The 110,799-nt window shown below is 61.1% G+C and carries 121 protein-coding genes, 1 tRNA gene, 1 other RNA gene, 1 pseudogene and 1 riboswitch (1 of these 125 only partly in view); of the genes and pseudogenes, 41 read left to right on the top strand and 83 right to left on the bottom strand.

What is annotated here, in order from left to right; translation table 11 throughout:
* The 31 genes from ACMA5I_RS11515 to ACMA5I_RS11365 form a co-directional block, all read right to left on the bottom strand.
* Positions 1-669, bottom strand: partial view of a type III pantothenate kinase gene (locus tag ACMA5I_RS11515; protein ID WP_525886417.1) — the 5' portion only. The gene continues 114 nt to the left of window position 1, outside the view; only the first 669 of its 783 coding nucleotides appear in the window; its start codon is at positions 667-669; its stop codon lies off the left edge, out of view.
* Complete coding sequence (locus ACMA5I_RS11510; protein WP_525886416.1) at positions 653-1,438, bottom strand: biotin--[acetyl-CoA-carboxylase] ligase; 786 nt, start codon at positions 1,436-1,438, stop codon at positions 653-655. The genes ACMA5I_RS11515 and ACMA5I_RS11510 overlap by 17 nt, the downstream gene beginning before the upstream one ends.
* Positions 1,438-2,886, bottom strand: coding sequence for an NADH-quinone oxidoreductase subunit NuoN (gene nuoN / locus ACMA5I_RS11505; RefSeq protein ID WP_525886415.1), 1,449 nt, complete (start codon positions 2,884-2,886; stop codon positions 1,438-1,440). The genes ACMA5I_RS11510 and nuoN overlap by 1 nt, the downstream gene beginning before the upstream one ends.
* Positions 2,887-2,903: 17 nt before the next feature.
* Positions 2,904-4,481 (bottom strand): NADH-quinone oxidoreductase subunit M, encoded by a 1,578-nt coding sequence (locus ACMA5I_RS11500; RefSeq protein WP_525886414.1) that lies wholly within the window; start codon positions 4,479-4,481, stop codon positions 2,904-2,906.
* A complete protein-coding gene (nuoL, locus tag ACMA5I_RS11495; RefSeq protein ID WP_525886413.1) occupies positions 4,481-6,448 on the bottom strand; it encodes an NADH-quinone oxidoreductase subunit L in 1,968 nt (655 codons plus the stop codon). Before nuoL ends, ACMA5I_RS11500 begins: the two co-directional genes overlap by 1 nt.
* A 3-nt stretch (positions 6,449-6,451) precedes the next feature.
* Positions 6,452-6,757 (bottom strand): NADH-quinone oxidoreductase subunit NuoK, encoded by a 306-nt coding sequence (gene nuoK, locus ACMA5I_RS11490; RefSeq protein WP_525886412.1) that lies wholly within the window; start codon positions 6,755-6,757, stop codon positions 6,452-6,454.
* 97 nt (positions 6,758-6,854) lie between these two features.
* A complete protein-coding gene (locus ACMA5I_RS11485; protein ID WP_525886411.1) occupies positions 6,855-7,466 on the bottom strand; it encodes an NADH-quinone oxidoreductase subunit J in 612 nt (203 codons plus the stop codon).
* Positions 7,467-7,475: 9 nt separating this feature from the next.
* A complete protein-coding gene (gene nuoI / locus ACMA5I_RS11480; protein ID WP_525886410.1) occupies positions 7,476-7,967 on the bottom strand; it encodes an NADH-quinone oxidoreductase subunit NuoI in 492 nt (163 codons plus the stop codon).
* A 2-nt stretch (positions 7,968-7,969) separates the two neighbouring features.
* The gene (gene nuoH, locus ACMA5I_RS11475; protein WP_525886409.1) at positions 7,970-8,998 is read right to left on the bottom strand and encodes an NADH-quinone oxidoreductase subunit NuoH; all 1,029 of its coding nucleotides are present in this window, start codon (positions 8,996-8,998) and stop codon (positions 7,970-7,972) included.
* 4 nt (positions 8,999-9,002) lie between these two features.
* On the bottom strand, positions 9,003-11,015 hold the full coding sequence (nuoG, locus tag ACMA5I_RS11470; RefSeq protein WP_525886408.1) for an NADH-quinone oxidoreductase subunit NuoG: 2,013 nt from the start codon (positions 11,013-11,015) through the stop codon (positions 9,003-9,005).
* Positions 11,012-11,335, bottom strand: coding sequence for a hypothetical protein (locus ACMA5I_RS11465; protein ID WP_525886407.1), 324 nt, complete (start codon positions 11,333-11,335; stop codon positions 11,012-11,014). Before ACMA5I_RS11465 ends, nuoG begins: the two co-directional genes overlap by 4 nt.
* Positions 11,336-11,337: 2 nt before the next feature.
* Entirely contained in the window at positions 11,338-11,763 is a 426-nt protein-coding gene (locus tag ACMA5I_RS11460; protein ID WP_525886406.1) for a DUF5333 family protein, read from the bottom strand.
* A gap of 1 nt (position 11,764) precedes the next feature.
* Positions 11,765-12,193 (bottom strand): DUF5333 family protein, encoded by a 429-nt coding sequence (locus tag ACMA5I_RS11455; protein WP_525886405.1) that lies wholly within the window; start codon positions 12,191-12,193, stop codon positions 11,765-11,767.
* 8 nt (positions 12,194-12,201) lie between these two features.
* Positions 12,202-13,485: an NADH-quinone oxidoreductase subunit NuoF gene (gene nuoF / locus ACMA5I_RS11450; protein WP_525886404.1), complete on the bottom strand. Its 1,284-nt coding sequence runs from the start codon at positions 13,483-13,485 to the stop codon at positions 12,202-12,204.
* Positions 13,478-13,702 carry a DUF5337 family protein gene (locus ACMA5I_RS11445; protein WP_525886403.1) on the bottom strand — a complete coding sequence of 75 codons (225 nt, stop codon included), beginning with the start codon at positions 13,700-13,702 and terminating at the stop codon, positions 13,478-13,480. The genes nuoF and ACMA5I_RS11445 overlap by 8 nt, the downstream gene beginning before the upstream one ends.
* 1 nt (position 13,703) lies before the next feature.
* Positions 13,704-14,477, bottom strand: coding sequence for a helix-hairpin-helix domain-containing protein (locus ACMA5I_RS11440; RefSeq protein WP_525886402.1), 774 nt, complete (start codon positions 14,475-14,477; stop codon positions 13,704-13,706).
* 17 nt (positions 14,478-14,494) lie between these two features.
* A complete protein-coding gene (gene nuoE / locus ACMA5I_RS11435) occupies positions 14,495-15,790 on the bottom strand; it encodes an NADH-quinone oxidoreductase subunit NuoE (protein ID WP_525886401.1) in 1,296 nt (431 codons plus the stop codon).
* Between the two features lie 15 nt (positions 15,791-15,805).
* Positions 15,806-16,159: a hypothetical protein gene (locus tag ACMA5I_RS11430; RefSeq protein ID WP_525886400.1), complete on the bottom strand. Its 354-nt coding sequence runs from the start codon at positions 16,157-16,159 to the stop codon at positions 15,806-15,808.
* Entirely contained in the window at positions 16,159-17,373 is a 1,215-nt protein-coding gene (locus tag ACMA5I_RS11425) for an NADH-quinone oxidoreductase subunit D (RefSeq protein ID WP_525886399.1), read from the bottom strand. Before ACMA5I_RS11425 ends, ACMA5I_RS11430 begins: the two co-directional genes overlap by 1 nt.
* A gap of 12 nt (positions 17,374-17,385) precedes the next feature.
* On the bottom strand, positions 17,386-17,799 hold the full coding sequence (locus ACMA5I_RS11420; RefSeq protein WP_525886398.1) for a thioesterase family protein: 414 nt from the start codon (positions 17,797-17,799) through the stop codon (positions 17,386-17,388).
* Positions 17,799-18,413 carry an NADH-quinone oxidoreductase subunit C gene (locus tag ACMA5I_RS11415; RefSeq protein WP_525886397.1) on the bottom strand — a complete coding sequence of 205 codons (615 nt, stop codon included), beginning with the start codon at positions 18,411-18,413 and terminating at the stop codon, positions 17,799-17,801. The genes ACMA5I_RS11420 and ACMA5I_RS11415 overlap by 1 nt, the downstream gene beginning before the upstream one ends.
* Positions 18,414-18,422: 9 nt before the next feature.
* Positions 18,423-18,896: an NADH-quinone oxidoreductase subunit B gene (locus ACMA5I_RS11410; protein ID WP_525886529.1), complete on the bottom strand. Its 474-nt coding sequence runs from the start codon at positions 18,894-18,896 to the stop codon at positions 18,423-18,425.
* A 131-nt stretch (positions 18,897-19,027) separates the two neighbouring features.
* Positions 19,028-19,393, bottom strand: coding sequence for an NADH-quinone oxidoreductase subunit A (locus ACMA5I_RS11405; RefSeq protein WP_525886396.1), 366 nt, complete (start codon positions 19,391-19,393; stop codon positions 19,028-19,030).
* Positions 19,394-19,529: 136 nt separating this feature from the next.
* A complete protein-coding gene (locus tag ACMA5I_RS11400; RefSeq protein WP_525886395.1) occupies positions 19,530-20,237 on the bottom strand; it encodes a phosphatase PAP2 family protein in 708 nt (235 codons plus the stop codon).
* Between the two features lie 96 nt (positions 20,238-20,333).
* Positions 20,334-21,392, bottom strand: coding sequence for a succinylglutamate desuccinylase/aspartoacylase family protein (locus tag ACMA5I_RS11395; protein ID WP_525886394.1), 1,059 nt, complete (start codon positions 21,390-21,392; stop codon positions 20,334-20,336).
* Entirely contained in the window at positions 21,389-22,294 is a 906-nt protein-coding gene (rimK, locus tag ACMA5I_RS11390; protein ID WP_525886393.1) for a 30S ribosomal protein S6--L-glutamate ligase, read from the bottom strand. Before rimK ends, ACMA5I_RS11395 begins: the two co-directional genes overlap by 4 nt.
* A gap of 44 nt (positions 22,295-22,338) precedes the next feature.
* Positions 22,339-23,010, bottom strand: a complete 672-nt coding sequence (gene rpe, locus ACMA5I_RS11385; protein WP_525886392.1) for a ribulose-phosphate 3-epimerase — start codon at positions 23,008-23,010, stop codon at positions 22,339-22,341.
* 26 nt (positions 23,011-23,036) lie between these two features.
* The gene (locus tag ACMA5I_RS11380; protein ID WP_525886391.1) at positions 23,037-23,813 is read right to left on the bottom strand and encodes an SDR family oxidoreductase; all 777 of its coding nucleotides are present in this window, start codon (positions 23,811-23,813) and stop codon (positions 23,037-23,039) included.
* A 1-nt stretch (position 23,814) separates the two neighbouring features.
* Positions 23,815-24,444 (bottom strand): nucleotide-binding protein, encoded by a 630-nt coding sequence (locus tag ACMA5I_RS11375; RefSeq protein WP_525886390.1) that lies wholly within the window; start codon positions 24,442-24,444, stop codon positions 23,815-23,817.
* Positions 24,445-24,515: 71 nt separating this feature from the next.
* The gene (locus tag ACMA5I_RS11370; RefSeq protein ID WP_525886389.1) at positions 24,516-25,313 is read right to left on the bottom strand and encodes an ABC transporter permease; all 798 of its coding nucleotides are present in this window, start codon (positions 25,311-25,313) and stop codon (positions 24,516-24,518) included.
* Between the two features lie 107 nt (positions 25,314-25,420).
* The gene (locus ACMA5I_RS11365) at positions 25,421-26,578 is read right to left on the bottom strand and encodes an MFS transporter (protein ID WP_525886388.1); all 1,158 of its coding nucleotides are present in this window, start codon (positions 26,576-26,578) and stop codon (positions 25,421-25,423) included.
* A 155-nt stretch (positions 26,579-26,733) separates the two neighbouring features.
* Between ACMA5I_RS11365 and ACMA5I_RS11360 the strand changes: the two genes are divergently transcribed.
* The gene (locus ACMA5I_RS11360) at positions 26,734-27,861 is read left to right on the top strand and encodes a carboxylate-amine ligase (protein WP_525886387.1); all 1,128 of its coding nucleotides are present in this window, start codon (positions 26,734-26,736) and stop codon (positions 27,859-27,861) included.
* Between the two features lie 54 nt (positions 27,862-27,915).
* Here the strand turns inward: ACMA5I_RS11360 and ACMA5I_RS11355 are convergent, their stop codons facing one another.
* The 6 genes from ACMA5I_RS11355 to yajC form a co-directional block, all read right to left on the bottom strand.
* Entirely contained in the window at positions 27,916-28,518 is a 603-nt protein-coding gene (locus tag ACMA5I_RS11355; RefSeq protein ID WP_525886386.1) for a superoxide dismutase, read from the bottom strand.
* A 107-nt stretch (positions 28,519-28,625) separates the two neighbouring features.
* Positions 28,626-29,792 carry a benzoate/H(+) symporter BenE family transporter gene (locus tag ACMA5I_RS11350; protein ID WP_525886385.1) on the bottom strand — a complete coding sequence of 389 codons (1,167 nt, stop codon included), beginning with the start codon at positions 29,790-29,792 and terminating at the stop codon, positions 28,626-28,628.
* Positions 29,789-30,148: an Mth938-like domain-containing protein gene (locus tag ACMA5I_RS11345; RefSeq protein WP_525886384.1), complete on the bottom strand. Its 360-nt coding sequence runs from the start codon at positions 30,146-30,148 to the stop codon at positions 29,789-29,791. The genes ACMA5I_RS11350 and ACMA5I_RS11345 overlap by 4 nt, the downstream gene beginning before the upstream one ends.
* Positions 30,148-31,122, bottom strand: coding sequence for a protein translocase subunit SecF (secF, locus tag ACMA5I_RS11340; protein ID WP_525886383.1), 975 nt, complete (start codon positions 31,120-31,122; stop codon positions 30,148-30,150). The genes ACMA5I_RS11345 and secF overlap by 1 nt, the downstream gene beginning before the upstream one ends.
* 3 nt (positions 31,123-31,125) lie before the next feature.
* Entirely contained in the window at positions 31,126-32,787 is a 1,662-nt protein-coding gene (gene secD, locus ACMA5I_RS11335) for a protein translocase subunit SecD (RefSeq protein ID WP_525886382.1), read from the bottom strand.
* A gap of 9 nt (positions 32,788-32,796) precedes the next feature.
* Complete coding sequence (yajC, locus tag ACMA5I_RS11330) at positions 32,797-33,120, bottom strand: preprotein translocase subunit YajC (RefSeq protein WP_525886381.1); 324 nt, start codon at positions 33,118-33,120, stop codon at positions 32,797-32,799.
* Positions 33,121-33,264: 144 nt separating this feature from the next.
* On the opposite strand from yajC, the gene serS reads away from it, so the two are divergent.
* The 5 genes from serS to ACMA5I_RS11305 all read left to right on the top strand — a co-directional run bounded on the left by serS (position 33,265) and on the right by ACMA5I_RS11305 (position 37,551).
* Positions 33,265-34,557, top strand: coding sequence for a serine--tRNA ligase (serS, locus tag ACMA5I_RS11325; RefSeq protein ID WP_525886380.1), 1,293 nt, complete (start codon positions 33,265-33,267; stop codon positions 34,555-34,557).
* Positions 34,554-35,333 (top strand): 5'/3'-nucleotidase SurE, encoded by a 780-nt coding sequence (gene surE / locus ACMA5I_RS11320; protein WP_525886379.1) that lies wholly within the window; start codon positions 34,554-34,556, stop codon positions 35,331-35,333. The genes serS and surE overlap by 4 nt, the downstream gene beginning before the upstream one ends.
* Positions 35,330-35,980 carry a protein-L-isoaspartate(D-aspartate) O-methyltransferase gene (locus ACMA5I_RS11315; RefSeq protein WP_525886378.1) on the top strand — a complete coding sequence of 217 codons (651 nt, stop codon included), beginning with the start codon at positions 35,330-35,332 and terminating at the stop codon, positions 35,978-35,980. Before surE ends, ACMA5I_RS11315 begins: the two co-directional genes overlap by 4 nt.
* Complete coding sequence (locus ACMA5I_RS11310; protein ID WP_525886377.1) at positions 35,977-37,065, top strand: peptidoglycan DD-metalloendopeptidase family protein; 1,089 nt, start codon at positions 35,977-35,979, stop codon at positions 37,063-37,065. Before ACMA5I_RS11315 ends, ACMA5I_RS11310 begins: the two co-directional genes overlap by 4 nt.
* Positions 37,066-37,146: 81 nt before the next feature.
* On the top strand, positions 37,147-37,551 hold the full coding sequence (locus ACMA5I_RS11305; RefSeq protein ID WP_525886376.1) for a VOC family protein: 405 nt from the start codon (positions 37,147-37,149) through the stop codon (positions 37,549-37,551).
* Here ACMA5I_RS11305 and ACMA5I_RS11300 read toward each other — a convergent pair.
* Genes ACMA5I_RS11300 through ACMA5I_RS11285 form a run of 4 tightly spaced genes read right to left on the bottom strand, consistent with a single transcriptional unit; the run spans position 37,535 to position 39,899 of the window.
* On the bottom strand, positions 37,535-38,374 hold the full coding sequence (locus ACMA5I_RS11300; protein ID WP_525886528.1) for an ATP-binding protein: 840 nt from the start codon (positions 38,372-38,374) through the stop codon (positions 37,535-37,537). The genes ACMA5I_RS11305 and ACMA5I_RS11300 overlap by 17 nt on opposite strands.
* A gap of 5 nt (positions 38,375-38,379) precedes the next feature.
* Positions 38,380-39,222, bottom strand: a complete 843-nt coding sequence (tatC, locus tag ACMA5I_RS11295) for a twin-arginine translocase subunit TatC (RefSeq protein WP_525886375.1) — start codon at positions 39,220-39,222, stop codon at positions 38,380-38,382.
* The gene (tatB, locus tag ACMA5I_RS11290) at positions 39,219-39,665 is read right to left on the bottom strand and encodes a Sec-independent protein translocase protein TatB (protein ID WP_525886374.1); all 447 of its coding nucleotides are present in this window, start codon (positions 39,663-39,665) and stop codon (positions 39,219-39,221) included. Before tatB ends, tatC begins: the two co-directional genes overlap by 4 nt.
* 9 nt (positions 39,666-39,674) lie before the next feature.
* Complete coding sequence (locus ACMA5I_RS11285) at positions 39,675-39,899, bottom strand: twin-arginine translocase TatA/TatE family subunit (RefSeq protein ID WP_525886373.1); 225 nt, start codon at positions 39,897-39,899, stop codon at positions 39,675-39,677.
* Between the two features lie 177 nt (positions 39,900-40,076).
* Here ACMA5I_RS11285 and hisB point away from each other — a divergent pair, with 177 nt between their 5' ends.
* Positions 40,077-40,661: an imidazoleglycerol-phosphate dehydratase HisB gene (hisB, locus tag ACMA5I_RS11280; RefSeq protein ID WP_525886372.1), complete on the top strand. Its 585-nt coding sequence runs from the start codon at positions 40,077-40,079 to the stop codon at positions 40,659-40,661.
* Between the two features lie 17 nt (positions 40,662-40,678).
* Positions 40,679-41,311, top strand: coding sequence for an imidazole glycerol phosphate synthase subunit HisH (hisH, locus tag ACMA5I_RS11275; RefSeq protein ID WP_525886371.1), 633 nt, complete (start codon positions 40,679-40,681; stop codon positions 41,309-41,311).
* 88 nt (positions 41,312-41,399) lie between these two features.
* Here hisH and ACMA5I_RS11270 read toward each other — a convergent pair whose 3' ends face one another.
* A complete protein-coding gene (locus ACMA5I_RS11270; protein WP_525886370.1) occupies positions 41,400-41,783 on the bottom strand; it encodes a DUF2147 domain-containing protein in 384 nt (127 codons plus the stop codon).
* A gap of 141 nt (positions 41,784-41,924) precedes the next feature.
* On the opposite strand from ACMA5I_RS11270, the gene hisA reads away from it, so the two are divergent.
* From hisA to ACMA5I_RS11255, 3 genes are read left to right on the top strand one after another with little or no spacing between them, the layout of a single operon-like run.
* Complete coding sequence (gene hisA, locus ACMA5I_RS11265) at positions 41,925-42,647, top strand: 1-(5-phosphoribosyl)-5-[(5-phosphoribosylamino)methylideneamino]imidazole-4-carboxamide isomerase (protein ID WP_525886369.1); 723 nt, start codon at positions 41,925-41,927, stop codon at positions 42,645-42,647.
* A gap of 1 nt (position 42,648) precedes the next feature.
* Positions 42,649-43,407, top strand: a complete 759-nt coding sequence (gene hisF, locus ACMA5I_RS11260) for an imidazole glycerol phosphate synthase subunit HisF (protein WP_525886368.1) — start codon at positions 42,649-42,651, stop codon at positions 43,405-43,407.
* Complete coding sequence (locus ACMA5I_RS11255) at positions 43,404-43,721, top strand: phosphoribosyl-ATP diphosphatase (RefSeq protein ID WP_525886367.1); 318 nt, start codon at positions 43,404-43,406, stop codon at positions 43,719-43,721. Before hisF ends, ACMA5I_RS11255 begins: the two co-directional genes overlap by 4 nt.
* Positions 43,722-43,736: 15 nt before the next feature.
* On the opposite strand, the gene ACMA5I_RS11250 is transcribed toward ACMA5I_RS11255, so the two are convergent.
* Complete coding sequence (locus ACMA5I_RS11250; RefSeq protein WP_525886366.1) at positions 43,737-44,702, bottom strand: GT-B fold glycosyltransferase domain-containing protein; 966 nt, start codon at positions 44,700-44,702, stop codon at positions 43,737-43,739.
* A gap of 57 nt (positions 44,703-44,759) precedes the next feature.
* Positions 44,760-44,860: riboswitch (glycine riboswitch) on the top strand.
* Between the two features lie 108 nt (positions 44,861-44,968).
* Here ACMA5I_RS11250 and gcvT point away from each other — a divergent pair.
* The 12 genes from gcvT (at position 44,969) to ACMA5I_RS11190 (ending at position 55,931) form a co-directional block, all read left to right on the top strand.
* The gene (gene gcvT / locus ACMA5I_RS11245; protein ID WP_525886365.1) at positions 44,969-46,099 is read left to right on the top strand and encodes a glycine cleavage system aminomethyltransferase GcvT; all 1,131 of its coding nucleotides are present in this window, start codon (positions 44,969-44,971) and stop codon (positions 46,097-46,099) included.
* 12 nt (positions 46,100-46,111) lie between these two features.
* Positions 46,112-46,471 (top strand): glycine cleavage system protein GcvH, encoded by a 360-nt coding sequence (gcvH, locus tag ACMA5I_RS11240; protein WP_525886364.1) that lies wholly within the window; start codon positions 46,112-46,114, stop codon positions 46,469-46,471.
* Between the two features lie 47 nt (positions 46,472-46,518).
* Positions 46,519-49,356: an aminomethyl-transferring glycine dehydrogenase gene (gene gcvP / locus ACMA5I_RS11235; RefSeq protein ID WP_525886363.1), complete on the top strand. Its 2,838-nt coding sequence runs from the start codon at positions 46,519-46,521 to the stop codon at positions 49,354-49,356.
* A gap of 65 nt (positions 49,357-49,421) precedes the next feature.
* Positions 49,422-49,498 (top strand) — tRNA-Arg (locus ACMA5I_RS11230).
* Between the two features lie 69 nt (positions 49,499-49,567).
* The gene (locus tag ACMA5I_RS11225; RefSeq protein WP_525886362.1) at positions 49,568-50,341 is read left to right on the top strand and encodes a hypothetical protein; all 774 of its coding nucleotides are present in this window, start codon (positions 49,568-49,570) and stop codon (positions 50,339-50,341) included.
* 90 nt (positions 50,342-50,431) lie between these two features.
* A complete protein-coding gene (gene putP / locus ACMA5I_RS11220; protein WP_525886361.1) occupies positions 50,432-51,922 on the top strand; it encodes a sodium/proline symporter PutP in 1,491 nt (496 codons plus the stop codon).
* A 64-nt stretch (positions 51,923-51,986) separates the two neighbouring features.
* Complete coding sequence (locus tag ACMA5I_RS11215) at positions 51,987-52,541, top strand: hypothetical protein (protein WP_525886360.1); 555 nt, start codon at positions 51,987-51,989, stop codon at positions 52,539-52,541.
* Between the two features lie 186 nt (positions 52,542-52,727).
* Positions 52,728-53,129: a ketosteroid isomerase-related protein gene (locus tag ACMA5I_RS11210; protein WP_525886359.1), complete on the top strand. Its 402-nt coding sequence runs from the start codon at positions 52,728-52,730 to the stop codon at positions 53,127-53,129.
* Between the two features lie 77 nt (positions 53,130-53,206).
* On the top strand, positions 53,207-53,947 hold the full coding sequence (locus ACMA5I_RS11205) for an acetoacetate decarboxylase family protein (protein WP_525886358.1): 741 nt from the start codon (positions 53,207-53,209) through the stop codon (positions 53,945-53,947).
* Positions 53,940-54,287: a transfer-messenger RNA gene (gene ssrA, locus ACMA5I_RS11200) on the top strand. Before ACMA5I_RS11205 ends, ssrA begins: the two co-directional genes overlap by 8 nt.
* A gap of 57 nt (positions 54,288-54,344) precedes the next feature.
* Positions 54,345-55,391 (top strand): NAD(P)H-dependent flavin oxidoreductase, encoded by a 1,047-nt coding sequence (locus ACMA5I_RS11195; protein ID WP_525886357.1) that lies wholly within the window; start codon positions 54,345-54,347, stop codon positions 55,389-55,391.
* Between the two features lie 72 nt (positions 55,392-55,463).
* A complete protein-coding gene (locus ACMA5I_RS11190) occupies positions 55,464-55,931 on the top strand; it encodes an SspB family protein (protein ID WP_525886356.1) in 468 nt (155 codons plus the stop codon).
* A 3-nt stretch (positions 55,932-55,934) separates the two neighbouring features.
* Here ACMA5I_RS11190 and ACMA5I_RS11185 read toward each other — a convergent pair whose 3' ends face one another.
* Complete coding sequence (locus tag ACMA5I_RS11185) at positions 55,935-56,741, bottom strand: hypothetical protein (RefSeq protein WP_525886355.1); 807 nt, start codon at positions 56,739-56,741, stop codon at positions 55,935-55,937.
* Positions 56,742-56,823: 82 nt separating this feature from the next.
* Here ACMA5I_RS11185 and fumC point away from each other — a divergent pair, with 82 nt between their 5' ends.
* From fumC to ACMA5I_RS11170, 3 genes are read left to right on the top strand one after another with little or no spacing between them, the layout of a single operon-like run.
* A complete protein-coding gene (gene fumC / locus ACMA5I_RS11180) occupies positions 56,824-58,215 on the top strand; it encodes a class II fumarate hydratase (protein ID WP_525886354.1) in 1,392 nt (463 codons plus the stop codon).
* 34 nt (positions 58,216-58,249) lie between these two features.
* A complete protein-coding gene (locus tag ACMA5I_RS11175; protein WP_525886353.1) occupies positions 58,250-58,426 on the top strand; it encodes a DUF4169 family protein in 177 nt (58 codons plus the stop codon).
* Positions 58,419-58,646 carry a ribbon-helix-helix domain-containing protein gene (locus ACMA5I_RS11170; RefSeq protein ID WP_525886352.1) on the top strand — a complete coding sequence of 76 codons (228 nt, stop codon included), beginning with the start codon at positions 58,419-58,421 and terminating at the stop codon, positions 58,644-58,646. Before ACMA5I_RS11175 ends, ACMA5I_RS11170 begins: the two co-directional genes overlap by 8 nt.
* On the opposite strand, the gene ACMA5I_RS11165 is transcribed toward ACMA5I_RS11170, so the two are convergent.
* Genes ACMA5I_RS11165 through ACMA5I_RS11155 form a run of 3 tightly spaced genes read right to left on the bottom strand, consistent with a single transcriptional unit; the run spans position 58,643 to position 61,949 of the window.
* Positions 58,643-59,998 carry a cytochrome P450 gene (locus ACMA5I_RS11165; RefSeq protein ID WP_525886351.1) on the bottom strand — a complete coding sequence of 452 codons (1,356 nt, stop codon included), beginning with the start codon at positions 59,996-59,998 and terminating at the stop codon, positions 58,643-58,645. The genes ACMA5I_RS11170 and ACMA5I_RS11165 overlap by 4 nt on opposite strands.
* Positions 59,998-61,221, bottom strand: a complete 1,224-nt coding sequence (locus ACMA5I_RS11160; RefSeq protein WP_525886350.1) for a hypothetical protein — start codon at positions 61,219-61,221, stop codon at positions 59,998-60,000. Before ACMA5I_RS11160 ends, ACMA5I_RS11165 begins: the two co-directional genes overlap by 1 nt.
* The gene (locus ACMA5I_RS11155; protein WP_525886349.1) at positions 61,218-61,949 is read right to left on the bottom strand and encodes a cytochrome c biogenesis CcdA family protein; all 732 of its coding nucleotides are present in this window, start codon (positions 61,947-61,949) and stop codon (positions 61,218-61,220) included. Before ACMA5I_RS11155 ends, ACMA5I_RS11160 begins: the two co-directional genes overlap by 4 nt.
* Positions 61,950-62,057: 108 nt before the next feature.
* Here ACMA5I_RS11155 and ACMA5I_RS11150 point away from each other — a divergent pair, with 108 nt between their 5' ends.
* The gene (locus ACMA5I_RS11150) at positions 62,058-62,294 is read left to right on the top strand and encodes a sulfurtransferase TusA family protein (RefSeq protein WP_525886348.1); all 237 of its coding nucleotides are present in this window, start codon (positions 62,058-62,060) and stop codon (positions 62,292-62,294) included.
* Here ACMA5I_RS11150 and ACMA5I_RS11145 read toward each other — a convergent pair.
* Together ACMA5I_RS11145 and acnA are read right to left on the bottom strand one after the other, a co-directional pair.
* Positions 62,277-62,717 carry a methyltransferase family protein gene (locus ACMA5I_RS11145; RefSeq protein ID WP_525886347.1) on the bottom strand — a complete coding sequence of 147 codons (441 nt, stop codon included), beginning with the start codon at positions 62,715-62,717 and terminating at the stop codon, positions 62,277-62,279. The genes ACMA5I_RS11150 and ACMA5I_RS11145 overlap by 18 nt on opposite strands.
* A 42-nt stretch (positions 62,718-62,759) precedes the next feature.
* Positions 62,760-65,534, bottom strand: coding sequence for an aconitate hydratase AcnA (acnA, locus tag ACMA5I_RS11140; protein WP_525886346.1), 2,775 nt, complete (start codon positions 65,532-65,534; stop codon positions 62,760-62,762).
* Positions 65,535-65,852: 318 nt separating this feature from the next.
* Between acnA and ccmA the strand changes: the two genes are divergently transcribed.
* Genes ccmA through ACMA5I_RS11115 form a run of 5 tightly spaced genes read left to right on the top strand, consistent with a single transcriptional unit; the run spans position 65,853 to position 68,583 of the window.
* A complete protein-coding gene (ccmA, locus tag ACMA5I_RS11135) occupies positions 65,853-66,485 on the top strand; it encodes a heme ABC exporter ATP-binding protein CcmA (RefSeq protein ID WP_525886345.1) in 633 nt (210 codons plus the stop codon).
* Positions 66,482-67,141, top strand: a complete 660-nt coding sequence (gene ccmB, locus ACMA5I_RS11130) for a heme exporter protein CcmB (RefSeq protein WP_525886344.1) — start codon at positions 66,482-66,484, stop codon at positions 67,139-67,141. The genes ccmA and ccmB overlap by 4 nt, the downstream gene beginning before the upstream one ends.
* A 31-nt stretch (positions 67,142-67,172) precedes the next feature.
* Positions 67,173-67,916, top strand: coding sequence for a heme ABC transporter permease CcmC (gene ccmC, locus ACMA5I_RS11125; RefSeq protein ID WP_525886343.1), 744 nt, complete (start codon positions 67,173-67,175; stop codon positions 67,914-67,916).
* A complete protein-coding gene (locus tag ACMA5I_RS11120; RefSeq protein WP_525886342.1) occupies positions 67,916-68,053 on the top strand; it encodes a heme exporter protein CcmD in 138 nt (45 codons plus the stop codon). The genes ccmC and ACMA5I_RS11120 overlap by 1 nt, the downstream gene beginning before the upstream one ends.
* The gene (locus ACMA5I_RS11115) at positions 68,050-68,583 is read left to right on the top strand and encodes a DsbE family thiol:disulfide interchange protein (protein WP_525886341.1); all 534 of its coding nucleotides are present in this window, start codon (positions 68,050-68,052) and stop codon (positions 68,581-68,583) included. Before ACMA5I_RS11120 ends, ACMA5I_RS11115 begins: the two co-directional genes overlap by 4 nt.
* Here ACMA5I_RS11115 and ACMA5I_RS11110 read toward each other — a convergent pair.
* From ACMA5I_RS11110 to ftsY, 4 genes are read right to left on the bottom strand one after another with little or no spacing between them, the layout of a single operon-like run.
* Complete coding sequence (locus ACMA5I_RS11110; RefSeq protein WP_525886340.1) at positions 68,547-69,146, bottom strand: inner membrane-spanning protein YciB; 600 nt, start codon at positions 69,144-69,146, stop codon at positions 68,547-68,549. The two genes, ACMA5I_RS11115 and ACMA5I_RS11110, sit on opposite strands and share 37 nt — an antisense overlap.
* A 22-nt stretch (positions 69,147-69,168) precedes the next feature.
* Positions 69,169-70,071: an EamA family transporter gene (locus ACMA5I_RS11105; RefSeq protein WP_525886339.1), complete on the bottom strand. Its 903-nt coding sequence runs from the start codon at positions 70,069-70,071 to the stop codon at positions 69,169-69,171.
* Positions 70,071-70,466 (bottom strand): GNAT family N-acetyltransferase, encoded by a 396-nt coding sequence (locus ACMA5I_RS11100; RefSeq protein WP_525886338.1) that lies wholly within the window; start codon positions 70,464-70,466, stop codon positions 70,071-70,073. The genes ACMA5I_RS11105 and ACMA5I_RS11100 overlap by 1 nt, the downstream gene beginning before the upstream one ends.
* Entirely contained in the window at positions 70,463-71,746 is a 1,284-nt protein-coding gene (ftsY, locus tag ACMA5I_RS11095; RefSeq protein ID WP_525886337.1) for a signal recognition particle-docking protein FtsY, read from the bottom strand. The genes ACMA5I_RS11100 and ftsY overlap by 4 nt, the downstream gene beginning before the upstream one ends.
* A gap of 108 nt (positions 71,747-71,854) precedes the next feature.
* On the opposite strand from ftsY, the gene ACMA5I_RS11090 reads away from it, so the two are divergent.
* The gene (locus ACMA5I_RS11090; RefSeq protein WP_525886336.1) at positions 71,855-72,283 is read left to right on the top strand and encodes a hypothetical protein; all 429 of its coding nucleotides are present in this window, start codon (positions 71,855-71,857) and stop codon (positions 72,281-72,283) included.
* The gene (locus tag ACMA5I_RS11085; protein ID WP_525886335.1) at positions 72,280-74,337 is read left to right on the top strand and encodes a thioredoxin domain-containing protein; all 2,058 of its coding nucleotides are present in this window, start codon (positions 72,280-72,282) and stop codon (positions 74,335-74,337) included. Before ACMA5I_RS11090 ends, ACMA5I_RS11085 begins: the two co-directional genes overlap by 4 nt.
* Positions 74,338-74,368: 31 nt before the next feature.
* Here the strand turns inward: ACMA5I_RS11085 and nhaA are convergent, their stop codons facing one another.
* Both nhaA and xseA read right to left on the bottom strand, forming a co-directional pair.
* Entirely contained in the window at positions 74,369-75,559 is a 1,191-nt protein-coding gene (gene nhaA, locus ACMA5I_RS11080) for a Na+/H+ antiporter NhaA (protein ID WP_525886334.1), read from the bottom strand.
* A gap of 100 nt (positions 75,560-75,659) precedes the next feature.
* Positions 75,660-77,327 (bottom strand): exodeoxyribonuclease VII large subunit, encoded by a 1,668-nt coding sequence (gene xseA / locus ACMA5I_RS11075; RefSeq protein ID WP_525886333.1) that lies wholly within the window; start codon positions 77,325-77,327, stop codon positions 75,660-75,662.
* A gap of 217 nt (positions 77,328-77,544) precedes the next feature.
* On the opposite strand from xseA, the gene purD reads away from it, so the two are divergent.
* Together purD and ACMA5I_RS11065 are read left to right on the top strand one after the other, a co-directional pair.
* Positions 77,545-78,798: a phosphoribosylamine--glycine ligase gene (purD, locus tag ACMA5I_RS11070; RefSeq protein ID WP_525886332.1), complete on the top strand. Its 1,254-nt coding sequence runs from the start codon at positions 77,545-77,547 to the stop codon at positions 78,796-78,798.
* The gene (locus tag ACMA5I_RS11065; RefSeq protein ID WP_525886331.1) at positions 78,798-79,529 is read left to right on the top strand and encodes a hypothetical protein; all 732 of its coding nucleotides are present in this window, start codon (positions 78,798-78,800) and stop codon (positions 79,527-79,529) included. Before purD ends, ACMA5I_RS11065 begins: the two co-directional genes overlap by 1 nt.
* Position 79,530: 1 nt before the next feature.
* Here the strand turns inward: ACMA5I_RS11065 and ACMA5I_RS11060 are convergent, their stop codons facing one another.
* Together ACMA5I_RS11060 and ACMA5I_RS11055 are read right to left on the bottom strand one after the other, a co-directional pair.
* Positions 79,531-80,889 carry an MATE family efflux transporter gene (locus ACMA5I_RS11060; protein ID WP_525886330.1) on the bottom strand — a complete coding sequence of 453 codons (1,359 nt, stop codon included), beginning with the start codon at positions 80,887-80,889 and terminating at the stop codon, positions 79,531-79,533.
* 161 nt (positions 80,890-81,050) lie between these two features.
* Entirely contained in the window at positions 81,051-81,374 is a 324-nt protein-coding gene (locus tag ACMA5I_RS11055; protein ID WP_525886329.1) for a 2Fe-2S iron-sulfur cluster-binding protein, read from the bottom strand.
* 249 nt (positions 81,375-81,623) lie between these two features.
* On the opposite strand from ACMA5I_RS11055, the gene ACMA5I_RS11050 reads away from it, so the two are divergent.
* The gene (locus tag ACMA5I_RS11050; protein ID WP_525886328.1) at positions 81,624-82,520 is read left to right on the top strand and encodes a calcium-binding protein; all 897 of its coding nucleotides are present in this window, start codon (positions 81,624-81,626) and stop codon (positions 82,518-82,520) included.
* A gap of 80 nt (positions 82,521-82,600) precedes the next feature.
* Here ACMA5I_RS11050 and ACMA5I_RS11045 read toward each other — a convergent pair whose 3' ends face one another.
* Genes ACMA5I_RS11045 through rpiA form a run of 5 tightly spaced genes read right to left on the bottom strand, consistent with a single transcriptional unit; the run spans position 82,601 to position 88,635 of the window.
* Positions 82,601-84,124 (bottom strand): DegQ family serine endoprotease, encoded by a 1,524-nt coding sequence (locus ACMA5I_RS11045; RefSeq protein WP_525886327.1) that lies wholly within the window; start codon positions 84,122-84,124, stop codon positions 82,601-82,603.
* Complete coding sequence (gene hflC, locus ACMA5I_RS11040) at positions 84,121-85,257, bottom strand: protease modulator HflC (protein WP_525886326.1); 1,137 nt, start codon at positions 85,255-85,257, stop codon at positions 84,121-84,123. Before hflC ends, ACMA5I_RS11045 begins: the two co-directional genes overlap by 4 nt.
* On the bottom strand, positions 85,257-86,450 hold the full coding sequence (hflK, locus tag ACMA5I_RS11035) for an FtsH protease activity modulator HflK (RefSeq protein WP_525886325.1): 1,194 nt from the start codon (positions 86,448-86,450) through the stop codon (positions 85,257-85,259). Before hflK ends, hflC begins: the two co-directional genes overlap by 1 nt.
* Before the next feature lie 60 nt (positions 86,451-86,510).
* On the bottom strand, positions 86,511-87,857 hold the full coding sequence (gene gor, locus ACMA5I_RS11030) for a glutathione-disulfide reductase (RefSeq protein ID WP_525886324.1): 1,347 nt from the start codon (positions 87,855-87,857) through the stop codon (positions 86,511-86,513).
* 1 nt (position 87,858) lies between these two features.
* Positions 87,859-88,635: a ribose-5-phosphate isomerase RpiA gene (gene rpiA / locus ACMA5I_RS11025; protein WP_525886323.1), complete on the bottom strand. Its 777-nt coding sequence runs from the start codon at positions 88,633-88,635 to the stop codon at positions 87,859-87,861.
* A 112-nt stretch (positions 88,636-88,747) separates the two neighbouring features.
* Between rpiA and ACMA5I_RS11020 the strand changes: the two genes are divergently transcribed.
* Positions 88,748-90,130 carry an L-serine ammonia-lyase gene (locus tag ACMA5I_RS11020; RefSeq protein WP_525886322.1) on the top strand — a complete coding sequence of 461 codons (1,383 nt, stop codon included), beginning with the start codon at positions 88,748-88,750 and terminating at the stop codon, positions 90,128-90,130.
* Here ACMA5I_RS11020 and ACMA5I_RS11015 read toward each other — a convergent pair whose 3' ends face one another.
* Genes ACMA5I_RS11015 through ACMA5I_RS11005 form a run of 3 tightly spaced genes read right to left on the bottom strand, consistent with a single transcriptional unit; the run spans position 90,131 to position 91,461 of the window.
* On the bottom strand, positions 90,131-90,793 hold the full coding sequence (locus ACMA5I_RS11015; protein WP_525886321.1) for a thiamine diphosphokinase: 663 nt from the start codon (positions 90,791-90,793) through the stop codon (positions 90,131-90,133). It lies immediately after the preceding gene.
* On the bottom strand, positions 90,794-91,243 hold the full coding sequence (locus tag ACMA5I_RS11010; protein ID WP_525886320.1) for a CreA family protein: 450 nt from the start codon (positions 91,241-91,243) through the stop codon (positions 90,794-90,796).
* The gene (locus ACMA5I_RS11005) at positions 91,240-91,461 is read right to left on the bottom strand and encodes a DUF2842 domain-containing protein (protein ID WP_525886319.1); all 222 of its coding nucleotides are present in this window, start codon (positions 91,459-91,461) and stop codon (positions 91,240-91,242) included. Before ACMA5I_RS11005 ends, ACMA5I_RS11010 begins: the two co-directional genes overlap by 4 nt.
* Before the next feature lie 132 nt (positions 91,462-91,593).
* Between ACMA5I_RS11005 and ACMA5I_RS11000 the strand changes: the two genes are divergently transcribed.
* Positions 91,594-92,406, top strand: coding sequence for a capsular polysaccharide synthesis protein (locus ACMA5I_RS11000; RefSeq protein ID WP_525886318.1), 813 nt, complete (start codon positions 91,594-91,596; stop codon positions 92,404-92,406).
* On the opposite strand, the gene ACMA5I_RS10995 is transcribed toward ACMA5I_RS11000, so the two are convergent.
* From ACMA5I_RS10995 to ACMA5I_RS10975, 5 genes are all read right to left on the bottom strand, one after another.
* Entirely contained in the window at positions 92,403-93,695 is a 1,293-nt protein-coding gene (locus tag ACMA5I_RS10995; protein WP_525886317.1) for an adenylosuccinate synthase, read from the bottom strand. The genes ACMA5I_RS11000 and ACMA5I_RS10995 overlap by 4 nt on opposite strands.
* Before the next feature lie 151 nt (positions 93,696-93,846).
* Positions 93,847-94,518 carry a hypothetical protein gene (locus ACMA5I_RS10990; RefSeq protein WP_525886316.1) on the bottom strand — a complete coding sequence of 224 codons (672 nt, stop codon included), beginning with the start codon at positions 94,516-94,518 and terminating at the stop codon, positions 93,847-93,849.
* Between the two features lie 253 nt (positions 94,519-94,771).
* A complete protein-coding gene (locus tag ACMA5I_RS10985) occupies positions 94,772-95,434 on the bottom strand; it encodes a hypothetical protein (protein WP_525886315.1) in 663 nt (220 codons plus the stop codon).
* A gap of 123 nt (positions 95,435-95,557) precedes the next feature.
* Positions 95,558-97,150: a phosphoglycerate dehydrogenase gene (gene serA, locus ACMA5I_RS10980; protein WP_525886314.1), complete on the bottom strand. Its 1,593-nt coding sequence runs from the start codon at positions 97,148-97,150 to the stop codon at positions 95,558-95,560.
* Between the two features lie 55 nt (positions 97,151-97,205).
* On the bottom strand, positions 97,206-98,372 hold the full coding sequence (locus ACMA5I_RS10975) for a phosphoserine transaminase (protein ID WP_525886313.1): 1,167 nt from the start codon (positions 98,370-98,372) through the stop codon (positions 97,206-97,208).
* A gap of 146 nt (positions 98,373-98,518) precedes the next feature.
* On the opposite strand from ACMA5I_RS10975, the gene ACMA5I_RS10970 reads away from it, so the two are divergent.
* Positions 98,519-99,427, top strand: coding sequence for an EamA family transporter (locus ACMA5I_RS10970; protein ID WP_525886312.1), 909 nt, complete (start codon positions 98,519-98,521; stop codon positions 99,425-99,427).
* Between the two features lie 6 nt (positions 99,428-99,433).
* Here the strand turns inward: ACMA5I_RS10970 and ACMA5I_RS10965 are convergent, their stop codons facing one another.
* The 3 genes and pseudogenes from ACMA5I_RS10965 to ACMA5I_RS10955 all read right to left on the bottom strand — a co-directional run bounded on the left by ACMA5I_RS10965 (position 99,434) and on the right by ACMA5I_RS10955 (position 102,183).
* Positions 99,434-100,336 (bottom strand): hypothetical protein, encoded by a 903-nt coding sequence (locus ACMA5I_RS10965; protein WP_525886311.1) that lies wholly within the window; start codon positions 100,334-100,336, stop codon positions 99,434-99,436.
* 304 nt (positions 100,337-100,640) lie between these two features.
* A pseudogene (locus ACMA5I_RS10960) lies at positions 100,641-101,800 on the bottom strand (IS3 family transposase).
* A 56-nt stretch (positions 101,801-101,856) separates the two neighbouring features.
* A complete protein-coding gene (locus tag ACMA5I_RS10955; protein ID WP_525886310.1) occupies positions 101,857-102,183 on the bottom strand; it encodes a hypothetical protein in 327 nt (108 codons plus the stop codon).
* A gap of 176 nt (positions 102,184-102,359) precedes the next feature.
* Between ACMA5I_RS10955 and relB the strand changes: the two genes are divergently transcribed.
* Entirely contained in the window at positions 102,360-102,626 is a 267-nt protein-coding gene (gene relB / locus ACMA5I_RS10950) for a type II toxin-antitoxin system RelB family anti-toxin (RefSeq protein ID WP_525886309.1), read from the top strand.
* A gap of 106 nt (positions 102,627-102,732) precedes the next feature.
* On the opposite strand, the gene ACMA5I_RS10945 is transcribed toward relB, so the two are convergent.
* The 10 genes from ACMA5I_RS10945 to vgrG all read right to left on the bottom strand — a co-directional run.
* Entirely contained in the window at positions 102,733-103,137 is a 405-nt protein-coding gene (locus ACMA5I_RS10945) for a hypothetical protein (RefSeq protein ID WP_525886308.1), read from the bottom strand.
* A 105-nt stretch (positions 103,138-103,242) separates the two neighbouring features.
* Entirely contained in the window at positions 103,243-103,722 is a 480-nt protein-coding gene (locus ACMA5I_RS10940; protein ID WP_525886307.1) for a hypothetical protein, read from the bottom strand.
* A 9-nt stretch (positions 103,723-103,731) separates the two neighbouring features.
* The gene (locus ACMA5I_RS10935) at positions 103,732-104,697 is read right to left on the bottom strand and encodes a hypothetical protein (protein ID WP_525886306.1); all 966 of its coding nucleotides are present in this window, start codon (positions 104,695-104,697) and stop codon (positions 103,732-103,734) included.
* A gap of 155 nt (positions 104,698-104,852) precedes the next feature.
* Complete coding sequence (locus ACMA5I_RS10930; RefSeq protein WP_525886305.1) at positions 104,853-105,485, bottom strand: hypothetical protein; 633 nt, start codon at positions 105,483-105,485, stop codon at positions 104,853-104,855.
* A 442-nt stretch (positions 105,486-105,927) separates the two neighbouring features.
* Complete coding sequence (locus ACMA5I_RS10925; RefSeq protein ID WP_525886304.1) at positions 105,928-106,347, bottom strand: hypothetical protein; 420 nt, start codon at positions 106,345-106,347, stop codon at positions 105,928-105,930.
* An 83-nt stretch (positions 106,348-106,430) separates the two neighbouring features.
* On the bottom strand, positions 106,431-106,862 hold the full coding sequence (locus tag ACMA5I_RS10920; protein WP_525886303.1) for a PAAR-like domain-containing protein: 432 nt from the start codon (positions 106,860-106,862) through the stop codon (positions 106,431-106,433).
* Positions 106,859-107,362 (bottom strand): DUF2169 domain-containing protein, encoded by a 504-nt coding sequence (locus tag ACMA5I_RS10915; protein ID WP_525886527.1) that lies wholly within the window; start codon positions 107,360-107,362, stop codon positions 106,859-106,861. Before ACMA5I_RS10915 ends, ACMA5I_RS10920 begins: the two co-directional genes overlap by 4 nt.
* 26 nt (positions 107,363-107,388) lie before the next feature.
* Entirely contained in the window at positions 107,389-107,685 is a 297-nt protein-coding gene (locus tag ACMA5I_RS10910; RefSeq protein WP_525886302.1) for a PAAR domain-containing protein, read from the bottom strand.
* Between the two features lie 697 nt (positions 107,686-108,382).
* The gene (locus ACMA5I_RS10905) at positions 108,383-109,549 is read right to left on the bottom strand and encodes a hypothetical protein (RefSeq protein WP_525886301.1); all 1,167 of its coding nucleotides are present in this window, start codon (positions 109,547-109,549) and stop codon (positions 108,383-108,385) included.
* 344 nt (positions 109,550-109,893) lie between these two features.
* Positions 109,894-110,799 (bottom strand): type VI secretion system tip protein VgrG (gene vgrG / locus ACMA5I_RS10900; protein ID WP_525886300.1); only part of this gene is annotated, 906 nt, incomplete at its 5' end.

The raw sequence follows: 110,799 nt of genomic DNA, 5'->3' as shown, positions 1-110,799 counted from the left end.
GACAGTCATGTCGCGCCCGCGTTCTTCCTGAATTCTGAGGCACACGCCTTCGACGAGGCCGATATAGCCCCAATATATGCCGGACTGCATACACGCAAGGGTATTGGTGCCAATGACTTTTTCCGGGCGCGTTACGTCGATATGCGGCAGGGCGGCGGCGCGGCTGTGGAGCGCGCCGAGCGAAAGGTTGACGCCGGGCGAGATCACCCCGCCAATATAGGCGCCGCCCTCATCGACCACGTCGAAATTGGTCGCGGTGCCGAAATCCACCACGATGCAATCGCCGCCGAACCGGTCAAACGCGGCGGCGGTGTTGGCGAGACGGTCGGCCCCGACAACCACATCCTTGTCCACCTTCGGCGGATGCGGCAGCTTCACCTCGGGCTTGCCGACCACCAGCGGACGGGCGCTGAAATAACGGTCGGAAAAGACACGGAGATTGAACAGCACCTGCGGCACCACGCAGGCGATCACCACGCGGTCGATCACCCGCTCGCGGTTGGCGTCGAGCAGCACCCCGTCATGTTCCAAGAGCTGTTGCAGCCAAGTGAAATACTCATCCGCCGTGCGCTCGCGCGAGGTCGAGATGCGAAATTCCGCAAGCTTCACCGCCTCGTCATAGATCGCGAAGACTGAGTTCGTGTTGCCAACATCAATCGCGAGGAGCATTGGCTTCTCCCTTCAAATAAACCTCGCCGGCGGGGATGCGTTTGAGGCAGACCGGCGTTTCCAAAAGGAGCGCGCCGTCCCCGTCAATATCCGCAAACCGCCCTTCCAGCGTCTCGTTCGGCAGGCGAACGGTGATCTCTTCACCATGCCCGACCGCGTGATCCATCCAGGCGCGGCGAATGGTCGCAAAACCCTGCTCCATCAGCCGCGACTCCCACAGGGCGAAGCGGTCGGCGAAATGATCGAGGAAGGTGGCGGGCGGCGGCGTCACCCCGAGTTCCGGGCCAAGCGCAGCGGGCAGAAGCGCGCCCGGCTCCACCGCATCGCGGCCCGGCGCGGCGGCGAGATTGACGCCAACGCCAATGACGAGCCACGGCCCCATTTTGTCGGTCCCGGACTCAAGCAAGATCCCGGCAAGTTTCTTGCCCCGGATCAGCACGTCATTGGGCCATTTGAGATCGAAGAGATCATCCCGCCCGGTCAGCTCCACAAAGGTATCGCGGAGCGCCAGCGCGGTCGTGAAACTGCGCAGCGCCGCATCGGGGAGCGCGTCTGGCCGCATCGCGTAGCTCGCCGCGAAATTACCGTCGGGCGTCGCCCAGGCCCGGCCGCGGCGACCATGCCCGCCGGTTTGCTTTTCCGCCAGAAGCCAGAACGGAGCCGTCTCGCCCTCGCGCAATTTCTGCGCGGCGGCGAGGCTGCTGCTGGCCGTTTCGGGATAGATGAACCGGCCAACGCCTTCAGGCCAGCCGGGACCGCGCGTTTGCATCAGTTGAAGAGACTCTGCGCCGCCGCCATCGCCGCATCATCGACGCCGAGCAGGCTCACACCGGGCAGCCAGAAGGTCGAGAGGATGATCGCGGAAGCCGCCAGCACGATCCCATGAAGGAGCGGCATCGGGCGGTCCGGCCCGTCGGTTTTTTCGCCGAAATACATCAGGTAAACGATGCGCAGATAGTAATACGCGCCGATGACCGACCCGATCACGCCAAGCACGGCGAGCCAGAACATGCCGCCGCTCACCGCCGCGTCGATCACGTAGAACTTGCCCCAGAAGCCGACCAGCGGCGGCACGCCCGCGAGCGAGAACATCAGCGCTGCCAGCGCGAGCGCGCGACCCGGAAAATCGGAGGCGAAATTGCCCAAGGCGTAGATGTCCGTGATCGCCTCGCCGTCGCGTTCCATTGTGAGGATGAAGGCGAAGACGCCGAGATTCATCACAAGGTAAATCGCCATATAGATCAGCATCGCCTGCGCGCCCTGCTCGCCGCCGCCCGCCAGCCCCATCAGGGCGAACCCCATATGGGCGATGGAGGAATAGGCCATCAGGCGTTTGATATCCTTCTGCCCGATCGCGGCGACCGAGCCGAGGAAGATCGAGGCGACGGACATGAAGGCGAGCACCTGCTGCCAGTCGCCGGTCGCGCCGTCAAACGCATCGAAAAGGACGCGGCCCATCAAGCCCGCCGCCGCGACTTTCGGGGCGGTGGCGAACAGCGCGGTCACCGGGGTCGGCGCGCCTTCGTAAACATCCGGCGTCCACATATGGAACGGCACGGCGGAGACCTTGAAGGCCATGCCGATCAGCAGAAAGACGAGACCCGTCAGCAAGCCTATGGAAATGTCGCCATCGGCGGCAATGCGGGCGATATCAGAGAATTGCGTCGTTCCGGCGGTGCCGTAGATCAGCGACGCGCCATAGAGCAGCATCCCCGAGGAGAGCGCGCCGAGGACGAAATATTTCAGGCCCGCTTCGGTCGAGCGCACGGAGTCGCGGCGGAAGGCAGCGATCACGTAGAGCGCGAGCGATTGCAGCTCCAGCCCGAGATAGAGCGCGATGAGATCGCCCGCCGAAACCATGATCATCATGCCGACCGTGGCCAGCGCGACCAGCGGAGCATATTCGAATTTCATGATATCGACGCGGCGCAGGAACTGCTCGGACATCAGGAGCACAATCGCGCTCCCGGCGAGGATCAGCACCTTGCAAAAGCGCCCGAAGCCGTCATCGACCAGAAGGCCGTTGAAGAGGATGAAGGAGCCATCCGGTTTAAAGCCGATCCAGAGCGCGAGGAACCCCATCAACACCGCGGTGCCCTTGAGGATGAACCCGGCCAGCTTGTCATGGGTGGTGTAGACGGCCAGCATCAGGCTCGCCATCGCCCAGAGGGCGAGGATGATTTCGGGGCTGAGTGCGGAAACGGAGTCGCTGAACATCTCTAACCTTTCGAGCCTCAGTGCTGCGCCGCTTCGGCGGCGTCTGTTTCAGAATGTGCCGGGGCGCTCGTTTGGGCGACCTCGGAGGATGTGCCGACCGCGGCGTCATAGCTCGCGAGCAGGTTCTCGACCGACGGGCCGATCCGGTCCGTCACGAGGCTCGGGAAGACACCGAGGATGAGCGTTGCGGCAACGAGCGGCGCAAAGAGCCATTTCTCGCGCGGCGTCATGTCCGTGATGGCCTTCAGGCTCTCTTTCATCAGATCGCCGAAGACGACCCGGCGATAGAGCCAGAGCGCGTAGCCCGCCGAGAGGATCACGCCGGAGGCGGCGAAGAGGCCGACCCAGGTGTTCGCCTTGAACGCGCCGAGCATGGTCAGGAATTCGCCCACGAAACCGGAGGTGCCGGGCAGACCGACATTGGCCATGGTGAAGAACATGAAGACGGCGGCATAGGCCGGCATCCGCACGACCAGCCCGCCATAGGCCTCGATGTCGCGGGTATGCATCCGGTCATAGATCACGCCAACGCAGAGAAAGAGCGCGCCGGAGACAAAACCGTGGCTGATCATCTGGAACATCGCGCCGTCCACGCCCTGCTGGTTGGCCGCGAAAATGCCCATGGTCACGAAGCCCATATGGGCGACGGAGGAATAGGCGATCAGCTTTTTCATGTCCTCCTGCACGATCGCGACGAGCGAGGTGTAGACGATGGCGATGACCGAGAGGGTGAAGACAAAATCCGCAAGGTTGGCGCTCGCCACCGGGAACATGGGGAGCGAGAAGCGCAGGAAGCCGTAGCCGCCCATTTTCAAGAGGATCGCCGCCAGCACCACAGAACCAGCCGTCGGCGCTTGCACGTGTGCATCGGGCAGCCAGGTATGCACCGGCCACATCGGCATTTTCACCGCGAAGCTGGCGAAGAAAGCGAACCAGAGCAGCGTCTGGAAGCCGCCGGTGATCGTCAGCCCGAGCACGGTGATCGGGTCAGAAGCAAACTGATGGTTGAGCAGCTCGACAATATCCGTCGTGCCCGCGTCGCGATACATGGCGATCATGGCGACCAGCATCAGCACCGAGCCGAGGAAGGTGTAGAGGAAAAATTTGAACGCTGCATAGATGCGGTTCTGCCCGCCCCAGACCCCGATAATCAGGAACATCGGGATCAGCGAGCCCTCGAAGAAGAGGTAGAACAGCACCAGATCGAGCGCGACAAAGACGCCGATCATCATGGTTTCCAGCAGAAGGAAGGCGATCATATATTCCTTCACGCGGGTCTCGACCTGCCAGCTTGCGCCGATCACGATGGGCATCAGCGCGGTGGTCAGCATCAGCAGAAGGACAGAGATCCCGTCCACCCCGAGCTTGTAGGAAAAGCCCGCAATCCATTCGGATTCCTCAACGAACTGGAAGCCGCCGCCCGGCTCGAACCGGGTCAGCACGATCAGCGAGAGGAGGAACACCACAACGGTCGTTGCGAAGGCGATCACGCGGGCATTCTTGCGCTGCGCTTCGCCGTCGCCCCGCAGGAACACGCCGAGGATCACCGCCGCGACCAGCGGCAGGAAGGTGATGAGGGAGAGAAGATTTCCCATTAATTCAGACCTCCGGCGATGAGGAGCCATGTCAGCAGGGCGACCAGCCCGATGACCATGACGAATGCGTAGTGGAAGAGATAGCCCGATTGCAACTTGCTGGCGCGGCGGGTCAGCGCCGGGATGATGCCCATGGCGATCCCGTTGATGGTCCCGTCAATCCCGTCGCCATCACCGCGCCGCCAGAGCCAGTTGCCAATCGCAATGGCCGGGCGGAGGAAGATGCGCTCGTAAAGCTCGTCGAAATACCATTTGTTGAGCAGGAATGCGTAGAGACCGCGGAAGGTGCTTGCGGTGCGCGCCGGCATTTTCGGATCGACCATATAGAACCAGACCGCAATGGCGAGGCCGAAGAGCATCGCGAAGAACGGCGCCGTCTTGACCCATTTCGCGACGTAGTGCGCGTCATGCATCACGGTGTTGTCCGGGTGGTGACCCACGGCGGAGGCGAACCAGTGATGCGCGTTGTCGCCGAAGAAATCGCCATACCAGAGCATCCCAGCAAAGATCGCGCCGAGCGCGAGAACACCGAGCGGCACCAGCATGACCATCGGGCTTTCATGCGCGTGGTCATGGGTGTGCTTGTCGCCGCGCGGCTTGCCATAGAAGGTCAGGAAGATGAGACGCCAGCTATAGAAGCTCGTCATGGCCGCGGCGATGACCAGCATCCAGAAGGCATACATGCCCGCCCCGGTGCCCGCCGCATAGGCGCTCTCGATGATCGCGTCTTTCGACAGGAACCCGGCGAAACCGATGGTGGTCAGCGGGATGCCGACGCCGGTGATGGCCAGCGTGCCGATCATCATCGCCCAGAAGGTATAGGGGATCTTTTTGCGCAGCCCGCCGTAATTGCGCATGTCCTGCTCGTGATGCATCGCGTGGATGACCGAGCCCGCGCCGAGGAAGAGCATCGCCTTGAAGAAGGCGTGGGTGAAGAGGTGGAACATCGCCGCCTCGTAAACGCCGACACCCGCCGAGGCGAACATATAGCCAAGCTGGGAGCAGGTCGAATAGGCGATCACGCGTTTGATGTCGTTTTGCACAAGGCCGATGGTCGCGGCGAAAAAGGCGGTGGTCGCGCCGATATAGGTCACGAAGGTCAGCGCGCCCGGTGCATATTCAAAGACCGGCGACATGCGGCAGACGAGGAACACGCCCGCGGTCACCATGGTCGCGGCGTGGATCAGCGCGGAAACCGGAGTCGGGCCCTCCATCGCGTCCGGCAGCCAGGTGTGCAGGAACAGCTGCGCCGATTTGCCCATGGCCCCGATGAAGAGCAGGAACGCGATCACTTCACTCGCCGTCCAGCTGCGCCAGAGGAAGGTCAGTTGCTCATTCGCGAGGCCCGGTGCGGCGTCAAAAATCACATCGAACTCGATGGAGCCGACCGCCACGAACATCGCGAAAATGCCCAGCAGGAAGCCGAAATCACCGACACGGTTGACGATAAACGCTTTCATCGCCGCCGCGCCCGCGGACTGTTTGCGGAAATAGAAGCCGATCAGCAGATAAGAAGCGAGACCCACGCCTTCCCAACCGAAGAAGAGTTGCAGCAGGTTATCCGCCGTCACCAGCATCAGCATCATGAAGGTGAAGAGCGAGAGATAGGCGAAGAAACGCGCGCGGTAGGGCTCGCCTTCGGGGAAATTCTCGTCATGGGCCATATAGCCGAAGCTGTAGAGATGGACGAGCGCCGAGACCGTGTTGATCACCACCAGCATGATCTGGGTGAGCCGGTCGATGCGGATCGCCCAGAAGCTCTCCATCTCGCCGGACTGGACCCAGCGGAACAGCGTCACCGTCTCCGCCTCGTCGTAATGGCCGAAGAAAATCACCCAGCTCAGGAAGGCGGACAGGAACAGCAGCGCCGTCGCGAGGATCTGGCCATTGCGCTCGCCCATGAGACGCCAGCCAAAGCCGCAGAGGATCGCGCCGAGAAGCGGGGCAAAAAGAAGGATCGTTGCCATGATTTACCCTTTCATCGCCGAGATGTCTTCGACCTGGATCGTGCCGCGATTGCGGAAGAAACAGACGAGGATCGCGAGGCCAATCGCCGCTTCCGCCGCCGCGACGGTCAGCACGAAGAGCGTGAATATCTGCCCGATGAGATCGCCCATATGCGTCGAGAAGGCCACAAGGTTGATATTGACCGCCAGCAGCATCAATTCGAGCGACATCAGGATGATGATGAGGTTCTTCCGGTTGAGGAAGATGCCGAAAATCCCGATGGTGAACAGGATCGCGGCCACGATGAGATAATGTTCAACGCCGATCATGTATCCTGCTCCTTCTGCTCTTTGCGGCGGGCCTGTGCGCCGAGGATGACGGGGACGAAAATGCCCGCGAAGAAAATGGCGATCCAGCTTGCAATGCTCATGACAGCCCCTGCCCCGGTTTCACATCCTTGATTTCCATGGCCTCTTTCGGGTCGCGGTAGATCTGGCGCATCACATCCTGACGCTTGACCCCGTCACGGGTGCGCAAGGTCAGCACGATGGCGCCGATCATGGCGACGAAAAGGATCAGCCCGGCGAGTTGGAAGAGCAGCACGTAATCGGTGTAGAGGATGGTGCCGATCGCCTCGATATTGTTGACTTCCAGCATATCGGGCACCGGTGCCTTGAGGTTGGCGAGCGCTTCGTCGTCATATTGCCAGACGCCCATGACGAGCAGCAATTCGGCGAGGATCACGAGGCCGAGCATCAGCCCAATCGGCAAATACTGCGTCGCGCCCTTGCGCAGTTCCGCGAAATCCACATCGAGCATCATCACGACGAAGAGGAACAGCACCGCGACCGCGCCCACATAGACGATCACGAGCAGCATGGCGACAAACTCCGCGCCCATGGTCAGGAAGAGACCGGCGGCGGAGAAAAAGGTCAGGATCAGCCACAGCACCGAATGGACCGGGTTTTTCGACGTCACGGTCATCAGTGCGCCGATAATCGCCGTCAGGGCAAAGAGATAGAAGGTAAATACGATCATGGCTCCCCCTTACCGATACGGCGCGTCGAGTTCGAGATTGCGGGCGATTTCCGCCTCCCAGCGAGCGCCGTTATCGAGCAGCTTGTCCTTGTTGTAGAACAGCTCCTCGCGAGTCTCGGTGGCGAATTCGAAATTCGGGCCCTCGACAATCGCATCGACCGGGCAGGCTTCCTGACAGAACCCGCAATAGATGCATTTGGTCATGTCGATATCGTAACGGGTCGTGCGGCGCGAGCCATCGGCGCGCGGCTCGGCCTCGATGGTGATCGCCTGCGCCGGGCAGATCGCTTCGCACAGCTTGCAGGCAATGCAGCGCTCCTCACCATTGGGGTAACGGCGCAGCGCGTGCTCGCCGCGGAACCGCGGGCTGAGTGCTCCCTTCTCGTTCGGATAGCTGAGCGTCGCTTTCGGTTTGAAGAAATATTTGAACCCCATCCGAAAGCCGGTGAACACATCGGCAAGGAAGAAATATTTCAGTCTGCGGGACATCGACACGGACATGATTAACCTCCGATTGCCCAGCGGGCATAGGCCCCGCCGAAAGCGCCATATTGTGCGAAGAAGGCCACGATGACGACCCAGGCGAGCGAGAGCGGCAGGAACACTTTCCAACCGATCCGCATGAGCTGGTCATAGCGATACCGCGGCACGATGGCCTTCACCATCGCGAAGATAAAGAAGAAGAACAGCATCTTGATGAACATCCAGAAGAACCCGTCCGGCAGGAACGGCACCGGCGAGAGCCAGCCGCCAAAGAACAGGATCGAGACCAGAGCGCACATCATGACGATGGCCAGATATTCGCCGATCATGAAGAGCAGGAACGGCGTGGAGCTGTATTCCACCTGATACCCGGCCACGAGTTCGGATTCCGCTTCGGGAAGGTCAAACGGCGGCCGATTGGTTTCGGCGAGCGCCGAGACGAAGAACAGCACCACCATGGGCAGATGCGGCAGCCAGTACCAGTTGAGGATCGAGCCGTCCTGCGCCATCACGATATCGGTCATGTTGAGCGAGCCGGTCGAGATCAGCACCCCGATGATGATCAGGCCAATCGAGACCTCATAGGAAATCATCTGCGCGGCGGAGCGGAGCGAGCCGAGAAACGGATATTTCGAGTTCGACGCCCAGCCTCCCATGATCACGCCATACACCTCCAGCGAGGAGATGGCGAAAATGTAGAGGATGCCGACATTCAGGTCCGAAATCACCCAGCCCTCATTGAGCGGGATCACGGCCCAGGCGATCAGCGCCAGCACGAAACTCATGATCGGGGCGAGGAAGAACACCACCTTGTCGGCGCCCGCAGGCACGACGATTTCCTTGACCGCATATTTCACGAAATCGGCGAAGGATTGCAGCAGGCCCCAGGGCCCGACCACATTCGGCCCGCGCCGCAGCTGCACCGCCGCCCAGACCTTGCGGTCCGCATAAAGCAGGAAGGCCAGCGCTATGAGAAGCCCCACCGTCAGCAGCAAAATCTGCCCGGTAATCAGCAGGAAGGCTCCAAATCCATGATCCCAATAACTCATAGAATTACTCCGCGGCTATCTGCGTGTGGCGTTCGGATGCGCGGCGGGCCAATTCACCCATGAGCGGGCTCGCGCGCAGGATAGGGTTGGCGAGATAATGATCGCGCGGCGTGCGGAACTGGCCCTCGCCAAGGGCCGCATCGCCGGGGGTCGCTGGCTCATTGACCGGCACCATGTCGATATCGCCGAAGTGCGGGATCGCCTCGATCATCTTGCCGCGCAGTTGCGGCAGACTGTCGAAGGGCAACGTCGCGCCCATTTCGCCCGACAGCGCCCGGATGATCGCCCAGTTTTCCTTGGCTTGACCCGGTGCGGTCCCGGCCTTTTGTGCCAGTTGCGGGCGGCCTTCGGTGTTGACGAAAATCGCCGACTCTTCGGTATAGGCCGCGCCCGGCAGGATCAGATCCGCACGATGCGCACCGCGATCCCCATGGGTGCCTTGGTAAATCACAAACGCACCCTCGGGCATGTCGCGCTCGTCCACACCGAGATTGTAGATGACATCCGCGCCGTCGAGCGCCGCGTCGATGCCGCCTTCGCTCGTGAAGCCCACATCCATCGCGCCGACGCGGGACGCCGCCTGATGCAGAACGAGGATCTTGGAGTTCGAATTCTCCGCCAGACGCAGGGCCGCTGCCAGAACCGCGTCCCCGCCCTCGCCCGCCAGACCCGACGCGCCAAGCACGATCACGGTGTTTTTCTCGCGGGTCTTGTCGCTGATTTTCTGGCTCGCCAGCTTGTCGAGCGCGCTGAAATCGCTGCCCAAATTGGCGACCTCATAGGTCAGATCGCCGCTCGGGCCGACATAGCCGATATCCGCGCCGCGCAGCCATGCCTTGCGGATGCGGGCGTTCAGAACCGGCGCTTCAATCCGCGGGTTGCAGCCGATGATCTGGATCATCTCCGCCTCGTCGAGATCGGCAATCGTGGCCGTGCCGACATAGCCGCCGCGATCCCCTGCCGGGAGCGCTTCGCCCTCCGTCCGGCACTCATGCGCAGCCTCGGGCAACAGTTCCTTCAGCGCCCAAATCGCCTCGGTCGGCGCGAGATCGCCCGCCAGCGCCGCCACTTTCGATGCGCCTTTGAGCTTTTCCGCCGCAATGCCAAGGGCTTCGCCCCAGCTCACCGCGACCAGCTTGCCATCTTTGCGCGCATAGGGCCGGTCGAGACGCTGGCGTTTCAGCCCGTCCCAGAGGAAGCGCGAGCGGTCCGCCAGCCATTCCTCATTCACCCCGTCATTGTTGCGCGGCACGATCCGCATCACCTCGCCCGAGCGGCTGTCCACGCGAATGTTGGAGCCGAGCCCGTCCATCACGTCGATGCTCTCGACCTTCACCAACTCCCACGGGCGTGCGTTGAAGGCATAGGGCTTGGACACCAACGCGCCCACCGGGCACAAGTCAATGATATTGCCCTGCAAATTGCTGTCGAGCGTCTCACCGAGATAGGTGGTGATCTCCGCATCCTCGCCGCGCCCGGTCTGGCCCATCTGCGTGACACCCGCCACCTCGGTGGTGAAGCGCACGCAGCGGGTGCAGGAGATGCAGCGGGTCATATGCGTCTCGACCAGCGGGCCGAGATCGATGTCGATATTGGCGCGCTTCGGCTCCCGGTAGCGGGAGAAATCAACGCCGTATGCGATCGCCTGATCCTGCAAATCGCACTCGCCGCCCTGATCGCAGATAGGGCAATCGAGCGGGTGGTTGATGAGCAGAAACTCCATTACCCCCTCACGGGCCTTCTTCACCATCGGCGAATTGGTTTTCACCACCGGCGGCTCACCATCCTTGCCGGGCCGCAGATCTTTCACCTGCATGGCGCAGCTCGCCGTCGGCTTCGGCGGGCCGCCGACAACCTCGACGAGACACATGCGGCAGTTGCCCGCAATCGACAGGCGCTCGTGATAGCAGAAGCGCGGGATTTCCACGCCGACCTCTTCGCAGGCCTGAAGGATAGTCATCGCGCCATCAACCTCAAGCTCCTGACCGTCGATGACAATCTTTTTCAGATCACTCATGTGCAGTCTCCTTTGAAGGACCAGAGGGTGCGGCCCCCGGCCTCACGCATTGCGCGCCCGTCGTCAAGTATCAGAGCCTGTCCGGGCTGACAAAAAGCGGGCAGTGCGATTTCCGCCGCAGCCCCGGCCTGCGCCTCATTGGACGGCTCGTCGGACGCGACGATAATACGGCCATATGGCTCCTGGGTCACGGTGAAGCCGATATTATCGACAACCGTGATGGTCTGACCGCCGCGCTCGGGCACCTCGGCGTCGAGTTCCGGCTGGGCGCAGGCGGCGAGCGCCATGAGCGGCAAAAGGCTAAAGGCAAGTCTCTTCATCATCATCCCCGCACCAGCATCCGGCCAACCAGCGAGCCTTTTGCGATTTCCTGTTCCCCGGCGGCGCAAAACGCCTGCCCGTTCGATTCCTCGATCCCGAGGCCGCTCAGATAGGCCTGATACTGGGCCTCCATCCGCGCCGCCATCGTGGGATCATCCGCCTGCCGCTCCAGTTTGGAGAGAATGGTGGACGCATCCGGCTCCGTGCGGAGCCGCGCATAGGTCTCATATTTCACGCGGGTCATCTCCGTCTCCGAGAGGCTCAGCCGCGAGCAGCGCGCATCGAAAATCCGCGCGAGGCTCAGAGCATCGGAATATTCCGTCAGATAGCTCGGAATCCCCGCGATCGGCCCCGTGGTCGGGACCGGCTCACAGGCGGCGACGGCCATCAGGCCCAAACCGCAGAGATATGCCCGCGCGGCGTTCATCTTACTGCGTCCCGGCTGGCACCAGCATTTTGCCGATGCTGCTGTTCTGGCGGATCTCTTCGTAACCCGCGCCGCAGAACGCATTCACGCTGCCGGTATCGAGACCGTAGCGCTGAATGTAAGGCTGCTGAAACTGCGCGATCTTCTGCTGAAGCGCCGGATCGGAGGTGTTCTGCACCGCCTTGATGATATCTTCTTCATTGCGGGTGCCACGCAGACGGCGGTTGATTTCGTAATCCATCACGCGATCAGCCCGGCCGGGCGCAAAGTCGTAATTCGGGCATTCCGAGCCAATCGACTGCGCCACGACGACACGGGCCAGCGATTGCGCCACATAATCGGGCACGAAGGCATTGCCCACGCGGGTCATGTTGGAACAAGCCGCCAAGCCGGCCACGCCCAAAAGTCCAAAAAATACTGCTCTTTTCATTGTTGTCCTCATTCTGCCGCAATGGCGCCACGTTTGTGGCGGATGCGATCTTCGATTTCGTCGCGGAAATGGCGGATCAGGCCCTGAATCGGCCAGGCCGCGGCATCGCCAAGGGCGCAAATCGTGTGGCCCTCCACCTGTTTGGTCACATCGAGAAGCATATCGATCTCCTCGGGCTGCGCATCGCCCGTCACCAGACGCTCCATCACCCGCATCATCCAGCCGGTGCCCTCGCGGCAGGGGGTGCATTGCCCGCAGCTCTCATGTTTAAAGAATTTCGCGAGCCGCCAGACCGCCTTGATCACGTCGGTATTCTTGTCCATCACGATCATGCAGCCGGTGCCGAAGGAGGATTTGTTCTCCCGCATCCAGTCGAAATCCATGATGGCATCGTCCAACTGGCTCGCCGGCAGCACCGGACAGGACGCGCCGCCCGGAATGATCGCCTTGAGATTGTCCCAACCGCCACGCACGCCGCCGCCGTAATACTCGATCAGCTCGCGGACGGACATGGACATGGATTCCTCAAACACGCAGGGCGTATTCACATGGCCGGTGATCGCGAACAGCTTGGTGCCCGCATTGTTCGGGCGGCCAAAGGAAGAAAACCACTCCGCACCGCGACGCAAGATCGTCGGCACCACGGCGATGGATTCCACATTGTTCACCGTCGTCGGGCAGCCATAAAGACCTGCGCCCGCCGGGAAAGGCGGCTTCATCCGGGGCATCCCCTTCTTGCCTTCGAGGGATTCCAGCAGCGCCGTTTCCTCGCCGCAGATATAGGCACCTGCACCATGCGAGAGATAAAGATCGAAATCCCACCCCGAACCGGCGGCGTTCTTGCCCAGAAGCCCCGCATCGTAACATTCGTCAATCGCCGCCTGTAGCGCCTCACGCTCGCGGATATATTCACCGCGAATATAGATGTAGCTGGTATGCGCGCCCATGGCGAAACTCGCGATCAGCGCGCCCTCGATCAGCGTGTGCGGATCGTGGCGCATGATCTCGCGGTCTTTGCAGGTCGCGGGTTCGGACTCGTCGGCGTTGATCACGAGGTAATGCGGACGGCCATCGCTTTCCTTCGGCATGAAGGACCATTTCAGACCCGTCGGAAAGCCCGCACCGCCGCGCCCGCGCAAGCCGGAATTCTTCATCTCTTCGATGATGTCGTCGCGACCGCGTTCGATGATCTTGGCGGTGCCGTCCCAATGACCACGCGATTGCGCGCCCTTCAGCGAGCGGTCATGCATCCCGTAGAGATTGGTAAAGATGCGGTCCTTATCGTCAAGCATCATGCCCCTCCTTGGTCCGGCGGCGATCTGCCCGGACCTTCAATACCACGATCAAGGCCCAGATCATCGCCGCCATGGCGGCAAGATCGGCCAGAAAGGCGTAGCGCGGAGGGATCCCCAGCACGCCGCCCAAAAGATTAACGACCACCCACAAGGTGAAGGCCGCCGCGATCACAATCGCCGCGCGCCGCACCTCATATGCACCCGATTTGTCCATCTCAGCCTTTCGCCAGCTCGCGCGCCTGCGCGATCCAGTCGTCCCGTTCGATGCGGCCATGGAACCCTTCGAGATTATCGTCAACCCATGCGACCTCATCTTCCGACCAATTCGCAATCTGGTCGAAATGATAGAAGCCGAGGCTGTTGAGCGTCTCTTCAAGTTTCGGGCCGACACCGTTGATTTTCTTGAGATCATCGGCGTTGCCATCCCGTGCGCTCTCCAGCGTCTCGGGCTTCGAGCGCGCGCGATCATCGCCATGCTTGGCCGCGCTGTGATCCGCCGCGTCGTCGTCATTCGCGCCAGCTTGATCATCACTGCCCGCGCCTGAGGTGTTCTCCTCGGTCACCGTCGCCTCATCCTTCACCTCGGCGCGCGCCTCGGCTTCGCGATCATGATCCTTATCGTCATCATCGTCATCGTCGTCGTCATCACGGCCGCGCATCTCGTCGATCTCTTCGGAGATCTCCTCACGCGCTTCGGCGGTCAGCTCCGCCGCCTTGGCCTTCGCCACATCCGCCGTCTCTGCGGCATCGTCCCGCAACTCCGCCGCCGCCGCGCCGACATTCTCCATCGGCTTGTCGGGGTTCATCCCCGGCAGATAGCGCTCCAGAAAGAGACCGAACAGCGCGAAGGCCACCAGCGCAAAAAGACAGGCCCAGAAGCCATTGGCCCCGAACATCAGGAACAGCAGGCCGATCACGATCCCCACCGGAATGGCGAAAATCCAGGCCCAGATATGCGGTTCGGTGCGTGCGCGTGTCACAATACTCATGGTTCAGTCCCTCCCGATTATGTTTCGGCCGCAAGCGCTTTGGCCTGCTTGACCCACTCGTCTCGCTCGATCCGCCCCTTGAAGCCTTCAAGGTTCTCATCGACCCAGTTGACTTCCTCATCCGTCCAATTGGCGATCTGATCGAAATGGTAGAACCCGAGGCTGTTGAGCAGCGCTTCAAGTTTCGGCCCCACACCATTGATTTTCTTCAGATCATCCGCATTGCCATCCCGTGCGCCATCCAGCGTTTCAGGCTTTTTCTGCGGTTTGTCTTCGCTCTCTGCCGTCTCAGCAGCTTTTTTGGCGGTCTCTTTCTGAGCGCTGTCTTTCTTCGCAGCACCCTTCTTCTCAGACGCCTTCCCCTTGGCCACGCCCGCTGTGTCCTTGGTCGTCTTGGCCTTATCGCCCTTGGACTCCGTCGCAGCTTCCGCCTTTTTCACATCCTCGGCGTCCTCACTAGCCGTTTCGTCACCCGGACGCGCCACGCGGTCCACATCGGTTTCCTGAACGCTCACGCCATCTTCTGAGACCGGCGCATCGCCGCTAACCTTCGGCCCGTCCGCCTCTTCCGCCTGATACGGCTCCAGCGGCCCGACATTCGCCTGATGGTTCTCGACCTCGCGGTAGAACCGCACCTCGCCCTGCGGGCCATCGATGCGCGCAATTGTGTCGTCGAACTGCACCGCGCGGGCGACGGACACATTCGCCTCCTCGGCCCGCTCTCCGCCCAAAATCTTCGGCCCATCCTTCGGCTCGGACCCCCAGCGGCCATTTTGCGGCCCCGGTGTCGGCACCTCGCCGCGCGCCATGGCGTCGATGATCCCGGCGAGCGACTCCTCGGTCAGATCCTCGTAATAATCCTTGCCGATCTGGGCCATTGGTGCGTTGGAACAGGCCCCGAGACACTCGACCTCTTCCCAGGAAAATTTCCCATCCTCGGAAATCTGGTGCGGCTCCGGCGCGATTTTTTCCTGGCAGACCCGCATCAGGTCCTCCGCCCCGCAGATCATGCAGGAGGTCGTCCCACAAATCTGGATATGCGCAACAGAGCCAACGGGTTGCAGCTGAAACATAAAGTAGAATGTCGCGACCTCAAGCACCCGGATATAGGCCATATCGAGGATCCGCGCGACCTCTTCAATCGCCGGACGGGTCAGCCATCCCTCCTGCTCCTGCGCGCGCCACAAAAGCGGGATCACCGCTGAGGCTTGCCGCCCCTCGGGGAATTTCGAGATCTGGCCAAGCGCCCATTCGTAATTGGCTTCGGTGAAGGCGAAGCTCTCGGGCTGGTCCGGGTAAAGTCGTCTTAGCATAGTCTTTCGGTCCTCTTAGCCAGCGCTCGCGCACGGGCCCACGGTCAGCGACGCCTCGCCGCCCGGTGCATTCACTTCATCGGCAATGACGATCTCTCCATCCTCGATCATGCGATTGATCGCGTCGTCGATGATATAGCTGTTGTCGACATTGCCGTCCTCACCGACCTCTGCGGCATAGCGCGTATAGCCCCGTTGCAGCATCGCGGCGCGGAACGCCGGGTGGGTCATGGTGCAGCCGTTTTCTGCAAAAATCGTCATCGCCAGATCGCGCGCGTTTGCCGAAGTCATCGCGCCGCCCGCGTTTTGAGCGCAGGCCGCAAGCCCCAGGATCAGCGCCAGCGCGCCGGTTGTTTTCGCCGCACGCATCATCGGTCCACCTCGCCAAACACGATATCCATCGTCCCGATAATTGCGGCCACATCGGCCAGTTGGTGACCCTTTGCGACGTGATCCATCGCGTGCAGATGCGCATAACCGGGCGCGCGGATCTTGGCCTTGTAGGGCTTGTTTGTGCCATCGGCGACGAGATAGACGCCGAACTCGCCCTTCGGCGCTTCCACGGCGGCATAAACCTCGCCCTCGGGGACGTGGAAGCCTTCGGTGTAGAGCTTGAAATGATGGATCAGCGCTTCCATCGAGGTTTTCATTTCCGCGCGCGTCGGCGGCGTCAGCTTGCCGCGCGCCAGCACATCGCCCGCCGGTTCTTCTTTCAGCTTTTCAATCGCTTGGCGGATGATCTTCACAGACTCGCGCATCTCCTGCATCCGCACGAGATAGCGGTCATAGCAATCGCCATTGGTGCCGACCGGGATGTCGAATTCGAACTCGTTATAGCACTCATAGGGCTGCGCGCGGCGCAGATCCCAGGCCATGCCCGAGCCGCGCACCATCACGCCGGAAAAGCCCCAATCGAGCGCGGTTTTCTGATCGACAATCGCGATATCGACATTGCGCTGTTTGAAAATCCGGTTTTCTGTCAGCAGGTTATTGAGATCGTCCATGAAATCTTCGAACGGATCGCACCAGGCGAGAATATCGTCGAGAAGCTCCGGCGTCAGATCCTGATGGACGCCGCCGGGCCGGAAATAAGCCGCATGGAGACGCGCACCGCAGGCCCGCTCATAGAATTCCATCAGACATTCGCGCTGCTCAAAACCCCAGAGCGGCGGCGTCAGCGCGCCCACATCCATCGCCTGCGTCGTCACATTCATCAAATGGTTGAGAATACGGCCAATTTCGGAGAATAGCACCCGAATGAGAGAGGCGCGGCGCGGCACTTCCACACCCACCATCTTTTCAATCGCCAGACACCAGGCATGTTCCTGATTCATCGGCGAGACATAATCGAGACGGTCGAAATAGGGCAGGTTTTGCAGGTAGGTCCGGCTCTCCATGAGCTTTTCCGTCCCGCGATGAAGAAGGCCGATATGCGGGTCCGCGCGCTCGACAAGCTCGCCATCGAGCTCCAGCACCATGCGCAGCACGCCGTGGGCCGCAGGGTGCTGCGGGCCGAAATTGATGCTAAAATTCCGGATCGTCTGCTCGCCATCGAGCCCGTCCTTGTAATCGAGACCGTCCATTATGCCTCTCCTTTACGCATCAGCGCGGCGCGCGGCCGCCTTATCCTCAAACCGGGACTTGTCGACGATGGCGCGGCGGTGCCGCCCTTCCCCGATCTCGCCCGCCTCGTCGCGCATCGCGACCTTGAATTCGATCTGCCGGCCCTCAACCGCTGTGACCTCCGAGGTCACCGTCATGGTCATGCCTTGCAGCGTCGGCGCCGTGTGGGTCACGTCGATCTTGACCCCGAGCGAGACCTGACCATCCTCCAAATGTGGCCGCATCTGCTCCAGACAGCCCCATTCCATGATCCCGATCATATAGGCCGTCGAGAGCACGCCCGGCATGTCGCTGCCCACCCCCTCCTCGGCAAAGATCTGCGAGACGAGGTGGTGCTTGCCGATGGGCATGGAAAATTCCGCCCGATCACCGACCGCAAGCGCCATCAGTCCTTGCCTTTCTGCTCGCCCTTCTCATCGCCGGGAAGGATGTATTCCGCCCCCTCCCATGGCGACATGAAGTCGAACTGGCGATATTCCTGCACAAGATCGAGCGGCTCATAGACCACGCGCTTGCGCTCTTCATCATAGCGGACCTGGCTATAGCCACTGGTCGGGAAATCCTTGCGCAGCGGATAGCCGCGGAACCCGTAATCGGTGAGGATGCGGCGCAGATCCGGGTGGCCCGTGAACATCAGCCCATACATATCAAAGACTTCGCGCTCATACCAATTGGCGACCGGGAAGACGCGCGTGATCGAGGGGACCAACTCGCCATCATGGACCGCCGCTTTCACGCGGATGCGCTGGTTCTGATACATGCTGAGCAGGTGATACACCATGTCGAAACGCTTCTCGCGCCCCGGATAATCCACCGCCGTGATGTCGATCAGCGTCGAGAAATTGCAGGCCCCGTCCTGACGCAGAAATTCGATGACTTCCACGATTTTGGCCGCGTTCACATAGATGCTCAGCTCGTCATAGGCGATCTCGGTGCGCAGCACATCGTCGGACTGCTTGGCCTCGATGAGCGCCGCAAGTTCTTGCAAGGCTTCGGTCATCTCGCCCCCTTACCGTGCCAGCGTGCCTGTCCGGCGGATCTTCCGCTGGAGCTGCAAAATCCCGTAGACCAGCGCTTCCGCCGTCGGCGGGCAGCCGGGCACATAGACATCCACCGGCACGATCCGGTCGCAGCCGCGCACCACCGAATAGCTGTAGTGATAATAGCCGCCACCATTGGCACAGGAGCCCATGGAGATCACGTAGCGCGGCTCCGGCATCTGGTCGTAGACCTTGCGCAGGGCCGGTGCCATTTTGTTGGTCAGCGTCCCGGCGACGATCATCAGGTCGGACTGGCGCGGGCTGGCGCGCGGCGCGGTGCCGTAGCGCTCCAGATCGTAACGCGGCATCGAGGAATGCATCATCTCGACGGCGCAGCAAGCGAGCCCGAAGGTCATCCAATGGAGCGAGCCGGTGCGCGCCCAGTTGATAATGTCCTCGGTCGACGTGAGCAAAAACCCCTTATCGGCCAGTTCATTGGCCATCGCCTTGGTCGCCACCTCACGGTCGCCGCCCGCGTAATAGGCGAGCGCGTCATGTTTGGCAGGCGCGCCCGGAAGCTGGTCCGGCGCAAGCTCGGCGCGGGCCTCTTTCGTCGCGGTGTCGTGGACGTTCTTTACTGCCATTCCAGCGCCCCCTTCTTCCACTCATAGGCAAAGCCGACGGTGAGGACCCCGAGGAACAGCATCATCGACCAGAGGCCGAACACGCCCTGATGCTCAAAACTTGCCGCCCATGGGAAGAGGAAGGCGATTTCGAGATCGAAGATGATGAAGAGAATCGAGACGAGGTAAAAGCGCACGTCAAATTTCATCCGCGCATCGTCGAACGCGTTGAACCCGCACTCATAGGCCGAGGTCTTCTCTGCGTCCGGATTGTGGACCGCAAGCACCACAGCGGCGAGGATCAGCACCAGCCCGAGGGCAATGGCGATTCCGAGGAAGATGAGGATGGGCAGATATTCACGCAACAAGACGTCCACAGGGCTCTCCCTTATATGGGGTGGCTTTCATCTGTCCTACTCTGTGCACCGGAAAGGGTCAACGGGAACTGAATGATTTGGCTGTCATATGACAAGAGATTTGTTCAATTCTGACGTAATTTATCCGCGTCTCGGATCACGCCCCGAGGCCGCGCGCAACCGCTTTGAGAAAACTCACGGCGGGGCCATAGAGCGAGGCCATTTGATAGGTCACGAAGAACATCACCGGATAGAACAGCGCCGGGTGATGGCGCTCCACCCGCAGCACATCATGGCGCAGGATGAGATCGCGCAGCCATGGCAGGATCACAAAGGCCGAGAAGGCGCCGATCAGCCCGCCCGCGATCATGTCGCTCCAATAGTGGAAGCCGATATAAATGCGCGGCAGCGTGATCACGATGACGGCGTAGAGGAGTGCGGCGATCCCGGCCCGGCGGTCGATCATCAGGAACCCGAAGGCCAGCGCGTAGAACAGCGCGGCGTGATCGCTTGGCAGGGAACTCCAGCCCTCCAACACGGTTTCGGGCATTCCGTAGGGCGTGTTGAACCCCTCATGATCCGCGTGAACGGGCCGGAGCCTGAAGGGCAGGATCAGCGCCAATACGCGACCGAGGATGACCGAAATGCTCGCGCTGATCGCCAGTGCCAGCAGGCCCGCCCGCGTCTCGCCGGTTTTGTCCCGCGCGGCCGACCACAGCCCCCAAAAGAGCATCATCGCGACAACGCCCTTGAACATGTCGTTACCCGACAGTCCGCCCACCAAAAGATCTAGAATACGGTTGTGACCGGCTGCGTCATTCACAAGCAAACTGGCTTGAATGTCCAACTCTCGTAAAAAAGTCACTAAATACCTCCAACACACATATGCGGAGCATAATATTTAATGTGCTGTCACAATTCGAGGCGGAACTGACACATAATCGTCAAAAAAGTGTCACATTCAGATGATCTCGTCCTCATCCGCCATGCGGTCCCCGGCATAGGTTTCCGCGAGATGTTCGGCCAGCTCGTCGGGCACTTCGCTGGTCAGTTTGGCGATGTGGAAGAGCGCGTCGCCCTCATAGACGATGGGCAGGTTGGCGCGGCCGATGATCATGCCGTCGATATCGGCGAGCACCTCTTCTTCCGCTGTCCCGAACGGGTCCGAGATCGCGCCCAGAACATCGCCCGCGGCCACGGTGTCGCCGAGATGGGCGAAGGCGCGGAAAAGGCCGCCTGCGGGCGCGCGGGTCCAGCCGGAGCGGTTGGCGATCAGCGAGTCGATATCGCGCTCCTGCATCTCCTCGATCATGCCGAGATGGGCCATCACCCGCAGGATGCCGCCCACGCCGGTCGCCACGGCAGTCTCGTCGAAACGCAGCCCCTCCCCGGCCTCGTAGAGCAGCATATCGACGCCCCGTTCCTTCGCCTCACCGCGCAAACTGCCTTCGCGCAGGCTGGAGACGACGACGATGGGCGCGCCGAAGACTTTGCCCAGATCCATCAGATGCTTGTTGCCGGAACTCACCCGGATCTGCGGCAGGTTGGTGCGGTGGATCGCGGCGGAATGCAGGTCGATCCCGATCTCACAGCGCAGCACCACCTCCTGCATGAAAATATGCGCCAGCCGCGAGGCCAGCGAGCCGCGTTCCGAGCCGGGAAAAACGCGGTTGAGATCACGCCTGTCAGGCAGATAGCGCGAATGGTTCATGAAACCGTAGCTGTTGACGATCGGCACGGCGAGGAGCGTCCCGGCCATCTCCTCCAGCGCATCGACGCCCAAAAGACGGCGGACGATCTCCACCCCGATGATCTCGTCGCCATGGATCGCGGCGGAGACGAACATGGTCGGCCCCGGCTTCTTGCCATGCACCACATGCACGGCGAGATTGACCGGGGTGTGGTCCGAAAGCTGGCTGACCGGGACATTGACCGTCGCGCGGCGACCGGGGGCGATATGCTCCCCGGCGATCTCGAATGGCGCGACCTCGGGCCCGGCTCCGGGCGCGTCGTCCCTCATCCCTTGCCTTTCGTCCGCGTCGCCCCCGCACGGGCGTTTTTCTCAAGAAACTCGATAATCTTGCCCGCGACATCGACTTTGGTGGCCTCTTCGATCCCTTCGAGACCCGGCGAGGAATTGACCTCCATCACCACCGGCCCATGATTGGAGCGCAGCATATCGACACCGCAGCAGTTGAGCCCCATGGCCTTGGCCGCGCGGATCGCGGTGGTGCGCTCCTCCGGCGTGATCTTGGCTTTGCTGGCGGAGCCGCCCCGGTGGATATTGGAGCGGAATTCGCCCTCCGGCCCCTGACGAACCATGGACGCGACCACCTTGCCGCCAACCACAAAGGCCCGGATATCCGCGCCGCCCGCTTCCTTGATGAATTCCTGCACGAGGATGTTCACCCCAGCCCCACGGAACGCCTCGATCACCGATTTAGCCGAACGCGGCGTGTCCGCCAGAACGACCCCGATGCCCTGGGTGCCTTCGATCAGCTTGATGACGCAGGGCGCGCCACCCGCGAGTTCCACCACCTCATCGGTCTTGCGCGGATCATGGGCGAAGGTCGTAACCGGCAAGCCGATCCCGTCCCGCGCGAGAAGCTGCATGGAACGCAGCTTGTCGCGGCTCCGGCCAATCCCGACGGACTCGTTCAAAGGATAAACCCCCATCATCTCGAACTGCCGCAGCACCGCCATCCCGTAATAGGTGACCGACGCGCCGATTCGCGGGATGATCGCGTCATAGCGCTCGACCTTCTGGCCGTTGTAATAGACGTCCGGGCGATGCGAGGCGATGTTGATCGTGCATTGCAGGGTTTTGACAATGTCGAGCTGGTGGCCGCGCTCTTCCGCCGCTTCCTTGATACGCTGGTGCGAATAAAGCTTCGGATTCTGGCAAAGCAGTGCGATTTTCATGGGAACCTCCAAATGCGCCGTTCTGGCGCGGGTTGTCTGTTGTCTCAGGCCATTTGCCGGGTCGCGGCATTCCGAATGGCCGCGATATTATCTTTGTATTTCGCCGGATCGCCGCCAAAGACAGCACTCCCGGCGACCAGCACCTCGCCGCCCGCCTGGAACACGGCCTGCGCGGTTTTGGGGGACACACCCCCGTCAATCTCAATCTGGATCGGCCGCCCGGCGGTCATCTCCTTCAGCTCCCGCACCTTCGGCAGCATCGCCTCGATAAAGCTCTGCCCGCCGAAACCGGGATTGACTGTCATCACGCAAATCAGGTCGATCCGGTCCAGCACATGGGCCACCGCGCTCGCCGGGGTCGCCGGGTTGAGCGCAACGCCCGCTTTGCAGCCGAGATCACGGATCATTTGCAGCGAGCGGTCGAGATGCGCCCCCGCCTCCGCATGTACGGTGATGATATCCGCCCCCGCTTCCGCAAAGGCGGGCAGATAGACATCGGCGGGCGAGATCATCAGATGCACATCCATCACGGTCTGGATATGCGGGCGCACCGCTTTGCACAGCTGCGGGCCAAAGGTGATGTTCGGGACGAAATGCCCGTCCATCACATCGACATGGATCCAGTCCGCCCCGGCCTCTTCCACCGCGCGAATTTCCGCGCCAAATGCGGCGAAATCGGCGGCCAGAATGGACGGGGCAATAATCGGTTGGGTCACGGGGGCAGCTCCTTCGGGGCGTCAGATCACATCGTCAGATTGGTGGCCCCGCCATCGAGCAGCAGGTTCTGCCCGACGATGAAGCCGGCTTTGTCCGACGCGAGAAACGCGCAGGCCGCGCCGAACTCTTCGGGCGTGCCATAGCGCTGCGCCGGGATGCTCGACTCGCGCTTTTTCCGCGCCTCGTCGATGCTTACCCCCTCGGCTTTCGACACGCCGGTGTCAAGCGCGGTTGCGCGGTCCGTGTCGTGAATTCCGGGCAGAAGATTGTTGATGGTCACACCCTCCTGCGCCACCTGTCGCGCGATCCCGGCGACATAGCCGGTGAGCCCCGTGCGGGCGGTGTTCGAAAGGCCCAAAATCGGGATCGGCGCACGCACCGATTGCGAGGTGATGTTGATGATCCGGCCCCATTTGCGCGCAGTCATTTCGGGCAGCACAGCCTGACACATCAGGATCGGCGCGAGCATATTGGCCTCGATCGCGGCCATGAAATTCTCCCGCCCCCAATCGCGCCAGCTTCCCGGCGGCGGCCCGCCCGCATTGTTGACGAGAATATCCGGGATACCGCCTTGGAGAAGCGCCGCGCGCCCCTCTTCCGTCGTCACATCCGCGGCGATGGCGGCATTCACCGTGATCCCCTGATCCTCCAGTCGCTTGCGCGCATCCTCAAGCGAACCCTCATCGCGGCCATTGATCGTGACGGACACACCCTCACGCCCGAGCGCCTCGGCGCAGCCATAGCCCAGCCCCTTGGACGAGGCGCAAATCACCGCCGTTTTGCCGTGCAATCCAAAATCCATCTTATCCCCCCGTCAGTTCTTTCAGCACCGGCGCCCAATCGGCCTGCATCGGTGCGTAGAATTTTTGCGTTTTGTCGAAAATCGAGAGCCCTTGCGCGGCGAGATCCGGGTAAGCCGTCCGCTCACCAATGATCGCGAGCGGCTGTTGCCCCAGATCCTCGAAATAACCCTTGAGCTTGTCGGTTCCGCGCGCCTGCCCCTTCACCCGGTTGGCAATCAGATGCACCGCGACTTTGCCCTTGCGGATGCGTTTCAGGTCATCAATCGCCTTCAAAAACCGCTTGGTGCTGTCCGTGTCGAAATAGGACGGCAGGACCGGCACGATCATCGCATTGGCCTCGGCAATGAGGCTCTTGGCCCAGTCGCTTTCAATCGCGCCGGGCGCGTCGATCACCAGCCAGTCGGTCTTTTTCGGCGCGTCCCCGACGTCATCATCATCGGACCATTTCACCTTGCGGATCTTCACCGCATCATCAGGCCGCGCCTTGAGCCAGCGGATACTGGACTTCTGCGGATCGGCATCGGCCAGCGCTACATCATGGCCCTTCGCGGCCAGCCCGGCAGCAATGGTGATCGCGGACATCGTCTTGCCGCAACCGCCCTTCTGGTTGGCGATCAATACGGTTTTCATGCCTCATTTCCTCTCTGTTGTCCGTAGACTAACAGAGCCCCGCGAGGCAGCAAGGCGAAACCTTGAAGGGGTCAGCGATTGATGACGCGCTTCACGAATTTGCGGAGGAGGAGCATCCCGAACATGAGCGTGACCAGGGCCACAGCCCAAACAAAGACATAGCTTGCATAGTCGGGCCGGTAACTGGGGTAGAAGGCATGGCGCGTGAAGCCAACCACATGCGAGACCGGGTTGAACCACAAGATGTCCTGCCCGATCTGCGGAAGGCTCTCATAAGTGTAGAAGATGCAGGAGGCGAGAAAGAGGGGCCGCGTCAGGATGCTCCAGACCTTCTCCCAACTCGGCCAGATCTCAAAAATCACGGTGTTGATCGACCCGATCCCGAGCCCGACCGCCGCCGCAGATACAAATGCACTGATGACCACCGCATAATCCACCCGAATATTCAGATCCGAAAACCAGATCACGCCGGTGAAAATCAGAAACGCTACAAGGGTTTGCGTCACGAAGTTCAGGATCAGCCGGGCCGTGATGGCGTGAAAATAGGAAACGGGCGGATAAAACAGCAGATTGCGGTTGGCGCGAAGCGTCTGCGCGGTGCGTTGCTGGGTCGACATGAAGATGCTGAACGGGATGTAACCTGTCGCGTAAAACAGCATGAAACTCTGGCCCAAGGCGGGCGAGCGCAGCATGATCGAAAACGCCAGTGACAGGATCGCGATGGCCCCGAGCGGCTCGGCAATCGCCCAGAGATACCCCGCCGAGGTCCGTCCATTGAAGGTCACCATTTCGCGCATCAGCAGGGCGAAGATCACCCGTATCGACTGAAACCGCTTGGTGCGTCCGACCTGTTTGAGTTGCTGCGCCAATCCTGCTCTCCGGGCCCGCTCTTCGGCCTCATATCGGCTTTCGAGCCTTTGCCACCCGATACCGCGCCCGCTCTGGCAATGCAATGGCCGAGGGGGCTGCGCGCGCGTCACCCTCCCGTGACGACACGCTCCGGCGCGGCGCGGCGCAGGGACGGCGCGAGCGCGATCAGCAAAAACGCCATGAAGGCGATCAGCGCGAAGCCCATTTGCAGGGACGAGCGCTCGGCGATGAAGCCGATCAGCGGCGGCGCGACCAGCATGCCGCCATAGCCGAGCGTCGCGACCGAGGCGATGGCGCGGCCACGGGTGCGCGGCGATTGCTCGGCGGCGCGGGACATCGCAATCGGGAAGGCCAGCGCGAAGCCGAAGCCCATGAGGAAAAAGCCAAGCAGCGCCACATAGGCGTTCGGCGCGAAGGTCACGATCAGGCCCGAAACACCGCTCACCGCGCCGCAGAACCGCACCATGGTCACGCGGCCAAACCGGTCGATCAGGCTGTCCCCGAGAAAGCGCATGGTCATCATCGAGGCGGAGAAGAGGGTAAAGCCAATCGCGCCAAGCTGCTCATTTCCAAGCGGTTGTTCAATGATATAGAGCGCGCTCCAGTCCGCGGTGCTGCCCTCGCCGAAGGTCGCCAGCAGGGCGATCAGCGCCACCGGCAACAGCGCGCCGCGCGGCAGGGCAAAGAGCGGCGCGGCCTCGGTTGCATCCGTCTCCGGGCTCTCCCACGGGATCTGCGCGAACCAGAGCGCGGGCAGACCGAAGAGGATAATCACCAGGATATAATGCAACGTGATCCCGATCCCGAGCGAGAAACAGAGCGCCGCGAACCCCGCACCGATGGCCCCGCCGAAGCTGAAAAGCCCGTGCATCCGCGCCATGATCGCCTTGCCGCGGGCCTCTTCGATCTCGGTCGCCCAGGAGTTCATCACCACATCCATGCCGCCCATGCCCGCCCCGAAAAGGAGCAGCAGCGGCACCAGAACCCACACCGTCGGCGCAAGGCTGAAGAGGAACATGAAGAGCAGCGCGGCGATGGCAAAGGCGCGGCTCGCCCGCCCGGCCCCGAAAATATCGCCCGCCCGCCCGGCTTGGGCGAAGGCCAGAATCCCGCCGCCCGCGACGAGCAGCAGGACCAGCCCGAGTTGAGCCTCGCTCAGCCCGTATTTCGCCTTGATCGTCGGCACACGGGTCGCCCAGCCTCCGAACACAATGCCGGCAAGCAGGAACATCGCGGCGACGGCGCGGACAGGCGTGCGTTTCATGAGAGCGCTCCTTGGCAGGATTCGACGGACGGAATGCGGCCATGAAACCGTTTTCAACCCACATTGCAACGGCAAAATGCGGCCACGCGCCGCGATCGGCGGGGTTGTGTTGCCGCGCGGTCTGTTGCTTTGATGGGGTAAAAGGGAGGCGCGCCATGTCGGAACCGGATTTCACCATCGGGATCGAGGAAGAATATCTGCTGGTTGATCCCGAAACCGGCGCGCTCAAGGAAGCGCCCGACAGCCTTATTCAGGAATGTATGAAGGATCTCGGCGCGCGGGTCTCACCCGAATTCCTGCGCTGCCAGATCGAGATCGGCACCGGGATTTGCAGCTCGATCACCCAGGCCCGGCAGGAACTGCGCGAGTTGCGGGCCGCCATCTCCCGCCGCGCCGGTGAGCATGGCCTCGCCCCGATTGCCGCCGCCTGCCACCCTTTCGCGGACTGGAAGGATCTCGTTCACACCGACAAGGAACGTTACAACGATCTGGAGCATGATCTGGCCGCCGTTTCCCGCCGTATGGTGATCTGCGGGATGCATGTCCATGTCGGACTGCCGGAGCCGGAAATGCGGATCGATCTGATGAATCAGATGGTCTATTTCCTGCCGCATCTGCTCGCCCTCTCGGGCTCCTCGCCCTATTGGCAGGGGGTGGATACGGGGCTGACCTCCTACCGCATGACGATCTTCGACAACATGCCGCGCACGGGCCTGCCGCCTTATCTGGCAAGCTGGTCGGAATTCGAACGCTCGGTGGATCTCTTGAGCGAACTCGATATCATCGAAGACGCGTCGAAAATCTGGTGGGATCTGCGGCCCTCGGCGCAATTCCCGACGCTGGAATCGCGGATCTGCGATGTCTGCCCGCGCCTCGACATGACCCTGACCATCGCGGCGCTGACCCGCTGCATCGCGCGGTTTCTCTGGCGGCTCAGCCGGAAGAACCAACGCTGGCGGACCTATGAGCCGTTTCTGATCAGCGAAAACCGCTGGCGGGCGCAGCGCTACGGGGTCAGCGACGGGCTGATCGACTTCGGCCGCCGCGCCATCGTCCCCTTCCCCGAATTGCTGGGCGAGTTGCTGGCCCTCATCCATGAGGACGCCGAGGCGCTCAACTGCGTGGCTGAGGTGGAGGCAGCGCGCGATCTCATCAAGGACGGCAATGCGTCCGACCATCAGCGCGCGGTCTATAAAGCGGCGATCCAGAGCGGCGCGGATAAAGAGCAGGCCCTCAAAGCCGTGGTGGATCACCTGATCGACGCGTTCCACGCCGATCTCTAGACACGCAAAAGCCCCACCAAAAGGCGGGGCTTTGCAACATGTTAAACCGGGGTCTTAAGCCAGACGGCTCGCGACATTGTCCCAGTTCACCAGCTTGTCGAGGAAGTTCTGGATATACCCGCCACGGTCGTTGCGGGTGTCGATGTAATAGGCGTGCTCCCACACATCGCAGCCCAGAAGGCCGGTGTCGCCCGCGGCGACCGGGTTGATCCCGTTGGCATAATTCTCAACGGCGAGCTTGCCGTCCGACTTCTGCACGAGCCAGACCCAGCCCGAACCGAACTGGCCGAGACCCTTTTCCTTGAACTCTTTCTTGAAATCATCGACGGAGCCGAAGGACGACTCGATCGCCTCTTTCAGCTTGCCGGAGATCTCGCTGTCATCCGGGCCCATCATTTCCCAGAACTGGTTGTGGTTCCACAGCTGCGAGGCGTTGTTGAACACGCCATTCTGCGGCACGCCCGACGCGTCATAGCTTTTCTTCACAATCTCTTCGAGGTCGAGATCGGCATATTCGCCGCCTTCGATCAGCTCGTTGAGCTTGGTGCAATAAGCGTTGTGGTGCTTGTCGTGATGATATTCCAGCGTTTCCTTGCTCATGCCTTTGTCGGCAAGCGCATCATGGGCATAGGGAAGATCGGGAAGTTCAAAAGCCATATCGGGTCTCCTTTACAAGTTTGACCGTTTGTCCTCGCGCATTAGGTAAAGACCGAAGCGGGGCGATTTCAAGCCCCCATGCGGGCCATGCGCATGATTCTTCCCGATTATTCTTTTTTAAGGGCTTTGGAGAGTGCGAGAACGCCTGCGCCGAGGATCAGCCCCCAGACCGCCGCGCCAAGGCCGAGGAAACTCATGCCCGAGGCGGTGACAAGAAAGGTCACGCCCGCCGCTTCGCGCTCGCTCGGCTCCGCCAATGCCGCCGAGGCCGCGTTGATGAAAACGGAGATGAGCGCGACGCCGGTCAGGGTTTCAAGCAGCATATCGGGCGCAGAGGCGGCGATGGTGGTGATGACGGCGGCAAAGAGACCGAAGAGGCAGTAGATCACCCCGCCGAACACGGCGGACCACCAGCGGGCGCGCGGGTCGGGATGCGAATCCGGTCCGGCGCAGAGCGCGGCGGTGATGGCGGCGAGGCAGGTGGCGGGCGCACCAAAGGGGGCGCTGAGAACGCTCGCCGCGCCGACCCCGGCAAAAAGCGGCCCGGCGGGCGGCGTGTAGCCATAGCTGCGCAGGATCGCGATGCCGGGAATATTTTGCGTCGCCATGGTGACGATATAGAGCGGCAGGCCGATTTGCAGGATCGCGTCCAGCGAGAAGATCGGGCCGGTCAGCACGGGGGCGGAGAAGGTTTGCGCCGGGAGGGCGAGGCTGCCGTCATTGGCGATGAGCGTCACGATGATCGCCGCAATCACGGCGGCGGGCACGGCAAAGAGGCGGTAGACGCGGCTCACCAGAAACCATGTCAGCAGGATCGGGAGCGCCGTCGCGGGGGTCACGGCCAGCGCCTGAAACGGTGCGGCGCAGAGCGAGACCAGCACCCCGGCGAGCAAGGCTTGGGCGAGGCTCGGCGGCACGGTGGTGGCGAGCCGCCCGAGCGGTTTCCAGAGGCCCGAGAGGATCGTCAGCGCACCCGCGACGAGAAACCCCGCCACCGCGCCGCCAAACCCGTCCGCCAGCGCCGGTGTGACCGCGAGCAGCGCCACGCCGGGGGTGGACCACGCCACGCTGATCGGTTCGCGCTTCCAGACCGAGAGGGCGATCCCGGCGATGCCCATGGCGACTGCCGCTGCCATCAGGCCCGACGCGGCTTCGGCCTGGCTCGCCCCGACCGAGGTGAGGCCCTGCAGGATGATGGGAAAGGAGCTGAAAAAGCCGACAATCGCGACGACGAGACCGGTGGAGGCCGTCTGAAGCGTCGGCCGCGTTCTCATTGGGCGTGATCGACCGGGATGAGCGCCGCGCCGACCTTGCGGCCCTCGGACAAGAGCACGTTATAGGTGCGGCAGGCGGCGGGCGTCGCCATGCTCTCATAAGGCGCATCGGCCGCATCGAGGGCGGCGGCGAGCGCTTCGGGCGGGTCGGCCATCGCGTCCCCTGCCCCGAAAATCACCACATCGAGGCCCTTGGCGAAGGTTTCCAACGCCGCCGGATCCCCATCCCAAAGCGCCGCCCCCGCAGGGCCGATCAACACGGCCCCGCGGTAAATCTCTCCGGAAATGCGAAATCCGCCAATGCCATAGCCATCCACCGGCGGCTGCGCGCCATAGGAGACCTCTTTCATCGGCATCAGGCGTCGATCCCCGCAAACTGGGTGCCAGCGCGAGCGCGCTCGGCCTTGTCCCGGCGGTCCACCCCGAGACGGCGCACAATGTCCGACGCGACCCAGATCGACGAATAGGTGCCCGTAAAGACGCCCCAGATCATCGCAAGGGTAAAGCCCCGGATCACTTCGCCGCCCAGAACCACCATGGCGATCAGCGCGATCAAGGTGGTGAAGCTGGTCATGAAGGTCCGGCTCAGGGTCTCGTTGATCGAGAGGTTCAAGATGCCGTAAAGCTCCATCTTCTTGTATTTGCGCAGGTTCTCGCGCACCCGGTCAAACACGATCACCGTATCGTTGAGCGAGTAGCCGACGATGGTCAGCAGCGCCGCGATGATCGAGAGGTTGAACTCCAGCCCGAAGAGCGAGAAGAGGCCAAAGGTCACGATCAGATCGTGGAGGAGCGACGCCACCGCGCCGACGGCAAACTGCCATTCGAAGCGGAACCAGATATAGATCATCACCACCGCCAGCGCGCCCACAAGCGCCATGGTGCCTTTCCAGATCAGCTCCTGAGAGACCTTCGCCCCGACCGATTCCACCGATTGGAAGGTGATGCCGGGGAAGGCTTCGGTGAGCGCCGCCTGCGCCGAGGCGATCGCCTCGGTCTGTACGCTGTCCTCGCCGACCTGCTCGATGCGGATCATCGCGGCATGTTGCTCGTCGCCGGTCACGGCGGAGGCCGGATCGTTGATCTGGCTCACCGTGACATCGCCGAGATTGAGCCCGCTCAGCACCTCGCGGTAATCGCCGGTCGGGACATCCTCAGGGGTCTCGGTGGTGATCACCGTGCCGCCCCGAAAGTCGATGCCGAAATTCAGCCCATTAACCGCGACCAGCACCAACGAGGCGATGGTCAGCAGGATCGACAGCCCCATCGTGAGATTGGCGCGTTTGAAGAAATCGAACGCCGTATCGTCCTTGAACACACGAAGACGCATAGCTCAGACCTCGATGGTTTTGGGTTTCTTGGCGTCATACCACCAGGCGATGAAAAGCCGGGTGACGAAGAGCGCCGTGAAAACCGATGTGATGATGCCAAGGCCGAGGGTGATCGCGAAACCGCGCACCGGGCCAGCGCCGAGGACGAAGAGGATGATCGCCGCCATGATGGTGGTGATATTCGCATCCACAATCGCCGAAAACGCGCGGTCATAGCCAAGCTCGATGGCGCGGGCCGGGCCTTTGGCGGTTTTCAGTTCCTCGCGGATGCGCTCATAGACCAGCACATTGGCGTCCACGGCCATACCGATGGTCAGCACGATCCCGGCGATCCCCGGTAGCGTCAGCGTGCCGCCGATGATCGAGAGGAGCCCGAAGATCAGCCCGATATTGATCAGCAGCGCGGTGGAGGCAAAGACCCCGAAAAGGCCGTAGGAGAGGATCATGTAGACCACCACCGCGCCAAGCGCGACCATGGCGGCGAGGCGCCCGGCCTCGATACTGTCCTGACCGAGTTCGGGCCCGATGGTCCGCTCTTCAAGGAAAGTCATGCTGGCGGGCAAGGCACCCGCGCGCAGCAGAACGGCGAGACGGTTCGACTCGGCAATGTCGAAATTGCCGGTGATGATCCCGTTGCCGCTAGGAATATGCGACTGGATGACCGGGGCCGAAATGACCTCATTGTCGAGCACAATCGCGAAGGGCCGCCCGATATTGGCGGCGGTATAGTCGCCAAAGACCCGCGCGCCCTGCGGATCGAAACGGAAGGACACGGCGGGCGCGCCATTCTGATCGAAAGAGGGCTGCGCATCGGTCAGGCTGTCGCCGCCGATCACCGGCGCTTCGGTGACGGTGTAGAACACGCCATCCTCATCGGCAGAGGGCAACACGACCTCATCCGCCTCGCTCGGCGCATCGGCGCTCGCGGCGCTTCCCGTCACGGCGTTGAAGGTGAGTTTCGCGGTCTGGCCAATCAGATCCTTCAGCTCCTGCGCCGAGCCGATCCCCGGCACCTGAATGAGAATCCGGTCCTCACCCTGAAACTGGATCGTCGGCTCGCGGGTGCCCGCCTCATCCACACGGCGGCGGATGATCTCAAGGCTCTGCTGCATGGTGCGGCTGTCGGTCGCCTCTTTCTCGGCATCGGAAAGCTGGATAATCAAACGGTCCGCCTCGATGCTGGTCGCGATGTTCCGCTGCCCGGCACCGGTGAGCGAGACGATGGGCTCCGCCAGATCATCGGCAATCTCCTGCGCCGTCGGCAGGGCTTCAAGATCGGAGAAACGCACCGTCAATGTCCCCGGCTCGCCCTCCACCCGGCGGAACGCGCCCACCTCGGTGCGGCGCTCGCGCAGATCGTCGCGAAGCTGCGGCCAGAGGGCGCTCATCCGGTCGGAATAAACCTCCTCGACATTCACCTCGGCGAGCAGATGCGCACCGCCGCGAAGGTCGAGCCCGAGATTGACCAGCCCGTCGGGCAGCCAGCTTGGCCAGGCATTGGCGCTGTCCACCACCGCCGGATCGGTGCTGCCCGCCTCGACGAGCAGGGCCGCGTCATTGGAACTCTCGACGCGGCTGTAAAAGAGATTGGGCATCGCGAAAAACAGCCCAAGGGCGCAGGTCAGAAGGACCAGCACCGTTTTCCAAAGAGGGTAGCGGAGCATGAGGCTGCCTTATTCGTTCGCCGGTTCCGGCTTGTTCAGAACTTGCTGGATGGTGTGACGCAGGGCGCGCACCTTCACGCCGCCAAGCTCGACCTCGACCTCGCGGTCATCGACGATCTTGGTGACTTTGCCGATCAACCCGCCTTGGGTGACGACTTCATCGCCGCGTTTCAGCGCTTCGACCATGGCTTTATGCTGCTTGAGACGTTTCTGCTGGGGGCGGATCATGAGGAAATACATGATCGCGAAGATCAGGATCAGCGGCAGGAACGACATGATCGGGTTGGCGGCTCCGCCACCGGCGGCCTGCGCAAAAGCGGGCGTTGCAAACATCGGATAAACTCCTTGTTGAAGGTTTGACCCGTTTTCTATGCACGAGACCGCGCGATTGCAAGGCGATGCGGGCGCGCGGCTCTTTATCTCGGCGCGGCTCTGCGCCATAACGGGCGCACAGATTCAAGAGGACGAGAGAATTCCATGCATGATTTGCGCGCTATTCGCGAACATCCCGAAGCTTTTGACGCGGCGCTCGCACGGCGCGGCGTTGCGCCCCATGCGGATCTGATCCTCTCTCGCGATGCCGCGCGGCGTGCCAAGATCCAGGCGGCGGAGACGGCACTGGCCGAGCGCAATCAGGCCAGCAAAGCGGTCGGCGCGGCCAAGGCGAATGGCGATGAGGCGGAGTTTGAACGTCTCCGCGCCCTTGTGGGCGAGAAAAAAGCCGAGATCGCCCGGCTTGAAGAGGAAGCCAAAGCCGAGGATGCGGCGCTTCAGACTCTCCTCATGGAAATTCCGAACATCCCCGACGCCGAGGTGCCGGACGGCGCGGATGAGGCGGATAATGTCGAGGTCAACCGCGTCGGCAATCCGCGCAATTTCGGCTTTGATCCCAAGGAGCATTACGAGATCGCCGGGGTCGCCGCCGGGCTCGATTTCGCCGCCGCCGCGAAACTTTCGGGCGCGCGGTTCATGGTGCTGAAAGGCGGGCTGGCGCGGCTCAACCGGGCGCTGGCGCAGTTCATGATCGACACGCAGGTGGAGGAAAACGGCCTCACCGAGACTTGGACGCCGGTTCTCGTCCGCGATGAGGCCATGCTCGGTACCGGCCAGCTTCCCAAATTCGCCGAGGATAGCTACCGCACGGAAAACGGCTGGTGGCTGGTTCCAACCGCCGAGGTGCCGCTGACCAATCTCGCCGCGGGTGAGATCATGGACGCCAGCGCCCTGCCCCGCCGGATGACCGCCCTCACCCAATGTTTCCGCTCCGAAGCCGGAAGCGCGGGCCGGGACACGGCGGGGATTCTCCGCCAGCACCAGTTCGAAAAGGTCGAAATGGTCACCCTCTGCACGCCCGAGGAGAGCGAGGCGGAGCTGGCCCGCATGACCAAATGCGCCGAAGGGATTCTGGAAAAACTCGGCATCCCCTTCCGCACCATGATCCTCTCGACCGGCGATATGGGCTTCAGCGCCGCGCGCACCTATGACATCGAGGCGTGGCTTCCGGGGCAGGATATGTTCCGCGAAATCTCGTCCTGCTCGAACACGCGGGCCTTTCAGGCGCGCCGCATGAATGGCCGCTACCGCCCCGCCGAGGGCGCGAAACCGCAATTCATCCACACCCTCAACGGCTCGGGCCTCGCGGTCGGCCGCGCCCTCATCGCGGTGGTTGAGAACCATCAGAACGAAGATGGCTCGGTTAGCCTGCCCGCCGTCCTCCACCCCTATCTGGGGGGCAAAACCACCCTCGCACCCGATGGAACGCTGCAATGAGAATTTTGGTCACCAATGACGACGGCATCTCCGCGCCGGGTCTCGAAATCGCCGAAGCGATTGCCCATGAGATCGGCGATGATGTCTGGACCATCGCGCCCGCTTTCGAGCAATCGGGCGTCGGGCATTGCATTTCCTACACCAGCCCCGTGCGGCTGGAGCGGATCGGCCCGCGCCGCTTTGCGGGCGCAGGCACCCCGGCGGATTGCGTGCTGCTCGGCATTCACGAGCTGATGAAGGACAACCCGCCGGATCTCATCCTTTCGGGCGTCAATGCGGGCAACAATGCGGCGCAGAACGCGGTCTATTCCGGCACGCTTGGCGCGGCCATGGAAGGCGCGCTCCAGCATGTCCCGGCCATTGCGCTCTCGCAATTTTACGGGCCGGAAAACCGCGAGTTGGAAAACCGCTTCGAACCGGCGGCGAAATTCGGGGTCGAGACGGTCCGCAAAATCCTCGATGCGAACCAATGGGGCGGCGAGCGCTATCACCTCTTTTACAACGTCAATTTCCCCCCGGTCCCGGCGAGCGGCGTCAAAGGCACCATGATCGCGCCGCAAGGCTACCGCCAGAATGTCGCCTTCTCGGCGGAGCATTACGTCTCCCCCAACCGGCGCGAATTTGTCTGGCTCGCGGGCGGCCCTCAGCACAAACCGACTGAAGAGGGCAGCGACGCTTGGGCGAATCTGAATGGCTACATCTCCGTCACGCCCTGCCGCGCGGATCTCACGGCACATGACATGCTGGACCCGCTCAAAGAGGCGTTCGGGCAGTGACGAATACGGGCCTCATCCAGCTCATGATGGCCCTGCGCGGCGGCGGCGTGACCAATTCCCGCGTGCTCAATGCAATGGAACGCACGCCGCGCGACCTCTTTGTCGAAGGCACCTTCAAGGCGCGGGCCTGGGAGGACACACCGCTCCCGATCCCGCGCGGGCAAACCATTTCCCAGCCCTCGCTGGTTGGCCGGATGACGCAGGCGCTCGATGTGCAGCCCCGCCATAAGGTCTTGGAAATCGGGACAGGTTCGGGCTGGCAGGCCGCGATCCTCGCCCGACTCGCGCGGCGCGTCTACACGCTGGAGCGCCACAAACCGCTGATCCCGGTCGCCGAAGCGCGCTTCGCCAAACTCAACATCAGCAACATCACCGCCATGCCGTCGGACGGGACCATGGGCCTGCCCGCCCAAGCCCCGTTCGACCGCATCATGGTCACCGCCGCCGCCGAGGATGTGCCGCCCCCCTTAACCGAACAACTCGCCACGGGTGGCATCATGGTGATACCGGTCGGACTTGGTGACTATGTGCAGACCATCGTAAAAGTGCTAAAAACAGATAACGGCCTCGAATATGAGGAACTGGGCGAGGTTCGCTTCGTCCCGCTTCTTGAGGGAATGGCCGAAGACGAGGAGAGCAGAGAATGAGCAAACCCTTTCCCCAGATCACGATGTCACGGGGTATGACATCGCGGTCTATTATTACGCGCGCTGCGCCCGTAGCGTTGATCCTTGGCCTCGCGGCCTGTCAGCCGGGGCAGCAGCTTCAGATGCCGCAGCTGCAATTGCCGCAGATCACCGATCCCGCGCCGGTCAGGCCCGCGCAGGCGCGCACCCCCGACAGCCGGGGCGTGGTGTCCTATCCCGAACGCGATGTGATGGTGGCCCGCTCCGGCGACAGCATCCGCTCCATGGCGGCGCGCGTCGGCATGAGCGAGGCGGAGGTCGCGCAATATAACGCGCTGCCTATGAATTACAGCCCGCGCGTCGGCGAGATCATCGCCCTGCCGCGCCGCGCCCCGAGCCTTCAGCCGGTCACCGCACCGCCGAGCAACCTGCCCGCACCCGCGCCGGAGCAAAGCATGGAAGATCAGGCGCAGGACGCGATCAACGACAGCCCGACCGCGCCTGTGCGCCACACCGTCCAGCCGGGCGATACGGTCTACAGCCTCTCGCGGCGCTATAATGTCAGCGCGGCGTCGATCAGCTCGGCTAACAATCTGGGCTCCGATATGGCGATCCGGGTCGGCCAGAACCTGACCATTCCGGGCGCGAATTCCCGTCCCGGCGATGGCACCGCCGTCACGCCCCCGCCGTCCCAATCCGAGCCGCTGCCGCAGGATATCGAACAGGCGGATGTTCCCGCGAGCCCGAATCTGGAGCAAAGCTCAGCCAGCGGCAAAATGTCCGCCCCGGTCTCCGGCTCGCCCACGGGCGGCGGCAGCGCAGGTTGGAACTACGCCGTGCCCGCCGGCACCGGCGTCAAAGCGGCGGACGGCGGCGAGGTGGTGCTGGTCTCCAACTCGCTCGGCGCAAACGGCACCATCGTCCTCGTGCGCCACTCCGACAACCTGCTAACCGTCTATGCCCGCGTCAGCGACGTGTCGGTCGCCAAAGGCGACAAGGTGAGCAAAGGCCAGACCATCGCCAAGGTCGCCCCGAGCGAAACGCCGTCCCTGCATTTCGAGGTCCGCGAAGGCACCCAGAGCGTCGATCCGGCCGGCTATTTCTGATCGCCCGTTTCAAAACTGGTGCGACCATTCAAAAACCAGAACGCCGGGCCAACCGCCCGGCGTTTTTATGTGGGAGCGAACATGATAACCGGCCTCAATCACATCACACTTGCCGTGACGGATCTTGACCGCAGCATCACCTTCTATCGGGATGTGCTGGGATTTCGTCTTCGGGCCGCGTGGGCCAGCGGTGCCTATTTTGACGCGTCCGGTTTATGGCTTTGCCTTTCTCTCGACGCACATGCCGCTTCGCGTCCACATCAGGATTACTCCCACCTCGCCTTCGACATTTCGCCGGAGAATTACGACGCGATGGCGGAGAAAATCTCGCGAGCCGCAAAGACATGGAAAGACAATAAGAGCGAGGGCGCGTCGCTCTATTTCCTTGATCCTGATGGCCACAAACTGGAGTTGCATTGCGGGGATCTGGAGAGCCGGCTGCGCGACTTCGAAGCCCGAAACCGCGAGGTTACGATTTATCCATAGCGTTGAGCGTGCCCGGTGCAATCCCGTTCCGGCCCGCGAGATCGCAGATATATTGCCAGGCGACGCGGCCTGAGCGGGCGCCGCGGGTTTGGCTCCATTCGATGGCTTCGGCGCGCAGCGCTTCGTCGGTGATGGAGATGCCGAGCCGGTCCACATAGCCGCGGATGATTTTCAGGTACGTGTCCTGATCCGCCGGGTAGAAGCCGAGCCAGAGGCCGAAACGGTCGGAAAGGGACAGCTTTTCCTCCACCGCCTCGCTCGGGTGGATGCCGGATTGCCGCTCGTTTTCGATCATGTCGCGGGGCATGAGGTGGCGGCGGTTGGAGGTGGCGTAGAGCAGCACATTATCCGGGCGGCCTTCGATGCCGCCGTCAAGAATGGCCTTTAGGCTCTTGTAATGGCTGTCGTCCTTGTCGAACGAAAGGTCATCGCAGAAAAGCAGAAAGCGCTCGGCGCGGCCCGCCAGCATGGAGAGCAGACGCCCGATTTGCGGCAGATCCTCGCGCGGAATTTCGACGAGGCGGAGCGGGCCTTCCTCCCGGCTCGCCATGAACACCGCCTTGACCAGCGAGCTTTTCCCCATGCCGCGCGCGCCCCAAAGCAGCGCGTTGTTGGCCATATGGCCGCGCGCGAATTGGCGGGTGTTGGCGAGCAGGGTCTCGGTGTTGCGGTCGAGGCCGACGAGCAGGTCCAGATCCACATGGGCGATCGCGCGGGCCTCATGCAGCCCGCCGTCACGCCACACCAAAGCGGGCGCAGAGAAGTCCGGGGCCTCCGGCGCGGGCGGCGCGAGGCGCTCCAGCGCGGCGGCGATACGCTCCATCTCGCTCACAGATCGAGCTCCGCTTCGCGGCGGCGCTGGACGATGCGCACGAGCTGGATCGAGATTTCGTAAAGCCCGTAGACGACCACGAAGAGGATCACTTGCGAGATCACATCGGGCGGGGTCAGGATCGCGGCGAGAAAGAGGATGCCGACCACCGCATAGCGGCGGGTGTTTTGCAGCGCTTCGGCGGTGACGAGCCCGGCCATGCCGAGAAGGGTCAAGAGCACGGGGAGTTGGAAGCAGAGGCCGAAGGCGAAGATGAATTTGAGCGACAGATCGAGCGACTCGCGCACGGAGCCGAGAAAGACGGTGGCGAGTTCATCGGATTCGGTGATCTCCTCCACCACCGCCGGATCGCCGGTTTTGACGAGATCGACCAGCGCCGGGATCGCGTCCGAAAAGCCGATGAAGAAATTCATCGCCATCGGGGTCACAATGTAATGCGCAAAGGACGCGCCCGCGAGAAAGAGCAGCGGCGAGGCGAGAATGAAGGGCAAAAACGCCTTCTTTTCCGTCTTGTAGAGACCGGGCGCAATAAAGCTCCACATCTGATACATGATGATGGGGGAGGAAATCCCGATCCCGGCCAGCACGGAAATCCGCACCAGCACGAAGAATTTCTCCTGCGGGGCGGTGAAGATCAGCCGCGGGTCCTCGCCGCGCGCCTTCAGCACCTCGCCAATCGGTTCGGCGATGAATTGCAGGATCGGTTCGGCCACGGTGAAACAGGCCAGCATGGCCACGATAAAGGCGACCAGCGACCAGATGATGCGCGTGCGCAGCTCCGCCAGATGTTCAATCAGCGGCGCGGCGCTGCCGGCCAGCTCGTCATCCTCATCCGTCATTCTTGGGCTTTCTCGGGCTCTTTGGGGGTGCCTGTCTCGGGCGGTTCATCGGCCTGCGGCGTTGTCTCGGCGGTCGGCTTCGTCTCGCCTTCCGGTGTTTTCCCGGCCTTCGGGGCGGGCTTGGCCTCCCCCGCATCGCCGTACTCCACCGGCCCCGGATCGGGCGGGCCGCCCATCACCGTTTCACGGGTGAAATTGCGGGCCTCGCTGCGCAGATCCAGCTCTTTCATCCGGTTGAGCGACTTGAGATCATCCGCCGCGCCCTTGAGACCACTGTCATCAGCCGCGTCTTCCATGGCCTTGGTGAACTCACGCGCCATCGCCCGCGCCCTGCCCATGAACTGGCCAACGGCGCGAAACATCTTGGGAAGATCCTCGGGGCCGACCACGATCAGGGCGACAACCCCGATCACGAGCAGCTCCCAGAAGCCGATATCTGGCATGAGCGGCTCTTAAACCTTGTCTTTGTCTTCGGTTTTGGCCGCGTCCGCCTCGCTCACGCGCTCGGCTTCGATAGTCTTTTTCTGCTCCTCATCGCCTTCCTTGAGGCCCTGTTTGAAGCTCGTGATGCCCCGTCCCATTTCGCCCATCATGCCGGAGATCTTGCCGCGCCCGAAAAGGACCAGCACCACGATCACGATAAGGATAAGACCCATGGGGCCGATATTGTTCAGCATAATTCCTACTCCCTTGGCCGCCGGATGGCGCCGCGTCGTTCCCCCCTATTTAGGCGCTTGCGCGGGCGGGTTCAAACGGGATTTGCGGTGGTGGGGGCCGTGGGATCGCCGCGCTTGTCTCGCCCGCGCCCAATGGCTAGAACGGTGCCGACGGTGCAAAGGAGCTTCGATCCCCTTATGAGAACAGCGAAAATCAGTCGCAAGACCACCGAAACCGCGATCGAGGTGGAGATCAATCTCGACGGCACGGGCCGCTATGACGTGGCCACCGGGGTCGGATTTTTCGATCACATGCTGGAGCAACTGGCCCGCCACGCGATGATCGACATCACCGCGCGGGCCGAAGGGGATCTGCATATCGACGATCACCACACAGTCGAGGACACGGGGATCGCGCTCGGTCAGGCGCTGCGCGAGGCGATTGGCGACAAGGCGGGGATCCGGCGCTATGGGTCGTGCCTTTTGCCGATGGACGAGGCGCTCGTGCGCGCTGCGCTGGATCTCTCGGGGCGGCCTTATCTGGTGTGGGACATGCAATTCCCGAGCGAGAAAATCGGCAGTTTCGACACCGAATTGGTGCGCGAGTTCTTCACGGCTTTTTGTAGCCATGGAGGGATCACCCTCAATGTCGCGCAGCTTTCCGGTTTTAACAGTCACCACATCTGCGAGGCGGCGTTCAAAGCCGTGGCGCGTGCGCTGCGCGAGGCCGTCGAAACCGATCCGCGCGCGAGCGGCATCCCGTCCACCAAAGGCGCGCTCTGAGCGCAAGGGAGACAGCGATGACCTGCGTAATCGTCGATTATGACAGCGGCAATCTGCACAGCGCGGAGAAAAGTTTTCAGCGCATGGCGCGCGAGGTCGGCGGGGATGTGAAGGTCTCCGCGGACCCGGCGGATCTCTGGCGCGCGAGCCGGATCGTTCTGCCCGGCGTCGGCGCGTTTCACGATTGCAAAAAAGGGCTGGAAGCGCGGCCGGGTCTTCTGGAAGCGCTGCTGCGGCGGGTCGAAACCGGGGTGCCGTTTCTCGGCATCTGCGTCGGGATGCAGCTCATGGCGACGTCGGGCGATGAGCATGGCATCCACACGCTCGGCTTTGGCTGGATCGACGGGCATGTCACCAAACTCGCCCCCGGCGGCGATCTGAAAATCCCGCATATGGGCTGGAACGCGCTGGAGATTGATCAGCCGCATCCGGTCTTGGAGGGGATCGCGAGCGGCGATCACGCCTATTTCGTCCATTCCTATCACATGGCGACGGAAAGCCTTGCGACCCGCCTCGCCCATGTCGATTACGGGCAGAAGGTCACGGCGATGGTTGGGAAGGGCAATATGGTCGGGGTGCAGTTCCACCCGGAAAAGAGCCAGCAAACCGGCCTCAAACTGATCGGGAATTTCCTGCGCTGGACGCCCTGAGGGCAATCAGCGGCATTACCCGGCTGGCACTCGGTACAAGGCACCCCGAAGGGTGCCTGCACTGGTTACAAACTGGAATGGCCGGGGCTTATTGCACGCGCGACCATGTTTGACTGCGGCAGATGATTCCGCCTGCGACACATCCCGACACCTTCAGGCTGTTGCCCGACAAGGTCATTTTCGAGCCGTAGCGCTTATCCTGATCGGGGGCCCAGATGGTGCCGCCGGAATAATTGCCACCGCCGTCAGATTTCATGTTCGATATGATGTTTTTACCCGAAACGTCGTTGTCCGAATTAAACGTTTTGGTGATCACGCCGCAGATCTGGTCGGTCGCGCCGGCGCAAGGGGCGATCTGCACATGCAGATAGGCGCCCTCATCCGAGGTTCCGGTTTGCCAGATGCCGCTGACATCCTGAGCGAAGGCCGCGCCCGGCAAGGCCAGCGCCGCCGCAAGCAGAAGTTTTTTCATGTCGTTTCCTCCCTGTGACACGCAAGAAGAGTTCCGCCCAAGCCCTAATCCGTCAATATTAACGTTGCGATAATCGCACGGCGGGTTTTGCATCTTTCGCATGGCCGGGTTATCAGGCGGTGAACAATTGGAGAGCCGCCGATGATCCTCTATCCCGCCATTGATCTCAAAGATGGAAACTGCGTCCGCCTGCTGCGCGGCGATATGGAGCAAGCCACTGTTTTCAATGACGATCCTGCGGCTCAGGCGCGGGCCTTTGTGGAGGCGGGATGCGACTGGCTGCATCTGGTGGATCTGAACGGCGCTTTTGCGGGGTCTCCGGTCAATGGCGGGGCCGTCGATAACATTCTGGCGAGCGCCAAGGTGCCGACCCAGCTCGGGGGCGGGATCCGCGATTTGGCGACCATCGAGATGTGGCTGGCAAAGGGCCTCGCCCGCGTGATTCTGGGCACGGTTGCGGTCCGTGATCCGGACTTGGTGAAGGAGGCTGCCAAGGCGTTTCCGGGTCAGGTGGCGGTCGGGATCGACGCCAAGGGCGGCATGGTGGCGGTGGAAGGCTGGGCCGAGGTCACGGATATGTCCGCCCTCGATCTGGCGCGCCGCTTTGAGGATGCCGGGGTCGCCGCGATCATCTACACCGATATTGACCGCGACGGCGCGATGCAGGGGCCGAATGTGGAGGCGACCGCGGATCTCGCGCGGGCTGTCTCGATCCCGGTAATTGCCTCGGGCGGGGTCTCGTCGATGGACGATCTCAAGGCGCTGAAGGAGAGCGGCGCGCCGCTGAATGGCGTGATCTCGGGCCGCGCGCTTTACGATGGCGCGCTCAATGTGGCCGATGCGACCGCGTATTTGAGAGGCTAAGATGCTGAAAACCCGTCTGATCCCCTGTCTCGACGTGAAAAATGGCCGCGTGGTGAAGGGGGTGAATTTCGAAGGGCTCGTCGATGCGGGCGACCCGGTGGAAATTGCGAAAAAATACGACGGCGATGGCGCGGATGAGCTGTGCTTTCTCGACATTTCCGCGAGCATCGAGGCGCGTGAGACGATTTACGATCTCGCGGCGCGCACGGCGGAGCATTGTTTCATGCCGCTGACGATTGGCGGCGGTGTGCGCACTGCGGGCGATGTGCGCAAACTTCTGCTGGCGGGGGCCGATAAGGTCAGCTTCAACTCGGCGGCAGTGGCGGACCCGGAGGTGGTCAGCGAGAGCGCGAATAAGTTTGGCAATCAATGCATTGTGGTGGCAATCGACGCCAAAACCGCGCCGGATGGATCGTGGCAGATCTATACCCATGGCGGCACCCGCGAGACGGGCATCCATGCGGTGGATTTCGCCAAGGAAATGGCGCGGCGCGGTGCGGGGGAGATCCTGCTGACCTCGATGGACAAGGACGGCACGAAATCCGGCTTCAATCTGCCGCTGACGCGGGCGGTGGCCGATGCGGTGCCGATCCCGGTGATCGCGTCCGGCGGTGTCGGCAATTTGCAGCATCTGGTGGATGGGGTGACGGAGGGCCATGCCTCGGCGGTGCTGGCGGCCTCGATCTTCCATTTCGGCACGCACACGATCCCGGAGGCGAAACACTATATGCAGGAGGCGGGAATCCCGATGCGTCTATGAGCGATGTTCTGAACCGTCTGGCAGACACGATTGCGGCCCGCGCGGGCGCGGATGCGGGGGAGAGCTACACCGCCAGCTTGCTCGCCAAGGGCCGCAACAAATGTGCCGAGAAGTTCGGGGAAGAAGCGGTTGAGGCGATCATTGCGGCGACGGCGGAGCCCGAGAGCCTGCATAAGGAAGCCGCCGATGTGCTGTTTCATTTGCAGGTCATGCTGACCGCGAGCGGCGTCACATGGGGCGATGTTCTGGCGGAACTGGAGCGCCGGGAAGGTGTTTCGGGCCACGCGGAAAAGGCCGCGCGGTCAAAGGACTAGGCGCAACCCTTAAAGTCACCGCATCCACAGACCCGCGGCCTTGATCCGTTTGCGGATGCTTTGCTCTTCCTCCGGCAGACCGCCCGCGAAGAGGCGGCGGACCTCCGCGCCCTTGCCGCGATAGATCATCTGGTGGGCGGGCGGCCAGGCTTTCAGCAATTTCTTGATCCGGTTCGGCGCGGTGACCCGTTCCAGCACCTCGACCACCTCATCCCATTCGCGGGCATAGAGCAGCGGCAGGGTGCGGTAGTGGCAGGTGACATTGCCGTCGAGACCTTCGGGGCCGCTGCGCCCGCCGCCGAGTTTGTGGATGACGAGCGGCAGGACGATCTGGTCAAGCCATGGATAAAGCGCCTGTTCCGCGATCTCCTCGGGCGGGGTGGATTCGATGGCGGTGGCGTAGTCCTCCATCAGCGCGCCGAACACCGCACCGCTTGGCCCATAGAACCAGCCGGCGTTGAAATAGAGATAGCGCCGCCAGTCCTCGCTGCCATAGCGCGGGTTGATTGAGGAAACGAAGTCGAGATCGAATTTGCGGTAGAGCGCGCCCCAGATCTCCGAATAGCTATAGGCGACCGGCTTCGGCCATGTCCCTTCGCGGCGCATGGAGGCTGACGGGCGGGTGAAGTCGATATCGAGTTTTGCGGGATCGGTGAGAAAGAGCGTGTCCGTGTCGAGAAAGAGAAACGGCCCCTCGACCACCGAGAGCGCGCGGATCTTGTTGCCGTAAGGATAGCGCGCGCCGAAGGGGGCGGCGGTGAAGGGGCGGATCTCGGCCCCCATCTCTTCCAACTCTGCGCGAATCTCGGGCGGGAGGCGCGGATCCTCGTCCCATTCCGGCCCCGGTTGCGGCTCGGCGATCACCACGGGCCGATCGCTCACAGCGCGCAGGGAGGCCATGAAAATCAGGGCCTCATAGGCAAGCCGTCCCGACTGGGCGACACAAAGGAGCGTATAATCCGCCATGAGACTTGCTACCACCCTGCCCCGCCCCTGTCATTAATCCTTGCTCTTTGCGCCGCGCTTCGGCTAGCTTGCGCCCACTATGAGGGAGAAGTGCAACGCCTGTCCGGGCCGCGCGCTGCCGAAGGAGCAACCGCCCCCGGAAACTCTCAGGCCAAAGGGACCTCATAGGGCATAAAGCTGGAGAGAGGCGCTTTGATGCGTCCGCCGAAGGGATAGCGATCTCAGGCAAAGGGACAGGGGGGGCGCATTTTGCGGGGGAGCACCCCGAGGGAGGCGCGACTATGACCAGCACATCAGGCGATCTACGCCGCACACCGCTTTATGATCTTCATGTTGAGCTTGGGGGCAAGATGGTCCCGTTCGCGGGCTATGAAATGCCCGTGCAATATCCGCTTGGCGTGATGAAGGAGCATCTGCACAGCCGCGAGAAGGCGGGTCTGTTCGATGTCAGCCATATGGGACAGATTCGCCTGACGCATCCCGACGGGGTCGAGGCGGCGGCGAAGGCACTGGAGACGCTCGTGCCGGTCGATGTGCTGGGGCTGAAAGAGGGCCGCCAGCGCTATGCGCTTTTCACCAATGAGAATGGCGGGATCGAGGACGATCTGATGGTCGCCCGCCGTGCGGATCATTTGTTTTTGGTGGTCAACGCCGCCTGCAAGGACGCGGATTTCGAACGGGCATCCGGGCTGGCAGAATGTGATGCCGAAATGCTCGACCGCGCCCTGGTCGCGCTTCAGGGACCTGCGGCGGCCACAGCCCTCGCCCGGCTCGCGCCCGAGGTGGCGGAGATGACATTCATGGATGTGCGCGATGTGGATGTGGACGGCGCGGCCTGTATCGTCTCGCGCTCGGGCTATACCGGCGAGGATGGGTTCGAGATTTCGATCCCGCTCGATCACGCGGAGAGTATCGCCCGCAAACTGATCGAGATGGACGAGGTGGAACCCATCGGCCTTGGCGCGCGGGACAGTTTGCGCCTTGAGGCGGGGATGTGCCTTTACGGCCATGATCTGACGCCGGAAACCACGCCCGTCTCCGCCGCCCTGCCCTGGGCGATCCAGAAAATCCGCCGCAGCGGCGGCGCGCGCGAGGGCGGCTTTCCGGGTGCGGGCATCATCCTGCCGGAATTCGACAACGCCCCCGCCGAGAAACGCGTCGGCCTCAAACCCGAAGGCCGCGCCCCGATGCGCGAGGGCGTCACGCTTTACGCCGATGATCAGGGGCAAACGCCAATCGGCCAGATCACCTCGGGCGGCTTCGGCCCCTCCATGGGCCACCCGGTCGCCATGGGCTATGTCGAAGCGGGCCACGCTGCCCCCGGCACCACGATTTACGGCGAGGTGCGCGGCAAATTCCTGCCCGTCACCGTCGCCGATCTGCCTTTCCACACACCCGATTACAAACGCTGAGGAGCAACAGGGATGCGCAAATATACAGAAGAACATGAGTGGCTGGAACTCGACGGCGATGTCGCAACGGTCGGGATCACCGAACATGCGGCCGAACAGCTCGGCGATATCGTCTTTATCGAGCTGCCCGAGACGGGCCGCGAGGTTGAAGCGGGCGACGAGATCGTGGTGATCGAGAGCGTCAAGGCGGCCTCCGACATTTCCGCGCCGCTCGCCGGTGAGATCACCGAAGTCAATGAAGAGCTGGCCGATGCCCCCGGCGGCGTGAATGAGGACGCGAACGGCACCTGGTTCTTCAAGATCAAGCTGGCCGACACCGCCGAGTTCGACGCGCTGATGGACGAAGCGGCCTATAAAGACCTGATTGGTTAAGCGGGCCGCCCGGCCCCTTTCCCCCTTGCCGAGACACGGACGAGAGCATGACCTTCACACCCACCGATTACGCCCCTTATGATTTTGCCAATCGCCGCCATATCGGCCCGTCTCCCGATGAGATGGCCGAGATGCTGTCCGTGATTGGTGTGGACAGTCTCGACGCGCTGATCGACGAGACGTTGCCCAAGGACATCCGGCAGGAGGCGCCGCTGGTTTGGGAGGAGGCGCTGTCCGAGCAAGGGGTTCTGGCGCGTCTGCGGCGCGTGGCGGATCGCAATACGGTCATGAAAAGCATGATCGGGATGGGCTATTACGGCACGGTCACGCCGCCCGCGATCCAGCGGAATATCCTGGAAAATCCGGCTTGGTATACGGCTTACACGCCCTATCAGCCGGAGATTTCGCAGGGCCGTCTCGAAGCGCTGTTGAACTTCCAGACGATGATTTCGGATCTTACGGGGCTCGAGGTCGCGGGCGCGTCGCTTCTCGATGAAGCCACCGCCGCCGCGGAGGCCATGGCGCTGGCGCAGCGGGCGAGCAAGTCGAAGGCGACCGCGTTCTTTGTGGACGAAGATTGCCACCCGCAGACGATCAATCTCACCCGCACCCGCGCCGAACCACTCGGCTGGGAGGTGATTGTCGATGCACCGGAAAACCTCGATCCGTCAAAGGTGTTTGGCGCGATCTTCCAGTATCCCGGCTCGACCGGCACGGTCCGCGATTTCAGCGGGTTGATCGACGCGCTTCACGCGGAGAAGGCGCTGGCCGTGGTCGCCGCCGACCCGCTGGCGCTCTGCCTGCTTACGCCGCCGGGCGAAATGGGCGCGGATATTGCCATCGGCTCGACCCAGCGTTTCGGCGTGCCCATGGGCTATGGCGGCCCGCACGCCGCCTATCTCGCCTGCCGGGATGAGCTGAAACGCTCCATGCCGGGCCGGATTGTCGGCGTCTCGGTCGACGCGCGCGGCAACCGTGCATACCGCCTGTCGCTCCAGACCCGCGAACAGCATATCCGCCGCGAAAAGGCGACGTCGAATGTCTGCACCGCGCAGGCGCTTCTGGCGGTGATGGCCTCCATGTATGCGGTGTTCCACGGGCCGAATGGGCTCAAAGCCATTGCCCAAAATGTGCATCTTGCCGCGAGCCGCATCGCGAACGGGCTCGACGCCATGGGCTACGCCGTGGAGCCGCGCGTTTTCTTCGACACCTTCACGGTGGAGGTGAAGGATCAGGGCGCGGTGCTGGAAGCGGCCCGCGCCGAAGGGATCAATCTGCGGCCTGTTGGAACGAACCGCGTCGGCATTTCGGCGGATGAGACCACCGACGCCGCAACCATTGAGGGCGTGCTGCGCACTTTCGGCCATGACGGCGATCTGCCGGACACGGATTACCGCCTGCCGGACAGCCTCATTCGCACCAGCGACTATCTCACCCACCCGATTTTCCACATGAACCGGGCCGAGGCGGAGATGACCCGCTATATGCGCCGCCTCGCGGACCGGGATCTGGCGCTCGACCGGGCGATGATCCCGCTCGGCTCCTGCACGATGAAACTCAACGCGACTGCCGAGATGATGGCGATTTCCTGGCCGGAGTTTAACGCGCTGCACCCGTTCTGCCCGCCCGAGCAGGCAGCAGGCTATCACGAGATGCTGCAGGATCTGGAGGACAAGCTTTGCAAGGTCACCGGCTATGACGCGGTCTCCATGCAGCCCAATTCCGGCGCGCAGGGGGAATATGCGGGGCTTCTGGCGATCCGGGGCTATCATCTGGATCGCGGCGATACGCAGCGCGATGTCTGCCTGATCCCGACCTCCGCTCATGGCACCAACCCCGCCTCGGCGCAGATGGTGGGGATGAAAGTGGTCGTCGTGAAATCGGCGGAGAATGGCGATATTGACCTTGAGGATTTCCGTGCAAAGGCCGAGAAACACTCGGATAATCTCGCCGCCTGCATGATCACCTATCCCTCGACCCATGGCGTGTTTGAGCAGACGGTCAAAGAGGTCTGCGCGATCACCCACGAGCATGGCGGGCAGGTTTATATCGACGGCGCGAATATGAACGCGATGGTCGGCCTCTCGCGCCCCGGTGATCTCGGCGGCGATGTGAGCCATCTCAACCTGCACAAGACCTTCTGCATCCCCCATGGCGGCGGCGGTCCGGGCATGGGGCCGATCGGGGTGAAGGCGCATCTCAAACCCTTCCTGCCGAGCCATCCGCTGACCGGCGGCGCGGTCGGGCCGGTTTCCGCCGCGCCCTTCGGCTCGCCCTCGATCCTGCCGATCTCTTGGGCCTATTGCCTCCTGATGGGCGGCGCGGGTCTGACCCAAGCCACCAAGGTCGCGATCCTCAACGCCAATTACATCGCGGCGCGGCTCAAGGGCGCCTATGACGTGCTTTACTCCGCCAATGGCCGGGTCGCGCATGAGTGCATTCTCGACACCCGCGCGCTCAAGGATCTCGCGGGCGTCACCGTGGATGATGTGGCCAAGCGCCTGATCGACTGCGGTTTCCACGCCCCCACCATGAGCTGGCCCGTCGCCGGCACGCTGATGGTCGAGCCGACGGAAAGCGAGCCGAAGGCGGAGCTCGACCGGTTCTGCGAGGCAATGCTCGGCATCCGCGCGGAGGCGGACAAGGTGGCGTCGGGCGATTATCCCATTGAAAACAGCCCGCTGCGCCATGCGCCGCACACGGTTGAGGATCTCGTCGGCGAATGGGACCGCCCCTATTCGCGCGAAGAAGCCTGCTACCCGCCGGGGGCGTTCCGGGTCGACAAATACTGGGCGCCGGTCAACCGGGTGGACAACGCATATGGGGATCGCAACCTCATCTGCTCCTGCCCGCCGCTGGAGAGTTATGCCGAGGCGGCGGAATAATTTTCGCCCGACAGGCGGGGCGGGGATTGCACCCTGCCCCGCCCTCCGTTATGGAATCGCGAGACGCACCCATAGCTCAGCTGGATAGAGCGCTGCCCTCCGAAGGCAGAGGTCTGAGGTTCGAATCCTCATGGGTGCGCCAGATTTTCCCTTGTTTGCGAGCGTGTTCCCCTGCGATGGTCGGGCGGGTTTGGCCTGTGAAGGGGACGCGATGATACGCGCGCATCTGGCGAGTTTTCCGCCGCGAGCGAATATTTTGGCGGAGACGGTGCGGAGTATTCTGCCGCAGGTGGATCATCTCTTCGTGGCGCTGAATGGCTATGCGGCCGTTCCCGAAGCGCTGACAGGTCCGAAGATCACCGCCGTAATCCCGGAGCGCGATCTCATGGATACCGGCAAATTCGCCTTTCCGCCCGCGCCGGAGGATGTGGTCTTCACCATCGACGACGATATTCTCTACCCGCCCGATTATGTCGAGACCACGCTGGCGCAGGCGCGCGAGATCGGGCTGGAGGAAAATGTCTTTGGCTATCAGGGCCATGCGTGGATTTTCAAGAAAGCGGTTGGCCGTGAAGGCTGGCGGAATTTCATGTTCCGCAAACCGCTCGACAAGGTTTGGGGGGCGACGATCCTTGGCACGGGGACGGTGTGCTGCCTGGGGAAGAACCTCCCGAGCCTTGACGATGTTGCGTGCGCAGGCGGCTTTGTCGATCTCGCCTTCAGCGCCCATCAGATCCGGGCGGGCCGCAAGATGTGGGTGCTGCCGCGCGGCGCGGATCACATTCGGAACAATTTGCCCGAAGCCTTGGAGGAGAGCGCGCTTTTCCGCACCCATGCCCGCTCTGGCCATCCCGAGATCCGGCGCCTGACGCGGTGGATCGTTCAAAACCGGCCAGACAATTCGGGGCTGCATCACCGCGCTTATCTCAAATCGCGGCAAAACACCGCAGGACAAGACGCAAAAAACCTGCGAAAACCCCTATAAAACATAAGAAATCCCGCCCGCGACCCTTCACATTCACGAAAAGGTGTGAAAGGTTTCCCCATCTTTGAATGACAACACCAAGGGGGGACTATGGCGATTGGCATCTGGATTTCGCTTTTTCTCTATTTCGCATTGATGATCGGGATCGGCTTTTACGCCTACCGCAAATCCACATCGAGTTCGGAAGAATATATTCTGGGCGGGCGCAACCTGCCGCCGGCGGTCGCGGCGCTCTCCGCGGGCGCGTCGGACATGTCCGGCTGGCTCCTGCTCGGCCTTCCGGGCGCGCTGTTTGCCGCCGGTCTCGTCGAGGCGTGGATCGGGATCGGGCTTTTCGTCGGCGCGCTTTTCAACTGGATCATCGTCGCGCCGCGCCTGCGCGAGCAGACCGAGCGCTATGATAACAGCCTGACCATCCCCGCCTTTCTCGCCAACCGCTTCCCGAGCAAGGCGATTGCGCTGCGCACCATTTCCGCCGTGATCATCGTGCTGTTCTTCGCGGTCTACACCGCGTCCGGCCTCGTGGCAGGCGGCAAGCTCTTCGAAAGCGCGTTTGGCGATCTGGTGAACCTAAACAGCATGAGCGACTATTCCATCGGCATCTGGCTGACGCTGATCATCGTGCTGACCTACACCGTCATCGGCGGCTTTCTCGCGGTGAGCCTCACGGATTTCGTGCAAGGCGTCATCATGATGCTGGCGCTGATCATCATGCCGGCGATCGTCCTTTTCGGACCGGGCGGCGGCGGCCTTGAGCAGGCCCGCGAAACCCTCGATCCCATCGACGGCAATTTCCTGTCGCTCACCCGCGGGCTGACCTTTATCGGCTTCCTCTCGGCGGTGACTTGGGGGCTCGGCTATTTCGGCCAGCCGCATATCATCGTGCGGTTCATGGCGATCCGTTCAGTGGATGAAGTCAGCACGGCACGCAATATCGGCATGGGCTGGATGGCGGTCTCGCTGGTCGGGGCGATCTCGCTCGGCATCTTTGGCCGGGCCTATGCGGAGCGCAACGGCATCGTGGTCGAGGACGCGGAGACGATCTTTATCGTTCTGGCGAACCTCTTGTTCCATCCGCTCGTGACCGGCTTCCTCTATGCGGCGCTTCTGGCGGCGATCATGAGCACGATCTCCTCGCAGCTTCTGGTCTCCTCCTCCTCGCTGACCGAGGATTTCTACCGCCTGTTCCTGCGCCGCGATGCGAGCGAAGGCGAGACGGTAATGGTCGGCCGGATCTGCGTGCTGCTCGTCGGCGTGGTCGCCGCGCTCATCGCGGGCGACCCGGACAGCCAGGTGCTCGGCCTCGTCGCCAACGCATGGGCCGGTTTCGGCGCGGCCTTCGGACCCCTGATCATCCTGTCGCTGACATGGTCCCGCATGACCGGCTGGGGCGCAGTCTCCGGCCTCGTCGTCGGCGCCGCCACGGTGATCCTCTGGATCTCGCTTGGCTGGAACGGTGAATTCATGGGCGGACCGGGTGTCTACGAGATCATCCCCGGCTTCATCATGGCCTTCGCCGCGATCATTGTCGTGAGTCTGATGACCGAGCCGCAAAACGAGTATCGCCCGCTGACCTCGTAAGGGGGCGGGAAACAAACTGGAAAAGGGCGGGCTTAGTCCCGCCCTTTGCATGTGTGCTTGGCTGATGTATTCCACCCCGGACGACTTTGAACGGATCTTTATGTATCGCCTCCTCACATTTTTCGGGCTTTTTCTTATCTTGACCGGCTGCTTAGGCAGTGAGGTCACTCTGACGATCAAGGATGACGAAAACGCAGTCGTAGAGTTCGCCCTGCCCACGGAGCGAGAAATCTATGACCAGTTAACCGCGACTAGCGGTCTGGGGTTCTGCGAGGGCGGTGAAAGCGACGTTTCGGAAGAGATCGCAATTTGCCGGAGAAACATCAGCATAACAGTTGATGAATTGATCGCCGGTCTCACGGAAGACGAGACGGGTCGCGCGGTTCCGAAAGACCTCATCATCGTTAGGCGTCTTCCCCAGAACGAATTGGAAATTCGGGTAAAGGTTGCTGCGCTCATAGTGCAAGACACGGCAACGGCCGGAACTCATCTCGGCGATGGCACTCCTATCGGTCCAAAAGAGACGCCTTCAGAGCGCTTCGTTGTGCTGAACATCACGGCACCGGACATTATAGAAACAACCGGGACGCTTTCTGAGGATGGAAAACGGCGCAACTGATGATCCCGGTCAGCGCCTTTTTCCTGCCGCCCGAAACGCCGCCGGAAGATTTCGTGACGCGGCTGCGGACCTCGTAAGTTTGAGCCCGCACATTGCGGCGGTGTCGAGGTAAATTTGCGGCACGCCGCATCCGTCGCTTTTCACACGCGGCGGGGTGTGGAAGCCTCGCCCCAAAAGGAGAGCCAAATGACCACACGCGACATTCTCACCGCCTATTTCGACGCCTTTAACGCAGACGACAGTGCCGGGATGCACGCGCTGCTGTCCGAAGACGTGGCGCATCATGTTAACCAGGGCGGCATTCGCAAGGGGCTGGATCAGTTCAAAGCGTTCTCCGCCCATATGGACCGCTGTTACAAGGAGCGGCTGACGGATCTGGTCCTCATGGTCAGCGAGGACGGCACGCGCGGCGCAGCGGAATTCATCGTGAACGGCGAATATCTCGCCACCGATGAGGGGCTGCCCGAGGCGAACGGCCAGACCTACCGCCTGCCCGCCGGCTCGTTTTTCGAGATCGAGAACGAGAAGATCACCCGCGTCACCACCTATTACAATTTGCAGGACTGGATCGCGCAAGTCGGCGGGTAAACGCGGCGCGACGTCATTTTACTGTGGCTTTTCATCTTCTTCGGGATGTGGCAGACGCTCCGGCAAAAGGAGTAACCATGACCCCTGAAGATGTAAAAAACACCGCCTTCGCCATGCCGCTGACGAGCCCGTCCTATCCGCGCGGGCCGTATCGCTTCGTCAATCGCGAATATCTCATCATCTCCTATGAAACCGATATGGACGCGCTGCGCGCCGTCGTGCCGGAGCCGCTGGAGATCATCAATCCGATCGTGAAATACGAGTTCATCCGCATGCCGGACTCGACCGGTTTTGGCAATTACACCGAGAGCGGTCAGGTGATCCCGGTGGCCTTTGAGGGCCGCAAGGGTGCCTATGTTCATTCGATGTATCTCGACGATGACGCGCCGATCAATGGCGGGCGGGAAATCTGGGGCTTTCCGAAAAAGCTCGGCCAGCCGAAGCTGGAATCGCGCAAGGAAACGCTGGTCGGCACGCTGGAAATGGATGGCGAACGGGTCGCGACCGGGACCATGGGGTTCAAGCACAAGGCGCTGGATCTGGATGAGGTGAAAAAATCCATGGAGGAGCCGGGCTTCCTGCTCAAGATCGTCCCCCATGTCGACTGCACCCCGCGGATTTGCGAGCTGGTGCGCTATCATCTGGAGGACATCACCGTGAAGGGCGCATGGACCGGCCCGGCGGCGCTGGAGCTGCATCCCCATGCCCTCGCCCCCTGTGCGCAGCTTCCGGTGAAGCGTGTTTTGGGCGCGAGCCACATCCTGAGCGATCTGACGCTCGGGCTCGGCGAGGTCGTTCACGACTATATGGCCCCTTGAATTTGGGGGCCAGCGGGCCTAAATTCATCCTGTTCCTTCGGGGACTATGGACATAAACGCGCATGGAATAAGCGGATCGGACCCGGGGGCGGTACCCGGCGGCTCCACCAAAATCCTTCGTTTGGGGATCATGGGGCCGAAATAGGATCGACGGACGTCTAAAGATGTAGCTTTGTTTCGGTGAGACACCACCGTTATCGGTTCACAAAAGCTAGTTGCAAACGACAACAATGCTCCGGTGGCTGTTGCTGCGTAAGCGGTAACGAAACCGAAATCTAAGCCCTTGACCTTTGCAGGTTAAGGCGGGGTTCGCAGGCACCTGGCAACAGAAGCCTGCATTTTCATGTCCGCTCCATTTTCGTTTCTTCCTTTTGAAAGCTTCGCTAGGCTCAGGCGCATGACCCATGCGTTTTTCGAGCAGCTTGGCTGCACCCTGCCGATCATTCAGGCCCCGATGGCGGGCTCGGATGGGATTGAACTTGCCGTCGCGGTCTCCGAAGCGGGCGCGCTCGGCAGTCTCGGCCTCGGGGCAAAAAAGCCGGACGGGGTGCGCGAGACCTTGGCGGCGGTTTCGGAGAGGACCACCCGGCCGGTCAATGTTAACTTTTTCTGTCACGAGAATGAGGCGGAGGACCCGGCGGCCAATGCCCGCTGGCTCGCCTATCTCGCGCCGCATTTCGCCGCGCTTGACGCCACGCCGCCGGAGACGCTCCATCGTATTTATGAGAGTTTTCGGGGGCATGAAGTGCTGACCGAGATTGTTTTGTCCGCGCGGCCCAAAGTGGTGAGCTTTCATTTCGGCCTGCCGGAAGACGGGCAAATCGCCGCGCTGAAAGATACGGGCTGCGTGCTCCTCGGCAGTGCGATTTCGCTTGAGGACGCGCAAAAAAACGAGGCCGCCGGGATGGATGCGCTTGTTTTGCAAGGCTTCGAGGCGGGTGGCCATCGCGGCATCCGCGACCAACATGGCCCGGATGCGCAGCTCTCGACTCGCGCGCTTCTGGAGGCGGTCCGCCCGCACACGCGGCGCCCGCTCATCGTGGCGGGCGGAATCATGGACGGCAAAGACATCCGCGCGATGCTGGAGGCCGGGGCGGATGGTGTGCAAATGGGCACGGCGTTTCTGGCCTGCGACGAGTCGCCCGCGCCTGCGGCCCATAAGGCGGCGCTCCAAACCGCGCCCGGCACCACCATGACCGCCGGGATCTCGGGCCGTCCGGCGCGCTGCCTCGACAATGCCTTTACCGCGCTGGCGAGCGATGAGACCGCGCCGCCGCTCGCCCCCTACCCTTACGCCTATGATGCGGGCAAGGCGCTCCACGCTGCCGCGCTGGCACAGGAAAACACCGGCTATGGTGCCTTCTGGGCCGGAACCGCACACCGTCGCGCCCGCCAGAGCCGCGCCGCCGATCTTGTGCAAGCCCTTGCCGAAGAAATGCAATAGCCACACTTTTTTAACGATCCGGCGAGATTTTCGTCTTACAGAACAGATGAGAATCCCCTAGGGTGCTTCCCCATGGACGGTATCGATTACGGACGACGAATGCATGATGCGCTGCGCGATCTGGTGCGCAGTGTGCTCGGCGATGTCGCGGAAAACGGGCTTCCCGGGAAGCACCATTTCTTCATTACCTTTGATTCTGCGCATCCGGGCGTCGATATGGCCCCATGGCTGCTCGAACGCTATCCCAGCGAGATGACCATCGTCATGCAGGACTGGTTCGAGAATCTCGCCGTGATGGAGGACCGGTTCACCGTCACGCTGAATTTCGGCAACAATCCCGAGCCCTTGGTGATCCCCTTCGATGCGATCCGCACCTTTGTCGACCCTTCGGTGGAGTTCGGCCTGCGCTTTGATTCTCACGAAGTCGATGAAGATGAGGACGCGCCCGAGGCCCCGATGAGCGAAGATGAAGAGCCCGAAACGCCCGATGATGATGGCGGCGGCGCGGAAATCCTCAGCCTCGATAAATTCCGGAAATAAACCTCACGCCTCGCGCGGGCTTTTCAGCATCTGGCTGAACACGCGCCCTTTGACGAGCCACGCGACGCCGAAGGCAATCAGCGCGATGAACTCGACCCAGAAGGTCGGGTGTTCGACGCTGGTGAGGCCGAGTTTGCTCGCGACATAAAACAGCATCGCCCCGGCCATGAACGCCCCGCACAGCCGGTAAATCGCGTTGCGGATGCGTTTGGCGCGCACCACCTTGCCGCCGATCTTGTCCTCATCGGTGATGCGGGTGAAGCCGAAGGTGCACAGGACGAAAAGCAGCACAAGATAGGCAATCGCCGCCGCTTTATGGATAAAAGCGGGCGCGAAACCCTCGAATTCCAGTTCCGCCGTGACCGGCTCCTCGCAGACCGCCTCCTCGGCGCAATCGGCCGCGGCGTCATAGGCGAAAAACGCCCGCGCCTCCATGCTTTGCGATCCGCTCGCACAGCCCGAGCCGCCCGTCGGCACCAGCGCCACGATGAGCAGCAACAGCCCCGCCACAAAGGCGGCATGGTCGAAAATTCCGGTATCCGAGCGGAACACGATCAACAGCACCCCCGCCACCGCCAGCGCCATCACGAAGATGTCCCCCCAAAGCGCGCGATAGTAAAAATGGCTGATGGAGTCCGAAAAACAGGCGCTCTGCGTGTTCACAAGATAGGCCATGAGCGGGATGCCGATGCAGATCGCCCCCACGGTAGAGATCAGTTTTTGCTGGATTTTCCGGTAATCATCGCTTTTCTGCGGGCGGTCGGGCTGGGCGCGGTGCTCCGCATCCGGGATTACAATGTCACCGATCATCGCCGACCTTTCTCAAGCTGCTCAATTGCCATGGCTGGGCGAGGCTAGTATAGCACGGAAAAGCCATTGGAGGAGAGACGCGATGAGCGCAACCCGCACCGAAACCGACAGTTTTGGCCCGCTTGAGGTTCCCAGTGAAAAATATTGGGGCGCGCAGACGCAGCGCAGCCTGATGAACTTCCCCATCGGGTGGGAAAAGCAGCCCATCGCGATTGTCCGCGCCCTTGGTGTGGTGAAAAAAGCCTGCGCGCAGGCGAACAAGGAAGCCGGGGCGCTCGATGCGAAACTGGCCGATGCGATCATTGAGGCCGCGGGCGAAGTGATCGAGGGCAAGTTCGACGACAATTTCCCGCTGGTCGTTTGGCAGACGGGTTCGGGCACGCAAAGCAACATGAACGCCAATGAGGTCATCGCCAACCGCGCGATCGAGATCCTCGGCGGCGAGATCGGCTCGAAAGACCCGGTGCATCCGAATGACCACTGCAATATGGGGCAATCCTCCAACGACACCTTCCCGACCGCGATGCATATCGCCGTCGCCATGTCGGTCCGCGATGTGCTGCTGCCGGGCTTGAAGACACTGCTCGAAGGTCTTGAGAAAAAATCCGAAGCCTTCAAGGGCATCATCAAGATCGGTCGCACCCACACGCAGGATGCGACGCCGCTGACCTTGGGTCAGGAATTCTCCGGTTATGCGCAGCAGATCCGTCAGGGGATTGCGCGCATCGAAACCGCGATGCCGGGCATTTACGAGCTGGCCCAAGGCGGCACGGCTGTCGGCACCGGGCTCAACACCCGCAAGGGGTGGGGCGAGGATGTGGCCAAGAACATGGCCGAGATCACCGACCTGCCCTTCGTCACCGCGCCGAACAAGTTCGAAGCCCTCGCCGCGCATGACGCCATGGTGTTCCTCTCGGGCGCCATCGCGACGACCGCGGGTGCGTGCTACAAGATCGCCAACGATATCCGTTTCCTCGGCTCCGGCCCGCGCTCAGGTCTGGGCGAGTTGATCCTGCCGGAGAACGAGCCGGGCTCCTCGATCATGCCGGGCAAGGTGAACCCGACCCAGGCCGAGGCGCTGACGCAGGTCGCCGCCCATATCATGGGCAATGATGCCGCGATGAAATTCGCAGGCTCACAAGGCCATTTCGAGCTCAACGTCTATAACCCGATGATGGCCTATAACCTGTTGCAATCCATCCAACTTCTGGGCGATGCGACCGACAGCTTCACCGAGCGGATGCTGAGCGGGATTGAGGCCAACGAGGCCCGGATCGACAAGCTGATGAAAGAAAGCCTGATGCTCGTCACCGCCCTCGCCCCGACCATCGGCTATGACAACGCCACCAAGGTCGCGAAAACGGCGCATAAAAACGGCACCACGCTCAAGGAAGAAGCGGTCAATCTCGGCTTTGTGGACGAGAAAACCTTCGACGAGGTCGTCCGCCCCGAAGACATGATCGGCCCCAAATAACGAGACGCCCCGGCCCAGTGCCGGGGCTTTTTTTATGAGCAAGATCATCAATCTCAGACAGGCGCGGAAGGCGCGCGAGCGGGCGGAAAAGGCCCGCAAAGGCGATGAAAACGCCGCGAAACATGGTGTGTCGCGGGAGGAGCGCGAGTTTCTCGACGCACTCCGCGAGAAAGCGCAGCGCGATCATGAGGGGCATAAGCGTGATGAGTGATTTAGGCCGCCCCCGCAAACATTCCTTAACCCTGCGCGGCCACCGCACCTCGGTCACGCTGGAAGATGCGTTCTGGCGCGCCTTTGTCGAGATTGCCGAGGAAAAGGGCCGCACGATCAATGGATTGGCCGCCGAAATTGACGAGGCGCGCGGTACCAGCGCCGGCCTCGCCTCGGCCATCCGCGTCTATATCCTGCGCCATTATCAGGCGGCACGTTAACCGCGCGGCGTCAGCTTCAGCCAGATTCCGTCCTTCGCCCGCAAGGTGAGATGCGCCACCGGCTGCGGCTTGCGCGCGGTGGCGGTGATCTCGAAACGGCGGATGATCATTGCGAGCGCCAGGATCCCCTCTATCATCGCGAACCCCGCTCCGGGGCAAATGCGCGACCCGGCGGAGAAGGGCATGTAATGATTGCGAATATTCTCGCGGCTCTCCCGGCGGCTCCAGCGGTCCGGGTCGAACAGGTCCGGCGCGTCCCAGAGACGTTGATGGCGCTGGAGGTGGAAGGGTGAGAGGATCGCGAGCGAGCCGGGTTTGATTGCCCGGCCCCGGAAGCGCTCCGTTTGCTTCGTTTCGCGCACCATCATCGGGACGGGCGGATAGAGGCGCAGCGTCTCGCGGAACACGTCGCGGGTGAAGGTCAGGCGCGTGAGGTCGGCGAATTCTGGCGGGCTGCTGCCGAGCGTCGCGTCCACCTCCGCCGCAACGCGCGCCTGCACCTCCGGCGATTCCGCCAGCAAATACAAGGCCCAACCAAGCGCCGAGGCGCTGGTCTCATGCCCCGCCAGAAAGAAGATCGCGACCTGGTCGACCATGTCCTCCGGGGTGAAGCCCTCGCCGGTGTCCGGGTCCGCAAAAGTCATGATCTTGGTAGCGAGATCATCCGGCGCAGTGCCGCTCTCGATCTGGCGCGCGCGCTCCGCTACGAGATCGCTCAGAAGACTGCGGATTGTCGCCGCCGAGGACACCACGGCCTTGCGCCGGAAGCGCGGCACCCATGACGGAAGCCGCATCAACTCCGCGAGGTTCAAAACCGGCTGCGCCCGTTGATAAGTTCGAAAATTCTCAAAGACTTCGCTCGCCGTCTCATGGGTGATCGGGATGGAGAAGAGCGTGCGGAAAATAATGTCCGCGGCCAGATGCGAGGCTTCGAATTCAATCTCAACCTCCCCCGGTTCCAGCCGCGCCAGAGCCGCCTCGACCGCCGCCAGCATAGCCGGGAATGTCGGCTTCAACCGCCCGCCTGCGAAGGCCGGGTCGATGATCCGCCGCTGTTTTTCCCAGAGCGCGCCATTGGTCACAAAGACCGACGCGCCGAGCAGATCGCGCAGGGTTTTCGCGATGATCTCGCTCTTGGGAAACGCCATCGGGCGCGCTTTAAGAATATCGTCCAAGAGCTCGGGATCGTTGATAAAATAGCTATTATAAAACGGCGTTTTCTGCTCCGCCATCCAGGCGCGGTAGAGATGTTCGGGCTGGCTCGCGAAGATGTCTTTGCGGAACCGCAGGAGGCGCCGAAGGGGTGTCGCGAAGCGCGGCCGGGTCGCCGGTTTGGGCGGCCGGAACGCCATCAGAAATCCGTGTAGCGCGAATAGACGTCGCCCACGGTACTGGCCGTTGACTCGCGCCAGCCGAAGCGGGATTTCAGGCTGAGCGGCCCCGCCGTGATCTGGAAATAGTCGTAATCGCGCGGCTGGTCGAAGGCATAAAGATACTGAATATGCTTGCGGAAAAACCGGAAACGGATGCGGCGGCGCGTTTCATCCGAGAGCGTTTCCGTATAGGCGGCGGAGATGATCTTAGGGCCGTAATCTTCCTCCGGCGCGGGCTTGGCCCCGGACACCGCGACCGGATCGCAGAGCGCGAAACAGGCTCCGTCTGAAGGTGCGGACACATCGACCCATGTGAGATTTTCCGTCCGCGCGAGAAAATTAAGATCGCGCCGCAACTCATTGGCATCCGGCAGAAAACTAATCATCGGGATCACTTGGCCGACCGTCAGAAAGGCCAGCTCTTTCTCCGCCGGCACGTCGCGCTCGGTCAAGAGTTTCGCCAGCACCTCCACCGCCAGATGCGCGCCGGAGCTGTGGCCGACCACCAGCACCTCGTCATAATCCTGATCGAGCGCGGCGCTGACGCGGGCAGCGAAATCGGTGATACGGGGGCGCAGTTCCGGCGGCGTGCGGCCATTGAATTGCGCCGAAAAGGCGTAGTCGTGGAGCAGGTAATAGGCAAAAATATGGCGATCATAGCGCCGGAAAATCGGCAAGACGCAGGCAATCGTGGTGCAGACAACCAGCGTGTCGATCCAGCCCGTGAGCCGCCACGCAATGATCTCACCAATGAGCCAGGCGAAATAAAGCTGCAAATTCAGGGCGAAAACCGGGTAGAGCGCCGCGATCATCGGGGCGGGCCGCATTTTGTAAAGCGCGGAGAGGGTGCGGCTGCGCATGTAGATCCAGAGGGTGCGCCACATCAGGATATAGGTCGCGAAGATCGAGCGCTCCATCGAGGCTTGCACGATGTCGTTCCAGATCAGGAACTCGATATCGGCCTCGCTACGCGCGCCGTCATGCACCATTTCGGCGTGCCAGCTGTAATTGGCGCGTTTCGAGGAGGTCGCCTTGACCGTGATGTCATAGCCCGAAATCGCCGCCTGGCGGCCCGCCTGTTTGCGGTAGAGCTCACGGTAACGGCGGGGTGCCATGGGATCGTAACCCGGCAGGTAAAACACCTTGCGACGGCGCACCCGCGGCGCGGCGGTGTCAGGTTGCGGCGCGTCCGTCTCCGTCATCCGATCTTCGCAAGCCCCGGAAATTGCTCCAAAAGCCAGAAGGAGATGGCGGCGAAATTGCCGGTGATGAGCAGGAACCCGACGATCAGCAGCAGCCCGCCCATGAGCTTTTCGATCAGCGGCAGATGTTTGCGGAACCGCGCGGAATGCTCGGTGAAGCGCGGCAGGAAGGCGGCGGCGAGCAGGAAGGGGATGCCGAGCCCGGCGGCATACATGCCCATCAGGACAAGGCCGCGCGCGGCGTCATGTTCTTGGCTGACGAGGATCAGGATGGTGCCGAGCATCGGGCCGATGCAGGGCGTCCAGCCGAAGGCGAAGGCGAGGCCGAGCACGTAAGCGCCGAGCGGCGAGCCGCCCTTGCCGCCGTCGAACCGGGCTTCGCGGTAGAGCAGCGGGATGCGGATCACACCCAGAAAATGCAGGCCAAACAGGATCACCACCGCGCCGGAGAGCTTGGCGACCAGCGCCTGGTTCTCCATCAGCACCGCGCCGAAGAGGAGCGCGCCGAAGCCCAGGATGAGGAATACCGTCGAAAGCCCGGCCACGAAAAACAGCGCTGAGAGCACCGGGCGTTTTTGCGACCCGCTCGCCGCATCGCCGGTCATATAGGCCAGATAGGGCGGCACGATCGGCAAGACGCAGGGCGAGAGGAAGCTCAAGGCTCCCGCCGCTAGCGCGACGATCATGGCGGGCAACAGCCCAGCATCGACAATATCAAATCCAATCATGGAGCGTTCCTAGCAAAAGCCTCAACACTTCGAAATGAATATTCTTCATATCTTCCTAATATCGGCGGGACTCTGGACCACGGCGCTGCGGAGGTCTAGACGATTGTCATGGACACCCACGAGATTGATGCCACCGGCCTGCTCTGCCCCCTGCCCGTTCTGCGCCTCTTGAAGGCGCTCCGCGCGGCCGCGCCCGGCACGCGTGTGACGCTTTTGGCGGATGATCCGGCGGCGCGGGTCGATGTGCCCCATGCCTGCGGCGAACAAAACTGGGTGCTGTTGTCGCAAAGTGACGGCCCGCCTTGGCGTTTTGTGGTGGAGAAACCGTCAGAACCAACGGCGTGACGAGTCGAGATAGGCGGCCGCCTTGCGTTGGTTGCGCCGGAGCATCTGGGCCTCTTCCTCGGGGATGATGTAGCGGTCCATGATCATCACGAAGGCGATGAAGGGCAGGAAGGCGCTCAGACTGCCGAGCCACAGCAGAAACGCGAAATAGAGCATGGTGATCCCGGTATAGATCGGATTGCGCCCGCGTTTGAACGGGCCGCCGATATCGCTCTGGTCCAATCGGCGGTTCACCGCGTAGACCAGCCGGAAATGCGCCATATGACGCAAAGCGGAGTTGAGGAACCACAGCGCCAGCACGGCGAGCGGCCCCCAGATCCAGCGCGTAACGTCAAAGCGCCACAGCGGCAGCACCCCATTTAAAATGACACTGGCCAGCACAGAAAGTGCCAGCCAGATCAATGGATTACTGCGATGCCGCATCGTGCCTCTCGTCCGTTTCCCGACGATCAGGTCCGACGGGTTTTAGCCATTCTTCCGCGCAAGATCGCGCAGAACATAATGAAGTACCCCACCATTCTTAACATATTCCATCTCGACATTGGTGTCGATCCGGCTTTTCAGGGTGATCTCTTTGGTCTCCCCATTGGCGTAAGTGATGGTCGCGGGCACTTCGGCCTGCGGCTTGAACCCGTCTTCGAGGCCGGAGATGCTCACGCTCTCCTCGCCCGTCAGATTGAGGCTCGTGCGCGTGTCGCCGCCGGTGAACTCGAAGGGCAGAACGCCCATGCCGACGAGGTTGGAGCGGTGGATCCGCTCGAAGCTCTCGGCCACCACCGCCTTGACGCCGAGCAGGATCGTACCTTTCGCCGCCCAGTCACGGGACGAGCCGGTGCCGTATTCCTTGCCCGCGATGATGACGAGCGGGGTGCCCGCTTCGACATATTCCATCGCCGCGTCATAGATCGCCTTCTGCTCGCCATCGGGGCCTTTGGTGTAGCCGCCTTCGACCCCGTCCAGCATCTCGTTGCGGATGCGGATATTGGCGAAGGTGCCGCGCATCATGACCTCATGGTTCCCGCGGCGCGACCCGTAGGAGTTGAAGTCACGCGGCTCGACCTGACGCTCGGTGAGATATTCACCGGCGGGCGAGGACGGTTTGAACGAGCCTGCGGGCGAGATGTGGTCGGTCGTGACCGAGTCGCCCAGAAGGGCCAGCATCCGTGCGCCGTCGATGTTTTTGATCTCGCCAGCATCCGGGCCCATGTCCTGGAAGTAAGGCGGGTTCTGCACATAGGTCGAGCCTGCGGGCCAGTCATAGGTCAGGCTGTCCGTCGTCTCGATGGACTGCCATTTCTCGTCGCCCTTGAACACATCGGCGTATTTCTCCTGGAAGCTCTCGCGGGTCACGGTCTTTTCGACCAGATCCGAGATCTCCTGCGCCGTCGGCCAGATGTCTTTCAGGTAGACGTCATTGCCATCCTTGTCGGTGCCAATCACGTCCTCGGCGATGTTGATGTTCATGTCGCCCGCAATCGCATAGGCGACGACCAGCGGCGGCGAGGCGAGATAGTTCGCGCGCACATCCGGGCTGATCCGGCCTTCGAAGTTGCGGTTCCCCGAGAGGACAGACGTCGCGATGATGTCGCCCTCATTGATCGCTTTGGAGATCTGCGGCTCCAGCGGGCCGGAGTTGCCGATACAGGTCGTGCAGCCATAGCCGACGAGGTTGAAGCCGAGCGCGTCGAGATCGTCCTGAAGCTCTGCCGCTTCGAGATAGTCCGACACCACCTGCGAGCCAGGGGCCAGCGAGGTTTTCACCCAAGGCTTGCGCTTGAGGCCAAGTGCGTTCGCTTTGCGCGCCACGAGGCCCGCGCCGATCATCACATAAGGGTTCGAGGTGTTTGTGCAGGAGGTGATCGAGGCGATCACGACCGAGCCGTCATGGAGCGTATAATCCTCGCCCTCGACCTTCACCCGCTTGTGCTTGCCAATATCACCCGGAATGTCATAAGGCTCCGGCGCGCCGCCATCGGCGTTCCAGTCCTCTTCCGCCTCTTCGGATTCGTCCTTCGCCTCGCGCTGACCGTCGATATATTTCGCAAAAGCCGATGCCGCGTCTTTGAGGATGATCCGGTCCTGCGGACGCTTCGGCCCAGAGATTGCCGGCTCCACCGTGTCCATATCCAGCTCCAGCGTGGAGGAATAGACCGGCTCGTAATTCTCATCGCGCCAGAAACCGTTTTCTTTTGCGTAAGCCTCAACCAGCGCAATGCGGTCCTCGTCGCGGCCGGTGTTGCGGAGATATTTGATGGTCTGATCGTCAATCGGGAAGAAGCCGCAGGTCGCGCCATATTCCGGGGCCATGTTGCCGATGGTCGCGCGGTCTGCGACCGGCATGTTCTCCATGCCCTCGCCATAGAACTCGACGAATTTGCCGACCACGCCATGTTCGCGGAGCATTTCCACAACGCGCAGCACGAGGTCGGTCGCGGTGACGCCTTCCTTCAGCTTGCCGGTGATCTTGAAGCCGACCACTTCGGGGATCAGCATCGAGATCGGCTGGCCGAGCATCGCGGCTTCCGCCTCAATGCCGCCCACACCCCAGCCAAGCACCGCGAGGCCGTTGACCATGGTCGTGTGGCTGTCCGTCCCGACGAGCGTGTCCGGGTAAGCCACCATCTCGCCATTCTGGTCCTCATCCATCCAGACGGTCTGCGCCAGATATTCGAGGTTCACCTGGTGGCAGATCCCGGTCCCCGGCGGCACCACGCGGAAGTTTTCAAACGCGCCCTGCCCCCATTTGAGGAACTGGTAGCGCTCGCCATTGCGCTCATATTCGCGGTCCACATTCATCTGGAACGCGCGCGGATTGCCGAACTCGTCGATCATGACCGAGTGGTCGATGACGAGGTCCACCGGGTTCAGCGGGTTGATGAGCTCCGGGTCCGCGCCGAGGCCCTTGATGCCGTCGCGCATCGCGGCAAGGTCCACCACGGCGGGAACGCCGGTGAAATCCTGCATCAGCACGCGGGCCGGACGGTAGGAAATCTCGCGCGGGTTCTTGCCGCCCTTATCCGCCCATTCCGAAAACGCCTTGATGTCGTCCGTTTTCACATCATCGCCATCTTCGAAGCGCAGCATGTTTTCGAGAACGACGCGAAGCGATGCCGGCAGTTTGGAGAAATTCCCCAGCCCGGCCTCTTCCGCCGCCTTGATCGAATAATAGGCGAATGTTTTGCCACCCGCTTCGAGCGTGCGGCGCGTGTTGTTGGAATCATTTCCGACTTTAATGGGCATAGGGGGTCCTCCGGCTAAGGTCTGGCTCCGAGTCTTGTCTTGTATGACCCAGAGGGACTGGATCATCAAGGATCACGCAACGCATACAATTGTATGCCGGAGATTGTCAATGCCGGATGGCGGGAAAATACGAGACGATTTGACGGAGAATTTTAGGGGCAGCGGTGCGACGCTGGGATGGCCCATTGCGTTTGATCCCATGCCGCATGTCCATGAGCGTCTCATCGCACTCATGTGCGGCGACGTGCACATACCCCCGCAGCAGCCGCCCCGCAAAGCCCGATGGACGGGCGGCGGGCGGGCTGGTAAGCGGGGCGCATGAGCCTTGTCGTGGACCATCTTTCGATCCGTTTTGACGCCCGCCGGGTGCTGGAGGGGGTGTCGTTCGCGGTGGAGACTGGCCGAGCGCTGGCGCTGCGCGGGCCGAATGGTGCCGGCAAGACCACGCTTTTGCGCGCGGTGGCGGGGTTGATCCAGACCGATGCGGTGCGGCTCGATGGCCAGCGGATCGCGGATCTTCCGCCGGGGGCGGTGCAGTTCTCCGGCCATCGCGACGGGATCAGCGCGGCGCTCACCGTTCGCGAAAACCTCGCCTTCTGGGCTGGCCTCGTGGGCGGCGATGTGGACGCGGCGCTCGACGCGATGGACCTCGCCCGGTTTGCAGACCGCCCGGCGGCGCGGCTCTCGGCGGGGCAGAAACGCCGCACGGGTCTGGCGCGTCTGGCGCTGACGCCCGCGCGGCTGTGGCTGCTCGATGAGCCGACCAACGCGCTCGACAGCGCGTCGATCGCGCGGCTCGGCACGATGCTGCAGGCGCATCTTGCCCAAGGCGGGATCGCGCTGATTGCGACCCATGCGGATCTCTCGGGCTTCGGCGTCGCGACGGACACGCTCACCCTCGCCCCGCCAACCCGGCGTGTGGAGAGCCCTTTTCTGGAACCCGCCTCATGAGTCTGCTGCTCCGCGAACTCCGGCTCGGTCTACGCACCGGCGGCGGCGCGCTTCTGGCGCTGTCGTTTTTCCTCATCACCATCGCGCTCGCGCCCTTCGCCATCGGACCGGAGCGCGACCTCCTGCAACCCATTGCCCCCGGCCTCCTCTGGCTCGGCGCGCTGCTGGCGATGCTGCTCTCCCTCGACCGGCTCTTTGCCCGCGACCAAGAAGACGGCACGCTCGATCTGCTCGCCATGAGCCAACCGCTCTGGCAAATCGCCGCCGTCAAAGCCCTCGCCCATTGGCTGCTGACGGGGGTGCCGCTGACCATCCTCTCCCCGGTGCTGGCGCTGATGCTGAACCTCTCCGCCGCCGCGATCCCGACCCTGATGGCGTCACTATTCATCGGCACGGCAGCGCTTTCGCTCATCGGGACCATCGGCGCGGCGCTGACCATGGGGCTGACCCGCGGCGGCCTCCTGCTCGCGGTCACCATGCTCCCGGCGACGCTCCCGACCCTCATCCTCGGCGCAAAAGCCGCGCAACTGGCCTCCACTGGCGGCGATCCGCTCCCGGCCCTCGCGCTCCTTTCAGGTCTCACCCTGCTGCTCGCCCTCGCTGCGCCGCCCGTTGCGGCGTTCTGCCTGCGCCTTCATCTCAACGCCGGGAATTGAAATTCCCGCCATTTCGGTCCACATGACGCCCATGCCCAGCTCGACGCCACGCCCCTCCCTCTGGCAATTCGCCAACCCGACGCGCTTCCTCGCGCTGACGGACCGGCTGATGACCCCGCTTTGGGTGCTGGCGACTCTGGCCCTCGTGATCGGCCTCGGCTGGGGGCTGCTGTTCACACCACCCGCCGAACTGCATGGGCCGGGGGTGAAAATGCTCTTTGTCCATGTCCCGACCGCGCTGATCGCGATCAATTGCTGGCTCGTCATGCTCGTCGGCTCGGCGATCTGGTATATCCGCCGGCACCATGTCTCCGCCCTCATCGCTCGCTCGGCGGCCCCAATTGGCGCGGTCATGACCTTCCTCGCCCTGCTCACCGGCGCGGTTTGGGGACAGCCTGCCTGGGGCGCGTGGTGGGTCTGGGGCGATCCGCGGCTGACGTCTTTCCTGATCCTCTTTCTCTTCTATCTCTCCTATCTCGCCCTTGTGAACGCGATGGAGAGCAGCGAGCTGGCCGATGATCTCGCCGCCGCACTGTGCCTCATCGGCTCGGTCTTTGCGCTCCTCTCGCGCTATGCCAACTGGTTTTGGGAGCAGGGTCAGCATCAGGGCTCGTCCCTCTCGCTCGACCGGAGCGAAAATGTCGCCAACGCCTATTGGCTGCCGCTCGTTCTCACCATGGCGGGTTTCGTTCTCTATTTCCTCGCCCTCACCCTCACCCGCACGCGCACGGCGATCCTGACCCGCCGGTTGCGCGCCATGGAGGACCGCGCCTGATGGATCTCGATCTCGGCCGCTACGCCCTCAACATCACCATCGGCTATGGCGCGACCGCGCTGGCGCTGATTACGCTCGCCTCCGTCAGCTTCGCCAAGGCCCGGAAAATCCGCAGGCATCTCAAGGATTTCAAATGAAAAAGCTTATCTATTTCGTTCCGCTCATCATTCTGATCGTCCTCGGGGTCGGGGCTTATCTGCGCCTTCAGGGCGGCGAGAGCGAAGGGCGCAGCGCGCTCGAAGGCCAGGCGCCGCCGGTCGAGCGCTTCGTCTCCGCCATCGACGACAGCCCGGCGGAAAGCTTTGCCACGGGCGATTATCTTCTGGTGAATTTCTGGGCGAGCTGGTGCGGGCCCTGCCGTGTCGAACACCCGATCCTGATGCAGCTTCAGGAGCAGGGCGTGCCGATTTATGGCGTCAACTACAAGGACAACCCGCAGAAAGCCGCGCTCTTCCTCAAAGACCTCGGCAACCCTTTCACCGAGCTTTACATCGACGAAAGCGGCCGCGGCGCATTTGACTGGGGCCTCTTCGGTGTGCCGGAAACCTTCCTCTTGAACGGCGACGGCGCGGTGGTGGCCCGCTTCGCAGGCCCGCTCACCCCGGCCCAATGGGACAGCACGTTTGGGGATTATTTCCCCGACGTGTCCGTGTCCTCGGTCGAATAACGGGTGAACACCCCGGCCTGCGCGAAGATGAAAACGAACATCGCAATCGGCAGGACGAAGGTTTTCACCGTCACCCAGGTCTCGGTCCCCATGAGCCGCCAGACGAGTTCATTGGCGACGGCCATGGCGAGGAAGAACCACGCGAAACGTTTGGTGAGGATCATCCAGCCCTCTTCGGTCATCGCCAGCGCTTCGCTCAGAAACAGCCGCAGATAGCTGGTGCCGCGCATGATCCCGAAGCCGAGGATCGCGGCGAAGGCGGCGTAGATGATCGTCGGCTTCATCTTCACGAAAGTCGCATCGCGCAGGACGATGGCGAGACCGCCGAAGAGCAGCACGATCACGGCGGTCAGCAGCGCCGCGGGCGGCAAGCGCCGCTCGGCCACCCATGAGACACCAAGCGCCAGCAGAATCGCCGGGATAAACAGCTTCGTCGCAAAGAGCAGTTTTTCCAGCTCCAGTTGATCGGCGCTGAGACCCTCCGCCACCGGGGCCATGCGATAGGCCACGAAAAACAGAATGATAGGGCCGAACTCGGTCAGAATCCGTCTGATTGCCTGCATAATTTCTCCCGCCCGTCCGGGCTTACCGTCCAAATTCCACAAGGATCGCGCCGCCTGCGATAACGCAAAGCAGGATCGCGCGCCATGTGCCAATTTTCTCCCCCAGGAAATACCAGCCGATGAGCCCGGCGAACACCACGGATGTTTCGCGCAAGACCGCCGCCTCGCCGACCTTGTCGAGCCGCGTCGCCATCATCACCGCGCCGAAGGAGATGAAAGCGATGAGCCCGCCCGCGATCCCGCGTTTGATGAGCGGAACGAGCGGCGGCGGATTGTCGATTTGGCGATAGCGCCGCCATGCGAAGGGCAGGAATGTCACCCCGTCGAGAAAGAAAAACCACGCAAGGAAGGTGAAAGGATCCTCGGGCTGGCGGATCCCCCACGCGTCATAGGTGGTATAGGCGGCGACCATGATGCCGGTGAAAAAGGCGAAAATCAGCGCGTGAAACAGCGCCTTGCGGTTCACATCGGCCTGCATGAGGTTCAGCCCCGCAAGGCCAAAGATCCCGCCAACGAGCAGCGCCACGCCCAGCCATTGCACCGGCAAATAGCTTTCGTGAAAGACGATCCCGGCGATGAACACCGTGACCAGCGGCCCCATCCCGCGCACCACCGGATAGACGACCGTGAAGGCGCCGCGATCATAGGTCATGGCTTGCAGGAGTTTGTAAGCGATGTGGATAATCATCGCGCCCGCGAACACCTTCCACATATAGGGCTCAGGCCACGGCACCACGAAAAGCGCAAAGGGCGCGGCCATCACGCCGTAGCTCAGATCCATCGCGCCGCGTACCAGCCACGGATCGAACCGCCCTTTCTGGAGCGCGCCGAACGCCGCGTGGAAAATCGCCGCCAGGAGCGCAAGGATCATGGCGAGCCGCGTGCCCTCTGGCGTCCCGGCGAGAGAGACGAACCATTCGCCCATCAGAGCCGCATTCCCATTCCGGTGCGCCGCACGAAGCCGACGCTTTCGTAAAGCTTTTCCGCCCCCGGATCGGCGATCAGCGAGAGATAGCAACTCGCGGGCAATTCCGCCCGGCACCAGCGCATAAGGCGGTCCATCACAGCGCGGCCAAGACCCTGCCGCTGGTGATCGGGGTGGACGGCGATATCGGTGATATGCACAAAACAGCCGCCATCCCCGATGACGCGGCCCATGGCGATGATCTGGCCGTTTTCATAGCAGGCCACCGCGTGGAGTCCGCCCTTGAGACCGCGCCTAACCGCTTCATCGCTCTTCGCGCCGAGACCGGTGATCTTGCGCAAGGCGTTGTAATCAGAGGCGTAAGGCGGCGCGCCCTCGCGCCAGTCGCGGCTCATGAAGCATCGAGCCCGGTCAGCGCTGCGGCAAATTCTTCGGGGTCGAATGGGGCGAGATCGTCAATCGCCTCGCCGACGCCAATCGCGTGGATCGGCAGGCCGAATTTATCCGCCAGCGAGACCAGAACGCCGCCCTTGGCGGTGCCGTCCAGCTTGGTCATCACAAGGCCGGAGACATCCGCGATTTTCTGGAAAATCTCCACCTGACTGACCGCGTTCTGCCCGGTCGTCGCGTCCAGCACCAAGAGCGTGTTATGCGGCGCATCGGGGTCCTTCTTGCGGATCACCCGGACGATTTTTTCCAGCTCCGCCATGAGGTCCGCGCGGTTTTGCAAACGGCCTGCGGTGTCGATCATCAGCAGATCCGCGCCATCCCGCTCGGCGCGTTCCATCGCCGAAAAGGCAAGGCTCGCCGGGTCTGACCCCTGCGGCGCGGTGAGGACCGGCACCCCGGCCCGCTCACCCCAGACCTGAAGCTGCTCCACGGCGGCTGCGCGGAAGGTGTCGCCCGCCGCGATCACCACCGATTTGCCCGCCGCCTTGAACTGACTCGCCAGCTTGCCAATGGTCGTGGTCTTGCCGGAGCCGTTGACCCCGACGACCAGCACCACCTGCGGGGTCTTGGCAAAGAGCGGCATCGGTTTGGCCACCGGGTCGATGATCTGCGTAATCTCATCGGCCAGAAGCTGCTTGATCTCCTGCGCCGAGAGACGGCGACCCAAGCGGCCCTCTGCCATATTCGCGGTCACACGGAGCGAAGTTTCAACGCCCATGTCGGAGGTTATGAGCAGTTCTTCAAGTTCCTCCAGCATTTCGTCGTCAAGGGTCCGGCGCGGCACATCGCGCCCTCCGCCAAACATGCGGCCCAAAATACCCGGCTTGGCCTGCGCCTCCTTCGGCGCTTCCGGCACCGGCGTCTCTACTGGCTTGACCGGCGGCGTCGCGTCAGGCGGCATCGGAGAGACCTGCGGACCCGGCGGCGGTGTCGGCGCGGGCGCAGGCTCGCCCTCCTCCACCTGTGGCACCGCCGTCTCAACAGGCGCGCGGGCCTCCGCCTCGTCGTCATCGGTCTCCGCCATCGGGGCGCATTCGGCGTAAGGCACCTGATCGACATCGGGGTCCTCGGGGCGCGCGGGCTGCTCCGCCTCAAACGGCGCGTCGGCGGGCTTTTGCGCAGCCTGATCCTCCTCCTCGCCCTCGGCTACGATGGCATCGAGACCATCGCCGAGTTTGGACGAGGATTTGAACAGCCGGTCCTTCATTTTGCTGAAAAAAGACATGCGCGCCTCCTTGGTTACCTCCCAACTAATGCGCCGCGCGGCATTTGGAAAGGGCCACTGGCGGAGGCGGAACACATCGGCTAGGCTGAATAGGAAGGAGACCCGTTCATGCGCCTGTTGCTCTCGCTCTTGATCGCCCTCTCGCTGCCCGCTTTCGCTCAGGAACGGCCCAGCGAGGATGAGATCATCGCCAACGCTACCGATATTCCGCCCGAAGAATGGCGCGAACTCACCGAAGGAAATGTCGTCACCTATTACGACTCCGAGGGCGAGTTTTTCGCCAATGAGTATTACGAGGAGGATGACAGCGTGCGCATCCATCTCAGCGGGTCGTTTTGCATGAATGGGAGCTGGACGGATTGGGAAGGGCTCTACTGCTTTTCCTGGGAGCGCGGCGAGCCGAGTTGCTTCCGCCATGTTCGCTATGAGGACGAGATTTACGTGATCGATGATGAGGCGGAACCGGGCGAGAAGGTGCAATCGGTCACCCGCATCGGGCCGCTCCCCTATGGCTGCACGGTGATGCAGGGCGCATGACCACCCCGCCGGGCAGTGAGCGCGATCCCGAACTGGAAGAGAGACTGCGCGCCGCCATTGCCGGGGTTGCCGGGCATGAGCCGCGCACGCGGCATAAAGACAACGGCAAGCCGCGTTATGTGAACCGGCTGATCGAAGCCGCCTCGCCCTATCTTTTACAGCACGCGCACAACCCGGTCGATTGGTGGCCATGGGGAGACACGGCCAAGGACGAAGCCGCGCGGCGCGGTGTCCCGCTTTTCATCTCCGCCGGGTATGCGACCTGCCACTGGTGCCATGTAATGGAGGAGGAGAGTTTCGACGACGAGGAGGTCGCCGGGCTCATAAACCGCTATTTCGTGCCGGTCAAGCTCGACCGCGAGGCGCGGCCCGATATCGACCAGATTTATATCATGGCGACCTCGATCCAGCATCGCCATGCGGGTTGGCCGAACTCGGTTTGGGCCCTGCCCGATGGCCGCCCCTTCCACACCGGCACCTATTTCCCGAAACCGCAATTCATGCAGCTTTGCGGCGCGATTGCCCAAGGCTGGCTTGGCGGGAAACGGGCGGAGATGGAGCAATTCGGCGCGGATCTCGCGCAGGCCGTCGCGAATGGCATGACGCGGGCGCATGACGCCGTGCCGCTCGACGAGGCCCCGGCCCGCGCCATGGCGCAGCTGGCCCAGCAATTCAACGCCGAGCATGGCGGGTTTTCCTCCGGCACGCAGTTTCCCCATGAGGGCAATCTGGCCTTTCTCATCGACCATGCGAGCCGCACCGGGGATGCAGAGGCCCGCGAGATGGCGCTCAAAACCCTCGATGCGATCAATCAGGGCGGCATCCATGACCAGCTTGGCGGCGGGTTCCACCGCTATGCGGTCGATGTGAATTGGCGCACGCCGCATTTCGAGAAAATGCTCTACAATCAGGCGCTTTTGGTGGATTGCTATAGTGCCGCCTATCAGCTTGACCCGAAAAGCGACACTCTCCGCGCCCTCGCCCGCTGTATCGCTTATGTGCAGCGCGAACTCACCGCGCCCGAAGGATTTTTCTATGCCGCCGAGGATGCGGACAGTCTCAACCCGGCAGGCAAGCTGGAGGAAGGCGCGTTCTACTGCATCGCTGCCGAGGATGTGGACTGGTTGGTCGAGAGTGAGACGATCAAGGCGCTCGGCCTCGATCTGCCGCCGACGCTGGAGGCCGGTCCCGTGCCGCATATGGCGCAGGGCACGATCCCCGAAGCGGTCGAGGTGGAACTGGACCGGCTCCTCGTCTGGCGCGACGACCGCCCGCGCCCGCTGCGCGACGAGAAGATCATCGCGGGTTGGAATGGGCTGATGATCCGCGCCATGGCCGAGGCCGGGCGGCTCTTTGAGCGCGCCGATTGGGTGCAGGCCGCCGCGAAAGCCTATGGCGCGGTGATGGACCGGCTCGACGGGCCGCAAGGGCTGCGCCGGATCGCCCTTGGCACCCGTGTCGCCGAAGCGGCCAATCTCACCGATTATGCTTGGCTTGGCCTCTCCGCCCTCGCCCTTGGCCGAGACGATGATGCGGAGCGGCTGGCCGATGAGATTCTCGCCCGCTTCGCTGCCGGGGATCGCCTGAAACTAACCGAAGAGGATGGCCCGCTCGGCCCCGTCTTCGAGATCGAGGACGGCGCGACCCCCGCAGGCGAATCCTCCGCGCTGGAACTGCTCGCCCGGCTCGATCTCATCCGCCCGAACCCGGCCCGCCGCGCCCGCGCCGAGGCGCTCGCCGCCGCCCTCTCCCGCCCCATGGCGGAGATGCCGATCACCCGCCTCGTCGGCCTGCGCGCCGCGCGGATTCTGGCGGAGGGCGAGACCGGCCCGATCCGGCGCTATGGCGGCATCACGCTGCATCAGCATCACGACAAGATCACGCTCGATCTCGAAAAAGGCTGGCATATTCAGGAAGGTGGACTCTATCTCGACGGCCAGCGCCTCGGCCCGTTCGAGGGCAAAGCCATCCTGCCGCGCGCCAGGGAAATCGTCGTGCAGCCCTGCACCGAGCGCGAATGCCTGCCGCCGCGCGCCTTCCCCTTCAGCGCATGAAAAAGGGCGGCTCGATGGCCGCCCCGTTTCCTTAGCTCGTGTAATTCTCGCTCCATTTGACCTCTTCGGGGTCCTTCGCGATCATCAGGAAGAACGCCCCGACGAGCCCGGAGAGCAGCGAGCCGACCAGCACGCCGATCCGCACCCCGTTGAGTTGCTCGGGGTCCGTGAAGGCCAGCGAGCCGATGAAGAGCGACATGGTGAAGCCGATCCCGGCGAGCATCGAGACGCCGTAGAGTTTCTTCAGCCCCACCCCATCCGGCAGATAGGCCAGTTTGAGCCGCGTGACCGCGAAGGCCGTGCCGAAGACGCCGATTTGCTTGCCAATGAAGAGACCCGCCGCAATGGCGATGGTGATCGGCTGGAGGAAATCCTCCATCGTCAGGCCGACAATCGGAACGCCCGCATTGGCGAAGGCAAAGAGCGGCATGATGACGAAAGACGACCACTCATGCAGCCCGTCCTCCCAGGATTGCGCCAGCGAGAACCCTTCCTCGTCAGCTTTGAGCGGGATGCAGAAGCCGAGGATCACGCCTGCAATGGTCGCGTGAACGCCGGATTTCAGCACCGCGACCCAGAGGGCGAGACCGACGAGGACGTAAAGCGCCTCGCGCCGCACCGCGCGCATATTCATGAAGACGAGCAGCGCCGTAAGGGCCGCGCTCAGGATCAGCGCGTTGACCGACAGTTCCTCCGTGTAGAAGAACGCGATGACGAGGATCGCCAGAAGGTCATCCACCACGGCGAGCGCCAGCAGGAAGGTTTTGAGGGTCGAGGGCACCTTGTCGCCAAAGAGGCTCAACACCCCGATGGCAAAGGCAATATCCGTCGCCGCCGGGATCGCCCAGCCACGCGCCTCCGCGCTCTCGATCCCAACGATGCCGACAAAGACCAGCGCCGGGACGACCATCCCGCCCACGGCGGAGTAAACCGGCAGTGCCGCCCGGCTCCATGTGGATAGCGAGCCGCGCACGATTTCGCGTTTGATTTCAAGGGCAACAACGAGGAAGAAGATCGCCATCAGCCCGTCATTGATCCACAGCAGAAGCGGTTTGGAGATCTTGATCTCGCCAATCGCCGCCGTTGTGGGCAAGTTCAGAAACGCGTCATAGATCTCGCCGGTGACCGGCAAGTTTTTCGCCAGAATTCCGAGCAGTGCTGCAATGCCCAGAACGACGCCGCCTGCGACGTCGGACTCCAGACCAAAAACCTTTTTCGCCATGAATACCTCCGTTTATGGGGCCTATATGGCGGTTTCCACCCGAGTGCGGAAGGGGTGCCGGTCACGATTCTCACGAAATCGCGATAACAGTTTTGTTGGGTCAGAAAAGACGGCCCTGCCCGTCCGGCTCCGCTCCAGGCGTAAGAGCAACGCGGCCATCGCGGAACTCGATCTCGGCAGGGCGGCGCGTCTCGGCGCTCGCTTTGTCGGCAATCAGCGCGCCCTCCGCGTCCCGAATAATCGCATAGCCGCGCTCCAGCGTCGCCTCATACCCAAGGCTCGCATGGACACGGGAGAGCGCCGCAAGCGCATCCTGCGCCGCGCGGTGACGGCGCTGCCCGGCCTGATCGAGCCGCAGGCCCATCTGGGTCAGACGCTCTTTTCTTGCCTCGGTCCGCTCCGGCGCGGCTTGTGCGTCAAGGCGCCGGGTCAGCCCGCGCAGCGCGTCCGCCGCAAAACGCGCAGGCCGCGCCCCCGCATGATCGAGCCGCGCGCCGATCTGCATGAGCCGGTCACGCCGCTGCGCTGCCCGCTCGGTCTGTCGCTCTGGCGAGGATTGCGTCGCCAAGCGCCGCGTAAGCGCGTCCAGATCGCGGCGCCTCTGGCGGATCGCGCGGTGACTTTCCGCTTCAAGATCGCGGGACAATTGCCTGAATTGATGAGATTTCTGCGATAGATTCTCGCCCAGAAGATGCCGCCCGAAATTCACCTCGGCGAGCTTCGTCCGGCGCGTCTGCACCGAACCCGCCAAGAGACGCGGCAGTTTGTCCCCGAGATAATCAAGCTTCTGGCTGGCCTCGGCGGTGAGCGCTTCGGGCCGGGGCAAGCCGCGCCGCAGATCGGTCAACCGCTCGCGCGCTCGCGAGAGCCGCGCTTCCATCGCGCGCAGCCTTCGCGCCTCCTGATCGCCGAGCCAAGCCATCAGTTCAGCCCGCACCGGCACCGCCATTTCCGCCGCAGCGGTTGGCGTCGGCGCGCGGCGGTCGGAGACGAAATCAATCAGCGTTGTATCCGTCTCATGGCCCACGGCGGAAATCAGCGGGATCTCACTCGCCGCCGCCGCGCGGACCACGGCTTCCTCGTTGAACCCCCACAAATCCTCGACCGACCCGCCCCCACGGGCCACGATCAGCAGATCGGGCCGGGGCAGCGCGCCGCCGGGTGTGAGCGCGTTAAAGCCCTGAATCGCGCGGGCGACCTCCGGCGCGGAGGCCTGCCCCTGCACGGCGACGGGCCAGACCAGCACCTTGCGCGGAAAACGCTCGCGCAGGCGGTGGAGAATGTCGCGGATCACGGCCCCGGAGGGCGAGGTCACAACGCCGATGATCTCCGGCAGCCACGGAATCGGCTTCTTGCGGCTCTCGTCAAACAGCCCCTCGGCGGCCAGCGCCTTTTTGCGCGCCTCCAGCATCGCCATCAGCGCGCCCGCCCCGGCCGGGGCAATATCGTCGATCACCAGCTGATATTTCGACTGCCCGCCATAGGTGGTGAGCCGCCCGGTCGCGATCACCTCCATCCCCTCTTCGGGCAGGGTCGCGAGCCGCGCCGCGACGCCCTTCCAGCAGACGGCGGCGATGACCGAACGGTCGTCCTTCAGGTCGAGATAGAGATGCCCGGAGCGGGGCCGCGAGACGCGCCCCACTTCACCGCGCACGCGCACATGGCCGAACGCGCCCTCGATGGTGCGCTTGATCGCCCCCGACAGTTCGGAGACCGAAAATTCCGGCGCATTGCCGCCCGCGTTGTCATCATCGTCGAAAAGGTCCATGCCCCTTGTTGCCCCGTCCGGGCCGCAGGATCAAGCGATAGGGGAAGGTTGACGCGGGAGCGAGGCCCCCATTTTACACCACCTCTAGGAGAAGAGCCGATGCGGCAACGTAAGAAGGATGCAGAACGCTGCGCGATCGAGCGGCCCTCCATCTCTAGTGATTGCCCCCGCGTCCCCTTCTGCTTACAAGGCCAAGAGTTAAGGGGAGACTAAAGCAATGAATATTTTGATCCTTGGCAGCGGCGGGCGTGAACATGCGCTGGCATGGGCCGTGGCGCAGAACCCGAAATGCGACCGGCTGATCTCCGCGCCCGGCAATCCCGGCATGGCGGCGCTTGGCGATTGCGTGGCGATTGACCCTTGCGATCCCGACGCGGTGGTGGCGCTCTGCGACGAATATTCCATTGATTTTGTTGTGATTGGCGCCGAAGCGCCGCTTGCGGCAGGTGTCGCGGACGCGCTCCGCGCGGCGGGTGTGCTTTGCTTCGGCCCGTCCAAGGCGGCGGCGAAACTGGAAGCCTCCAAAGCCTTCACCAAAGAGATTTGCGACGCCAGCGGCGCGCCGACGGCGGGCTATGCGCATTTCACCAATGAGTCCGCCGCGCTGGATTATGTCCGCGCGCAAGGGATGCCGCTCGTCATCAAGGCGGACGGTTTGGCGGCGGGCAAAGGGGTCATCATCCCCGAAACCCTCGGCGAGGCGGAGACGGCGATTTCCGAGATGTTCGGCGGCCAGTTCGGCGCGGCGGGCGCGGAGGTCGTGATCGAGGAGTTCATGACCGGCGAGGAAGCCTCCCTCTTCGTTCTCTGCCATGGCGAGACGGCCATGCCCGTCGGGACGGCGCAGGACCACAAACGCGTCGGCGAAGGCGATACGGGCCTCAACACCGGCGGCATGGGCGCCTACTCCCCGGCCCCCGTGCTGACCGACGCGGTTCTGACCCAGGCGATGGACGAGATCATCCACCCCACCCTTGCGGAAATGGCGCGGCGCGGCACCCCGTTTGAGGGCGTGCTCTATGCGGGTCTGATGATCGAGGACGGGCGCGCGCGGCTGGTGGAATATAATGTGCGCTTCGGCGATCCCGAATGTCAGGCCCTCTGCGCCCGCCTCGGCGCGCAGATGCTGGACCTCCTGCTGGCGGCCGCGCGCGGCGAAGAGATCCCGGCCCCGCAATGGGCCGACGATCACGCCATGACGGTGGTGATGGCCGCGAAGGGCTATCCCGAGGCTTACCAGAAAGGCACCGAGATCACCGGCGCGGAGAGCAATGACCCGCTGGTGCAGATCTTCCACGCAGGCACGGCGATGGCGGACGGCAAACTCACCGCCAGCGGTGGCCGCGTCCTCAACATCACCGCCCGCGGCCCCGACCTCGCCGCCGCCCGCGACCGCGCTTACGGCGCGATTGACGGGATCGACTGGGAAGACGGGTTTTACCGCCGCGATATTGGCTGGCGGGCGCTCTGATGACGCTGAAGAAATTCGCAAAGCTGCTGCTGATCACCGTCCTTGCGATTTTTGGTATCATGGCGGTGTTGCTCGGCGGGTTTATCTTCATGATCGACCGAAATTTGACCGAGACGAATAAAGCGCGCCAGCCTGAAGCCATTGCTGAATTTGTCGCACTTGGAATGGCGTCCGATGAACAATATTCGGATGAGTTTTGGATTCCCGGCGCAGCGCAGTGTCTCAAAACGAAGGACCGTATGGTTCGAACGTCCGATGATGGCGTTAGTGGAGAATCTGATCCTAATTGGACCAATCCACCGACCTGCAATAATTATCATCTAGAAGATGGCCCAAATGACTGGCACCAAATGGCTGCTGGCGAAAGTTCTTACCTGCCTCCTTGGTGTGTGCCCTACGCCGCCAGAACGTCTGGTGGCGAAGAGCACACAAAGGAGTTTAACGTCACCCTGACGACCATCTCGCGAATGGGCTCACCCGCACCACATCTCGATGGCGAGGGAGGCGTCAATGCTTCGGCCATCACGCAGGCACAAAAGATCGCGCTTGCTGAGCCTTACGGCACCTTTGTGGACGAAGATTTTGCTAACGATCCGCAGAAAGTTCTCGATCTCGTCGATATACGCTTCGTCCGCACGGATCGCTGCGATGGCTTTGACATGCATCGCCTTAAGGTCAATGTGAAGGATCAAGACGCGCTCGACGAGATCATGTTTCTCGGGAACAAATAGATCAACCCAACACCCGCCCAAGCCCCCGGAAATACCGCCAGGTCATCGCAATGGCTGCGCCGGCGAGACCGAAGGCGAGGCCGGCCCAGATGCCCATGACGCCGTAGTCCCAGACGAAGGCCATCAGGTAAGCGCTGCCAAGGCCGATCACCCAATAGGAGATCAGGGCGATGATCATGGTGACGGTCATGTCCTTGATCCCGCGGAGCAATCCCGCACCGACGGCTTGCAGACCGTCCACCAGCTGGAACGCGGCGGCGATCAGCAGGAGCGGCGCACCGATGGCGAGGATTTCGGGCGATTCCGGGTTGTCGAGATCGAGGAACAGCCCGACCAGCCCTTCGCGGAAGGTGGTCAGGATGATCGCCAGCGCGACGGTCACGCCGATGGTCAGATAGATGATCACGAGCGAGGCGCGGCGCAGGCCCTTGGCGTCGTTCCGGCCAACGGCGCGGCCGACGCGAACGGTCGCGACCGAGGCGAGGCCGAGCGGGATCATGAAGCCGACCGAGGTGATTTGCAGCGCGATCCCGTGGGCGGCGAGTTCCACCGTCCCGATCCAGCCAACCATCAGTGAGACGGCGACGAACATGCCGACCTCGGCCACAAGAGTCGCGCTGATCGGCAGGCCGAGCCGGACCACCGCGCCGAACATTGACCAATCCGCCCGCCAGAAGCGTTGAAAGAGGTTGAACCGTTTGAGGAAACCCGCGCGGTTCACATAGATGAGCAGCGCCCCGGCCATCACGATATTCGTGCCGACGGTCGCAAAAGCCGCGCCGCGCAGGCCGAGGGCGGGGAAGCCGAAATTGCCGAAAATCAGCGCGTAATTCAGCAGGATATTGGCGAAGAATCCGGCGAGCGTGGCGAACAGCACCATCCCGGCCCTCTCCAGAGCCGAGAGATAGGAGCGAAGTGTCATCACGGTCAGCGCGGGCAAGAGCGCCCACATGGCGATGCGGATATAGCTTTGCGCGTGCATGGCGAGGTCGGGCTGCTGGCGGAACGCGATCAGCAGCGCGCCGGAGAACCACATCAGCGGAATCGTGATGATCGCAAAGGCGATGTTGACCCAAAGTCCCATGCGGACCGAGCGGCGCACGGACACCACATCATCGGACGCCGCGGCCCCGGAGGCCATCGGCATCACGGCATAGGCAAAGCCCGAGCCGAAGATGAAAATGATGAAATAGAACTGCGTGCCGAGCACGGCGGCGGCCAGATCATAGGCGCCGAGCCGCCCGACCATCACCGTATCGGTCGTGCCAATCGCGATCTGCGCCAGTTGCGCGCCGACAAGCGGCACGGCAAGGCGCAGCGTGGCCATCAGATGGCCCTTCCAGCTTGGATCCTGTTGCATACGAAACTCCATCCCCAAACCATGCGCGGGGGAATCCGTGCCGAATAACCGAAATCCTAGCGCCCTGTCCACCCCCGGAACTGTGACGCAGATCGCAGAACGCCGCCCTCGAAGGGGCGGCGCATCCATCTGAAAAACCGAAACTGTTTGCCGGGTCTGCTTTAGATCTGTTTCTCGGGCATCCGCACGACCAGCCCGTCGAGATCCTCCGTGACCTTGAGCTGACAGGTCAGCCGCGAGGTCTCGGGGTCCGGCGCATAGGCGAAATCGAGCATGTCCTCTTCCATCATGTCCTTGGCCGGGAGCTTGTCGGTCCAGCTCGGGTCCACATAGACATGGCAGGTCGAACAGGCACAGGCACCGCCGCAATCGGCCTCGATGCCCGGAATGTCATTGTCCCGCGCGCCTTCCATAACCGTGAGACCCGGGGCCACATCGACCACATGCTCTTTGCCGTCATGCTCAATGTAGGTGATCTTGACCATCGCTCATCTTCCTTACTTGCTACGGGCCATCCTCGTCGCGGCAGAACCTAGTCATTTCTGCCTCCGGGGAAAAGGGCGGAAACGGCAAATGCAGCGGCGTCAATTTTTCACAACTAAATTTCAAATATGCAGGATGCTTTAATTAACTACTTCACCCGGTTTATTTTGAATTTTCATGAGTTTTGCCGCAAATTCCCCCTCGACAGCGCGGCTCTGGGTGAGGGCCGCCGAGGATAGGTGGGTGTTCACATGGGTCGATTGATTATTCAGACGATGGTGCCATTGGCGGCGCCGCATGGGCAAAAGGGTGTGACCCTGCCGCTGCATATGAATTTCGACTATTTCGGCACGCTGGAGCAGGAAAGCGGATCGCGATTCACGGACGGCTCGGGCCGTCTGTCGGTGACGGCGGATCCGGCCAATCTCGGCGCGGCGGAATTTGGCGAGGCGCAGGTGGTCCATATCGAAACGCTGACCCTGCGCGATCACAGCGGCGCGCTCGTGGCGCGGATGCAGACGAGCGGGATCGAGGTCACGCTGCGCTATGACGACACCAAAAACGGCGCGGCCTGGACCCTGCCGGACCCATCCGAAATCACCTATCAGCTTCAGGAAACCGGCCTCGCCTTTCGTGGCAGCATGGGCGCGGATCGGGTGTCGCTCAACAATGGCGTGGCGCTGGAAGGCGCGCATATGGCCGGGCGCGGCGGCAATGACCATCTGACGGCGACAATGAATGACGATGTGGTCCTCGGCCATCGCGGCAATGACAAGCTGATCGGGCTGGCGGGTGATGATCTGCTGCGCGGGTTTCAGGATCACGACGTGCTGATCGGCAATTATGGCGACGACACGCTGCGCGGCGGTCAGGGCCGGGACCGGCTCATCGGCGGCGCGGGCGATGACGTGCTGACCGGCGGGCATGGCCGCGACGTGTTCGTCTTCCGCGACAATGACCGGGGCGAGGATCACGTGACCGATTTCAACCTCGATCACGACCGCATCGCCATTCGCGGCCCCTACGGTTTCGACACATTGGAGATCACCGATCACGATACCGGCGCGATGATCCATCTGGCGGACGGCACTGTCACGCTGGACGGGATCGACGCCCATGACCTGACAGCGGATCTCTTCCTCTTCTGAACGCCCACCCACTCGAAGGGCGGACAGCAAAAAGGCGCGGAAGGGTTTGCCTCCCGCGCCTTTTCTGTTTCGTCTAACGCTTACTCGTCTTCGGTGAGCGGCACGGCCACGAAACGCGGCTGGCCTTCCCGGCGCACGAGGAAGAGGACCGAGGATTTGCCTTCTTCACGGGCCGTCTCCACCGCCGCGCGCAGATCCTCGACCGAGGAAATGCTGGTCTGGGCGGCTTCCGAGATCACGTCACCGGCGCGCAGGCCCTTCTCAAACGCCTCGCTCGATCCCTCAAGCTCCATCACAACCACGCCTTGCGCGTCGTCCGGCAGGCCGAAGGTGTCGCGTGTTTCCGCATTGAGCGGCGCGAGGGTCATGCCAAGAATCGTCGGCGCAGTTTCCGGGGTTTCCGGCTGATCGGGGTTGTCTTGCTCGTCGCCATTGGTCTCGCCCAAGGCATCTTCAAGACGGCCCAGCTCAACACGGAGCGTCTCCGTCTGGCCATCGCGAAACACCACCACGCGGGCGGTGCTGCCCACTTCGGCTTCCCCGACAAGGCGGATCAGTTCGGACACATCGTCCACTTCCTCGCCATTAAACGCGGTGATCACATCACCCGTCTCGATCCCGGCCATCCGCGCGGGCCCTTCCGGCACATCGCTGACCAGCGCGCCATTGGTGCTTTCAAGACCAAGCGCTTCGGACATGTCCTCATTGATGTTCTGGATCTGAACGCCAAGCCAGCCGCGGCGGGTTTCACCATATTCGCGAAGCTGCTCGACCACCTGTTCGACCACATTCGACGACATCGAGAAGCCGATCCCGATGGAGCCGCCATTCGGCGACAGGATCGCGGTGTTCACACCGATCACCTCGCCCTGCATGTTGAAGAGCGGGCCGCCCGAGTTGCCCCGGTTGATCGCGGCATCGGTCTGGATGAAGTCGTCGTAATTGCCCTGAAGAGAGCGCCCACGGGCCGACACGATCCCTTGGCTCACGGAAAAGCCCTGACCGAGCGGGTTGCCGATCGCCAGCACCCAGTCCCCAACCCGCGCGGCATCCGAGTCGCCGAAACGGGCGAAGGGCAGCGGCTCATCGGCATCGACCTTCAGAAGCGCGATATCGGTTTTCGGGTCGGTCCCGATCACCTTGGCCTGAAGCGTGTTGCCGGACTGGAACTCGACCTCGATCTTGTCCGCGCCGTCAATCACGTGGTTGTTCGTGACCACATAGCCATCCGCCGAAATCACGAAGCCCGAACCAAGCGCGTTGGAAGACCGCGGCGGGCGCTGCTGCGGCGATTGCTGGGGCATTTGCGGGATCTGGTCGAAGAAGTCGCGCAGCATGTCCTCGAAGGGCGAACCCTCGGGGATCATCGGCCCGACACCATTGCCGCCTTGTGTCATTTCAATCGTGGTGGTGGTGGCGATGTTGACCACCGCCGGCCCCATATCTTCCACAAGCTCCGCGAAACTCTCCGGGGCGCCTGCGGGCTGTGCCTCCGCCGGTTGTGCCGCGATGAGCGCACCGGCACAAAGCCCCGCCATCAACAATGCCTTGAGCGATTGCCGGGTCCGATCCAGCGGGGCAGCATAGGCCTTTACGGTATTCATTCTTGGGTCTCCTCAGTCTGCTCGGTCTCAGCGGCGGGTGCCTCATCAGCCTCTTCTGCGGCCTCGGTCGTCGCCTCGGCCTCAGGAGCCTCCGCGGCGCCGGCATCCGTGTCGTCCTCAGCCGGGGCTTCGTCGGCATTGGTGCCAAGCTCCGCATCCGGATTTTCCGCACGGTCCCGAATATCTTCTACCGTAACTTCGAGATCAGGTTCGACCTCGGGAGTTTCAACCCGCTCAGTGATCACAACATCCTGAATTTCAGCCCCATCAATGGTAAGCGCATTGAAGTAATCGAAAAATTCGCTGTCCGGCGAGATCACCATCGAGGCGGACCCATTGCCAAGCGCGCGCTCATAAGCGGTGAGCGAGCGGTAGAAGGCGAAGAAATCCTCGTCCCGGCCATAAGCGTCCGCATAGATGCTGTTCCGCTCCGCATCCGCTTCACCGCGCACGATCTCGGCTTTCTTGTTGGCCTCAGAAACGAGTTCCACCACGGTCCGGTCCGCCGCCGCGCGCACCTTCTGCGCCGCCTCGCGGCCGCGCGCACGTTCATCCGCCGCTTCCCGTTCCCGCTCCGCCTGCATCCGCGCAAAGGTCGCGGCGAGGTTCTGTTGCGGCAGATCGGCACGTTTGATCCGCACGTCGATCAGCTCCACACCCAGCGATTCCGCATCGCCGCGCGCTTCGTCGCGAATGTCATTCATCAGCGAAACGCGGTTGTCCGAAAGCACCGCATTCGAGTCGACCGAACCCAAGATTTCCCGAAGGCTCGCATTCAGGATCCGGCGCAGACGCGATTCTGCCGCGTCGATCCCGCCATTCGAAACCGCCTGACGGAACATCACCACATCGGAAATCCGCCAGCGCGCGAAGGCATCGACCACAAGACGGCGATCATCGAGGGGCGTGACCTCCAGCGGCTCGGTGTCGAGCGAGAGGATCCGGTCGTCATAGCGCACGACGTTCTGGATGAAGGGCACCTTGAAGGCGAGGCCCGGCTCTTCCTTCACATCACGCACCTGACCGAACTGAAGCACCAGCGCACGTTCACGCTCGTCGACGATAAACACGGCCTGCCAGATCCCGATGATCAGGGCGAGCAGGACAATGGGGATAACGGGTTTGAAATTCATTACTGCTGCTCCTCATCCGTGTTGGTATTGCTGCGCTGAAGCTGGTCCAGCGGCAGATAAGGCAGCACGGACTGGCCGCCATCGGGTTGGTTCAGGATGACTTTCTGGCTCTGGCCAAGCACCTGTTCCATGGTCTCGAGATAAAGACGCTTGCGGGTCACAACCTCTGCCTCGGCATATTCTTCGAGAACCGAGTTGAAGCGCGCCGCTTCACCGGTCGCCTCGTTGACCACACGCGCACGATACGCTTCCGCATCCTGCAAGATCCGCGCGGCGTCACCACGCGCACCGGCCAGCACTTCGTTGGCATAGGCGTCTGCACGTTTCTCCAGCGTATCGCGCTCCTGCTCTGCGGCCTGAACGTCGCGGAAGGCGTCGATCACCTCGCTCGGCGGGTCGGCCTTGTCGAAGTTGAGACGGACGATCCGCACGCCGGAATTATAGGTGTCGAGGGTGGTTTGAATGATGTTCAGCACCTCGTCCGAAATGATCCCACGGTCGCGGTTCAGGATCGGACCAAGCTGCGAGCGGCCCACAACTTCGCGCATCGCCGATTCCGACACGGCGCGAATGGTTTCTTCGGGTTCAGCAAGGTTGAAGAGATATTGCGCCGGGTCCGAAATGTTCCAGACCACCTGAAAATCGATATCAACGATGTTCTCGTCCCCGGTCAGCATCAGCCCCGAGTCATTCGACTCTGGTGCGCCGACGCCGATATCCACGGTGTTCTCCCGCGTGACCGGCAGAACCTCATGCGTGACCAGCGGCCAAGGCGCGAAGTTCAAACCCGAATTGCCGATTTCCGAAAACTCGCCAAGGAACAGCTCTACGGACTGTTCTTCCGGCTTCACAGAATAGAAAGAATTGTAGAGCCACACGCCGGCCATCACCACGAGCACAATCAGTCCGATGCCGAAGCCGCCCGGCCCTCTGCCGCCGCCGGGGGTGTTGCCACCGCCGCCATTGCCGGATTTGCCGCCGAAAATGACCTTCAGCTTTTCCTGGCCCTGGCGGATCACCTCATCAATGTCGATCTCGCCTTGCTGCTGGCCGGGTTTCTGCCCCTGCTGCGGGCGCTGCGGACGGTCGCTCTGTCCCCATGGTGTTTTCGGCGGTGTCTTGGGCGGCTCGTTCCCGCCGCCGTTTGAACCATTGCCGCTGCCCCATGGGCCGCCCTTGTCACTATATGGCATATCTCTTCCTGAACTGCTGAACTTAGACGTATTTGGGCCGTTTTGGCCGTCTCTTCAAGGTTACGTGTCCGAAACCGGCTCCCGCATGGTGACCAATTCCTCCGCCGCGACCGGGTGCACCGCGCAGGTGCGGTCGAAATCTTCCTTGGTCGCGCCCATTTTGACCGCGATACCGGCGATCTGGATCATCTCGCCCGCTTCGGGGCCGAGGATATGGACCCCAAGTACCTTGCGGCTGTCCTTGGCGACGATGATTTTCATCATCATGCGCTCGTCGCGGCCCGCAAGAACATAAGGCATGGGCCGAAAACGGGTGCGGTAGATCTCCACCTCCCCATGCTCGCGCGCCTCATCCTCGGTCATGCCGACCGTGCCCATTTCGGGCGTCGTGAACACCGCCGTCGGGATATCATCATAATCCATCTCGGTCGGGATGCCCTTGAACACCGTATCGACAAAGGCCATCGCCTCGCGGATCGCGACCGGCGTGAGGGCCACGCGGTCAGTCACATCGCCCACGGCATAGATCGACGGAACCGAGGTGCGGCTGAACGCATCGACCTTGATCGCCCCGTCATTCTTGAGAGTGACGCCGCAGTCTTCGAGCCCCAGCCCCTTGCTGTTCGGCGCGCGGCCGGTGGCGTAAATCACACAATCCACCTCAAGCTGCTCGCCCGTGGTCAGGGTCACCGTGAGCGCGTCGCCTTTGCTGATCTCGCTCACATTGGCATTGGTGTGGAAACGCACGCCGCGCGCAGTCATCCCGGCGACCACATCGTCGCGCAGATCCTGATCGAAACCGCGCAGCACCTGCTCGCGCCGGTAGATCACATGGGTCTCCGAGCCGAGCCCGTTGAGGATGCAGGCAAACTCGCAACCAATATACCCGCCGCCCACAATGGCGACCCGGCGCGGCTGTTCTTCGAGCTCAAAGAACCCGTTCGAGGTGATCGCATGGTCGATCCCCGGCACATCGGGCAGCACCGGCCACCCGCCGGTCGCGACGAGGATATGTTTCGCGGAATAGCCCTGATCACCAACGCGCACCGTGTGCGGGTCTTCCAAAACGGCGCGGCCTTCGATAAACGCCACACCCTTCGCATCCAGATTTTTCCGGTAAAGCCCTTCGAGCCGCGACACTTCCGCATCCCGCGCGGCTTTCATCTTGGCCCAATCGAAAGAGGTCTCGCCCACGGACCAGCCATAGCCCGGCGCATCCTCGAAGGCGTCCGAGAAATGCGACGCATAAACCATCAGCTTTTTCGGTACACAGCCCCGGATCACGCAAGTCCCGCCCGCGCGATATTCCTCGGCAATCGCGACCTTGGCGCCTTCCTGCGCCGCCATCCGGGCCGCGCGCACACCGCCCGAGCCCGCGCCGATGACAAACAAATCGTAATCAAACATCTTAAATCCCTTCGAACAGGCCGCCGCCTTCGGTCTCGTCCCCGGACTCGACCTTTCCGGCATCCACATCAATCAACCTAGTGTCGCCATTCTCATTTCCAATGATGGCGAGATCGGCAAGCTCGATGAAGAGCCCGTTTTCGACCACGCCGGGGATCTGGTTGAGCATCATCGCGAGCGCCTGCGGCTGGGGGATCGCGCCGAGGTGCAGGTCCACAATATGGTTGCCCTCATCGGTGCGAATGAGCCCGTCCGGCCCTTTGCGCGGCACGATTTTCGCGTCCGCGATGCCGCAGCTTTCGACAACTTCGGCGATCAGGCGGCGGGTGGATTCGCCGCCGAAGCGGATGATCTCGACGGGGAGCGGATAAAGACCGCCAAGCTGTTTCACTGCCTTGCTCTCATCCGCGATGATAATCATGCGATCCGACGCGGCGGCGACGATCTTTTCGCGAAGGAGCGCCGCGCCTGCACCTTTGATCAGGCGAAGCTGGGGGTCGATCTCGTCGGCCCCGTCAATCGTCAAATCCAGCTTCCCGAGTTCATCGAGCGTGGAGAGTTTCACCCCTTCCTGATCCGCCAGTTGCGCGGTTGCCTCTGAGGTTGGCACGCCGATGACGTTGAGACCTTCGGCCACCATATCGCCGAGCGCGCGGACGAAATAGGCCGCCGTCGAGCCGGTCCCGAGGCCGAGCGCCATGCCGTCCTCCACATAGCGAAGCGCCCGGCGGGCGGCGGCATCCTTGGCGCGATCTGCGGCGGAAAGTTCGTTGGCCATGTCTGATCCTCTTTACGGCTTTGTGGACTTATAACAAAGCTTCGCCCCGTGGCCAGCCACCGCTTTACAAAGCACGCCCTCGTCACCATCCTGATCGGGCAAGGGAGGCGCTATGCTCAGCATTTTCGAGATCTTCAAAATCGGGGTCGGCCCGTCCAGCTCGCACACCATGGGCCCGATGGTCGCGGCGGCGCGGTTTCTCGATCTCTTGCAGGGCGAGCGCGCGCCGGGTGCGGGCCAGCCCGCCTCCCTCAAAGCCATCCTTCACGGCTCGCTCGCCTTTACAGGCAAGGGCCATGCGACGGACCGGGCCACCATTCTCGGCCTCGCCGGGTTTGATCCCGAAAGCTATGATCGCGAGAAAGCCGACAAGGAACTCGCCCGGATCGCGGCGGATAAAACCATCCCCGTCGAGGGGTTCGGCGACCTCGCCTTCGATCCCGAAACCGATGTGGTGTTCGATTATGAAACCGCCCTGCCCGGCCACGCCAATGGGATGGTGCTGGAAGCCTATGATGCGGCTGGTAAACTTGCGGCGCGGGAGGTGTATTATTCCGTCGGCGGCGGCTTCGTGCTGACCGAGAAGGAGCTGGAGGCGGATCACGGCAATGAAAAGCCCGGCGATGTGCCCTATCCCTTCACCACGATGGACCAGCTTCTGGACCTGACCCGCGCCAAGAACCTTTCCATCGCCGAGATCGCCCGCCGCAATGAGGCCGCCACAATGTCCCATCCCGAGATCGACAAGGGCATCGCGAAAATTCACGGCGCCATGGAGGATTGTGTCGAGCGCGGGCTGACCTCGGACGGCATTCTGCCCGGCGGTCTCAACGTCAAGCGCCGCGCCAAAGCGATCCATGACGCGCTGCAAGCCGAGCGTGGCAGCAACCTCGCCGCGCCCCATGTGGTCAACGACTGGATCGCGACCTATGCCATGGCGGTGAATGAGGAAAACGCCGCGGGCGGTCAGGTCGTCACCTCGCCTACCAATGGCGCGGCAGGTGTGCTCCCCGCGGTTCTGCATTATTATCTCGGTCATATGCCCGGCGCGAGCCGCAGCAAGATCCCCGAATTCCTGCTCACGGCATCGGCCATTGGCGGGCTGATCAAGCGCAACGCTTCGATTTCGGGGGCGGAATGTGGCTGTCAGGCGGAGGTCGGCAGCGCCAGCGCGATGGCGGCGGCGGGTCTCTGCGCTGTCATGGGCGGCACCCCGGAGCAGGTCGAAAACGCCGCCGAGATCGCGCTGGAGCATCATCTCGGCATGACCTGCGATCCGGTGAAGGGGTTGGTTCAGGTCCCCTGCATCGAGCGCAACGGGCTTGGCGCGATCAAGGCTGTGTCGGCCGCGTCTCTGGCGCTGCGCGGCACCGGCGAGCATCTGGTCAGCCTCGATGTCTGCATCGAGACCATGCGCCAGACCGGGCGGGATATGTCTGATAAATATCGCGAAACCAGCCGCGGCGGGCTGGCCGTCAACGTGCCAAACTGCTGATCAGACCGGCATCGCCCGCAGCGCGCGCACCGCTTCATCAAGCGCCGCGCGCGGCAATAGGAGCAGCATTCCGGGTTTGTCGAAACTGAGTCTTAGCGCGCTGCCGTCCATCTTGTTCGACGTGCCAATCTTGCCATTCGGCGCGAAGGTCAGTCCGGTCACGTCCCACGAAAGACCCGCGCACTCGGTCCCCGTCACCTCATCCATGGCGAAGAGCGACACGCGGCTCCCCTTCGGCAGATCCAGCGCCACGGATTGCGGGACGTGAAACATCACATCCTCCGCCCCGATCAGCAGGATCTTCTCCCGCCGCCGCACCATCGCGTTGAGCGCCGCCAGCGAGTGATCAAGCCGCCCGCCCAGAAACCCGACGCCGAGATAGATCTCCGCCTCGGTCGCCATCAGGCATTTCTCGAAATCGGTGCTTTCCTGCTCGGAGATATGATGCAGCTTCGCGCCCGCGGCCTCTTGCGCAGCGGCGGAAGCGGAATCGAGATCCCCGATCACCGCATCCGCGACCAGATCGAACCGCGCCGCATGGTCCGCCCCGCCATCGGCGCAAACCAGAACCGGCGCATGACGCAGCGCGTCTTCGGCATCCGCCCGCGTCACCGCGCCCGCCCCCATAAGGGTGATGGAGGGCGCGGACAGAACCGGCGTCAATTACTCACCCCAAGGCCGGATCGTCACTGCCGAGATCGAGTTTTTCGGAGATCCTTCAATGAGTTTGTCCGAATAGCTCAAGTAGACCAACGCATTGCGGGCCTCGTCATGGAAACGCACCACTTGCAGCTTCTTGAACAGGATCGATGTGCGCTGGCGGAACACCTGCTCGCCATCTTCCAGCTCATCCTTGAACCGGATCTCGCCCGTCTGGCTGCACTCGATCGACGCGTCCGAGGTGTCCTCGGCCAGCCCCAGAGAGCCGGAAATCCCGCCCGTGCGCGCGCGGCTGATATAGCAGGTCACGCCTTCGACTTTCGGATCGTCAAACGCTTCGACTACGATCTGGTGGTTGCGGCCCAGCAGTTTGAACACCGTATCGACCGTCCCGATTTCCTCAGCAGCCACAGGAGTCGCCATCAGAGCCGCCATCGCCAAGAGTTTTTTCATTCTTCTTCTCCCGGATCGGCTTTCCCGACCCCTTTAAAAACGAACTTTAACGGAAACGCCCAAAGCATTCCGAGCGCTACATATATGAGCAATTCGAGCAAAATCGAGGGGCGCGGCAAAAGGCCCACCAACGTCACGGCGAGCACGATATAAAGCGGCAGGCCGACCAGCAGAACGACCAGCGACCAACGGCGGCGGGCTTTGTAGCTCAGGGCCATGGGATTCCCTATCCTTCATCGTCAATAATTTGTGCGCGCCCGTACTTAACCCAATGAAAAATTTTTGGCTACACAGCCTGATGACCGAACGATAAACATTGTATCATGTGATGTGTGACGATGGACTAGGCTGTGACCCCAAAACAATTTTTGATTTTTGCAATCCTGGCACTGAAAAAGACACCGCTCCGCGCACTCTTTTTATCGCCCAAGAACACATATAGGGCCCATAAGCCTATCCCTCGGGACATCTATATGTTCTGGGATAGCGGTTTTGAGAATGCGCCGGAGATTGTCAGGTTCTGCGTAGAGAGCTGGCGACGGAAGAACCCGGATTGGACGTTGCACTTGCTGACGGCGAAGGAAGCAGATGGCATTCTGCCGCGAGGCAGCCTGCCCGCCGATATAAAGCCTGCGCATTATGCTGATCTCTTGCGCTTGAAATTGATGGTTGAGCGCGGCGGTGTCTGGGCTGACGGAACCTGCTTGTGCATGCGCCCTTTGGATGAGTGGCTCATGATACCTATGGCCCAAGCACCTGCGTTCATGTTTACGCATGGAACGCAGGACAGGAAAATCGCAAATTGGTTTATGGCATCGCAACCAGATGCACCACTTTTTCAAAAATTGTCGTCGGCGACAGATGCCTTTTGGGCAAAAGGCAATCCTGGCAATAATATTTATTATTGGATGCATCATCTGGTCGACTATCTTCTCATCAGTTCAGCGAGCTTTCGCGCCGAGTGGAAGAAAATGGCGAAGTTGAGCGCAATCCCGGTACATCGGATGCAGCGGCTTCTGGAAATGCATGAAGCCGCCGCAGAAAAGGATTTAGAAATTCTGAAGTCAGCTCCTGTTCAGAAGCTGACTTATAAAAGCGATTTCGATGTCGAGGACGTCAGGCATATGCTTGATGCAATTGGACGTCCCGAGCCGCACAATTAATTGGCGAACGGATCGGTGACGAGGATCGTGTCGTCCCGCTCCGGGCTGGTGGAGAGCAGTGCGACCGGGCAGTCGATCAGCTCTTCGATCCGGCGCACATATTTGATCGCATTGGCCGGCAGATCCGCCCAGCTTCTCGCACCCGCCGTGCTTTCGTCCCAGCCGTCGAGAGTTTCGTAAACCGGGATCACGCGGGCCTGCTCTTCGGCGGCGGAGGGCAGATAGTCCATCACTTTGCCGTCGAGCTCATAGCCCGTGCAGATCTTCAGCTCTTTCAGCCCGTCCAGCACGTCGAGTTTCGTCAGCGCAATGCCTTTGACGCCCGAGACCACGCAGGTCTGGCGCACCAGCACCGAGTCGAACCAGCCGCAACGGCGGTCACGCCCGGTCACAGTGCCCTTCTCGCGGCCCACATCGGCGAGATGTTTGCCGATCTCGTCGTCAAGCTCACACGGAAACGGACCGGAGCCGACACGAGTGGTGTAAGCCTTCACGATCCCCAGCACATAATCAATTGCGCCCGGCCCGAGGCCCGAGCCGGTCGCCGCAGCGCCCGCGACGGTGTTGGACGAGGTCACGTAGGGATAGGTCCCGAAGTCGATATCGAGCAGCGCGCCTTGTGCGCCCTCAAAGAGCATCCGCTTGCCCTGTTTGCGTTTTTCAGCAAGCAGACGCCAGACGGGTGCCGCATGGGGCAGGATCTGCGGCGCGATTTCCAGCAGCGCTTCCTTGAGCTGCGACCGGTTCACCGGTGCCGCGCCAAGACCTTTGCGCAGCGCATCGTGATGCGCCAGTAAGCGGTCCAGACGGCTGTCCAGCGTCTCCTCATCGGCCAGATCCGCGACACGGATCACGCGGCGACCCACCTTATCCTCATAAGCAGGGCCAATACCGCGCCCAGTGGTGCCGATCTTCGACTTGCCCGCCGCTTCCTCGCGCAGCTTGTCGAGATCCTGATGGAGCGGCAGGATCAGCGGCGTGTTCTCCGCGATCAGCAGATTGTCATGGGTGATCGACACACCCTGCGCTTCGAGCTTTTCCTTCTCGGCGACCAGCGCCCAAGGGTCCAGCACCACGCCATTGCCGATCACCGACAGCTTGTCGCCCCGAACGATCCCCGAGGGCAGAAGCGAGAGTTTATAGACTTCGCCGCCAATGACGAGCGTATGGCCCGCATTATGCCCGCCCTGGAAACGCACGATCACATCGGCGCGCTCCGAGAGCCAGTCTACGATTTTGCCTTTCCCCTCATCACCCCACTGGGTGCCGACGACGACAACATTGGCCATGAGATCCCCTCGTTGATTGCGGTCCTGCTATAGCGCGGATGACGGGAGGCGGAAAGAGCGGATACGTCCGTTTGAGGGTGAGAGGTAAGCCTCAAAATAAAAACGCCGGGCATTCCGCCCGGCGCTTCTCCCACCAAACCAATATCGGCGCTTAGCCGCGCGCCTTCCGGCGTGTCGCAGCCAACCCGGCAATGCCGAGGCCGAGCAGCGCGAAACCACCCGGAAGCGGCACCGGCGCGATATTGCCCACATTGATCGACACGCCGCCGCGATTGTCGCCAATCACACTATCATGCAGATAGAAACCAACTTGCTGAGCGGTCTCCAGCGTGAAAGACGCCATAACCGTTCCTGCAACCGAGTCAAAGCTCTGGCCGCCGGTCTCAAAGAAGAGATCGGTCAGATAAGCTGCGTAGTTCACAAAATTGGTGCGCAGAGGGTTGGTCTCGGCATCGAAATTGTTCGAGATACGGCTTCCGTCATTCTTATAAAACGCCGTTTCAGGCATGAAATAGGAGAATGTGTGGTTGTAGCCACGACGGCAATCTTCACCATCGTCGTTACAGCCACTCGACATCGGCCAACGCGACCAGGAGTCGTAGAGATCCTGCGTCGGCGTGATGTTGTATGTCCCGGCGTCAAGCGTCAGGTAAACGATGCTCGACTCGTAGGGATCCGTGTCGTTCCCGTCGAGATAGAAACCGCTATCGCTCCCGTAAAGGAGACCAGCGTTCCCACCCAGTGTTGAATTGAGATTTACAGTTGCGGCCGACGCCATAACCGGAAGGAGCGCCGCGATGGCGCATGTGCTCAGAAGTTTCATTACCCACCCAATAGTCAATCAAAACTAATTAAAATTATTCGTAACACGACCCTCAGGGGAACGCAATATCCCCATCGGGGAATATGAAGAAAAAAATCTCCAAAAAAACGAATTGGTTAGGACTCAATACCGTTTTTCTTTAAAACCAATGTTACTGTATATCAGAATCATAAACCTGACTACTGTTCATCTTTTAACGGGAAGACGCCGATTCGCAAAACTCGGCGTCTTTTCTTCGATTTAGCAGACTTGTTTAGACGCGCTTCTTGCGGCGGGTGGCCGCGAGACCAGCCACGCCGAGGCCGAGCAGCGCGAAGCCGCCGGGCAACGGGACCGGGGAGACGTCGATCGACACGCCGCCACGGTTGTCGCCGGTCGAGCTATCATGGACGTAGAAGCCGATCTGCTGCGCGCTTTCGAGCGTGAAGCTGGCCATCACCATCCCGGCGAAGGCGTCATAGCCCTGCGACGCGGTTTCATAGAATTCGCGCAGGCTCTTCTCGCCGTAATTCACCAGATTGCTCTTGGTGAGGTCGATTTCGCCGTTCTTGATGTAATCAACCTTGCCATTCGCGCCGACCGTTGCGGTCTCCGGTGCGAAGAAAGCGAAGGACGCGCGGTAGCCGGTGGTGCAGTTCTCACCGTCATCATCGCAGCCAGACGTGTTGCGCCAGGCATTCCACGATTCGTAAAGATCGCGGGTCGCGGTGATGTTGTATGTGCCCGCATTGAGCGAGAGATACACGATGTCGGCGCTCCGGGCCGGACCATCGGTCGGGTCCAGATAGAAGCCGTCTGCATCGTTATAGAGATGGCCGGAATTCCCGCCGGGAGCCGTCGCATCGAGGTTCACCGTCGCAGCCGCAACTGCAAACGGGGCGAGCAGCGCAAGCGCTGTCGTGCTCAGAAATTTCATAATAGTCACCCTAACTTTCGTAAAATTTGAATAACAGAGCCACCATCCTGCGGCAACAGGATGATGGCCCTTAATTTTCATGTGGTTAACGCGGGACGAGACGTTATGTCCCGTGCGCGAAATTTAGAACCGGATCGCCTTGGCCTGACGGATCTGCGGCAGTTCCGCGATCTGTTTCAGCGCGTCTTCTGAGATCGCTTCATCGACACCCAGAAGCGCGATGGCTTCGCCGCCCTTGTCGGCCCGGCCGAGCGCGAAGGTCGCGATGTTGATGCCAAGCTCGCCGAGCTTCGTGCCGAGCACCCCGATATAGCCCGGCGCGTCATTATTGATCGCGTAGAGCATATGCGGGAGCGGTTCGGCTTCGAGGTTGATCCCCTTGATCTGCACGATCCGCGGACGGCCATCGGAGAAGATCGTGCCCGCGATGGAGCGCGTCTGCTTCTCGGTCGTCACGACGAGGCGGATATAGGAGCCGTAAGCGCCCTGCGCGTCCTTGCGGGTTTCCGAAATATGGATGCCTTTCTCGCGGGCAGCGGAGGGCGCGGACACCATGTTCACGGTCCCTTCCCCCAGCATCGGCACGAGCAGCGAGGCGGTCAGGGTCGCGGTCAGCGGCTTGAGGTTCAGATCCGAGACATCGCCCACATATTCGATCTCGATTTCCTTGATCGCATGTTCGGTGACCTGCCCGGCAAAGCTGCCGAGAACGCCCGCAAGTTCAATCCACGGCTTGAGCAGCGGCGCTTCTTCGGCGGTGACCGACGGCGCGTTGAGCGCGTTCGAGATCGCGCCTTTCATCAGGTAATCCGACATTTGCTCGGCCACCTGAAGCGCCACATTTTCCTGCGCTTCCGAGGTCGATGCACCCAGATGCGGGGTGCAGACCACATTGTCGAGCCCGAAAAGCGGGTTCTCATTGGCCGGCTCCTGCGCGAACACATCGAAAGCCGCGCCCGCAAGCTGACCGGATTTCAGCGCTTCGGCCACGGCGGCTTCATCCACCAGACCGCCGCGGGCGCAGTTCACAAGACGCGCGCCATTCTTCATCTTCGCAATCCGCTCTGCCGAGAGGATATTCGCGGTTTTCTCGGTTTTCGGCAGGTGCAGCGTCACGAAATCCGCCTGCGCCAGAAGATCGTCGAGATCATCGACGCGGGTGACACCCATCTCCTTCGCGCGCTCCTCGGAGAGGAACGGATCGAAGGCGACAACCTTCATTTTCAGGCCAATCGCGCGGGAGGCGACGACCGAGCCGATATTCCCGGCGCCGATCAGACCCAGCGTCTTGCCGGTGATCTCGCTCCCCATGAAGCGCGATTTTTCCCATTTGCCGCCTTGGGTCGACACATCCGCCGCCGGGATCTGGCGGGCGACGGCAAACATCATCGCGATGGCGTGCTCGGCGGTGGTGATCGAGTTGCCGAAGGGCGTGTTCATCACCACGATGCCTTTTTGCGAGGCGGCGGGAATGTCCACATTGTCGACACCGATCCCGGCGCGGCCCACCACCTTGAGATTGTCAGCTTTCTCGATCAGATCGGCGGTCACCTTGGTCGCCGAGCGGATCGCGAGGCCATCATAATTGCCAATGATCTCAGCGAGTTTTTCGGGGTTCTTGCCAAGGTCGGGCTGGAAATCCACCTCGACACCATTGTCTTTGAAAATCTGGACGGCAGCATCCGAGAGTTTGTCGGAAATCAGAACTTTGGGCATGAGTGTCTCCTTCATGCGAAAATCAGTCGGGGCACAGCGGCCCCGGAAAAGGGAATTAGAGGTCAGCTTTGAGGGTCGCGAAGGCCCAGTCGAGCCACGGCGTCAGCGCTTTGAGATCCGCCGCATCGACGGTCGCACCACACCAGATCCGCAGACCCGCCGGCGCATCCCGGTAAGAGCCGATATCATAGGCCACGCCCTCGGAATCGAGGGTTTTGACAAGCTGTTTCGCGAGCTTCGCCTGCGCGGCGTCATCCATCGACGCGATCACCGGGTCCACGATCTTGAGGCACACCGAGGTGTTCGAGCGCGCCGCCGGATCGGCCACGAGATTCTCGATCCAGTCGGTTTGATCGACCCAATCCTGGAGCACCTTGGCGTTCTCGTTCGCACGGGCTTTCACCGCGTCGAGGCCGCCAATCTCTTCGACCCACTCCAGCGCATCGAGGCAATCAGCCACCGCCCACATGGAGGGTGTGTTGATGGTCGCGCCGGTGAAAATATCGGCGATCAGCGCGCCGCCCTTGGTCATGCGGAAAATCTTCGGCAGCGGGCGATCCGGGGTAAAGCTCTCCAGCCGCGCAATCGCGCGCGGGCTGAGGATGATCACGCCATGCGCACCCTCGCCGCCCAGCACTTTTTGCCAGGAGAAGGTGACGACATCGAGTTTCGCAATCTCCACATCCTGCGCGAACACGGCCGAGGTGGCGTCGCAGAGGACGAGGCGGTCGGCATTGTCGGCAATCCAGTCGCCATTCGGCACCTTCGCGCCGGAGGTGGTGCCGTTCCAGGTGAAGCACACATCGGCGTCATCCCGCACATCCGCGAGATCAGGGATCTGCCCGTAATCCGCTTCCAGCACCCGGCAATCGTCGAGTTTTAACTGCTTGGTCGCATCGGTCGCCCAGCCTTTGCCGAAGCTCTCCCAGACGAGCATATCGACCGGCTTTGGCCCGAGCAGCGACCACATGGCCATTTCAAACGCGCCGGTATCGGACGCAGGCACGATGCCGCAGACATAGCCTTCGGGCAGATCGAGCAGTTTGGCGGTCCGGTCGATCACATCCTTGATCTGCGCTTTCGGGCCCGCCGCACGATGCGAGCGGCCGAGAAAGGCTTTGCCAGCGACGGTTTCAGCCGACCAGCCGGGGCGCTTTGGACAGGGACCAGAGGAAAATTCAGCACGCGCAGGCACAGCCTGCGGCTTTTGGGGGAGGCTCATAAACGGCTCCGACGTCAGGGCGATTTCGCTGAGCCCGCCACCGCTCGCCCTAGTCCGGCGACGCGCCCAGAGATCGAATATGCCTCTGGACGATTCCCGTCAATACTCCTTATGGGGAGAGGAGAGAGTTTGAAAGGAACCGGAATATGACGCGGCCTGCGCTGACCGACTGGATGTTGCTTCTTGTCGTAACCTTCTGCTTCGGCTCGTCTTTCATGGCGATCGAAGTGGCGCTGCAATCGGTCGCGCCGCTCTGGATCGCCGCGGCCCGCATAACCATCGGGGCGATGGTGTTGACCATCGCCGCCTATGCCACCGGGGCGGGATTGCCCGATTTTTCGGATGAGGGCCGCGCGCAATGGAAAGCCGTCCTGCCGCTCGGGCTGGTGCAAAACGCCCTGCCCTTCGGTCTCATCGCCTGGGGCCAAAGCTATGCGACCTCGTCCTTCGCGGGCGTCGCCATGTCCGTGACGCCGCTCATTATCCTGCCGCTCGCGCATTTTCTCGTGCCCGGCGATCAGATCACGCGGCGCAAGGCGCTCGGCTTTTTCATCGGCTTTATCGGCACAGTGGTGCTGATCGACCCGCGCGGCATCCTCGCGGCGCAAGGCGGGCCAATGCTGCTCTGGGGCCGGCTCGCGATCATGCTCGCCGCCTGCTGCTACGCGGTCGCCGCGATCATGGCGCGCCGGATGCCGACCATGCCGATGCTGCGCCTCTCCGCAACGAGCCTCATCTGCGCCAGCGCCGGGATCCTGCCGGTCGCGCTTGTTGTCGAAGGCATCCCCGCCATGCCGACCACTGCCTCCGCCCTCGCGATTCTCTGGCTGTCCTTTCTGCCAACGGCCATGGCGGTGTTCCTGCTGGTGACCCTCATCAAACGCGTCGGCCCGAGTTTCGTCGCCTATGTGAACTATATCGTCCCGATCTGGGCGGTCGTCTTCGGCGCCGTGATCCTGAGCGAGCCCATCCCCCCGACCTTCGTCACCGCCCTTGCGCTGATCCTCGCCGGTGTCGCCGTGGCGCAGCTCCGACTGCGCCGTGCCAGACGCTAAAACGCTTCAGTGGCTCTTGATCCCCAGTGAAGCGATTTTCAGCAGATGACCTGCACCGCGCACAGGTTTATCCACAGATTTGACTTCACCTTTAACGTCAAATCCGCAGATATCTTCCATCCAAGCAACGTCTTCCGCATAGTTCTCGAGATGTTGCTTGATCAATTTTGGAGACAAGCCAAATTTGGTCTCCCCGACATTCTGAAGCGCATCGCGCATGTCGCGTGTTATTTGCGTGCGCATTTTCTCCGGTAGATAGGGGCCGGTGTAATGATTGAAAGCATAAAGCGCACCTAGGGCCTCGGCGGAAAATGACTCGTTCGAGTCGGTCGTCCCTTCTGGAACATTTTCAGCACCGACACGATGCGCGAAATCTTTGACGACATCGCCGTCGATAAGGCTTGCACGGTCAAATCGGATGAGCGTTGTGTTGTCCAAGCCGACAGCGTTAATAACCGGTTCGAAACGACGGCGATAATGCGGGGCAGGCATCGAAAAGTTTTGCATCCGCATTTTTAGACGCTGCTGCAACTGGCTTGACACAAGCTGGGCGAGCGGACGCACATAGAGTATCGCGACAACTTTATCGAAACGCTTGTCCATGAATGAAACGAGATCGGCAATCTCGGTTGGATCTAGGTGATCGATCACCGACTCGCCGGAAAAAATGACGCTTCTTTTATCCTTACACGCTTTCTCGATATCCGATCTCATCTTGAGCGCCCTTGCTTCGCTCTGCGCGCGAGACACTTCTCGCCACCGAAATTCGGGGTGCTTGGACGGATCTCGCGAAAACGCGGCTGCTAAGTTAAATCCGTGATTTCGCGGTTGAAGGTCTGCATATCTGAGATTTTTATCAGCGTAGCCATAGAACGCGTCTTGAATGGACGTCGATCCGGTTTTGGGCATTCCAAGATGTAAAAAACAGGTACGCATATTCGTCTATGTTCATTTTGTTACACTTAAATCAGACGTATCGGAGGCAGGTTTGAGCTTCAACCGATTTTAACCATATCAGTCGCCGCACACGAAAAAAGAGCGCCCGAAGGCGCTCTAGTGTTGTACTGCTCGGTTCTTTCTCGCCGGTTGTCGAGGCCGCCTGAGGCCTCGTGTAAGAACACCCATAAATTGACCATTGCCTAACCAAAAATCATGTAGTTACGACGGTTTGTGCAGACGCTTGTCCATTTTGCCCTGACCTGCCACTGAACTTTCATCCAGGGGCAACTGGAGTCCGGTTGCTATTTACGCCAATCGGCGCGGATTGAGCAATCGCCCGACGCGCGGAGCTTTCATGTAGCGCATCGGGGCGGGCGATTGCGGTGGTTAGGGTGCGCGCATAGTCGACCGGGGTCTGATAACCCAAGGCCGAATGCGGGCGTTCGGTATTGTCGTCGGTCACCCAAGCCGCGATGACGGCGCGAGCGTGAGCCAGATTGCGGAACATGGTCACATTGAGCAACTCGTCCCGCATCCGTCCGTTGAAACTCTCCACGAAGCCATTCTGCATGGGTTTCCTTGGCGCGATGTAATGCCACGCGATCCGGTGCTCGGAACACCACCGCAGGATGGCATTCGAGGTCAGCTCCGTGCCATTGTCTGATACGATCATACCGGGCCGACCACGCCGTTCGATCAGAGCGTTCAACTCCCGTGCCACCCGCCGCACCGAGATCGGGCTATCCGGGATGGCGGCCAGGCATTCACGGGTGACATCGTCGACCACGTTCAGCACTCGGAAACGCTGGCCGTTGGCAAACTGATCATGGACGAAATCCAGCGACAGCGTGCATTGGGCCGCGCCTCGACCAAGATCGGCGCCCGTGTCCCGATCGCCTTGCGCCGAGCCTTCCGTTTGCGCACCGTCAGCCCTCCTCGCGATACAAACGGTAGATCCGATTGATCCCGGAAGGCTCGCCCTCGCGTCACAACAGGATGAACAGGCGTCGATAGTCGAACCGACGCCGTTCGTTGGCGAGCTCTCGCAGCCGTCCGCGCAATTGCGTGTCGGGCGAGCGTTGTGACCGATAGCGGATCATCTTCCGATCGGCGCCGACGATGAGGCAGGCCCGTCGTTCCGACAGGCCATGTTCGGCCTGCAGATATGCGACGGCTTCGCGCTTCACGGCGGGCCTTACCACTTTTTTGAAACCAGGTGTCCTTCATTGCCGCCAGATCAAGCATCTGTTCGGCCAGCAGCTTCTTCAGCTTCGCGGTCTCATCCTCGAGCGCCTTCAGCCGTTTCACCTCCGAAACCGTCATGCCGCCGAACTTGGCCTTCCAGTTGTAGAAGCTGCCTTCCGACATGCCGTGCTTGCGGCACAGATCAGCGCACTTCGCACCGGCCTCATGCTCAGCCAGAATGCTGATGATCTACTCGTCCGTAAATCTCGTTCGTTTCATTGTCCGTCCTCAACTTGGGTCGGACTCTAATTGCATTTGGAGGGAAAATCCCGTGGCAGGTCAGTAGAGACAAGATATTGCAGCCGCAGCTTTTCATCGGGCCCAATGCCTTCAGGCAGCGCGCCAGGGAGGCTATCTTTAAACTTAAAGTCCTTACCGCCGGTGCGCTGAATTTCGAAACCCTGAACGCCAATCGTCGGCGCATCTCCGTCCGTAAACCGCACGATGAAACGAACCTTATTGTTTCCGCACTCGGCCAGGTCGGATTGATAGTAGCGCGCTTCTTCCGCATAGGATGGGTGCGCGAACGCGCACAAAGCCGCGACGGACGCGATGATCGCGAACTGCTGCATAGCATGCTCCTTTATCGTATATGTGAATGCCCGTGTGCGGCTCACCAAACGCCGTCCCGGACCATGGGCGGAGCAGAAGACGTTTCTCCTCCGATTTGCAACGAAACATCTGCTCCTAAAATGGGCGCATTTCGATCAAGGTTTATCGGCGCAAGGTCTAATCAGGGGTCATCATCATGCCGAAATCGCTTCGCTCACCGCTTCACACCGCAATGATGCATGTTCTCAAGGAGATACGCGCCGAAAAGGGACTGACACAAAGGGAATTGGCGGAGCGGCTTGGGCGGCCATATTCTTATGTGGCGAAGATAGAAACAGGTGAGCGGAGACTCGATGTGCCAGAGTTTATTGAGTATATGCAAATATCGGGAAACGATCCCAGCGATGTGATCGCCCGAATATGTGAACACTCGCAGAGTGCGAAACCTGACACTGAACATTAATTTAATAATCCAAATGTCTGCCCGAAACGCTCTTAATCCACTCGGACACGCAATGTTTCAGAAAATTTCTTATTTAAACTATACATATTAAGTATATCAAAACTATCTACCAAGGGACCTCTATATAATTCCAGCGAATTCCATCGTATAGCGCGAATCCGTTAATACCCTGAGCCAATAAAATTTCTCCATGATTCTGAAAGCCCATAACGGTAAAATGTTCTTTGAGATCATTTGTTTCTACAAATATCAAATCCCCGTCATTTAATAAAAAAGTTTGGCCACTGGGCGCTGCAAGAAATACTTCACTCTCAAATACACCTACAGCATTAAAATCTTGCCTCACGCCTTCAGAAGTAGCTCTACGAAAACCTGTATGAGGCACCCCACACCAAACATCGCCGCCCCACGCTGAAATCCAAAACTCACCAGAAGCTCCTGTGGCGACACCGGTCAGACACCCACCCTGAAGAATGTGGTAGGTAAATTCGCTTTCTAGAGCTCCTGCCAATATAATTGGATTATAGTCCTTATATCCAATCGCGACGATGGTGCCGTCAGGTGAGCAAGCAAGGCCATCAAGAAATATTAAGTCCTCTATTTCAGTATTTCTTGACTACTGAAGTGCAGGCGCAACCAACGCCCATTTTGAGTCGGCAGTTCTCCGAAAGATCCGATCCTGAGAGGCGGTTGCCCATAAATCACCATCAAAAATGGCTAATTTTCCCGCGGACCCGAAATCGAACTCATTTCCCGTTTCATTCCCTATTCCCGGTATTTTTTCGATTTTCACCTGGCCCGATCGGATGAATAGGATATATCCATCTTGGTCTAGCAACATTGCATCCATAGGATCCGCCAATGTTCTTCCGGATATGAAATCTGTCGGGAAGGAAAATCCTATATCGCTTTGAAGCACCCCCTGCCCAAAAGCATCATCACGGATCAAGAGTCGCTGCTCACCATCATTTGGAACAGAATTTTTCGGACAAACAGCAGCGTAAAATTTTTGAGGTGAGAGCGCTGTGCCGACTATTTGCCTTAATGGCTCTAACTCACGGCCTGAACTGAATTGCGTAATTCTTCCGATATCCATTAAATAAATTTACCATGGAACATTAATTCGGTTCCACTGCATACCGTCAAAAACCCCAAAACCATTCTCACCTTGAGCACTCAGCCCCAAATCCATATTCTCAAAAGAAATCACGGCAAGCGGAGCACTTCCAAGAGGGGCTGATACTTCGCGGATTTCATCCTCTTCCAGTTTCCATAAATTTGTGCCTGAACCAGCAATGAATAAAGTGTTAGCGTGGTGACCAATCGCAACAAAATCACCCTCTACTCGGACCGGCATACTATGCATACCGTTTTCCACATCTCCGAACCAAAGCGCGCCAGACCATCCGCAAAGCCATATTCGACCCTGCCCATCTATTGTTGAGGCAATAAGTGATTGCGATCCTGTATCGATCCATTTTGCCTGCCCATTGACGGCGTATTCCAAGATTACGCCTCTATAATCTTTCTCACCCGCCGCTACGATACCGCCAGCACCATCAATACAAATTGTCGTAAAGAAAACTTCGCTGTTTTCATCTCCATCTAGCAAAGTAATCCATTCAGAAACGCCTATCCGCGAGAAAATGCGCCCATCACTTCCGGCAACGAAAAGCTTACCATCATGAATGGCCATCGCAGAAACGTCGCCGAAATCATTTGGATTATCAGAAAAATTCCCAACATCTGGTATTTTTTCAATATCGATATGGCCGTCACGTATGAACAGAACATACCCCTCATGAAGCAATAAGATCGCGTTGGCGCGATCTTCGAGAAGTCCTCCACCAATCATAGCCGCAGGCCATTGCATATCGAGATCGACTTTCTGAAACCCCTCTCCAAACCGATCATCTCGAAGAACCAGTATATCTTCTCCGTCATTGGGTTCTGCGCCCTCTGGGCGTAGCGTCGCGTAATATAGATCTGGCCCCAAGATACAGCCAGTCGTTTGCCTAAAACGTCCCTTGCCTATACCTATATCAAATTCTCGTATCGAACTTAGCCGCAAATCACCCTCCAAAAACTGATCTTATTGATTAGATATACGCCATCCTATCCATTTTTATTTCAATCGCTGTAAACATGCCCTGACTGACGGGACCGTCAAAGCATCCAACTTACTCGCAACTACGGCAAGTTGATCAGTCATAGATTATCTGGAAATTATAGCGTGCTAGGAATAGTCATCGGCCTATAATTAGCCAAGGCGTTGGCCTCTATCAGTATTTCAGTTCCCCAAGCAACGGCTCGATCACCACCTTGCTCATCGCTGGTCACGCGCCGTACCAGATGACCGCTTGCATTCAGTTCGAGAAAGCCGAACACGTGAACTTTGAGTTTATCGAACCATAGACTATTTTCCTCGACAAACGCAGGCTCATCATTTGCATTTTGCAGAGCAATCAAAGCAGGTAGGGGATCAGATCTGAAAAACTCATGCTCGTCGTACTGGAGACGTTCAGCATTATAGTCAACTTGAAATGAAAATAACGCGCCGTTCAGAAAGCTAGCCCGAAGCCCATTCGGCAGAAAGACGTCAACCAAGCCAGTAAGGTTAGAATCAGCCTGCCTCATGCTATCTAGAACTTCCTTTGCACCATCTTCGCCCATCACTTCTATCAATTCGCGAATTTCGGACTCAGGCATCTGATCAACTGAGAATATTCCTCCACGATCCACCTTACGTTCAATCGGACCAAAACCTTGTTGATTGACTTCGAACTCCGATAATGTCCGGCCAAACGCCACAGTCCCAAGCCCAATCAGAGGTTTAAGTGTCCAATCTTGATCTTCCATAGAATTTCCCTATCTCAACAAATCGGCACCCTGAAGGCATCTAGCATATAGAAGCGTCAGTGCAATCGCCGCCTCGTATCTCGTCGGGTCGCCCGCCGATGCAGCGATACTTCTCACTTCGCGAACATCCATCATGAGCGCACCCACTGCATTACCATTCGCCACCAAAGCTGTTTGAGCGGCGTATCTGGGGTCTCCGCGTCGCGCGCCGTAAGATGAAGTCGCACGGTGATCCGAAGGCTCCATCTGTATCGCCGGACCCATTGCGGGTTGCATGACCGTAACGGAATCTGCGGGCATATGGTGACTATCCAGTCCGTCTCCAGTGGGCTGGCGTGTACAGCCATGCGCTCCACCGCGATATTTCCCAATTTTAGGCGGACAGGCAAGAGCAGCACAGGCTCCAAGCGTAGTCGCGAGAGTGCCTGTGATCCGCACGTTGTTATCTGTAGGGCCCGCTTGGGGCCGCGGCGATTACCCCGGAGGATTGGGCCTGCTGGAGCGTCTCCTCCAGAACCTGATTGTAATCCTGCTCAGTCAGGATGTAATTTGGATCCTGAGTCAACTGATGGGGGTGATAATTTGCAAGGCTTTGCTCCAGCCAGCCATCGGGCAAATTATGCAAATCGCTTTGCGCTATTGCCCAGTCCCGTTGGCTTTGCGACAGCCATTCACTCGGGTCTGCCATATCTGAATTCTGGCCCGCCGCCGTCGGGATCAAAGCCAGCGTTATTGCTAAGATTATGGGATTTGCCGTGGTCGATCTAAGTGCAGGGATGCGCCCAATCCTATTGGCCAGATTCCGACGAACAAAATCTGCGACTTCAGCTTCGATAGGATAGGGAATCGATGCAGTGTTCATAATTTGGCCTTGAGCATAGCGGCAATTGCAGCGCGAACCTCTGCCAAACCAGCAATGGAGTCCTTTGAAAGCTGGCTCTCTGGCTAATGCGTCAACTCAATCGCAGGAGTGGCCGCTAACATTTCCGTGCTCTCAACCCATTGTAGCTTGCCGACTGTGTTGCGGCTGTTCATCCACCATTCATCGCCATGACGCACGGCCCATTTACCCTCGAACCGCACCGTTGAGGAATGCCCCTTGGGCTCAACCGCCGCGCCAACCGTGCCCGACCGCACGCCAAGCGCCCGGCCCGGCTCATCGCCATGGGTCTGCGTGACTAGAGACCCCAGGTTGTGCGCGCGCTGACCCGTCATCCGAACTGTGGCACAGGTATTGGCGTCCTCCTCCTGTATTGGGTAGACGGAATAGGGAATGGCGGGCGTCGAGTTGCCAACAGGCGTGCGGCACACATCCGGCGTCAGGGAAATGATAATCCCTTTGCCTGTGTCGCGGCTGCCTTCGCGCGGGATACTCATGGGGCCTCCGTCGTAAGGTGATCCTGCGCTGACCAAACCATGTCCTGTTCCGGGGCAGTCTGCCTTTCATACAGGTCAACGCGATAAAAGGCTGGGCAGATCTCCATCCAGCAGCGCCATGTCAGGTCAAGCCACCAGACATCTTCACGCATATCGAGATGAAGGCCATCACAGTTCAAACAGACATTGACCTCGCGGCCATCATTGAAGGAGAACTTGGCCCAGGGCGCGATGTCCGGAAGCGAAACATCAAGATATTGGCAACCCGGCACCAGACCAACCATGCGGATATTCTGCTGCGGCTTGAGGTAATTTTTCAAAATCAGATTGGGATGGACCACCTGATAGAAACGGTAATCGAAATCCTCTGGAAGGCGCGGACTTCGCGATACTTCCCAGCTCTCATCATAAGTGCCCGCATACTGACTACGCGCCTGCCACCAGGGCGGGATCGGCCCGTATCCTTGCGGCGCGGATGGAGCTTTAAGGTCGAGGGAGATCGGAACATGCTCGGCGGTCGCGTTTTTCAGAGATTATCATCCGCAAACACGTCAGGCGAGCCTTGTGCCATTTCGCCGCCGCAATCTATCGCATCGCCAACTCGCGCGAGCGGTTTGCCATTGACGAAAACCGTCGCAGATCCCGCATCAACCGCCCTGCCATGCGGCTTATGCCTGGAGCAGCCATGCACCTCCAGCGCATCGCCAACACGAAGCGCCGGAAGGCCATTCACCTCCACATCCGGGCTTCCCGCAATCGCCGGACTGTCCGGGCATTTGTCATGGCCTGCGCCAATGTCTGTTTTGCGGCATGCTGAGGGCATTAATCCGTCTCCATCTCGAAGATTTAGCGCTACTTTATATCGCGAGCCAGATTCATGGTCGCCTGAATGATTTATATATAGTCCCATCAATTTTAAAACCGCTACTCCGACACGTTCCAGTAAGAGCGATGCACGAAGCACTTAAGGCCACACAAAATAGCTCTGCACAGCCAAAACAACGAAAAATATAGGTGCAATTTAGTGAGTTTTTACACGGAATCATCATCTCTCACGCCCAAGATTTTCGCAACCCGTCCTCGTGAAGCTTCCGCTATTACCGAAATGATCAAACACGCTCCCACGAACATAAAAAACTGAATCCATCCCCAATAAAAAAGCACAAAAATTCCAGCTGTTGGCGCTGCCCCCATTGGGGTATAGACGAATATTAACCTGTATAGATAGTACATAAAATTACGCATGAACAACCACCGTATGTAGTTGAAAAAAGTGGTGTATAAATCAATAAAAAAGACATAACTTCAAGTTCTGCAAGTATTTACTCATCGGCTAGTCCGCAATTTTCCGAAGTTTCCATAAATTCTTTTATTTGATCCGGGGTTAAATCTATAGCGCTAGAATTTCCAACGATTTTCCGCCATCGCTGATCCTCCAATTTTCCGGACAATATATCCCAGTTTGTGGCCTACCTTCGGGATGATAATCCACTTCTGAATTAATTTATCGGACAATATTTTTAATTTTCTTCAATATATTCAGGGTTGTTTAGGTTTTTAAAATTTTCAAAGTCCTGTATGACGATATTCCAGTATTCGTAATGCCCAGATTGCGACTCCAATATTGCGTTAAGACCTTCCAGTAGGAGGCTCATACAAGAAATGAGAGTCTGGTCCATTAGAATTATGAAAGTCTCCAAGCCATTGTGAGCGCATCCCATAAGTCGTGCCTTTACGGCAATGTTATGCGCGCGAACAATCGCATCAAAGAATTCGTCGTCATTGGATGCATACCTCAGATCAGACGCGATTGAAAACGCTTGTGATCGTAGCTCACCAATTTCTTGCGTCAGTCTATCCGCTCGAACTGTTCCCTCCCCAAAGGATACATCGTTGGCCTCGCGAATGTCGGCGTCGCAGAACATCAATGCGTTTGACAATTTGTTGGCCAGATCCGCGCCCGTTTGTTGCGTGAAGCGCACACCGTCTCCAGGCGTGTCCTGACCTGTTGTCGCTGATACGAGTATGTCGGTCAGACTCATACTCTGCAAATCTCCGTACTGATCAAAATGCTTCTCAGCAAGTCTTACGACCGATCCCGCCGTTACGATCAGAAACATTGGTCTTAGAAAAAAAGGGAGATTCCGTTCCAGCCAATAAGCTTGAGGGTTCAGGAAACCAACACCGAATCGATTCGCGGCAATCTGCAGAACAAGTTTCGTTGTGAAGCCACCCACCAGACGCCCCGAAAAGCCAGCAGCGTTCCGCATAAGGGTATGATTCAGATACGCTCCGAACAGAACTGCGGACTTCATGCGCGCTGACGGCGTTCCGTCGCCTCCAAAGACTTGAGAAACGCGTTGAAATGTTTCAGTGTTTCGCCCCTTCGCCTCCGGCCCCAAAAGGTTTGCATAGGCCGCAACGCCGTAAAGGAACCACCTGATATCGTCAGGGTATGATATAAAGCCGCGCCCAAACTGCGTGATCGCTTCAGGTGTTGTCAGCTGGCTAAGAAACTCCTGAAATACTTCCGAGTGTGTGCGTCCATACATGAACAATCTTTCGGTAGACCCCGATACGACCTCGGCAAAATCCTCGTCCCCCTCACGAACGAGCACCGGAGATCCGAAGATGCCCGGGGATCCCGTCTTGTATTCACCGTCCTCGGATATATAGCCATCCTGCATGTCATTATCCCCCTAAGGCCGCTTGTAAATTGAAAGATGAAAGAACCGGCCGAGTAGATGCCCGACGAGCTTCGAGATCAGATAAAACGCATAAAGCGGAATCAGTGCGAGCCCAAGCGTGAGAATGACTGCGGTTAGGTTTGGCGAAACCCAGTCTTCCCAGAAATTGCTACGCAGCTGGACCGTCGCCAGAACTGTTTTGCGTAGTCGATGCTCGGCCCCGCAGTTTTCGCATTCAATTACGTTTGGTATGTCGGGAATACGCTTCCCATCATAGGCTGATACTGGGGGCAACCCTTCGGTGTCACAGACATCGCATTGAAATGGTTTGTTTCTGTCTATCATTAGTTCAGATCGATCTTCTTGCCTTTGATTGTGACCGATCCACCTGCTGTCAAGCGCATGTTGCCCTTGGCTTCCAAGTTCATTTCGCCCTTAGAAACATAAGTAATCTGGTCGGCATAGATTGTTGCAGTTCCGTCTGAGCGCAGTGTTACTCGGGCGGTTCCTACTGAGAGGGTCAGGGTTTTAGCACTGTTCAAAAGCGTTGAGTTCGCGTCAACGGAGTACTTGCGCGGGGTATTGATCTGGAAGCCACCACTCGATCGATGAGTCGAGACCCCTGTAACGTTCTTATTCTCGACGCCCCCAACTCGGATCGTGCGATTTTCTCCAGTATTGATGGACATACTTCCTTCAATGTCGAGAAGCATATTGCCTGTTCCCGGCGACTCTAGAGCATGCTCAAACTTTGAGTAAAGCGACGATAGGTTATCGGTCCGTTTTCGAGAGCTCTCCGTGAGACGGCGAGCGAATTCGTTAGAAGATACCTCAATGGCAAAGCCCCCTCCGATGCTAACGAGTTCGTCATCACCTATTCGTCGGATGGACTTTCCGAAGGTCGCTTCGAGCGAGTGGCGGTCAGTCAAATCGGTTCGGTTATGTTTCACCTTCGTATTGAGATCTTTCTGCGCTCGAATAAAAATCTCTTCATTCCTTTCTCGGTCTTCCAAACGCAGTTCATTAAAGCCATAATATTGCCCCCTATGGGTATTCGTTCTAAACGTCGATCGCGTCTTATTCGCGGGCAGCTCATAGGGCACCTTCTGCGCCTCATTCGGCACCACGCCTGTCACCACGGGCCGATCCGGATCGCCGTCGAGGTAACTCACCATCACCTCCATACCGATGCGCGGGATCACCTGACCGCCCCAGCCAGCCCCGGCCCAGTTCTGGCTCACCCGCACCCA

It is taken from the genome of Jujubicoccus corallicola (assembly GCF_047345645.1).
Classification (GTDB): domain Bacteria; phylum Pseudomonadota; class Alphaproteobacteria; order Rhodobacterales; family Rhodobacteraceae; genus JBLEFH01.
This window is presented reverse-complemented; position numbering and strand designations above follow the sequence as displayed.

Coding starts and splice junctions, on each gene's coding strand:
- gcvP (WP_525886363.1), top strand. CDS start 46,519: ATGACCTTCACACCCACCGATTACGCCCCTTATGATTTTGCCAATCGC.
- ccmB (WP_525886344.1), top strand. CDS start 66,482: ATGAGTCTGCTGCTCCGCGAACTCCGGCTCGGTCTACGCACCGGCGGC.
- nuoN (WP_525886415.1), bottom strand. CDS start 2,886: ATGTTCAGCGACTCCGTTTCCGCACTCAGCCCCGAAATCATCCTCGCC.
- nuoG (WP_525886408.1), bottom strand. CDS start 11,015: ATGAGTGATCTGAAAAAGATTGTCATCGACGGTCAGGAGCTTGAGGTT.
- ACMA5I_RS11105 (WP_525886339.1), bottom strand. CDS start 70,071: ATGGGCGAATGGTTCGTCTCTCTCGCCGGGACGCCAGAGGGCACGCGG.
- ACMA5I_RS11150 (WP_525886348.1), top strand. CDS start 62,058: ATGGACACCCACGAGATTGATGCCACCGGCCTGCTCTGCCCCCTGCCC.
- ACMA5I_RS11500 (WP_525886414.1), bottom strand. CDS start 4,481: ATGGGAAATCTTCTCTCCCTCATCACCTTCCTGCCGCTGGTCGCGGCG.
- ACMA5I_RS11410 (WP_525886529.1), bottom strand. CDS start 18,896: ATGGCCAATGAACTGGCCGATAAGGGGTTTTTGCTCACGTCGACCGAG.
- ACMA5I_RS11485 (WP_525886411.1), bottom strand. CDS start 7,466: ATGATCGTATTTACCTTCTATCTCTTTGCCCTGACGGCGATTATCGGC.
- ACMA5I_RS10985 (WP_525886315.1), bottom strand. CDS start 95,434: ATGAAATTTCTGAGCACGACAGCGCTTGCGCTGCTCGCCCCGTTTGCA.
- ACMA5I_RS10920 (WP_525886303.1), bottom strand. CDS start 106,862: ATGAGTATCCCGCGCGAAGGCAGCCGCGACACAGGCAAAGGGATTATC.
- gor (WP_525886324.1), bottom strand. CDS start 87,857: ATGTTTGATTACGATTTGTTTGTCATCGGCGCGGGCTCGGGCGGTGTG.
- ACMA5I_RS11050 (WP_525886328.1), top strand. CDS start 81,624: ATGGGTCGATTGATTATTCAGACGATGGTGCCATTGGCGGCGCCGCAT.
- ACMA5I_RS10905 (WP_525886301.1), bottom strand. CDS start 109,549: ATGCAGGATGGCTATATATCCGAGGACGGTGAATACAAGACGGGATCC.
- ACMA5I_RS11225 (WP_525886362.1), top strand. CDS start 49,568: ATGATACGCGCGCATCTGGCGAGTTTTCCGCCGCGAGCGAATATTTTG.
- ACMA5I_RS11300 (WP_525886528.1), bottom strand. CDS start 38,374: ATGGAGCGTATCGCCGCCGCGCTGGAGCGCCTCGCGCCGCCCGCGCCG.
- ACMA5I_RS11285 (WP_525886373.1), bottom strand. CDS start 39,899: ATGCTGAACAATATCGGCCCCATGGGTCTTATCCTTATCGTGATCGTG.
- rimK (WP_525886393.1), bottom strand. CDS start 22,294: ATGAAAATCGCACTGCTTTGCCAGAATCCGAAGCTTTATTCGCACCAG.
- ACMA5I_RS11090 (WP_525886336.1), top strand. CDS start 71,855: ATGCGCCTGTTGCTCTCGCTCTTGATCGCCCTCTCGCTGCCCGCTTTC.
- nuoE (WP_525886401.1), bottom strand. CDS start 15,790: ATGCTAAGACGACTTTACCCGGACCAGCCCGAGAGCTTCGCCTTCACC.
- ACMA5I_RS10925 (WP_525886304.1), bottom strand. CDS start 106,347: ATGAACACTGCATCGATTCCCTATCCTATCGAAGCTGAAGTCGCAGAT.
- nuoK (WP_525886412.1), bottom strand. CDS start 6,757: ATGATCGGCGTTGAACATTATCTCATCGTGGCCGCGATCCTGTTCACC.
- ACMA5I_RS11145 (WP_525886347.1), bottom strand. CDS start 62,717: ATGCGGCATCGCAGTAATCCATTGATCTGGCTGGCACTTTCTGTGCTG.
- ACMA5I_RS11020 (WP_525886322.1), top strand. CDS start 88,748: ATGCTCAGCATTTTCGAGATCTTCAAAATCGGGGTCGGCCCGTCCAGC.
- ACMA5I_RS11445 (WP_525886403.1), bottom strand. CDS start 13,702: ATGGACAAATCGGGTGCATATGAGGTGCGGCGCGCGGCGATTGTGATC.
- ACMA5I_RS11160 (WP_525886350.1), bottom strand. CDS start 61,221: ATGACGGAGACGGACGCGCCGCAACCTGACACCGCCGCGCCGCGGGTG.
- ACMA5I_RS10910 (WP_525886302.1), bottom strand. CDS start 107,685: ATGCCCTCAGCATGCCGCAAAACAGACATTGGCGCAGGCCATGACAAA.
- ACMA5I_RS11465 (WP_525886407.1), bottom strand. CDS start 11,335: ATGAAGAGACTTGCCTTTAGCCTTTTGCCGCTCATGGCGCTCGCCGCC.
- ACMA5I_RS10990 (WP_525886316.1), bottom strand. CDS start 94,518: ATGAAACTTCTGAGCACATGCGCCATCGCGGCGCTCCTTCCGGTTATG.
- ACMA5I_RS11170 (WP_525886352.1), top strand. CDS start 58,419: ATGAGTGATTTAGGCCGCCCCCGCAAACATTCCTTAACCCTGCGCGGC.
- ACMA5I_RS11430 (WP_525886400.1), bottom strand. CDS start 16,159: ATGCGTGCGGCGAAAACAACCGGCGCGCTGGCGCTGATCCTGGGGCTT.
- acnA (WP_525886346.1), bottom strand. CDS start 65,534: ATGCCCATTAAAGTCGGAAATGATTCCAACAACACGCGCCGCACGCTC.
- serA (WP_525886314.1), bottom strand. CDS start 97,150: ATGCCCAAAGTTCTGATTTCCGACAAACTCTCGGATGCTGCCGTCCAG.
- putP (WP_525886361.1), top strand. CDS start 50,432: ATGGCGATTGGCATCTGGATTTCGCTTTTTCTCTATTTCGCATTGATG.
- ACMA5I_RS11195 (WP_525886357.1), top strand. CDS start 54,345: ATGACCCATGCGTTTTTCGAGCAGCTTGGCTGCACCCTGCCGATCATT.
- hflC (WP_525886326.1), bottom strand. CDS start 85,257: ATGAATTTCAAACCCGTTATCCCCATTGTCCTGCTCGCCCTGATCATC.
- ACMA5I_RS11010 (WP_525886320.1), bottom strand. CDS start 91,243: ATGAAAAAACTCTTGGCGATGGCGGCTCTGATGGCGACTCCTGTGGCT.
- ACMA5I_RS11310 (WP_525886377.1), top strand. CDS start 35,977: ATGAGCAAACCCTTTCCCCAGATCACGATGTCACGGGGTATGACATCG.
- ACMA5I_RS10975 (WP_525886313.1), bottom strand. CDS start 98,372: ATGAGCCTCCCCCAAAAGCCGCAGGCTGTGCCTGCGCGTGCTGAATTT.
- ccmC (WP_525886343.1), top strand. CDS start 67,173: ATGCCCAGCTCGACGCCACGCCCCTCCCTCTGGCAATTCGCCAACCCG.
- ACMA5I_RS11255 (WP_525886367.1), top strand. CDS start 43,404: ATGAGCGATGTTCTGAACCGTCTGGCAGACACGATTGCGGCCCGCGCG.
- xseA (WP_525886333.1), bottom strand. CDS start 77,327: ATGGACCTTTTCGACGATGATGACAACGCGGGCGGCAATGCGCCGGAA.
- nuoF (WP_525886404.1), bottom strand. CDS start 13,485: ATGCTTGACGATAAGGACCGCATCTTTACCAATCTCTACGGGATGCAT.
- ACMA5I_RS10940 (WP_525886307.1), bottom strand. CDS start 103,722: ATGGATATCGGAAGAATTACGCAATTCAGTTCAGGCCGTGAGTTAGAG.
- ACMA5I_RS11455 (WP_525886405.1), bottom strand. CDS start 12,193: ATGAAAAGAGCAGTATTTTTTGGACTTTTGGGCGTGGCCGGCTTGGCG.
- ftsY (WP_525886337.1), bottom strand. CDS start 71,746: ATGTCTTTTTTCAGCAAAATGAAGGACCGGCTGTTCAAATCCTCGTCC.
- ACMA5I_RS11210 (WP_525886359.1), top strand. CDS start 52,728: ATGACCACACGCGACATTCTCACCGCCTATTTCGACGCCTTTAACGCA.
- surE (WP_525886379.1), top strand. CDS start 34,554: ATGAGAATTTTGGTCACCAATGACGACGGCATCTCCGCGCCGGGTCTC.
- ACMA5I_RS11190 (WP_525886356.1), top strand. CDS start 55,464: ATGGACGGTATCGATTACGGACGACGAATGCATGATGCGCTGCGCGAT.
- ACMA5I_RS11175 (WP_525886353.1), top strand. CDS start 58,250: ATGAGCAAGATCATCAATCTCAGACAGGCGCGGAAGGCGCGCGAGCGG.
- ACMA5I_RS11270 (WP_525886370.1), bottom strand. CDS start 41,783: ATGAAAAAACTTCTGCTTGCGGCGGCGCTGGCCTTGCCGGGCGCGGCC.
- yajC (WP_525886381.1), bottom strand. CDS start 33,120: ATGTTTGCAACGCCCGCTTTTGCGCAGGCCGCCGGTGGCGGAGCCGCC.
- ACMA5I_RS11375 (WP_525886390.1), bottom strand. CDS start 24,444: ATGAAAACCGTATTGATCGCCAACCAGAAGGGCGGTTGCGGCAAGACG.
- ACMA5I_RS11165 (WP_525886351.1), bottom strand. CDS start 59,998: ATGGCGTTCCGGCCGCCCAAACCGGCGACCCGGCCGCGCTTCGCGACA.
- ACMA5I_RS11345 (WP_525886384.1), bottom strand. CDS start 30,148: ATGCCGATGAAAGAGGTCTCCTATGGCGCGCAGCCGCCGGTGGATGGC.
- hisF (WP_525886368.1), top strand. CDS start 42,649: ATGCTGAAAACCCGTCTGATCCCCTGTCTCGACGTGAAAAATGGCCGC.
- ACMA5I_RS10965 (WP_525886311.1), bottom strand. CDS start 100,336: ATGCCCAAAACCGGATCGACGTCCATTCAAGACGCGTTCTATGGCTAC.
- tatB (WP_525886374.1), bottom strand. CDS start 39,665: ATGCCAGATATCGGCTTCTGGGAGCTGCTCGTGATCGGGGTTGTCGCC.
- secD (WP_525886382.1), bottom strand. CDS start 32,787: ATGCTCCGCTACCCTCTTTGGAAAACGGTGCTGGTCCTTCTGACCTGC.
- serS (WP_525886380.1), top strand. CDS start 33,265: ATGCATGATTTGCGCGCTATTCGCGAACATCCCGAAGCTTTTGACGCG.
- rpiA (WP_525886323.1), bottom strand. CDS start 88,635: ATGGCCAACGAACTTTCCGCCGCAGATCGCGCCAAGGATGCCGCCGCC.
- hisH (WP_525886371.1), top strand. CDS start 40,679: ATGACCTGCGTAATCGTCGATTATGACAGCGGCAATCTGCACAGCGCG.
- ACMA5I_RS11110 (WP_525886340.1), bottom strand. CDS start 69,146: ATGCAGGCAATCAGACGGATTCTGACCGAGTTCGGCCCTATCATTCTG.
- ACMA5I_RS11425 (WP_525886399.1), bottom strand. CDS start 17,373: ATGGACGGTCTCGATTACAAGGACGGGCTCGATGGCGAGCAGACGATC.
- ACMA5I_RS11185 (WP_525886355.1), bottom strand. CDS start 56,741: ATGATCGGTGACATTGTAATCCCGGATGCGGAGCACCGCGCCCAGCCC.
- hisA (WP_525886369.1), top strand. CDS start 41,925: ATGATCCTCTATCCCGCCATTGATCTCAAAGATGGAAACTGCGTCCGC.
- ACMA5I_RS11215 (WP_525886360.1), top strand. CDS start 51,987: ATGTATTCCACCCCGGACGACTTTGAACGGATCTTTATGTATCGCCTC.
- nuoI (WP_525886410.1), bottom strand. CDS start 7,967: ATGTCCGTGTCGATGTCCCGCAGACTGAAATATTTCTTCCTTGCCGAT.
- relB (WP_525886309.1), top strand. CDS start 102,360: ATGCCGAAATCGCTTCGCTCACCGCTTCACACCGCAATGATGCATGTT.
- ccmA (WP_525886345.1), top strand. CDS start 65,853: ATGAGCCTTGTCGTGGACCATCTTTCGATCCGTTTTGACGCCCGCCGG.
- ACMA5I_RS11350 (WP_525886385.1), bottom strand. CDS start 29,792: ATGAGAACGCGGCCGACGCTTCAGACGGCCTCCACCGGTCTCGTCGTC.
- ACMA5I_RS11510 (WP_525886416.1), bottom strand. CDS start 1,438: ATGCAAACGCGCGGTCCCGGCTGGCCTGAAGGCGTTGGCCGGTTCATC.
- secF (WP_525886383.1), bottom strand. CDS start 31,122: ATGCGTCTTCGTGTGTTCAAGGACGATACGGCGTTCGATTTCTTCAAA.
- ACMA5I_RS10955 (WP_525886310.1), bottom strand. CDS start 102,183: ATGCAGCAGTTCGCGATCATCGCGTCCGTCGCGGCTTTGTGCGCGTTC.
- ACMA5I_RS11440 (WP_525886402.1), bottom strand. CDS start 14,477: ATGAGTATTGTGACACGCGCACGCACCGAACCGCATATCTGGGCCTGG.
- tatC (WP_525886375.1), bottom strand. CDS start 39,222: ATGACGGATGAGGATGACGAGCTGGCCGGCAGCGCCGCGCCGCTGATT.
- ACMA5I_RS11360 (WP_525886387.1), top strand. CDS start 26,734: ATGTCGGAACCGGATTTCACCATCGGGATCGAGGAAGAATATCTGCTG.
- ACMA5I_RS11115 (WP_525886341.1), top strand. CDS start 68,050: ATGAAAAAGCTTATCTATTTCGTTCCGCTCATCATTCTGATCGTCCTC.
- ACMA5I_RS11100 (WP_525886338.1), bottom strand. CDS start 70,466: ATGAGCCGCGACTGGCGCGAGGGCGCGCCGCCTTACGCCTCTGATTAC.
- ACMA5I_RS11395 (WP_525886394.1), bottom strand. CDS start 21,392: ATGAGGGACGACGCGCCCGGAGCCGGGCCCGAGGTCGCGCCATTCGAG.
- nuoH (WP_525886409.1), bottom strand. CDS start 8,998: ATGAGTTATTGGGATCATGGATTTGGAGCCTTCCTGCTGATTACCGGG.
- purD (WP_525886332.1), top strand. CDS start 77,545: ATGAATATTTTGATCCTTGGCAGCGGCGGGCGTGAACATGCGCTGGCA.
- ACMA5I_RS11120 (WP_525886342.1), top strand. CDS start 67,916: ATGGATCTCGATCTCGGCCGCTACGCCCTCAACATCACCATCGGCTAT.
- ACMA5I_RS11365 (WP_525886388.1), bottom strand. CDS start 26,578: ATGAAACGCACGCCTGTCCGCGCCGTCGCCGCGATGTTCCTGCTTGCC.
- gcvH (WP_525886364.1), top strand. CDS start 46,112: ATGCGCAAATATACAGAAGAACATGAGTGGCTGGAACTCGACGGCGAT.
- ACMA5I_RS11305 (WP_525886376.1), top strand. CDS start 37,147: ATGATAACCGGCCTCAATCACATCACACTTGCCGTGACGGATCTTGAC.
- ACMA5I_RS11085 (WP_525886335.1), top strand. CDS start 72,280: ATGACCACCCCGCCGGGCAGTGAGCGCGATCCCGAACTGGAAGAGAGA.
- nhaA (WP_525886334.1), bottom strand. CDS start 75,559: ATGGCGAAAAAGGTTTTTGGTCTGGAGTCCGACGTCGCAGGCGGCGTC.
- ACMA5I_RS11060 (WP_525886330.1), bottom strand. CDS start 80,889: ATGCAACAGGATCCAAGCTGGAAGGGCCATCTGATGGCCACGCTGCGC.
- hisB (WP_525886372.1), top strand. CDS start 40,077: ATGAGAACAGCGAAAATCAGTCGCAAGACCACCGAAACCGCGATCGAG.
- ACMA5I_RS11205 (WP_525886358.1), top strand. CDS start 53,207: ATGACCCCTGAAGATGTAAAAAACACCGCCTTCGCCATGCCGCTGACG.
- ACMA5I_RS11415 (WP_525886397.1), bottom strand. CDS start 18,413: ATGACCGAAGCCTTGCAAGAACTTGCGGCGCTCATCGAGGCCAAGCAG.
- fumC (WP_525886354.1), top strand. CDS start 56,824: ATGAGCGCAACCCGCACCGAAACCGACAGTTTTGGCCCGCTTGAGGTT.
- ACMA5I_RS11055 (WP_525886329.1), bottom strand. CDS start 81,374: ATGGTCAAGATCACCTACATTGAGCATGACGGCAAAGAGCATGTGGTC.
- nuoL (WP_525886413.1), bottom strand. CDS start 6,448: ATGGCAACGATCCTTCTTTTTGCCCCGCTTCTCGGCGCGATCCTCTGC.
- ACMA5I_RS10970 (WP_525886312.1), top strand. CDS start 98,519: ATGACGCGGCCTGCGCTGACCGACTGGATGTTGCTTCTTGTCGTAACC.
- ACMA5I_RS11380 (WP_525886391.1), bottom strand. CDS start 23,813: ATGGATTTTGGATTGCACGGCAAAACGGCGGTGATTTGCGCCTCGTCC.
- ACMA5I_RS11005 (WP_525886319.1), bottom strand. CDS start 91,461: ATGGCCCTGAGCTACAAAGCCCGCCGCCGTTGGTCGCTGGTCGTTCTG.
- ACMA5I_RS10995 (WP_525886317.1), bottom strand. CDS start 93,695: ATGGCCAATGTTGTCGTCGTCGGCACCCAGTGGGGTGATGAGGGGAAA.
- ACMA5I_RS11065 (WP_525886331.1), top strand. CDS start 78,798: ATGACGCTGAAGAAATTCGCAAAGCTGCTGCTGATCACCGTCCTTGCG.
- ACMA5I_RS11045 (WP_525886327.1), bottom strand. CDS start 84,124: ATGAATACCGTAAAGGCCTATGCTGCCCCGCTGGATCGGACCCGGCAA.
- ACMA5I_RS11460 (WP_525886406.1), bottom strand. CDS start 11,763: ATGAACGCCGCGCGGGCATATCTCTGCGGTTTGGGCCTGATGGCCGTC.
- ACMA5I_RS10930 (WP_525886305.1), bottom strand. CDS start 105,485: ATGGAAGATCAAGATTGGACACTTAAACCTCTGATTGGGCTTGGGACT.
- ACMA5I_RS11355 (WP_525886386.1), bottom strand. CDS start 28,518: ATGGCTTTTGAACTTCCCGATCTTCCCTATGCCCATGATGCGCTTGCC.
- gcvT (WP_525886365.1), top strand. CDS start 44,969: ATGACCAGCACATCAGGCGATCTACGCCGCACACCGCTTTATGATCTT.
- ACMA5I_RS11155 (WP_525886349.1), bottom strand. CDS start 61,949: ATGATTGGATTTGATATTGTCGATGCTGGGCTGTTGCCCGCCATGATC.
- hflK (WP_525886325.1), bottom strand. CDS start 86,450: ATGCCATATAGTGACAAGGGCGGCCCATGGGGCAGCGGCAATGGTTCA.
- ACMA5I_RS11420 (WP_525886398.1), bottom strand. CDS start 17,799: ATGGCGCTTGCGGTCGGTGATCGGGCGGAATTTTCCATGCCCATCGGC.